This window comes from Campylobacter aviculae (assembly GCF_005406215.1).
Classification (GTDB): domain Bacteria; phylum Campylobacterota; class Campylobacteria; order Campylobacterales; family Campylobacteraceae; genus Campylobacter_D; species Campylobacter_D aviculae.
In genome coordinates this window covers 1-91,913 of record NZ_NXMA01000007.1, presented here as the reverse complement: position 1 = coordinate 91,913, position 91,913 = coordinate 1, and the positions used below count along the sequence as shown (strand labels likewise).

86 protein-coding genes, 1 tRNA gene, 1 other RNA gene and 6 pseudogenes are annotated in these 91,913 nt (G+C 29.5%); 37 read left to right on the top strand and 57 right to left on the bottom strand.

Annotated elements, in window-relative coordinates; genetic code table 11:
* Nucleotides 1-775 (top strand): Cj0814 family flagellar-dependent secreted protein (locus CQA76_RS05095; RefSeq protein WP_137622357.1); only part of this gene is annotated, 775 nt, incomplete at its 5' end.
* Between the two features lie 140 nt (nt 776-915).
* Here the strand turns inward: CQA76_RS05095 and CQA76_RS05090 are convergent.
* A tRNA-Phe gene (locus CQA76_RS05090) sits at nt 916-991 on the bottom strand.
* A gap of 153 nt (nt 992-1,144) precedes the next feature.
* Between CQA76_RS05090 and CQA76_RS05085 the strand changes: the two genes are divergently transcribed.
* Nucleotides 1,145-2,488 carry a TrkH family potassium uptake protein gene (locus CQA76_RS05085; RefSeq protein ID WP_137622356.1) on the top strand — a complete coding sequence of 448 codons (1,344 nt, stop codon included), beginning with the start codon at nt 1,145-1,147 and terminating at the stop codon, nt 2,486-2,488.
* A 9-nt stretch (nt 2,489-2,497) separates the two neighbouring features.
* Nucleotides 2,498-3,148, top strand: a complete 651-nt coding sequence (locus CQA76_RS05080; RefSeq protein WP_137622355.1) for a potassium channel family protein — start codon at nt 2,498-2,500, stop codon at nt 3,146-3,148.
* Here the strand turns inward: CQA76_RS05080 and CQA76_RS05075 are convergent.
* The 4 genes from CQA76_RS05075 to gltX are packed head-to-tail and all read right to left on the bottom strand — an operon-like array spanning nt 3,145 to nt 7,076.
* A complete protein-coding gene (locus tag CQA76_RS05075) occupies nt 3,145-3,816 on the bottom strand; it encodes an MqnA/MqnD/SBP family protein (RefSeq protein ID WP_137622354.1) in 672 nt (223 codons plus the stop codon). The genes CQA76_RS05080 and CQA76_RS05075 overlap by 4 nt on opposite strands.
* 2 nt (nt 3,817-3,818) lie before the next feature.
* A complete protein-coding gene (gene upp, locus CQA76_RS05070) occupies nt 3,819-4,448 on the bottom strand; it encodes a uracil phosphoribosyltransferase (RefSeq protein WP_137622353.1) in 630 nt (209 codons plus the stop codon).
* On the bottom strand, nt 4,445-5,680 hold the full coding sequence (locus CQA76_RS05065; protein ID WP_137622352.1) for a malic enzyme-like NAD(P)-binding protein: 1,236 nt from the start codon (nt 5,678-5,680) through the stop codon (nt 4,445-4,447). Before CQA76_RS05065 ends, upp begins: the two co-directional genes overlap by 4 nt.
* Before the next feature lie 4 nt (nt 5,681-5,684).
* Entirely contained in the window at nt 5,685-7,076 is a 1,392-nt protein-coding gene (gltX, locus tag CQA76_RS05060; RefSeq protein WP_137622351.1) for a glutamate--tRNA ligase, read from the bottom strand.
* A 64-nt stretch (nt 7,077-7,140) separates the two neighbouring features.
* On the opposite strand from gltX, the gene CQA76_RS05055 reads away from it, so the two are divergent.
* On the top strand, nt 7,141-7,956 hold the full coding sequence (locus CQA76_RS05055) for a peptidylprolyl isomerase (protein ID WP_137622350.1): 816 nt from the start codon (nt 7,141-7,143) through the stop codon (nt 7,954-7,956).
* A 24-nt stretch (nt 7,957-7,980) separates the two neighbouring features.
* Here CQA76_RS05055 and CQA76_RS05050 read toward each other — a convergent pair whose 3' ends face one another.
* The gene (locus tag CQA76_RS05050) at nt 7,981-9,312 is read right to left on the bottom strand and encodes an acetyl-CoA carboxylase biotin carboxylase subunit (protein ID WP_137622349.1); all 1,332 of its coding nucleotides are present in this window, start codon (nt 9,310-9,312) and stop codon (nt 7,981-7,983) included.
* Between the two features lies 1 nt (nt 9,313).
* A complete protein-coding gene (gene accB, locus CQA76_RS05045) occupies nt 9,314-9,763 on the bottom strand; it encodes an acetyl-CoA carboxylase biotin carboxyl carrier protein (RefSeq protein WP_137622348.1) in 450 nt (149 codons plus the stop codon).
* A 135-nt stretch (nt 9,764-9,898) separates the two neighbouring features.
* Here accB and dcd point away from each other — a divergent pair, with 135 nt between their 5' ends.
* From dcd to CQA76_RS05025, 4 genes are all read left to right on the top strand, one after another.
* Nucleotides 9,899-10,459, top strand: coding sequence for a dCTP deaminase (dcd, locus tag CQA76_RS05040; protein WP_137622347.1), 561 nt, complete (start codon nt 9,899-9,901; stop codon nt 10,457-10,459).
* Nucleotides 10,460-10,524: 65 nt separating this feature from the next.
* Nucleotides 10,525-11,529 (top strand): UDP-N-acetylglucosamine 4,6-dehydratase (inverting), encoded by a 1,005-nt coding sequence (pseB, locus tag CQA76_RS05035; protein WP_137622346.1) that lies wholly within the window; start codon nt 10,525-10,527, stop codon nt 11,527-11,529.
* The gene (gene pseC, locus CQA76_RS05030; protein ID WP_137622345.1) at nt 11,529-12,659 is read left to right on the top strand and encodes a UDP-4-amino-4,6-dideoxy-N-acetyl-beta-L-altrosamine transaminase; all 1,131 of its coding nucleotides are present in this window, start codon (nt 11,529-11,531) and stop codon (nt 12,657-12,659) included. The genes pseB and pseC overlap by 1 nt, the downstream gene beginning before the upstream one ends.
* Nucleotides 12,652-13,965 carry a DUF4910 domain-containing protein gene (locus CQA76_RS05025; protein WP_170999713.1) on the top strand — a complete coding sequence of 438 codons (1,314 nt, stop codon included), beginning with the start codon at nt 12,652-12,654 and terminating at the stop codon, nt 13,963-13,965. The genes pseC and CQA76_RS05025 overlap by 8 nt, the downstream gene beginning before the upstream one ends.
* Here the strand turns inward: CQA76_RS05025 and CQA76_RS05020 are convergent.
* Entirely contained in the window at nt 13,948-14,526 is a 579-nt protein-coding gene (locus tag CQA76_RS05020; protein ID WP_269747336.1) for an AAC(3) family N-acetyltransferase, read from the bottom strand. The genes CQA76_RS05025 and CQA76_RS05020 overlap by 18 nt on opposite strands.
* Nucleotides 14,527-14,528: 2 nt before the next feature.
* Entirely contained in the window at nt 14,529-14,723 is a 195-nt protein-coding gene (locus tag CQA76_RS09020) for a hypothetical protein (RefSeq protein WP_170999712.1), read from the bottom strand.
* A gap of 129 nt (nt 14,724-14,852) precedes the next feature.
* Between CQA76_RS09020 and CQA76_RS05015 the strand changes: the two genes are divergently transcribed.
* From CQA76_RS05015 to CQA76_RS05000, 4 genes are read left to right on the top strand one after another with little or no spacing between them, the layout of a single operon-like run.
* Nucleotides 14,853-15,647 (top strand): AAC(3) family N-acetyltransferase, encoded by a 795-nt coding sequence (locus CQA76_RS05015; RefSeq protein WP_137622343.1) that lies wholly within the window; start codon nt 14,853-14,855, stop codon nt 15,645-15,647.
* The gene (locus CQA76_RS05010) at nt 15,648-16,724 is read left to right on the top strand and encodes a 3-oxoacyl-[acyl-carrier-protein] synthase III C-terminal domain-containing protein (RefSeq protein WP_137622342.1); all 1,077 of its coding nucleotides are present in this window, start codon (nt 15,648-15,650) and stop codon (nt 16,722-16,724) included. It abuts the gene before it with no gap.
* A complete protein-coding gene (locus CQA76_RS05005; RefSeq protein ID WP_137622341.1) occupies nt 16,721-16,951 on the top strand; it encodes a phosphopantetheine-binding protein in 231 nt (76 codons plus the stop codon). Before CQA76_RS05010 ends, CQA76_RS05005 begins: the two co-directional genes overlap by 4 nt.
* 3 nt (nt 16,952-16,954) lie before the next feature.
* Nucleotides 16,955-17,713, top strand: coding sequence for an SDR family NAD(P)-dependent oxidoreductase (locus tag CQA76_RS05000; RefSeq protein WP_232364901.1), 759 nt, complete (start codon nt 16,955-16,957; stop codon nt 17,711-17,713).
* Nucleotides 17,714-18,173: 460 nt separating this feature from the next.
* Here the strand turns inward: CQA76_RS05000 and CQA76_RS04990 are convergent, their stop codons facing one another.
* The 3 genes from CQA76_RS04990 to CQA76_RS04975 form a co-directional block, all read right to left on the bottom strand.
* Entirely contained in the window at nt 18,174-18,524 is a 351-nt protein-coding gene (locus CQA76_RS04990) for a hypothetical protein (protein WP_137622340.1), read from the bottom strand.
* A gap of 591 nt (nt 18,525-19,115) precedes the next feature.
* Nucleotides 19,116-19,475, bottom strand: a transfer-messenger RNA (tmRNA) gene (gene ssrA, locus CQA76_RS04980).
* A gap of 1 nt (nt 19,476) precedes the next feature.
* Nucleotides 19,477-19,887 carry a histidine phosphotransferase gene (locus CQA76_RS04975; RefSeq protein WP_137622339.1) on the bottom strand — a complete coding sequence of 137 codons (411 nt, stop codon included), beginning with the start codon at nt 19,885-19,887 and terminating at the stop codon, nt 19,477-19,479.
* Nucleotides 19,888-19,980: 93 nt separating this feature from the next.
* On the opposite strand from CQA76_RS04975, the gene ruvB reads away from it, so the two are divergent.
* Nucleotides 19,981-20,988, top strand: coding sequence for a Holliday junction branch migration DNA helicase RuvB (gene ruvB, locus CQA76_RS04970; protein WP_137622338.1), 1,008 nt, complete (start codon nt 19,981-19,983; stop codon nt 20,986-20,988).
* A gap of 2 nt (nt 20,989-20,990) precedes the next feature.
* A complete protein-coding gene (locus CQA76_RS04965; RefSeq protein ID WP_137622337.1) occupies nt 20,991-22,034 on the top strand; it encodes an AI-2E family transporter in 1,044 nt (347 codons plus the stop codon).
* A gap of 35 nt (nt 22,035-22,069) precedes the next feature.
* Here the strand turns inward: CQA76_RS04965 and fumC are convergent, their stop codons facing one another.
* Together fumC and glmS are read right to left on the bottom strand one after the other, a co-directional pair.
* Nucleotides 22,070-23,461, bottom strand: coding sequence for a class II fumarate hydratase (gene fumC / locus CQA76_RS04960; protein WP_137622336.1), 1,392 nt, complete (start codon nt 23,459-23,461; stop codon nt 22,070-22,072).
* 144 nt (nt 23,462-23,605) lie between these two features.
* Nucleotides 23,606-25,402, bottom strand: a complete 1,797-nt coding sequence (gene glmS / locus CQA76_RS04955) for a glutamine--fructose-6-phosphate transaminase (isomerizing) (protein ID WP_137622335.1) — start codon at nt 25,400-25,402, stop codon at nt 23,606-23,608.
* A 299-nt stretch (nt 25,403-25,701) separates the two neighbouring features.
* Between glmS and mqnE the strand changes: the two genes are divergently transcribed.
* Genes mqnE through CQA76_RS04925 form a run of 6 tightly spaced genes read left to right on the top strand, consistent with a single transcriptional unit; the run spans nt 25,702 to nt 32,326 of the window.
* Nucleotides 25,702-26,766 carry an aminofutalosine synthase MqnE gene (gene mqnE / locus CQA76_RS04950; protein ID WP_137622359.1) on the top strand — a complete coding sequence of 355 codons (1,065 nt, stop codon included), beginning with the start codon at nt 25,702-25,704 and terminating at the stop codon, nt 26,764-26,766.
* A 7-nt stretch (nt 26,767-26,773) separates the two neighbouring features.
* Entirely contained in the window at nt 26,774-28,093 is a 1,320-nt protein-coding gene (locus CQA76_RS04945; protein WP_137622334.1) for an NCS2 family permease, read from the top strand.
* Between the two features lie 10 nt (nt 28,094-28,103).
* The gene (locus tag CQA76_RS04940) at nt 28,104-28,547 is read left to right on the top strand and encodes a phosphoribosyltransferase (protein WP_137622333.1); all 444 of its coding nucleotides are present in this window, start codon (nt 28,104-28,106) and stop codon (nt 28,545-28,547) included.
* A 40-nt stretch (nt 28,548-28,587) separates the two neighbouring features.
* Nucleotides 28,588-29,283, top strand: a complete 696-nt coding sequence (locus CQA76_RS04935) for an MlaA family lipoprotein (RefSeq protein WP_137622332.1) — start codon at nt 28,588-28,590, stop codon at nt 29,281-29,283.
* 8 nt (nt 29,284-29,291) lie between these two features.
* Nucleotides 29,292-29,858, top strand: coding sequence for an MlaC/ttg2D family ABC transporter substrate-binding protein (locus CQA76_RS04930; RefSeq protein ID WP_137622331.1), 567 nt, complete (start codon nt 29,292-29,294; stop codon nt 29,856-29,858).
* Nucleotides 29,858-32,326, top strand: coding sequence for an efflux RND transporter permease subunit (locus CQA76_RS04925; protein ID WP_137622330.1), 2,469 nt, complete (start codon nt 29,858-29,860; stop codon nt 32,324-32,326). Before CQA76_RS04930 ends, CQA76_RS04925 begins: the two co-directional genes overlap by 1 nt.
* 27 nt (nt 32,327-32,353) lie before the next feature.
* On the opposite strand, the gene rdgB is transcribed toward CQA76_RS04925, so the two are convergent.
* A complete protein-coding gene (gene rdgB, locus CQA76_RS04920; protein WP_137622329.1) occupies nt 32,354-32,965 on the bottom strand; it encodes an RdgB/HAM1 family non-canonical purine NTP pyrophosphatase in 612 nt (203 codons plus the stop codon).
* Between the two features lie 167 nt (nt 32,966-33,132).
* Here rdgB and CQA76_RS04915 point away from each other — a divergent pair, with 167 nt between their 5' ends.
* Nucleotides 33,133-34,428: an MFS transporter gene (locus tag CQA76_RS04915; RefSeq protein ID WP_137622328.1), complete on the top strand. Its 1,296-nt coding sequence runs from the start codon at nt 33,133-33,135 to the stop codon at nt 34,426-34,428.
* Here the strand turns inward: CQA76_RS04915 and CQA76_RS04910 are convergent.
* Genes CQA76_RS04910 through selA form a run of 4 tightly spaced genes read right to left on the bottom strand, consistent with a single transcriptional unit; the run spans nt 34,418 to nt 38,815 of the window.
* Entirely contained in the window at nt 34,418-34,906 is a 489-nt protein-coding gene (locus CQA76_RS04910; RefSeq protein WP_137622358.1) for a hypothetical protein, read from the bottom strand. The two genes, CQA76_RS04915 and CQA76_RS04910, sit on opposite strands and share 11 nt — an antisense overlap.
* A gap of 32 nt (nt 34,907-34,938) precedes the next feature.
* Complete coding sequence (locus CQA76_RS04905) at nt 34,939-35,649, bottom strand: bifunctional thiol oxidoreductase (RefSeq protein ID WP_137622327.1); 711 nt, start codon at nt 35,647-35,649, stop codon at nt 34,939-34,941.
* Nucleotides 35,650-35,696: 47 nt separating this feature from the next.
* Nucleotides 35,697-37,499, bottom strand: coding sequence for a selenocysteine-specific translation elongation factor (selB, locus tag CQA76_RS04900; protein WP_137622326.1), 1,803 nt, complete (start codon nt 37,497-37,499; stop codon nt 35,697-35,699).
* Nucleotides 37,499-38,815, bottom strand: a complete 1,317-nt coding sequence (selA, locus tag CQA76_RS04895; protein WP_137622325.1) for an L-seryl-tRNA(Sec) selenium transferase — start codon at nt 38,813-38,815, stop codon at nt 37,499-37,501. The genes selB and selA overlap by 1 nt, the downstream gene beginning before the upstream one ends.
* Nucleotides 38,816-38,886: 71 nt before the next feature.
* Between selA and CQA76_RS04890 the strand changes: the two genes are divergently transcribed.
* Entirely contained in the window at nt 38,887-40,524 is a 1,638-nt protein-coding gene (locus tag CQA76_RS04890) for a 4Fe-4S dicluster domain-containing protein (protein WP_137622324.1), read from the top strand.
* A 205-nt stretch (nt 40,525-40,729) separates the two neighbouring features.
* Here CQA76_RS04890 and CQA76_RS04885 read toward each other — a convergent pair whose 3' ends face one another.
* From CQA76_RS04885 to CQA76_RS04870, 4 genes are all read right to left on the bottom strand, one after another.
* A complete protein-coding gene (locus tag CQA76_RS04885) occupies nt 40,730-41,221 on the bottom strand; it encodes a flavodoxin (protein WP_137622323.1) in 492 nt (163 codons plus the stop codon).
* Complete coding sequence (locus tag CQA76_RS04880) at nt 41,221-41,901, bottom strand: hypothetical protein (RefSeq protein ID WP_137622322.1); 681 nt, start codon at nt 41,899-41,901, stop codon at nt 41,221-41,223. Before CQA76_RS04880 ends, CQA76_RS04885 begins: the two co-directional genes overlap by 1 nt.
* Nucleotides 41,901-42,218 carry a DUF2325 domain-containing protein gene (locus CQA76_RS04875; RefSeq protein ID WP_137622321.1) on the bottom strand — a complete coding sequence of 106 codons (318 nt, stop codon included), beginning with the start codon at nt 42,216-42,218 and terminating at the stop codon, nt 41,901-41,903. The genes CQA76_RS04880 and CQA76_RS04875 overlap by 1 nt, the downstream gene beginning before the upstream one ends.
* A 185-nt stretch (nt 42,219-42,403) precedes the next feature.
* Nucleotides 42,404-43,072: a helix-turn-helix transcriptional regulator gene (locus tag CQA76_RS04870; protein WP_137622320.1), complete on the bottom strand. Its 669-nt coding sequence runs from the start codon at nt 43,070-43,072 to the stop codon at nt 42,404-42,406.
* A gap of 142 nt (nt 43,073-43,214) precedes the next feature.
* On the opposite strand from CQA76_RS04870, the gene CQA76_RS04865 reads away from it, so the two are divergent.
* The 5 genes and pseudogenes from CQA76_RS04865 to CQA76_RS04845 all read left to right on the top strand — a co-directional run bounded on the left by CQA76_RS04865 (nt 43,215) and on the right by CQA76_RS04845 (nt 48,961).
* The gene (locus tag CQA76_RS04865) at nt 43,215-43,577 is read left to right on the top strand and encodes a Rid family detoxifying hydrolase (RefSeq protein ID WP_137622319.1); all 363 of its coding nucleotides are present in this window, start codon (nt 43,215-43,217) and stop codon (nt 43,575-43,577) included.
* Nucleotides 43,578-43,580: 3 nt separating this feature from the next.
* A pseudogene (dcuC, locus tag CQA76_RS04860) lies at nt 43,581-45,073 on the top strand (C4-dicarboxylate transporter DcuC).
* 12 nt (nt 45,074-45,085) lie between these two features.
* Nucleotides 45,086-46,258 (top strand): cystathionine beta-lyase, encoded by a 1,173-nt coding sequence (gene metC / locus CQA76_RS04855; protein ID WP_137622318.1) that lies wholly within the window; start codon nt 45,086-45,088, stop codon nt 46,256-46,258.
* Nucleotides 46,255-47,621, top strand: a pseudogene (gene purB / locus CQA76_RS04850) (adenylosuccinate lyase). Before metC ends, purB begins: the two are co-directional and overlap by 4 nt.
* 8 nt (nt 47,622-47,629) lie before the next feature.
* On the top strand, nt 47,630-48,961 hold the full coding sequence (locus CQA76_RS04845; protein WP_137622317.1) for an MmgE/PrpD family protein: 1,332 nt from the start codon (nt 47,630-47,632) through the stop codon (nt 48,959-48,961).
* A gap of 32 nt (nt 48,962-48,993) precedes the next feature.
* On the opposite strand, the gene CQA76_RS04840 is transcribed toward CQA76_RS04845, so the two are convergent.
* Genes CQA76_RS04840 through gap form a run of 5 tightly spaced genes read right to left on the bottom strand, consistent with a single transcriptional unit; the run spans nt 48,994 to nt 54,205 of the window.
* The gene (locus CQA76_RS04840) at nt 48,994-50,502 is read right to left on the bottom strand and encodes a hydrogenase small subunit (protein ID WP_137622316.1); all 1,509 of its coding nucleotides are present in this window, start codon (nt 50,500-50,502) and stop codon (nt 48,994-48,996) included.
* A gap of 3 nt (nt 50,503-50,505) precedes the next feature.
* On the bottom strand, nt 50,506-51,330 hold the full coding sequence (gene fabI, locus CQA76_RS04835; RefSeq protein WP_137622315.1) for an enoyl-ACP reductase FabI: 825 nt from the start codon (nt 51,328-51,330) through the stop codon (nt 50,506-50,508).
* Nucleotides 51,331-51,333: 3 nt separating this feature from the next.
* Nucleotides 51,334-52,005, bottom strand: coding sequence for a triose-phosphate isomerase (locus tag CQA76_RS04830; protein WP_137622314.1), 672 nt, complete (start codon nt 52,003-52,005; stop codon nt 51,334-51,336).
* Nucleotides 52,006-53,205 carry a phosphoglycerate kinase gene (locus tag CQA76_RS04825; protein ID WP_137622313.1) on the bottom strand — a complete coding sequence of 400 codons (1,200 nt, stop codon included), beginning with the start codon at nt 53,203-53,205 and terminating at the stop codon, nt 52,006-52,008.
* Between the two features lies 1 nt (nt 53,206).
* A complete protein-coding gene (gap, locus tag CQA76_RS04820; RefSeq protein ID WP_137622312.1) occupies nt 53,207-54,205 on the bottom strand; it encodes a type I glyceraldehyde-3-phosphate dehydrogenase in 999 nt (332 codons plus the stop codon).
* A 60-nt stretch (nt 54,206-54,265) separates the two neighbouring features.
* Here gap and nadD point away from each other — a divergent pair, with 60 nt between their 5' ends.
* A complete protein-coding gene (gene nadD, locus CQA76_RS09215) occupies nt 54,266-54,811 on the top strand; it encodes a nicotinate (nicotinamide) nucleotide adenylyltransferase (protein WP_232364900.1) in 546 nt (181 codons plus the stop codon).
* A gap of 27 nt (nt 54,812-54,838) precedes the next feature.
* Nucleotides 54,839-55,168, top strand: coding sequence for a ribosome silencing factor (gene rsfS, locus CQA76_RS09210; RefSeq protein ID WP_232364899.1), 330 nt, complete (start codon nt 54,839-54,841; stop codon nt 55,166-55,168).
* Nucleotides 55,169-55,242: 74 nt separating this feature from the next.
* On the opposite strand, the gene CQA76_RS04810 is transcribed toward rsfS, so the two are convergent.
* Entirely contained in the window at nt 55,243-55,617 is a 375-nt protein-coding gene (locus CQA76_RS04810; protein ID WP_137622311.1) for a DUF1090 family protein, read from the bottom strand.
* 42 nt (nt 55,618-55,659) lie between these two features.
* Nucleotides 55,660-57,030: a phosphomannomutase/phosphoglucomutase gene (locus tag CQA76_RS04805; protein ID WP_137622310.1), complete on the bottom strand. Its 1,371-nt coding sequence runs from the start codon at nt 57,028-57,030 to the stop codon at nt 55,660-55,662.
* Nucleotides 57,031-57,143: 113 nt separating this feature from the next.
* Between CQA76_RS04805 and fliL the strand changes: the two genes are divergently transcribed.
* Together fliL and acpS are read left to right on the top strand one after the other, a co-directional pair.
* The gene (fliL, locus tag CQA76_RS04800) at nt 57,144-57,680 is read left to right on the top strand and encodes a flagellar basal body-associated protein FliL (RefSeq protein ID WP_137622309.1); all 537 of its coding nucleotides are present in this window, start codon (nt 57,144-57,146) and stop codon (nt 57,678-57,680) included.
* Nucleotides 57,680-58,027 (top strand): holo-ACP synthase, encoded by a 348-nt coding sequence (gene acpS, locus CQA76_RS04795; RefSeq protein ID WP_137622308.1) that lies wholly within the window; start codon nt 57,680-57,682, stop codon nt 58,025-58,027. Before fliL ends, acpS begins: the two co-directional genes overlap by 1 nt.
* On the opposite strand, the gene CQA76_RS04790 is transcribed toward acpS, so the two are convergent.
* From CQA76_RS04790 to CQA76_RS04730, 13 genes and pseudogenes are all read right to left on the bottom strand, one after another.
* Nucleotides 58,024-58,431: a hypothetical protein gene (locus tag CQA76_RS04790; RefSeq protein ID WP_137622307.1), complete on the bottom strand. Its 408-nt coding sequence runs from the start codon at nt 58,429-58,431 to the stop codon at nt 58,024-58,026. The two genes, acpS and CQA76_RS04790, sit on opposite strands and share 4 nt — an antisense overlap.
* The gene (locus CQA76_RS04785) at nt 58,428-59,804 is read right to left on the bottom strand and encodes a cytochrome P450 (RefSeq protein WP_137622306.1); all 1,377 of its coding nucleotides are present in this window, start codon (nt 59,802-59,804) and stop codon (nt 58,428-58,430) included. Before CQA76_RS04785 ends, CQA76_RS04790 begins: the two co-directional genes overlap by 4 nt.
* Complete coding sequence (locus CQA76_RS04780; RefSeq protein ID WP_137622305.1) at nt 59,801-60,922, bottom strand: DUF829 domain-containing protein; 1,122 nt, start codon at nt 60,920-60,922, stop codon at nt 59,801-59,803. The genes CQA76_RS04785 and CQA76_RS04780 overlap by 4 nt, the downstream gene beginning before the upstream one ends.
* A 51-nt stretch (nt 60,923-60,973) precedes the next feature.
* The gene (gene kpsS, locus CQA76_RS04775) at nt 60,974-62,176 is read right to left on the bottom strand and encodes a capsule polysaccharide modification protein KpsS (RefSeq protein ID WP_137622304.1); all 1,203 of its coding nucleotides are present in this window, start codon (nt 62,174-62,176) and stop codon (nt 60,974-60,976) included.
* Entirely contained in the window at nt 62,155-64,242 is a 2,088-nt protein-coding gene (locus CQA76_RS04770; RefSeq protein ID WP_137622303.1) for a capsular polysaccharide biosynthesis protein, read from the bottom strand. Before CQA76_RS04770 ends, kpsS begins: the two co-directional genes overlap by 22 nt.
* 234 nt (nt 64,243-64,476) lie before the next feature.
* On the bottom strand, nt 64,477-66,000 hold the full coding sequence (locus CQA76_RS04765; RefSeq protein ID WP_137622302.1) for a hypothetical protein: 1,524 nt from the start codon (nt 65,998-66,000) through the stop codon (nt 64,477-64,479).
* Nucleotides 65,979-66,206, bottom strand: coding sequence for an acyl carrier protein (locus CQA76_RS04760; RefSeq protein WP_137622301.1), 228 nt, complete (start codon nt 66,204-66,206; stop codon nt 65,979-65,981). The genes CQA76_RS04765 and CQA76_RS04760 overlap by 22 nt, the downstream gene beginning before the upstream one ends.
* Before the next feature lie 9 nt (nt 66,207-66,215).
* A complete protein-coding gene (locus CQA76_RS04755) occupies nt 66,216-67,727 on the bottom strand; it encodes an amino acid adenylation domain-containing protein (RefSeq protein WP_137622300.1) in 1,512 nt (503 codons plus the stop codon).
* A 173-nt stretch (nt 67,728-67,900) separates the two neighbouring features.
* Nucleotides 67,901-69,133 carry a hypothetical protein gene (locus tag CQA76_RS09405; protein ID WP_232364898.1) on the bottom strand — a complete coding sequence of 411 codons (1,233 nt, stop codon included), beginning with the start codon at nt 69,131-69,133 and terminating at the stop codon, nt 67,901-67,903.
* A pseudogene (locus CQA76_RS09355) lies at nt 69,130-70,252 on the bottom strand (class I SAM-dependent methyltransferase). The gene CQA76_RS09405 and the pseudogene CQA76_RS09355 overlap by 4 nt, the downstream one beginning before the upstream one ends.
* Nucleotides 70,239-70,979 (bottom strand): glycosyltransferase family 2 protein, encoded by a 741-nt coding sequence (locus CQA76_RS04740; RefSeq protein WP_137622299.1) that lies wholly within the window; start codon nt 70,977-70,979, stop codon nt 70,239-70,241. Before CQA76_RS04740 ends, CQA76_RS09355 begins: the two are co-directional and overlap by 14 nt.
* The gene (locus CQA76_RS04735) at nt 70,976-72,508 is read right to left on the bottom strand and encodes a capsular biosynthesis protein (protein ID WP_137622298.1); all 1,533 of its coding nucleotides are present in this window, start codon (nt 72,506-72,508) and stop codon (nt 70,976-70,978) included. The genes CQA76_RS04740 and CQA76_RS04735 overlap by 4 nt, the downstream gene beginning before the upstream one ends.
* Entirely contained in the window at nt 72,505-72,903 is a 399-nt protein-coding gene (locus tag CQA76_RS04730) for an HAD hydrolase family protein (protein WP_137622297.1), read from the bottom strand. The genes CQA76_RS04735 and CQA76_RS04730 overlap by 4 nt, the downstream gene beginning before the upstream one ends.
* A gap of 94 nt (nt 72,904-72,997) precedes the next feature.
* Between CQA76_RS04730 and CQA76_RS04725 the strand changes: the two genes are divergently transcribed.
* Nucleotides 72,998-74,185 carry a class I SAM-dependent methyltransferase gene (locus tag CQA76_RS04725; RefSeq protein ID WP_137622296.1) on the top strand — a complete coding sequence of 396 codons (1,188 nt, stop codon included), beginning with the start codon at nt 72,998-73,000 and terminating at the stop codon, nt 74,183-74,185.
* A 2-nt stretch (nt 74,186-74,187) separates the two neighbouring features.
* On the opposite strand, the gene CQA76_RS04720 is transcribed toward CQA76_RS04725, so the two are convergent.
* The 12 genes from CQA76_RS04720 to CQA76_RS04665 all read right to left on the bottom strand — a co-directional run bounded on the left by CQA76_RS04720 (nt 74,188) and on the right by CQA76_RS04665 (nt 86,843).
* Entirely contained in the window at nt 74,188-75,372 is a 1,185-nt protein-coding gene (locus CQA76_RS04720) for a hypothetical protein (protein ID WP_137622295.1), read from the bottom strand.
* A complete protein-coding gene (locus CQA76_RS04715) occupies nt 75,369-77,537 on the bottom strand; it encodes a bifunctional glycosyltransferase/CDP-glycerol:glycerophosphate glycerophosphotransferase (RefSeq protein WP_137622294.1) in 2,169 nt (722 codons plus the stop codon). Before CQA76_RS04715 ends, CQA76_RS04720 begins: the two co-directional genes overlap by 4 nt.
* A 106-nt stretch (nt 77,538-77,643) precedes the next feature.
* Entirely contained in the window at nt 77,644-78,303 is a 660-nt protein-coding gene (locus CQA76_RS04710) for a ribulose-phosphate 3-epimerase (protein ID WP_137622293.1), read from the bottom strand.
* Complete coding sequence (locus CQA76_RS04705) at nt 78,296-79,288, bottom strand: alcohol dehydrogenase catalytic domain-containing protein (protein WP_137622292.1); 993 nt, start codon at nt 79,286-79,288, stop codon at nt 78,296-78,298. Before CQA76_RS04705 ends, CQA76_RS04710 begins: the two co-directional genes overlap by 8 nt.
* On the bottom strand, nt 79,285-80,001 hold the full coding sequence (locus tag CQA76_RS04700; protein WP_137622291.1) for an IspD/TarI family cytidylyltransferase: 717 nt from the start codon (nt 79,999-80,001) through the stop codon (nt 79,285-79,287). The genes CQA76_RS04705 and CQA76_RS04700 overlap by 4 nt, the downstream gene beginning before the upstream one ends.
* Nucleotides 80,002-80,026: 25 nt before the next feature.
* Nucleotides 80,027-81,118, bottom strand: coding sequence for a CDP-glycerol glycerophosphotransferase family protein (locus CQA76_RS04695; RefSeq protein WP_137622290.1), 1,092 nt, complete (start codon nt 81,116-81,118; stop codon nt 80,027-80,029).
* A gap of 44 nt (nt 81,119-81,162) precedes the next feature.
* Nucleotides 81,163-82,110: a KpsF/GutQ family sugar-phosphate isomerase gene (locus tag CQA76_RS04690; RefSeq protein WP_137622289.1), complete on the bottom strand. Its 948-nt coding sequence runs from the start codon at nt 82,108-82,110 to the stop codon at nt 81,163-81,165.
* Nucleotides 82,111-82,120: 10 nt separating this feature from the next.
* Nucleotides 82,121-83,779, bottom strand: coding sequence for a polysaccharide biosynthesis/export family protein (locus tag CQA76_RS04685; protein ID WP_137622288.1), 1,659 nt, complete (start codon nt 83,777-83,779; stop codon nt 82,121-82,123).
* Nucleotides 83,779-84,894 carry a capsule biosynthesis protein gene (locus tag CQA76_RS04680; protein ID WP_137622287.1) on the bottom strand — a complete coding sequence of 372 codons (1,116 nt, stop codon included), beginning with the start codon at nt 84,892-84,894 and terminating at the stop codon, nt 83,779-83,781. Before CQA76_RS04680 ends, CQA76_RS04685 begins: the two co-directional genes overlap by 1 nt.
* On the bottom strand, nt 84,894-85,556 hold the full coding sequence (locus CQA76_RS04675; protein WP_137622286.1) for an ABC transporter ATP-binding protein: 663 nt from the start codon (nt 85,554-85,556) through the stop codon (nt 84,894-84,896). Before CQA76_RS04675 ends, CQA76_RS04680 begins: the two co-directional genes overlap by 1 nt.
* The gene (gene kpsM, locus CQA76_RS04670; protein ID WP_137622285.1) at nt 85,553-86,335 is read right to left on the bottom strand and encodes a capsule polysaccharide transporter KpsM; all 783 of its coding nucleotides are present in this window, start codon (nt 86,333-86,335) and stop codon (nt 85,553-85,555) included. The genes CQA76_RS04675 and kpsM overlap by 4 nt, the downstream gene beginning before the upstream one ends.
* Nucleotides 86,336-86,435: 100 nt before the next feature.
* Nucleotides 86,436-86,843, bottom strand: a complete 408-nt coding sequence (locus CQA76_RS04665; RefSeq protein WP_137622284.1) for a hypothetical protein — start codon at nt 86,841-86,843, stop codon at nt 86,436-86,438.
* A 74-nt stretch (nt 86,844-86,917) separates the two neighbouring features.
* On the opposite strand from CQA76_RS04665, the gene ciaI reads away from it, so the two are divergent.
* From ciaI to CQA76_RS04650, 3 genes are read left to right on the top strand one after another with little or no spacing between them, the layout of a single operon-like run.
* Nucleotides 86,918-87,472 (top strand): intracellular survival protein CiaI, encoded by a 555-nt coding sequence (gene ciaI, locus CQA76_RS04660; protein ID WP_137622283.1) that lies wholly within the window; start codon nt 86,918-86,920, stop codon nt 87,470-87,472.
* Between the two features lie 47 nt (nt 87,473-87,519).
* Nucleotides 87,520-88,224 (top strand): dUTPase, encoded by a 705-nt coding sequence (gene dut, locus CQA76_RS04655; protein ID WP_137622282.1) that lies wholly within the window; start codon nt 87,520-87,522, stop codon nt 88,222-88,224.
* The gene (locus CQA76_RS04650) at nt 88,212-88,919 is read left to right on the top strand and encodes an EI24 domain-containing protein (protein ID WP_137622281.1); all 708 of its coding nucleotides are present in this window, start codon (nt 88,212-88,214) and stop codon (nt 88,917-88,919) included. Before dut ends, CQA76_RS04650 begins: the two co-directional genes overlap by 13 nt.
* On the opposite strand, the pseudogene CQA76_RS04645 reads toward CQA76_RS04650, so the two are convergent.
* A pseudogene (locus tag CQA76_RS04645) lies at nt 88,902-89,096 on the bottom strand (tRNA lysidine(34) synthetase TilS); the annotation flags it as partial. The gene CQA76_RS04650 and the pseudogene CQA76_RS04645 sit on opposite strands and share 18 nt — an antisense overlap.
* A 276-nt stretch (nt 89,097-89,372) precedes the next feature.
* Between CQA76_RS04645 and CQA76_RS04640 the strand changes: the two are divergent.
* Together CQA76_RS04640 and CQA76_RS04635 are read left to right on the top strand one after the other, a co-directional pair.
* Nucleotides 89,373-91,325: a beta-galactosidase gene (locus tag CQA76_RS04640; RefSeq protein WP_137622280.1), complete on the top strand. Its 1,953-nt coding sequence runs from the start codon at nt 89,373-89,375 to the stop codon at nt 91,323-91,325.
* 160 nt (nt 91,326-91,485) lie between these two features.
* Nucleotides 91,486-91,734, top strand: a pseudogene (locus tag CQA76_RS04635) (EI24 domain-containing protein); the annotation flags it as partial.
* On the opposite strand, the pseudogene CQA76_RS04630 reads toward CQA76_RS04635, so the two are convergent.
* Nucleotides 91,717-91,913 (bottom strand): annotated as a pseudogene (locus tag CQA76_RS04630) (tRNA lysidine(34) synthetase TilS); the annotation flags it as partial. The pseudogenes CQA76_RS04635 and CQA76_RS04630 overlap by 18 nt on opposite strands.

Below are 91,913 nucleotides of genomic sequence, written 5' to 3'. Positions count from 1 at the left end.
AAATACTATCAAGCAATACTATGATAAATTCAATGATATTATTAATCATACTTTTAACGATACCAATAAAACAAGTTTTAGTGAAGCAGATTTAAATAGTTTGCCTAAAGGATATAGTTTAAATAATAAAAATTTGGAAATACCTTATCGCTTGGAAGATAAAACCATAACAAATTATTATAACACCCAAGAACAATACGATGAAATGGAACAATTAGGAACGATTGCACATATTAACGTGGGATTGCAGCCATTAAATTTTACTCCTCAAAGTATGCAAACTCAAATTTTAGATCAAGATAGTGCAAGATATACTTTTAATCCTGATATGTCATTTTATCCAAAAAATGAAGATGGAACTTATACTAAAGAAGATTTATTTATGAGTTTTTTAAAATCCTCTGGTGGTGCAGAAGTTTTAGCAGGGGGTAATACTCAATTAAATCCTACAGTCCAATCTTACACCAATGCCAAGCTAGAAAAAAGCTTTGATGGATCATTAGCTTCCTTAGACGACATCATGACAGGTAAGGTTGATTTTGCAAGTTTATTAAAAGGCTATGCACAAGATGGTTGGTTTGACGCAGGTATTTATGCAATGGAAAAAGGAATTAAATGGCAAAATCACATAGGTTATGGTGGTGGAGCTTGGTTTGAAAGAGAGCTTAATCAAGCAAAAGCTAATGGCTGGAAAGCAAGTAGTGAAAGTATCAATTCTTATGTTGGATCTATAATGGATAGATTAAATAATCTCATAGGACAAACTAGGGTTTAAGTTTTTTGTAACTTAAAAATTAAATATCATTACTTGATACATCAATAAAGCACTTTTTATTAAATTTTTGGCTAGAATGAATTTTATTTTTTAAAGGTTATTAAAATAAGCTAGAGTTCTAATTCCTAGAAACAATCACATGGTGGTTAGAGGCAGAATCGAACTGCCGACACGCAGATTTTCAGTCTGCTGCTCTACCGACTGAGCTATCCAACCTTAAGCAAGTCTTCTGATTGCTTTTTTAGTAAGAAAATGTAATTCTATCTTTTTTTCTTTAATTTAAGTTTAAATATAAAATTAGGTTTAATTTGCCTTAAAGTTTTAATCAGATAAAATGCCGATTTTAAAAATAAAATTAGTGGAGTTTTTTTGAAACAATTTGGATTAGATAGAAAAACTTTTAAAATTTTATTAGCTGGTTACATTATTATTGCTTTACTTGGTGCTGCTCTTTTATACTCAAATTGGGCACACAAAACTCCTATTAGTTTTTTTGATGCTTTTTTTACAAGTACTTCGGCTATTAGTATGACTGGGTTAATTGTAAAAAATACCGCAACAGATTTTACCTTTATCGGTCAAATTATTATATTAGCATTGATTCAAATTGGCGGTTTAGGCTATATGAGTATAGGTTTTTTTGTGTATATACTTATACGTAAAAAGGTGGGTTTTAGCGGAAAAAATTTACTTAAAGAATCCTTATTTTACCCTACCATGGATGGACTTTTTAAATTTTTTAAAAAAGTTTTGCTTTTTATTTTTATTATTGAGCTTATAGGCGCTATTTTGCTAACAATGCGTTTTGCACTTGAAATGAGTTTTAAAGAAGCTCTTTGGTTTGGAATATTTCATTCTATTAGTGCTTTTAATAATGCTGGTTTTAGTATTTTTGAACATGGACTTTCTATATACAAACATGATATTGCTATCAATTTAATTGTTACTACTCTCATCATCATAGGTGGCCTTGGATATTTTGTTTTAGTAGAGCTTTATTTTTTTCAAAGAAAGCGTTTGCAAACTCTTAGTTTGCATACAAAAGTTGTTATTTTGGCTACTCTTTTTTTAATCATATCTTCTACTTTAATCATATTTATATTAGAATATTCCAATCCTAAAACTATGGGTAATTTTTCTTTCTTTGATAAAATTCTAAGTTCCTATTTTACAGCGATTAATTATCGGACAGCTGGATTTAACACTTTAGATATTAATCATTTATATGATGCAAGTTTGTTTTTTGGATCTTTATTTATGGTTATAGGGGGAGCACCTGGAGGAACTGCTGGAGGTATGAAGGTTACTACCGTAGTTGTGCTTTTGTTATATGCTTATTGGAGTATTCGTGATGGTAGAGTCAGGGTATTTGGACATGAAATTTCACAAGAAACCATATCAAGAGCATTTATTATAGCTATAGGATCAGCAGTTTATATCGTAATAGCCGTTATTTTACTTTCTTTACTAGAATCTCATCTCGAATTTCTTCCTTTATTGTTTGAAACTTCTTCAGCATTTGCAACGGTTGGAATTTCAGTTGGGAATGGAGGAACACTTTCTCTCTGTGCTTTATTTAGCAATCCTAGTAAAATTATCATAATAATAATGATGCTTAGTGGAAGAATTGGTGTTTTTGCATTTTTACTTTCTGTTTTTAAACAAGACAAAGCAATTCATATTAAATTTCCTGAAGGAAAAATCAATTTATAAAGGCAAATTATGAAAAATATTAGTTATGGAGTTATAGGACTTGGAAAATTTGGATCAGTCGTTGCTGAAGAGCTAATTACCGCGGGATATACGGTGATAGTTGCTGATAAAGACGAAGAAGCTTTAAAAAATATTTCAAATCCGGTAAATTACGCTTATATACTTGATTCCACAAATATTACAGCTTTAAAAGAAGCAGGATTTCATGATGTTGAAGTTGTCATTGTTAGCATTGGAGACAATGTTGAAAAATCAATACTTACTTTAATGGCGCTTAAAGATATAGGAGTAAATAACATCATTGCAAAAGCCACTTCAAATATTCATGGACAAATTTTATCAAAACTTGGTGCTACTAAAGTCATTTATCCTGAGAAAGAAAGTGCGAAGAGACTAGTTAAAGATTTTCTTACTAAATCAATTGAATTTGAAATTTTTGATCTTTCTTCAAACACAATTCGTGCAATAAAACTTAATATAGACGAAAAACTAGCTGGAAATTCTCTTAAACACATTGCTCAAAATATGCGAGTGATTGCGTACAAAAAGCTTAACAATGATTGGGAAATAATGCCAGATTTTGAAACAACTACTGTCTATAGTGGAGATGTTGTAATTCTTTTAGGAACCGCAAAAGAATTAAAAAATTTTGAGTACTAAATTTCTTTTTTAAATTTGACTGCATTGACAAAACGTTTTAAAGCCTTTTTTTCCTTATAGGCTATATTATAATAAATTATCTCGTTTAAATAGTGCTTGATATCCTTAGCAGATATATCTTTCTTATGAACATATTTTTGAAGTATGTATTGTGGAATTTTGATTTTTTGTCTGGCAAAACTTTTTAAAATTTTAGAAAAATAAACCTTTTTTCGCACACATGAAAAACGTGCAAAAACAAAAGGTAAATGAGTTTTTTTATACCATAAATCACACAAATCTATATAGGAATTGGGATCTTTTATATAAAGTTTTAAAGCCTTATCACCTATGATAACTCTACCCTTCAAACCTAAAACCTGAGAAAGTGCATTTGAAGTAGCTGAACTAGGATCTTTAGCCTTAGCAGAATCTTTTTCAACCAAAACACTTAAAACTTGCTTATTGGCACAAATTCCAAAATCTAAATTTTTATATTTTTTTCTAACACTTTCAATACTTGAAGTCATAGCACCATCAACCCTACGATAAAACAATTCTTTATTAAAATGGCTAGGCTCACCTTTTTTATAAAAAAGCGTGGCTTTAAAGCCGTTAGGCAAAGGATATTTTTTAAGATATACAGTTAAAGGTAATAAATTAATATAATCAAATTTACCAAAAATCATAATTAGCCTAGAGTATTAAAAACCCTATCTCCTGCATCTCCAAGTCCTGGCACTATGTAACCTTTTTCATTTAGCTCCTCATCAATAGCAGCCACATAAATTTCTATATCTTTGTGTACTTTTTTAAAATTTTCAATCCCCTGCGGCGTAGCAAGTATTGAAATAAATTTAATTTTTTTTATACCTTTTGATTTTAAAAAATTACAAGCCTCTATCGCAGTTCCTCCAGTAGCAAACATAGGATCAATTACAATAGCAGTACGATTAATCGCATCTTGTGGAATTTTTTCAAAATAAAAATTTGCTTCAAGAGTTTCTTCATTTCTTGCAAAACCTAAAAATCCCACACTAGCATCAGGAATCAATCTAAAAACGCTATCAAGCATACCTAAAGCAGCTCTTAAAATAGGGCAAATCATAATTTTTTCATCCAATTTCTTCACTATAGTACTTGAAACAGGAGTTTGAATTTGAATCTCCTTCAAATTCAAATCCTTAGTTGCTTCAAAAAGTAAAAAAGTAGAAATTTCATCAATCAACATTCTAAACTGAAAGGGCTTAGTATGCTTATCACGCAAAAGACCTAATTTATGTTCTATTAAAGGATGAGTGATACAAAAAACATTCTTCATTTCAAACTTTCAAAATATGCTCTCTCGTCAAATTCTTTAATCAAGCTCACTCCATCTTTAACAGCTGCTGCTGCTACTGCAGTACTTACTACTGCTTTTACCCTTTCATCAAAAGGCTTTGGAATCACATATTCTCTACCAAATTCTAAAGAATTAATTTCATAAGCTTTTTTAACCGCATCACTCACAGGTAATTTTGCCAAGTCAGCCAAAGCTCTTGCTGCAGCAACTTTCATATTTTCAGTGATCTTAGTTGCACGAACATCTAAAGCACCTCTAAAAATAAAAGGAAAACCTAAAACATTATTGATTTGATTAGGATAATCACTTCTTCCCGTTCCTATTATAGCATCCTTTCTAAGCCTTACAACATCTTCTGGCATAACCTCTGGAATAGGATTTGCCAAAGCAAAGATAACAGGATCTTTAGCCATACTTAAAACCATTTCATCATCAAGAATTTTCGGAGCACTAAGACCTAAAAATACATCAGCACCTTTTAAAGCCTCTTTTAATGTTTTTTCTTTAGAATCTATAGCAAATTCAAGTTTTTGTGGGGTTAAATCATTTCTATCCTTAGAAACCACACCCTTACTATCCACCAAAATAATATGCTCAACCCCTAAGTTTCTATACATTTTAGCACTAGCAATCCCTGCAGCACCTGCACCATTTACAACCACCTTAATGTCTTTAAATTTTTTTCCACTAATTTCCATAGCATTCATAAGTCCTGCAGTCGATATAATCGCTGTTCCGTGCTGATCATCGTGCATCACAGGAATTCCAAGATCTTGTAAAGCCGCTTCTATCTCAAAACATTTTGGTGCAGCAATATCTTCCAAATTAATCCCTCCAACTGTTGGAGCTAAAGCTTTGCAAAAGGCAACTATTTCTTCTACGCTATGAACATCAATCTCTATATCATAAGCATCCACATTTGCAAATTTTTTAAACAAACAAGCCTTGCCTTCCATAACGGGTTTGGAAGCTTGTGCTCCAATATTTCCAAGTCCTAAAACCGCAGATCCATCACTAACTATAGCGACTAAATTTGCCTTGCTTGTATAAACATAAGCAAGTTCTTTATCTTTTGCTATTTCAAGACAAGGTTCAGCTACACCCGGACTATACGCTAAAGATAATTCATAGTTTGTGTCCATAGGTTTTGACGCAATGGTATGGATTTTACCGCCTAAATGATACTCTAAAGCCTCTTTTTTTGAATACATTTTTTTATTTCCTCCTAACTTTTAAAAAATTTTCTATTCTTTGTTTGCATTCCTCAACCCCTAAAAACTCTAAAACCTCAAAAATACTAGGGCTTACAGCACTTCCTGTCAAAGCTATGCGTATAGGTTGGGCTAAATCTTTTAATTTTACATCATTTTTTTGTAAGAATTCATTAGTAAAACTTTCAAAATCACTCGCAAGACTTTGATTGCTTAACTCATTTGCATATTTTTTTAATAAATCAAGATTTTTTTCATTTACAAATTTATTGATAGCTTGTTCATCATAACTTTTAGGAACTTCTATAATGCTCTTAGCTCCGCTGATAATTTCAAGTAAAGTTTTAGCACGTTCTCTTAAAAGATCAAGTAAAAATTCTGCTTTTTCATAAACAGACAAATCAAATCCAAACTCTTTAAGTTGGTGATTGATTTCTTCAAAAGACAAAGTTTTAATATAATGTGCATTAAGCCATTCTAGCTTTTTAAAATTATAGCAAGATGCACTTTTATTGATGTGATTTGGATCAAAAAGTTTTTTTAAATCTTCAAGTGAAAAAATTTCATCATCTCCGTGGCTCCAACCCAAACGTACAAGAAAATTCAGTAAAGCTTGAGGTAAAATTCCCATAGCTTTATATTCCATAACATCAGTAGCTCCGTGACGTTTTGAAAGTTTTTTTCCATCTTCTCCGTGAATCATAGCCACATGATAAAATTTTGGAATTTTAAAGCCCAAGGCTTCATAAAGAATGATTTGTTTTGGGGTATTAGAAAGATGATCATCCCCGCGAATAACATCACTAACTCCCATTAAAGCATCATCAATAACAACGGTAAAATTATAAGTAGGCGTTCCATCACTTCTTGCGATGATAAAATCATCTAAAATATCCTCAACCTTAAATTTAACCTCACCCTTAACACCATCTATAAAGCAAATTTCTCCATTTTGTGGTGCTTTTATACGCACAACAGGTTCTATTCCTTGAGGCGGTGTACCTTTAAATTCTCTATATCTTCCATCATACTTTGGACGCTCTTTAGCTGCTTCTTGCTTAGCACGCAATTCTTCTAATTCTTCTTTACTCATATAGCAATAATAAGCCTTACCTTCATCTAAAAGCTTTTGAATATATTTTTTATAAATCTCAAAACGTTCAGACTGATAAGTCACCTCTCCATCATAATCGAGTCCACACCAATTAAAAGCTTCAAGAATTGCTTGCGTAGCTTCCTTAGAATTTCTTTTAAGATCTGTATCTTCAATACGAAGTAAAAATTGACCTTTATTCTTTCTAGCATATAAATAGCTATAAAGCGCAGTCCTTAAACCCCCTATATGCAGATATCCTGTAGGACTTGGTGCAAAACGAGTTACAAGTTTTTCTTCCATTTTTTGCCTTTTCTTAAATTTTTATTGATATAATGCGATATTTACACTTAAATAAAGGTTTGAAATGAAAAAAATTTTATTAACTTTTTGTTTTTTTGCAAATTTAGCAAGTGCAAACACTATTGATGCTATTGCTGTAGTTGTTGATAAAGAGCCTATTACAACTTACGATATCAAGCAAACGATGAAAATTTTAAATGTTCCCAAAGATAAGGCTTTAGAAATACTTATTAATGAAAAAATGGAAAAATCCCAAATGAGACAATTTGGCATTTACACAAGCGAACTAGAGCTTGATGAAGCAATCGATAGAATGTTATCACAAAACAATATAACTCTTAATATGCTTAAAGAAAATTTAAAATCTAAAGGTCAAAGCTATAAAGATTTTCGAGTAAAATTTAAAAGAGATTTAGAAAAAAGAAAACTCTATGAAAAAATAGCAAATACTGCAAAAGTAGATTTTAGTGATATCGGTGCTAAAAAATTTTTCGAACAACATCAAGATAAATTCAGCATCTACACTGAAATCACTGCAAAAATGTATAGTTCTAAAAATGTAAAAAGTTTGGAATCTTTAAGAATTAGCAAAAAAACAATGTTAAAAGCCAACAATATCAGTCTAAATCCAAGTAATACAGATCCTAGACTCTTAGCCTTATTATCTCAAATTCCCATAGGAGGTTTTTCTCCGGTTTTAAATTCTAAAAATGGTTATGAAATTTATAAAGTAGAAAATAAAAGTGGGATGCAAACCCCAGAATTTGAACAAATTAAAAATGAGGTTTTAAATGCCTATGTCGGAGAACAAAGACAAAATTATATTCAAGATTATTTTGACAAATTGCATTCTAAAATAAATATAGAGTATTTAAGATAAATCTAGGATTAAATCCTAGATTTGTTAATGTCTAGAAAGATAATTGGTATCATAGTTATTTTCAATGAAATCTTTATTATCCATCATGGCAAGATGGAAATCTTTAGTCGTTTTAATGCCTCCGACAATAAGTTCATTTAACGCTACTTTCATCTTAGAAATGGCTTTATTGCGATCTTCAGCCCAAACCACAAGCTTTCCTATCATAGAATCATAATAAGGCGGTACAGAATAATCCTGATAACAATGACTTTCCATTCTGACATTACGACCTGCTGGAGCAACATATCTTGTAATTTTACCTGGACAAGGTAAAAAGGTTTGAGAATCTTCAGCTGTGATTCTGCATTCTATAGAATGTCCTTTAAGAACAATATCTTCTTGCTTTGGTAAAGCATAACCTTCAGCCACTTTAATCATTTGTTCAATAATATCAATCCCACTAACCATTTCACTCACACAATGTTCAACTTGCAAACGTGTATTCATTTCTATAAAATAAAAATCTAAATTTTTATCTACCAAAAACTCAAAAGTTCCTGCTCCCTCATAACCTATAGCTTTAGCTGCTTTAACTGCAGTTTCGTGAAGTCTAGTACGCGTTTTTTCATCGAGTAAAATTGCTGGAGACTCTTCGATCAATTTTTGATGGCGTCTTTGCATAGAACAATCTCTTTCACCTATATGGATTACATTTCCAAAACTATCTCCGATCACTTGCACTTCTATATGACGTGGATTTTGGATATATTTTTCCATATACATAGTTCCATCTCCAAAAGCTGTCATCGCTTCGCTTTCAGCAGACCAATAAGCCTTTTCAAGATCCTTTTCATTTTCAACAACCCTCATCCCACGGCCACCACCACCTGCTGCAGCCTTTAAAATCACAGGATAACCGATTTCTTTAGCAAGTTTTTTAGCCGCTTCAGCACCTGCTAAAGCTCCATCACTTCCTGGGATGACAGGAACACCTGCTCTTTGCATCACTTGCTTAGCTTTGCTTTTATCACTCATTAAATTCATAGCCTCAACTGAAGGACCTATAAATTTAAGATTATGTTTAGTACAAATTTCAACAAAATTTTGATTTTCGCTTAAAAAACCATAACCTGGAAAAATAGCATCCGCTTCAGCAATTTCGGCTGCAGTAATAATAGCTGGAATATTAAGATAGCTTTCAGAACTTCTTGCTTTTCCTATACAAATACTCGCATCAGCATATTTTAAATATAAAGCATCCTTATCCGCTTCAGAATACACACAGATTGCTTTTTTACCCATTTCCTTAATAGTTCTTAAAGCTCTTAAAGCAATCTCTCCTCTATTGGCTATTAAAACGCTTTTGATTTCCATTTTATAATTTCTCCACTGCAAATAAAGGCATTCCGTATTCTACAGGCTGTCCATCGGCAACTAAAATTTCTACAATACGACAATCAAATTCCGCTTCAATTTCATTCATAATTTTCATAGCTTCAATAATGGCAATTGCATCACCTTTTTTTACAGTGCTACCCACTTTTACAAATGGAGCAGCACCTGGGCTTGGAGCTTGATAAAATGTCCCTACCATAGGACTATTGATACTTGGATTATTTGATTTTGTATTAGAAGGTGTTTCATTTACAACATTAACGTTAATAGGTTGTGGAACTGGTGTTGCTGGAGATGCAGGTATTAAAGTATCGCAACTCATATCTCTTTCAAGTTCAATTTCAAAACCATCTTGTTCTTTAATTTTAATTTTACTGATATTAGCTTCTGCAAACAAATTCACTAATTCTTTAATCTCTTCTTTAGTCATAAACTTCTCCTGATTTTAAGAACTTAATCTAGTATTATATTAAAAAACTTAAAATTTAACTTTAAAAAAATAAAAAATTCCCAAAAATATAAAAAAATAAGCTATAATCTCACAAAAGATTTATCAAGGTTAAATATGGGTTTAAAAGCAGATAATTGGATCAGAAAAATGGCACTTGAGCGTAAAATGATCGAACCATTTTGCGAAGCAAATATAGGCAAAGGGGTTGTAAGTTACGGACTTTCAAGCTATGGTTATGATATACGCGTGGGACGTGAGTTTAAAATTTTTACCAATGTAAATTCCACTGTAGTAGATCCTAAAAATTTTTTAGAAGAAAATGTGGTTGATTTCGTAGGTGATGAATGTATCGTTCCTGCTAATTCTTTCGCACTTGCTAGAACAATTGAGTATTTTAAAATGCCTGATGATGTTTTAGCCATTTGTCTTGGAAAAAGTACTTATGCAAGATGCGGAATTATAGTCAATGTTACCCCGTTTGAACCTGGATTTGAAGGGCATATTACTATAGAAATTTCAAATACCACTCCTTTACCTGCAAAAATTTATGCCAATGAAGGCATAGCTCAAGTTTTATTTTTACAAGGTGATGAAGTGTGTGATACCACTTATCGCGATAAAAAAGGTAAATATCAAGCCCAAACAGGTATAACTTTACCTAGAATCTTAAAATAAATTTTTATGGAACGTTTGTTGCTTGAAATTTTTTATTAAGAAACGATATTTATAAAGGAAGATAAATGTTTAATGGCAAAAATATTCTTATCACAGGCGGAACAGGAAGTTTTGGAAAAACTTATACTAAAATTTTACTCCAAAATTATAAACCCAATAAAATCATTATTTTTTCAAGAGATGAACTCAAACAATTTGAAATGGCAATTTCTTTTAACCAGCGTTGTATGCGATATTTTATAGGCGATGTTAGAGATAAAGAAAGATTAAGTTATGCTATGAATGGTATTGATTACGTGATTCACGCGGCCGCTATGAAACATGTTCCTGTAGCCGAATACAATCCTATGGAATGCATAAAAACCAATATCAATGGTGCGCAAAACGTGATTGATGCTTGTTTAGAAAATAATGTTAAAAAATGTATCGCACTCTCTACGGATAAAGCGTGCAATCCGGTTAATTTATATGGCGCAACCAAGCTTGCAAGCGATAAGCTTTTTGTTGCAGCTAACAATATCGCGGGAAATAAAAATACAAAATTTAGCGTTGCTAGATATGGAAATGTTGTGGGTTCAAGAGGTTCTGTGGTGCCATTTTTTAAGAAATTAATTGAAGAAGGAGCCAAAGAACTTCCAATTACAGACGAAAGAATGACAAGATTTTGGATCAGTCTTGAAGATGGAGTCAAATTCGTTTTAAACAATTTTGAAATCATGCATGGCGGAGAAGTTTTTGTTCCAAAAATTCCATCCATGAAAATTACAGATTTAGCCCATGCTTTAGCACCTGATTTAAAAACAAAAATCATCGGCATTAGGCCTGGGGAAAAATTACATGAAACTATGATTTCAAGCGATGATAGCCATTTAACTTATGAATTTGAAAAATATTATGTGATCAGTCCAAGCATTAAATTTACAAATATAGAGAGTGATTTTAGTATTAATGCTAAAGGAGAAAAAGGACAAAAAGTTCAAGATGGCTTTTCTTATAGTTCAGATAATAATAAAGAATGGGTCAGCGAACAAGATCTTTTGGATATCATCAATCATACGGAATTTGAATAATGCTTACTTATTCTCATCAAAATATCGATCAAAGCGATATTGAAGCGGTTATTGATGCCTTAAAGGGAGAAATTTTAACCGGTGGAAAAAAGGTTGAAGAATTTGAACAAGCTTTATGTGAGTATGTGGGTGTAAAATATGCTTGTGTTTTAAATTCTGCCACCTCAGCTTTGCATCTAGCTTATAGTGCTTTAAATGTAAAAAACAAAACCGTTCTTACCACACCTCTTACTTTTGCAGCAACAGCCAATGCAGCCTTGATGGCTGGAGCAAAGGTTGAATTTATCGATATTAAAAGCGATGGCAATATCGATGAAAAAAAATTAGAACAAAGATTAAAAACAAAAAGCGATGATATAGGGGCAATTTGCGTTGTTGATTATGCGGGCAATAGCGTAGAAATGGATGAAATTGATAAACTTTGCAAAAATTATAATATCCCTTTAATCGATGATGCAAGCCACGCCTTAGGAGCTTATTATAAAGATGAAAAAGTCGGCAAAAAAGCAGATCTAAGCATTTTTTCTTTTCATCCGGTAAAACCCATCACTACTTTTGAAGGTGGTGTTGTTGTAAGCAATAATGAAGAGCTTATGAAAAAAATCAGACTTTTAAGAAGCCACGGTATAGTCAAAAAAAGACTTTGGGATAGCGATATGATCGAACTTGGCTATAATTACCGCTTAAGCGATGTCGCTTGTGCTTTAGGGATCAATCAACTTAAAAAATTAGATCATAATTTAGAAAAACGAGAAGAAATCGCTCGATTTTATGATAAAGAATTTGAAAGAAATCCTTATTTTTCTACTATTAAAATCAAAGATTATAAAAAAAGTTCAAGACATTTGTATCCTATTTTGCTTTTTCCTGAATTTTATTGTCAAAAAGAAGATATTTTTAAAGCTTTGCTAGATAAAGGTATTGGTGTGCAGGTGCATTACAAGCCTACTTATGAATTTAGTTTTTATCAAAAACTTTTAGGGCAAATAAGACTTGAAAATGCGGATAATTTTTACAAAGCGGAACTTAGCATTCCTTGCCATCAAGAAATGAATCTCCAAGATGCTAAATTCGTAAAAGATACTTTATTTGATATACTTGAAAAAACCAAAAAGGGATATTGTGGATAGCCTTGATTTTAGAAGTACTGATTTTGAAAATACTGGCAAAGCGATGTATGAACTCGCTAAAGAGCTTTTCCCAATCTGCAGAAGCATAACAGGACAAGGCTTTAGAGACAGCTTATCAATTTTAAATAACACTCTGGGAGGTATTTTACAAATTCACTCCATTAAAAGCGGAACGCAAGTTTTTGACTGGATAGTTCCACCTGAATGGCATATAAACGATGCTTTTATCATCACTCCTAATGGAGAAAAAATTTGTGATTTTAAAAAACACAATTTACACGTTTTAAACTACAGTGAAGGTATCGATAGAGAAATAGAACTTGATGAATTGCAAAATCATCTTTACTCGCTTGAAGAAAAACCCGATGCTATTCCTTATGTAACGAGTTATTATAAAAGGCGTTGGGGATTTTGTATCACTCACAATGAAAGAAAAAAGCTAAAGCAAGGAAAATACCGCGTTTTTATTGATGCTAAGCACGATGAAAATGGCGTTTTAAATTACGCAGATTTTATCATCCCTAGCACTCAAGACTCTAAAGAAGAAATTTTAATCTCTACTTATCTTTGCCATCCATCCATGGCAAATAATGAATTAAGCGGTCCAATAGTAACTATCTATCTTGCCAAATGGCTTTTAAATTTAACAAAGAGAAAATACAATTATCGTTTTGTCATCATCCCTGAAACCATAGGCTCTATCGTTTATATCCATAAACATTTAAAACATTTGCAAAAATACACTAAGGCAGGTTTTGTGCTCTCTTGCTTAGGCGATGATAATGCTTACTCACTCATACACTCTCCTTGCCAAAATACCCTTTCAGATAAAGTTGCTTTACATACTCTAAGAAATAAAGAAAATTTCAAAGAATTTAACTTCTTAGATCGCGGATCTGATGAGAGGCAATACAACGCTCCACTTGTCAATTTAGGTGTTATAGGAGCGTGTCGTTCAAAATATCTAGAATATAAAGAATATCACACTTCCAAAGATGATTTAAATTTCATTAGCCCCAGAGGTTTAGCGGGTGGACTTAAAGCCATGCAAGAAATCATTTTAAATTTAGAAATCAATGAAATTTATGAAAATACAATTTTTTGCGAACCCAACCTTGGAAAACGAGGGCTTTATCATACTTTAAGCACGGCCAATGATATCCCTTTAGCTTGTAATTTTCTAGCTTATTGCGATGGTAAAAACGATATCATCGATATCGCTGAAATTTTAAATATGCAAGCTTACGAATTTAAAGATCTTTTGGAAAAAATATTAGATTTTAAACTTTTAAAGCTTTCTGTATAAATTTCTTCCTTTATTTTCTTTAATATCCTTAGCAATAATTTCAAAAGCTTTTTTTAGATCAATCTTTTTAATGCGTATATCATCGAAAAAATCAAGCCCCATCACTTGTGTTTCTAAAAAAATGCTTTCTAAGGCATTGATATCTGTTAAAACTCCATCGTTGCGAACAAACATATCATAAGTTTTTAAATTTTTATTACCCTGCTCGTCCGTATAATAAGATTTAAAACTTTTATTATGTCTATAATCTACATTAAAACACTGCTCAACATAATGAACAAAAGTAAAAGAATCTTGCAAAGGCAAATCAATTATAATCATTTTAGCATTTTTCTTATACATGAAATCAAAAAGAGAATTAGAATCAAAAGCTCCTTTATTTTCGAGTGCGATCAATTCATCTTGAAATTTTCCAGCAACCGCAAAAGAATAAATAGGATGCTTCGTGCGTTTAAATTCACTTCTTTTTAAAGCAATATTACCTAAAGCACCCGTTTGAGACTTTGAATGCAAAATATCATAAGGCAAAGATTTACAAAAATCCCAATTAAAGGTTTGTATTGCTAAAGTAATACCCCCCCCCCATCTCTCTTGCTATCAGCCATAACTAAATATTTTTGAGAAAAAATATCAAGCAATAAATTTAAATTTTTCCTAGCATTACCTTTCAATCTTTGAAGTAAATGTATAAAATTACCTGTCAATATAATACAATCTCCTTTAGCTATATCTAATTTTTCAATAAATTGATCTAACATAGAACCAACCTTATAATTATCAAAAACTTTAATATAAACAATTACTAGAATAACAAAATTTTATTAAAAGTTTATTTAAAGAAATGTATGATATGATGCTATAAAAAATTAGATTGAAAGTATAATCAATTGAAAGAATTATTTCGTTATAAAAATCAAACCTATAATCAAAAAGATCTCATAGAAACTTTAGAAAAATTGGGAATTAAAAATGGAGACATAATTTATATCCATAGTGAAATCTATAATTTTGGAATACCGCTTTTACCCATAAAAGAACTTTTAAAAGCCTTGATTGAATGCTTCTTTGAAGTTATAGGCAAAGATGGAACTTTAGTTATGCCTACTTTTACCTATAGTTTTTGCAATAATGAGGTTTATGATAAGTTAAATTCAAAATGCACAGTAGGGGCACTTAACGAATTTTTCAGATTGCAACAAGGGGTTAAAAGAACGAACGATCCTATTTTTTCTTTTGCTGTTAAGGGTGACAAAGAAGAATTATTTCTAAAAGAAACAACTAGTTGTTTTGGTAAAAATAGCGTTTATGATGAACTTACCAAAAATAATGCTAAAGCCATTCTTTTTGGAGGTGAACATTTGGGTTTTACTTATTTTCATTATATAGAAGAAAAAGCGAAAATAACTTATCGTTATCATAAAACTTTTAAAGGAAATATTATAGATGAAGATGGCATCCAAATTGATAAAGAAATTCGATTTTTTTGCAGAGATTTAACAAAAAAATACAACATTATCGATCAAGAAAAAGTTTTTAATATACTAGACTCTCAAAAACTTACCAATAAACTTAATTTTGGTGGCGCCCAAATTGTTTCTTTTAAAATAGAAAAATTTTATACTTTTATTTTTGATAAATTGATAAAAAATGAAAATTATTTACTTTTTCCAAAGGAAATTTAAATGCAAGCCTCCTTTAACTATGTAAGATTAAGCCACGTTCTTACTATAGTTCCTCAAAATCTCATCAATATAGATGATGAACTCGATACAAGATATAAAGGCGATATTAAAAAACTATCTCAAATTAAAAAAAATGTTGGCTTACAATACAGATATGAAGCAGATCAAGAAACGACTGCTAGTGATTTAGGAGAATATGGAGCTAAAATACTTTTTAATGAATTTAGTATCGATAAAAACTCACTAGATGCAATTATAGTTTGCACTCAAACTCCAGATTTTTTTATGCCTCCTACAGCTTGTTATTTGCATGGAAAATTAGGTTTAAGTGAAAAAACATTAGCTTTTGATATCAATCAATCTTGTTCGGGTTATGTTTATGGACTTTATACGGCTTATTCTATGATAGAAAATGGATCTTGTAAAAGAATTTTATTTATTTGTGGAGATACTTGGAGTAAATTTCATAATCCTTTAAATACACCGAACCTCGGAGGCGATGGCATAAGTATAACCTTAATCGAACACTCCCAAAAAGAACACAAATCCTATTTTGATTTGGGCTCAGATGGTAAAGGTTTAAAATATCTTTTTATGCCTTTTGGAGCTTTTAGAGATACAAATTTAAAAACTATGAAAGAACCTGAAATTTTAAATAAAAATATAAAAGAAAAACAAGTATATATGAATGGACTTGAAATTTTTAATTTTGCTACAAGAAAAGAACCATTAGTCTTTTCACAACTTTTACAATATGCAAATTATGATCAAGATAAATTGGATTTTGTTTTCTTTCACCAGGCTAATAAAGGAATTTTAGAAATAATTACCAATCGGCTAAAAATCAACTGTGATAAAGTTCCCTTAAGCATAGATAAATACGCAAATCTAGGAGCAGCCTCTATTCCTGCTACCTTGTGTGATAGTGTCAATTCTTATGAATTTCCATTACAAAAGAATTTAAAAATTGTCTTAGGTGCTTTTGGAGCAGGACTTAGTTGGGCAAATGCTCTTATGACTTTAGATACAGATTTTATATGCAAAAAAGTTCAAATTTATCAAAAGGAGAAAAAATGACAAAAAAAGAATTTTTAGAAGAATTATCTAATGCTATACAATTAGACTATACACTCAGAGAAGATCAAGATTTAAACGAAATTGAAGAATATGATAGCTTGGCGTTATTGTCAGTCAGTGCGCTTTTTAGCGAGCATTTTAATTTAGAAATTGAAGGACACGTTTTAAGAAATTGTCAAAATGTATCTGATCTTATAGCTTTGGCTAAAGATCACATAAAAGATTAACTTATGATTTTTAAAGAAAACACCTTTAAAGATAAAAATTTTTTAATCACAGGTGCAAGTAGTGGTATAGGTGCCCACATTGCTTTGACTTTAAACGAACTTGGTGCTAAAGTTGTAGCGATTGCAAGAGATGATCAAAAACTTAAATATCAAAAAAATCAAGCCAAAAATCCAGAAAATTTTATCTGCATAAGCAAAGACTTATCTGATTATGAAAAATTGGATTCTTGGACTTTAGAACTTTGCAAAGAATTTGGTGGATTTGATGGAGCAGTTTTTAGTGCAGGAATTTCAGAAAATACTAGCATTAGAAGTATAGCTTATATCCAAAAAGCTAAAAAAATTTTTGATATCAATTATTTTGGAAATTTACAAGTTTTAAAGGGTATGGTTGATCGAAGGGCTCATTCTAAAGAAGGTTCTAGTTTTGTATGGATAGCTTCAAGTGCGGCTACAGTACCACAAAGAGGACTCTGTCTTTATTCTGCAAGCAAAGCAGCAATTGTAGCTTCTATCAAATGTATTGCTCTTGAAATCGCTCCAAAATTTCGCATTAACTCTATTTCACCAGCATTAGTCGAAACACCTCTAATTAAAAATAATGACTTTATGCAAAATTATATACAAATGGCTAATGAAACCTATCCTTTAGGAATAGGAAAAGTTGAAAACATTACTCCTATGGCTTGTTTTTTACTTAGTGAAGATTCTTCATGGATGACAGGTCAAGATGTAATGATAACCGGGGGGGGAGAGGGCTAAAAATTTAGAAAATTAATTTATGGTATTAAAGCAAAAAAAGAATTTCTATTTTGAAGTTTTTATAGATGAAGTTTATTTTCCAATACTTCATTTTAAAAATATCAAAATCGGTATTTAGTTAATCTCCGTTGATTATCCAATACTCAATATTTTAACTATTTGCTTTAAATTTATTTTAATTTTTTAGAACATAATCCTCCATAAACTCCACTCATACTAATATCCATTTAAATCATCTTTTATTGAAGTGTTCGGAAACTTTTACATTTGTCGGCGGAAAAATAAAATTTCCATTTGGAAAAATAAAACTTCCATAAAAGTGGAAATTTTATTTTTCTATAAACCTTAAACTTAATAATGTAGTTTTACTTTTATTATGTCATATATTAGCAAATTACAGCTACTATAATTATTTATTAAATAACAAGATAAATAGCAAATCTTTAATTTTCACGATTTATTAAATTTCGTCAGACAATAAATATTGTATTTTTGTAATTGTTTGTGAAATATATTTAAGTGCTCCATTCTTATCACCTAAGCGATAAGACTCACTATGATTAACAAGATCTTCCATATTCTCTCCTTTAAGTTCTTTTTCTAAAAAATCTTTTATTTCACTTTTTCTTTGATCTGTAGCATGAGAGAGTTTGCGTTTCAATGCAAAATTTATTGGTTTTGTCCAGCTTAATCGTAAGAGTAGTTCATTCTTGACACCAAAATCAGTATAATGGCACTTTAAAAAATTTCTCAAAGTACCTTCTAAATTAAGTGAGAGTTTCAACATTTTTTCGTTTATAACACTATCCATAAATATCCATCCTTATTTTTTGAATTAAATTAAAATATTTTTCCATAAAAATTATAAATAATTAATAGATATATAGTAAAAAAATTAAGCTTTCTATGTAACTATCTTCCAAATCTTAAAATTATAGATAGTTACATGCTATTTTTATATAAAAAGTAATTAAAATACGATTATATAGTATTTTATTAGGGATAGTTACAACCAAATAAAACATAAGAATATTTTAAGTAAAAATGCAACTATCTTATAGGGTTAAAAACATTTTTGGGATATAAAATTTAAAATCAAATATCACTTTTAATTGCGTTTTAAACAATATTTAATTACTTTTTAGGGACAAAACAGACATTTTTTGGGATATTTGGGATTTTTTACACTTTAAATTAGGAAAGATAAAAAGTCATTTTTGTAAGCTTTAAAATCCTATTATTTGGTGGTTTTGCTAAAATTATTTAGGGATAGTTACATGTTCTTTTTAAAATACCCCTTACAGAATTATAAGAAAAATTGCAATAATTATAAACAAATGAAATAATAATTTCGAAAAAATAGGTATTTTGAAAGATTTTTAAATTTTAAGAAATCTATTAATGGTGGAAGCGAGGGGAATTGAACCCCTGTCCAAAAATAACCCCACAAAGATCTCTACATGTTTAGCAAAGATGACTGTTTCACTATATTTCGCTCATCTTCCAAAACTTAAAAATATAGCTAAGACTTTAATTTCGCTTAAAATGTGTCAAACCTTAAGCTACACTATCTAAAGATGACCAAATTTCAAGCTAGATAGTATCACTTAAAATTCAGGCTCAACTGAACTTACGCAGCTTTAGCGTAAGCAGGAGCAAATTTAACGTTGTTTGCGTTTAATTTTATTTAGGCTTTTTACGCTTTGCCTAAAGCGACATGCCATCTAAGCAGACCTACTCCTGTCGAAGCCAAGTCGCTCCCATTATTTAGAAATAATATTTGGAACATTAACAATTAAAGGATTAAAAACAGCTAAAACAGAATCATCATTTTCATAGGAACGACAATATTTTTCAAATTGATCACTTACTAAAAGCATCCAATCTGTAAATTCTTCACTTGCTGGACCTTCAAAACGATTTGCTTGAGCCATCATCTCCTCGCAAAATACGCAAAAATCCGTAATTTCACTAAGTCCTAAACGTCTTGCTGCCCAAGCGGTATTATGCACTAGAGTTTCAAGCTCTTTTATGGCCTCTTTATAGCGTATGCTATCACTGCCAAGATTGATGATTAAAGGTTCAAACCTATCACACATCGTTCTAAAAAATTGCAAAAACTTTTCTATATCGTCAATTTCATAATCTAATTCTAATTTTGCTAAAATCCCCATTTTCAAACCATATTATAAAGTTTAAGTAAATTCTAGCAAATTTTAGCTAAAATCTTATTTTAATTTTTTTAAAAAAAGAATAAGAATAAAATTATGGATAGAATAGTAGAGATAGAAAAATACTCTTTTGATGAAACTTATGAGAATTCCCTACGTCCATCAAGTTTTGATGGTTATATAGGACAAGAAAATATTAAAAAAAATCTAAATGTTTTTATTGCCGCGGCAAAAAAACGCAATGAATGCTTAGATCATATTCTTTTTAGTGGTCCAGCAGGACTTGGAAAAACGACTTTAGCAAATATCATCTCTTATGAAATGGGAGCAAATATCAAAACGACAGCTGCACCAATGATAGAAAAAAGCGGGGATTTAGCTGCTATTTTAACAAATTTAAGCGAAGGTGATGTTTTATTTATCGATGAAATTCATCGCTTAAGTCCTGCAATTGAAGAAGTGCTTTATCCTGCAATGGAGGATTATCGTTTGGATATTATTATAGGTAGCGGACCCGCAGCACAAACGATAAAAATTGATTTACCTAAATTTACTCTCATAGGAGCCACTACGCGCGCAGGTATGCTTAGCAACCCTTTAAGAGATCGCTTTGGTATGCAATTTCGTTTAGAATTTTATAAAGATAGCGAACTTGCAACCATACTTCAAAAAGCTGCTTTAAAACTCAATAAAACTTGTGAAGAAGATGCGGCTCTTGAAATCGCAAAAAGATCAAGATCAACACCTAGAATTGCCTTAAGACTTTTAAAAAGGGTCAGAGATTTTGCTGATGTTAATGATGAGGAAAATATTACTCTAAAAAGGGCTAATGAAGCTTTAAATTCCTTAGGGGTTAATGAACTTGGTTTTGATGCTATGGATTTGAGATACCTTGAACTTTTAACTGCAGCAAAGCAAAAACCTATGGGACTTGCAAGTATAGCAGCGGCTTTAAGCGAAGATGAAAATACGATCGAAGATGTTATAGAACCATATTTACTGGCAAATGGCTATATAGAACGCACTGCTAAAGGGCGTATAGCAAGTCATAAAAGTTTTAATGCTTTAAAATTAAAATACGAAAAAACTTTATTCGAGGAGTAAAATTGAAAAACGGAAAAATTTTTCTAATTTGTTTCATTTTAGTGATTTTATCACTTTTGCTTTATCTTTTTAAAAGCTTTTTACTTGTAATTATCATTGCAAGCTTAATGGCAGTTGCAACATCAAATATTAACGCAAAATTTCTACATTTAACCAAAGGGCATAAATTTTTTGCTTCAATTTTAACAACTTCTTGTATGGTGATTTTATTTTTCGCTCCTTTTTTTTATACGATGATAGAACTGGCTAAAACTTTAAAAAATTTCGATATTAGTCTTATTTCTCACACACTAGATTATATTAAAAATTATCAATTTACTTTACCTGAAGGACTCAATTTTTTAGAACCAAAAATCAAGGAATTTTTAGCTTCTATAGATTTAAACAATATCTCTAAACAAGCTTTAAATTATGCCTCAAGTTTTACAAAATCTGGAGCCAAATTCCTTATTGATATGGCTTTAATTTGCGTCTTTTATTTTTTTGCCAATCTTTATGGAACTGAACTTGTCATTTATTTAAAATCTATTATTCCTGTAAATAGAAAAGAATTAGATGATGTTTTATCTGAAGTGGGTAATGTGATGGCAGTTGTGCTTTATTCTATGGTGATCATTGCTATTTTTCAAGGAACTCTTTTTGGACTTATTGTTGCATTTTATGGATATGATGGAATTTTAATGGGTGCCATTTTTGCAGTTAGCTCCTTAATACCTGCTGTAGGAGGTGCTTTAGTTTATATACCTGTAAGCCTTTACGAATTTGCTTCTAATGGCTTGAATTCAGCACTTGTAATTTTAATTTATTCTATAGTTGTTATTTCTTTTGTTGCTGATACTTTAATTAAGCCTTTAATTATAAAATGGATCAATAAAAAACTCGTTAAAACACCAACGAAAATCAATGAACTTCTAATTTTCTTAGCCATGATGGCGGGAATATCAAGTTTTGGCTTTTGGGGTATTATTTTAGGCCCTGCAATCTTAACTTTCTTTATATCTACTATTAGAATGTATGTAATCTTAAAAGAAAAGAAATTGATTTGATTTATCTAACTTGTAAAGTTAGATAAATTTTAAAATTAAGCTTTTGGACCTATCATCTTAGTCGGATCAACAAAGCGATTAAAATCTTCCTCGCTTACTAAACCGAGTTCCATAGCACTTTCTTTTAAAGAAATTCCTTTTTTGTGTGCATTTTTAGCCACCTTTGCAGCATTTTCGTAACCTATGTGTGGATTTAAGGCAGTCACTAACATTAAAGAATTATGAAGATTATGATCAATTTTTGCACGATTTGGTTCTATACCCTCAGCACAATGGATATTGAATGAATGCATAGAATCAGCCAATAAATCAAGACTTTGTAAAAAATTATAAATGATCACAGGCTTAAATACATTGAGTTCAAAATTTCCTTGACTTGCAGCAAATCCAATCGTAGCGTCATTTCCCATCACTTGAACTGCAACCATAGTCATAGCCTCACATTGAGTAGGATTTACTTTGCCCGGCATAATAGAACTTCCTGGCTCATTTTCAGGAATAACAATTTCTCCAAGGCCACATCTTGGACCCGAAGCTAACCATCTTATATCATTTGCAATTTTCATTAAATTTGCAGCCAAACCTTTCATAGCTCCGTGAGTAAAATTAATCGCATCATGGCTTGTTAAAGCATGAAATTTATTAGGGCTTGAAATAAACTTAGTCCCCATAAGTTTGCTTAATTCTTCACTGACTTTTTCGCTAAGCTCGGGATGGGCATTAAGACCTGTTCCTACAGCTGTCCCGCCAATGGCTAGTTCTCTTAAGGTTGGTAAAGAAGCTATAATTTGCTCCTTAGAATGTAAAAGCATAGAAAGATAACCACTAAATTCCTGTGCTAAAGTCAGCGGAGTAGCATCTTGCAAATGGGTACGCCCTATCTTGATAATGCCTTCAAATTCTTTTACTTTTTTTTCAAAAGTCGCAATGAGTTTATCTAAAGTAGGAATAAGTTTTTTTTCAACTTGCTCGACTGCAACTATACTCATAGCCGTTGGAAAAGTATCGTTTGAACTTTGACTCATATTGACATGATCATTTGGGTGTACGAGTTTTTCTTTACGAAAATCTCCACCCATGATTTCAGTGGCACGATTTGCAATCACTTCATTCATATTCATATTACTTTGAGTGCCCGATCCTGTTTGCCAAATCGCAAGTGGAAAATTATCATCAAATTTGCCCGCAATGATCTCATCACACGCTTGAACAATAGCATTTTTTTTAGCATCATCGAGTTTGCCAAGTCTATTATTAACTAAAGCTAAAGATTTTTTAAGATTTGCAAAAGCATAAATTAAAACCTTTGGCATTTTCTCGCAACCGATTTTAAAATTTTCAAAACTCCTCTCGGTTTGCGCTCCCCAATATTTATCATCTGGAACCTTAATCTCACCCATAGTATCGTGTTCAATTCTGTATTGCATCAGCTATTCCTTTTGTTTGAAATTTTATTTAAATTTATTTAAACAAAAATCTACATAAATTTAGCTTTATAATTTTCAATTTAATTAATATTTACAAATTTTTTATGTTATTTGTTTCAAAACTGCACAAAAAATATTTTAAGATTATTCCACAGTAACACTTTTTGCAAGATTTCTTGGCATATCCACATCATTGCCCAATCTAATAGAAATTTCCATAGCTAAAAGCTGGGTGATTACCATCATTTCAAAAAATTCGCACATGTAATGACTTTGTTCATTGGTTTTTATAAAATCATCACTCAAATCAAATTCTAAAGGCGAAATACTAAGAACGGTAGAATCTCTAGCTATCAATTCTTCAACATTAGATTTTGTTTTCTCATAAAGCATATTTTTAGGCATCAATGCAATGGTGTAAAGTTTAGAATCAGCTAATGCTATAGGACCATGCTTCATTTCACCTGCTGGATAACCTTCAGCATGTAAATAAGAAAGTTCTTTTAATTTTAAGGCCCCCTCTAAAGCCAAAGGATAAAATACGTCACGCCCTATAAAGAAAAAGCCATGTCCATCGAGATAACGTTTAGATAAACGATGAATTTTTTCATGTAATTTTGCATTGACTTTCACACAATTTGGCGTATGTAGCAATGCTTGAATTTCTGTGGCAATATCCATTTTTTTCTTTTGTGCAATAAAAATCGCTAACATCCAAAGAGTTAAAACTTGAGTTGCAAAAGCCTTTGTCGAGGCTACACCTTTTTCAATACCAGCACGGGTTAAAAGACTTAAATGTGCTAAACGTACTATGTTAGAATTATCTACATTACAAATTGCAAAAGTTTTTGCACCTTGCTCTTTTGCTATCTTTAAAGCCTCTAATGTGTCGGCTGTTTCTCCACTTTGAGAAATCACAATAAATAAAGAGTTAGGCTTGATCACTGCGTCTCGATAACGGAATTCGCTTGCAATTTCAACCTTAGCTTTAATTTTTGCTAAACGTTCAAACAAATAAACACTTGCCATCGCTGCGTGATAGCTTGTACCACAAGCGCATAAAGTAATTTCTTCGATATTGCTTAAATTTTCATTTTCAAGCTCGTCAAAAACGACTTCATCTCCATCAATACGTCCCATTAAAACTTCACTCATAACACGGCTTTGTTCATAAATTTCCTTTTCCATAAAAAAACGAAATCCATCTTTCTTAGCGAAAGCTTTATCTCCTGAAAGTTTGGTAAAGGAATTTTGTTTCAATTTATGATTTTCCAAAATCACAAGCTCTTCTTTGTTTGCATACCCTAAGCTCAAATCTTCAAGATAAATAACCTCATCGCAAAGTCCTATTAAAGGGGCATCTCCACTAGCAAAATAAATTTCTTGATCTTGATTTTTTCCTACAATCAAAGGGGCGGCATTTTTAGCAAAAAACACACGATTGAGATCCTTTTTTGTAATCAAAAGAATCGCAAAAGCTCCACGTAATTCATCAATAGTCTTTTTAAATGCATCAAATGCATCCATATCTTTAGCATAAAATTCAAAAAGTTGCACTATTACTTCGGTATCGGTTTGACTTAAAAAGCCAATGCCATTTTGTTCTAATTTATCTTTAATTTCTTTATAATTTTCTATGATTCCATTATGAATCACACAAGAATATTGCCCTAAATGTGGATGTGCATTAATTTCCGTTGGTTTTCCATGTGTCGCCCAACGCGTATGGCCTATAGCAAACCCATAGCCTTCGCTAGAAAAATCAATACATTTATTTGATAAATTCTCAAGCTTTCCTACAGCTTTAAAAAAACTAAGTTCTCCATCTTTCATCACCGCTAAACCTGCGCTATCATAACCGCGATATTCAAGCTCTTTAAGTCCATTCACTATGGTTTGTTTTTTTTCATTTTTTCCTATATAGCCTACTATTCCACACATTTTCACTCTCTTTAATTAAAATTTTCTTGATAACAGCTCTTTGTTTTCTACGACTAACCATAATAAAAACGAATCTATTGTAACTTATCTTTTTTAATGGTTTGTTTAATCACTAATATTTTAATCAATTTATCGAAATATTTCAAACCAAAATAACAGAATAAATAACTTTATAATCAAAAACTTTCATCTAAAAAAATAATTTGCTTTTAAGCGTAAATTAAGTCAAGTTTTTTCAGTAAGAATTTATTATGTTTATTTTAGAATTTTGAAAATCAACCAAAAAGTGATAAACAATGATAGAAAAATTAATTAAAAAATTAGAAAACGAAGAAAGAATCAATCAAGAAGAAGCAAATATGCTTTGGGATTTAGATCTTTTCACTCTAGGTAAATTAGCTCACAAAAAACGTGAAAAACTTCATGGTAAAAAAGTTTATTTTAATATCAATCGCCATATCAATCCAACCAATATCTGTGCAGATACTTGCAAATTTTGTGCCTTTTCAGCTCACCGCAAAAATCCAAATCCTTATATAATGACTCATGAAGAAATCATGAAAATAGTTGATGAAACCGTAACTCGCGGCACAAAAGAAGTCCATATAGTTTCTGCTCATAATAAGGATACAAGTTGGCAATGGTATTTAGAAATTTTTAAAATGATCAAAGAAAAATACCCCAATATCCACATAAAAGCTATGACAGCAGCTGAGATTGATTTCTTACACCGACGCTTTAAGATGAGTTATGAAGAAGTGATTGAAAAAATGCTAGAATATGGAGTGGATTCTATGCCTGGCGGAGGAGCTGAAATTTTTGATGAAGAAATTCGTAAAAAAATTTGCCACGGAAAAGTTAGCAGTGAAAATTGGTTAAAAATTCATAAGCTTTGGCATCAAAAAGACAAACAAAGTAATGCCACTATGCTTTTTGGACATATAGAAGAAAGAGAACACAGAATCGATCATATGTTTAGACTTAGAAATCTACAAGATGAAACAGGTGGGTTTAACGCTTTTATTCCTTTAGTATGGCAAAGAGATAATAGTTTTATACAAACTGATAAAATTATGGATAGTGAAGAAATTTTAAAAACTGTTGCCATTTCGCGTTTAGTACTTGATAATATTAAAAATATCAAAGCCTATTGGGCAACAATGACTTTAAATTTAGCTATGGTAGCACAAGAATTTGGCGCCAATGATTTAGATGGAACTATCGAAAAAGAAAGTATTCAAAGTGCTGGTGGAGCGAAATCGGCAAAAGGAACAAGTTTAAAAACTTTCATAGATATGATTAAAACTGCCAATTTAATCCCTGTAGAACGAGATAGTTTATATAATGAATTAAAAATTTATTAAACAGGAGATAAATTTGTTTAAGCTTAAAGAAAATAAAACTAACTTTCGCACAGAATTGATTGCCGGATTAACCACCTTTTTAGCTATGGTTTATATCATCCCTGTTAATTCAGCGATTGTAAGCAATACGGGTATGCCTATAGAAGCTTTGATCACGGCTACTGCTTTAGTTACCATTATAGCAAGTGGTTTTAATGCATTTTTTGCTAACACTCCTGTTGCTATGAGTGTTGGTATGGGCTTAAATGCTTATTTTACTTTTGCGGTTTGTGGAGGGCAAAAAATTCCTTGGCAAAGTGCTTTAGGTGCAGTTTTTATCTCAAGTATTATTTTTCTTATCCTATCTTTTACGCATTTTCGCCTTTGGATTATTAGAAATATACCAAAAGATTTGAGACTAGCAATTTGTGCAGGTATTGGTTGTTTTATCACCTTTTTAGGTCTAAGTCAAATGGGTATTATTGTGCACAATAAAGATACTCTAGTAGGAATAGGAAATTTTGGAAGCTCTCATGTACTTTTTGGAATTTTTACCCTTGCGCTTATCGTCTTTTTTTGGGCTATAAAACTTAAGGGGGCTTTTATTTTTGGAGTTTTAATCAGCTCAATCATTGCTTGGATTTTTCATATTGATCAAGCACAATTTCCAACTCAATTATTTTCTTTGCCTGCTTTTGATTCTACTAGCGGACTAGGAGTAATTTTTTTAAATTTAGATATTAAAAGTGCTCTAAATATAAGTATGATCCCTATTATACTCACCTTTTTCATCACTCAACTTTTTGATAGCATTGGCACAATTACAGGTGTAGGAGAAAGAGGAAAAATATTTGACGATGCTAAAAATGGTGAAAAAAAACTTGGTAAAACTTTAATGGCAGACGCTGCAGGATCTACTCTTGGATCCTTAGTTGGCACATCCACTGTAACAGCTTTTGTTGAAAGCACAACTGGAGTGGAAAGTGGTGGTAGAACCGGTCTTACGGCACTTGTTGTAGCACTATGTTTTGTTCTAACTCTTTTTTTACTTCCACTCTTTAAGGCTATACCCGCAAATGCAATTTATCCTGTACTTATAATGGTAGGAATTTTAATGTTTATGGAAGTTAAAAACATAGATTTTAAAGATGAAGCTATAGCAGTGGGTAGCTTTTTTACTATCATTATGATGCCTTTAACCTATTCTATAACCTCCGGTTTTGCTTTTGGTTTTCTTACTTATTTGCTCATTAGAATTTTTAAACGTCAATGGGATAAAATCAACCTAGGTATTGTTGTTTTAAGTTTGATTTCTTTAGGTAATTTTTTACTGATTGCACTACAATGAAAGGGAATTGATGTTTTTTTATTCTTATGATTATTTTGAAGAAGATGTTAAATTTTTAGCCACACAAATAAAAAAAGAATTTAACCCAGATGCACTTATTGCTATTGCTAGAGGCGGTATGACTTTAGGACACTTCTTGGCAGTTGCACTCGATACTCGCAAACTTTTTAGCCTCAATTCTATACATTATGACGATACTAAAAAACTTGATACTATTGAAATTTTTAACATTCCTGATCTTAAAAATTATAAAAAAATTTTGCTCGTTGATGATATAGTAGATAGTGGAGAAAGTTTATCAGAGATCAAAAAAAGATTACAAGATCAATTTCCTCATATAGAATTAAAAATTGCAACAATTTTCTATAAAAAAACGGCTCTTTTAGAACCTGATTTTAAAATTAGAGAAGCTAAAGAATGGGTAGAGTTTTTTTGGGATATACGAATTGATTAAAATTACCAACCGTAAAAATACCTGACTTAGGAGTTTAATCTTGAAAATAAAATTTATATCCCTTTTATTATTTTGCCTTGTTTGTTCTTTTGCTAAAGAACAAAATTTTGACGATTTTGAGCAAGAATATCAAAATTATCAAATCAACGATCCCCTTTCTACTTACAACAATATAATGACAGATTTCAATGTGGCTTTATACAACTATGGTTTTCGTCCTATTCTTAAAGGCTACAGTGCTATCACACCCGAATTTTTGCGTATTGGTGTAAGAAATTTTTTTGATAATTTATTTTCACCTTTGCGTTTTGTAGGAAATGTCTTACAATTTAAATTTGAAGAAGCAGGAGAGGAATTTAAAAGATTTATAGCAAATACGATCTTAGGTTTTGGAGGCTTAATGGATCCAGCTTCTAAAATGGGTTTTAAAAAACATCCAGCTGATCTTGGAACTGTTTTGGGACATTGGGGAGTAGGCGGAGGATTTCACTTAGTATTGCCTGTATTAGGACCTAGTAATTTAAGAGATACTCTAAGCTTACCTGCAATTTGGTATGCAAATCCTATAGGTTATATTGATCCTAGTTGGGCAAGTATAGTAATTAGTGCTTATGGTTTTGGCAATGAATTAAGTCTTAGACTTGATGAAATTGACGAAATTTATTATAATACTCCGAATTTATATCCCTTCTTAAGAGATGCTTACGAGCAAAGAAGACAAGAACTAAGCAAATAAGGAAAAAAATGAAAAAAATTGTTCTAGTATTATTATTTTTAGGAAATATTTGGGCCTTAAATTTAAATGATATTCCAAATACTATGCAAGATAACATCAATCAGAGTTTAAAACTTTTACAAACTCATAAAGATAAAACTCTAGTTGCAAATGAAATTTTTAAACTTTTTGATAATACTATTGATTATAAACTTATGGCTAAGCTTAGTCTTTCAAAAAACTATGATAAACTTAGCAAACAAGAGCAGGACCAATTTTCAAAAGCTTTTGAATTAAGTCTTAAAAAAAGTTTTACCGATAAACTCAATCTTTATAAAGATCAAATTTTAAAAGTAAAAAATGGAGAGCTTAAAAATGAAAAAAGATATTTTCTTACAACTTCTATTATAGACAATGGGGAAGAAAAAAACATTATTTTTAAATTTTACAATAAAAATAATGATTGGTTAATTTATGATGTGGATATTTTAGGTGTGAGTATAATTCAAACTTATCGCTCTCAATTTGGAGATATTTTATCTAATCAAGGATTTGAAGCTTTATTGCAAAAACTTAAAGGCATTATTATTAAGTAATGCTTGTAAAATTTTTAAAAATTATTATTTCTCATCCAAAAATTACTTTTTTTGGAACACTTTTTATTTGCCTATTTCTTAGTTTTTTTACGCTTAGAATGAGTGTTGATGCGAGTGCTGAAAGCTTGCTGCTTGAAGACGATGTCGATCTAAAAACCTTTAGAGAAATTTCAAAGCATTATAAAAATGATAATTTCTTAATCCTTGCCTTTGAACCTAAAAATGGAAATCTTTTTTCAAGAACAAATTTATCTAAAATTGAAAAAATTCATCATGATCTAGAAAATGCACCTTTGGTTGAACGTGTTTTTAGCATCATCAATGCACCTTTGTTACAAAGCTCTGAAAACACGGATCTTAAAGAACTTTTGAAAAATATACCCAATATACAAAGCAAAGACATTAATCAAACAAAAGCAAAAAATGAAATTTTAAACAGCCCTTTTTATAAAAATAATATTATTTCAAAAGATGGAAAAGTTGCTGGAATTGTCATTTATTTAAAACCGGATGATATTTATAATCAACTCATAGAAAAACGAGATCATGCTACAAATGAAAAAAATAAAAACCAAATTCGTCTAGCCATCAAACAACATCAAGATAAACAAAAAGTCATCAATAAACAAAGTTTAGATTTCATAAAAAATATTGTAAAAAAATATGAAGCCAATGGCGATAAACTTTATCTTGGTGGCGTTAGTATGATAGCAGATGATATGATAAGTTATATAAAATCTGATCTGTTAATTTATGGAATTTCTTTAATTTTTTTGCTAGGACTTGCATTGTATTATTTTTTTAGATCTTGGCGCTTTGTTTTTTTACCTCTTTTTATATGTTTTATCAGTTTAAGTGCGGCAAGCGGAGTATTTGCTCTTTTAAATTTTCAAATCACTGTTATTTCTTCTAATTACGTTGCCCTAGTTTTGATTATAACTTTAAGTGTGGTCATACACCTAATCACTCATTTTATAGAAATCTCTCAAACCCACCCTGATGCAAAAATTCAACGCCTTGTGCTTCAAACCTTACTAGCTAAAGCAAAGCCTAGTCTTTACGCTATAGTTACAACCATGATAGGCTTTTTTTCCCTTATACTCTCCAATATAGAGCCTATTATAAAATTAGGCATTATGATGAGTATAGGCATAGGTTTGGCTTTGATTTTTAGCTATTTATTTTTAGCAAGCATTCTAGTTTTACTCAAGCCAAAACAATACCATAAAAAAGAATTTAAATTTAATTTTTTAAAATTTTGTGCAAAAATAAGTCTTGACTCAAAAAAACGTTATATCATTTATGGAATTTCTTGTGTAGCAATTTTAACATCCTTATTTGGAATTTCCAAACTAAGGGTTGAAAATTCTTTTGTAAATTATTTCAGAGATGGCAGTGAGATCAAAAAAGGATTGCTTGTTATTGATAAAAATTTAGGCGGAACCCTACCTCTAGATGTAATCATACGCTTTAAAAATAATCAAATAAATACCGACTCAAATAACACCTTAGATAGCTTTGAAGACGAATTTGAAAATCTAGAAAAAAAAGATACCTACTGGTTTAATTCCCAAAAAACACGCCTTGCTAAAAAAGTTCATGAATTTTTAGAACATCAAAAATTTGTAGGATCTGTTCTTAGTTTAAATAGTCTTTTAATTTTGGGTAAAAATATCAACAATGGGGAGGACTTGGATGATTTTGCACTCGCTTTTTTAAATGAAAATTTGCCTCAAAATTTCAAACAAGATCTTATTTCTCCTTTTGTTAATATAAAAAACAATGAATTAAGATTTACAATGCGTATTGTTGATTCTGATCCGAATTTAAGACGTAATGAATTTTTGATAAAACTTAATGAAAATTTACACGAACTTTTAAAAAATGATAATGTGCAAATACAAATCACAGGCATTATGGTGCTTTACAATAATATGCTTCAAAGTCTTTTTTCTTCGCAATTTGATACGCTTGTATTTGTTATACTAGCTATTTTTATTCTTTTTATTTTTGTTTTCCGTGATTTGAAATTTTCTACTATAGCCATACTAGTCAATGTTATTCCTTTAAGTGTCGTTTTTGCACTAATGGGATTGTGTCAAATTCCACTTGATATGATGAGTATTACAATAGCTGCTATTGCTATTGGCATTGGAGTTGATGATGCTATTCATTATATCTATCGCTTTAAAGAAGAAATCAAAACCAAAACCATAGAAGAAGCCATTATAAATTCTCATCTTAGCATAGGATCGGCACTTTATTATACCACTATAAGTATAGTATTAGGATTTAGTGTTATGATGAGTAGTAATTTTATTCCTACGATTTATTTTGGAGTCTTAACCGTTTTTGTAATGATTTTACTTTTGAGCGGAAGTTTATTTCTACTCCCTAGTTTTTTAATCAGTCTCTATTCTAAGAACTCCAAGATTTCAAACCAATATATAAAGCATACAAACATATAGCTACAACAATATATTTAATAAATTTTTTCATCCCCTTTTTCCTTTTTTTATCATCTTTAAAACAATTAAAGCAAGTTCTAATGCTTTAAAACGATGTGAAATGGTATTTTTTTCATCTGAACTAAGCTGAGCTAAAGTTTTATTAAAACCTTTTGGAATAAAAAGACTGTCATAGCCGAAACCATTTTCTCCTTTTTCTTCGCTGATTGCTTTTCCATGCATGTATGCTTGTACTACATACTCACCATATAAACTCACTATTGCAATAGCCGCCTTATAATAAGCTTTGCTTTCATAAATATTTAATTGTTTCATCTTAGATACTAATTTTTCACGATTGCTTTTATCATCTCCTTTAGAACTAAAACGAGCAGAATAAATACCGGGTTTTCCATCTAAAACATCAACACAAATTCCACTATCATCACTTAAAACAATAAATTCGTTTTTTTGATCTTGATTTAAAGCATTAAAAACAGCTTTAGCCTTTATCAAAGCATTTTCTTTAAAGCTTTTGCCATTTTCTTCTATTTCAAAAGGCTTAAGAACTTCATCAAAAGCATATAAGTTATAATTTTTTAAGATTTCTTTAATTTCAAAAATCTTATGTTTATTACTCGTTGCTAAAAGAATTTTCATTATCAAATCCTACACTCTATGTAACTTAAATAAAAAATTTTAAATAATATAAACTTATAAAATTATCGATGAAGATATGCTAAAGATTAAAAATTAACAATGTGTTAATATAATTCATAGTAAAATTATCTTAGTTTATAGGAATTTTGATAATCAGGAAATTAATAATGTTAAACAATGTCTTACCTTTATCTTTTATTATTGGAACTAGATTTTTTGGACTGTTTATTGTTTTACCTGTTTTAAGCCTTTATGCATTAAAACTTGAGGGTGCTAATGAATTTTTAGTAGGATTTTTAGTAGGCATTTATGCTCTTACTCAAATGATTTTACAAATGCCTTTCGGAATTTTAAGTGATAAAATTGGACGTAAAAAAACTTTATTGATAGGACTTGTCATTTTTATCATTGGTTCTTTAATCTGTTCTTTTGCACACGATATCTACACAATGCTACTAGGTAGAATGCTTCAGGGAGCTGGTGCAATAGGAGCAGTTGCGACAGCTATGATCAGTGATTTTATTACCGAAGAAAATAGAGGAAAGGCTATGGCTGTTATGGGTTCTTTTATAGGACTTAGCTTCGCAGCTTCTATGGTTATATCTCCTTTAATGAGTGCAAAATGGGGTTTGTCTAGTCTTTTTAACCTGAGTGCGTTTTTATCTTTTTTATGTATTGTTTTACTCTACACTGTTATCCCACAAGAAAGCAAAATCACTCATGAAAATGAGAAAACTCCATTTTTGCATCTTATTAAACAAAAAAATTTAGCCTTGATGAACTTTACAAACTGTATGCAAAAAATGCTTATGAGTATAGCCTTTTTAAGTATTCCTATTATTTTAGTCAAACATTTAGGATTTGATGCTCATAAGCTTTGGATCGTTTATACTTCTTCTATGATAGCAGGTTTTATTGCTATGGGATTTGCTGGAAGTTTAGGAGAAAAAAGAGGTTTAGCAAAACAAATTTTGCTTTTAGGTGTAACATTTTTCATTCTTTCTTATATACTATTTGCCTTTTCAAATTCGATCAATCTTTTTATCATTGCAGTAGTTATTTTTTTTATTGGATTTAATTTACATGAACCTATTATGCAAAGCTGTGCTTCAAAATTGTGCAAAGTACACGAAAAAGGGGCTGCATTGGGACTTTTTAATGCTTTTGGTTATGGGGGAAGTTTTATAGGCGGTATAGTTGGTGGGGTATTTTTACATTTGGATAAACTAAATATTTTGGCAATTGTTTTAACTATACTTGCTATTTTTTGGCTCATTGCTTTATTTTTCTTAAAAAATCCATCTGAGTTTAAAAATATTTATTTACCTTTAGACACTCCTTTAAATTTTACAGATTTTAGCCAAAATATTGGAGTTGTAGATATTTATAAAAATTCAAAAAATTTAATCATTAAATTCGATAGTAAAATTACAAGTGAAGAGATTTTAAGAACTAAAATTTAAAATAAAAAAAACTCGTAATTTGATCGACGATTTTGTTTTCTAGTGATACTTGACATCGCTTTTTATTTCCAAGATAGGCTGTACGTGCAATTAAACTCGTTTTTTGTATGTTGTTTTTTTGAACGATTTGTATATTTAATTGCATAGCATAATAGTTTTCTATAAGCCATTCTCCATCACTCTCTAAAGGATCAAAATCATAAAAAAATCTTGCTGAAGTGCTTATCCTTTGTGCATAAGAATGTTTTTTCATATCTACAAGATTGAGATAAATTTTATACGTTGGATCTTGACTCATTTGTTTTAGTCCTAAATTTTCTAGTTTAGATATTAATTGCTGATCCAAATCGCTCTTAATTTTACTAGGATTTTGGAAAAAAATTTCAAAACTTTCATTTCGCTTTGCTTGAATAAAAATACCTTCATTATTTGTTTGTATAGTACTTTTAATAAAGGTTGGATTGGCACAAGCACTCATAAAGAGTGCTAAAAATACAAAAACAAAAATTTTCATTTTATAATAGTCGGAGTAGCACTAAGCCCTAAAGCACGATATTTTTCGTAAAGAGAGAATATTTGCTTTAATTCAGTATCACTCACTTTTGGATAATTTTTAATGTTTGGATTGTAATATTTCTTTAAAATCGCTATTTTTTCATCATCATTTTTAGCTTTTTTAGCTTCTTTATAAATGAGTGCTGATTTTTCAAAAGCAGATTTTCCATGCACTGGAGTTAAAATGTAATTGATTTGATAATCTTTAAGCTCATCTTTAATTTGAGTCAATTGCTCTCTGCAAAAAGGACACTCTGGATCAGAAAATACATACATTGCAGGCTTGCTTTTATCACCCATAGCAATCACCATTTTTTCTTTTTGTGCTACAGGTTTAGCATTTTTAGCAAAATTTTCTCTTGCTTCTTGAAATTTTTTCATTTCATATTCTTGTGCATAAGAAGTTCTTGTTTTTAAATCGATAATATCAGGTACTATAATATTGTCTTTTGTAAAAAGAATTTGATCTTGTTTTTGTCCATCTACCGTTACGGTAACAATCACGCTTTCAAATCCCGTATTTCCAACTTTTTGACGATCTTTTACACTCACAGTAGCATTTGGGAACTGCATTTTAATGCTTTTTGAATAAAAATCACTGATTTCACTATTGCTTGCAGCAAACAAAGACGCCGAACAAGCCAAAATTAAGCTTAATTTTCTCATTTATCTTCCTTAAAAATAAAATATAAATTTTATTGTATAATGATTTTCTAAATATTTGTTTTTAAAAATCTTTTTTCATCTTTTTTTTGTACCCTTTCATCTTTGTCTAGATACTCTAAATACGCTATAGCGTATTTTCTTGATAAATGAAAAATTTCTTTCATTTTTTGCACATCAAGCTCTGTTGTTTGTAAAATTTTCAAACATTCTTGCATCATTTGTTCTAAAGCTTTTTTTTCCACAAAAAGATTATGCGAAAGCCTGATTACCAACTTTTCTTGGGTGAGTTTTTTTAAAATTTCATCGCCACTTTTTCGATCAAGATCTAAATCTTCATAAAGATTATAAGGAGCTTGTGGTTTAATGCCTTGTTTTTTTAATATTTCATAGAGTTCATTGTTGTTTCTTTGTTTGAGTTTTTCAAAGTCAATCCCTTTTTTAAAATATATTCCATTTTTAAAATCAAGAAAATTTTGCATATTTTTAAGTCCAAATTCACAAAATTCCACACTCGCCCAAGAAATTCTTAAAGATAATGAAGTCGGAGAAAACATAGCATAAGGATTTTTATCTAGTATAAAAATAATCATTTTTTTAAATTCATCCAAAGCTAAAAGATTATAAACATTGAGATTTTTTTCATCCACAAAAACCCCATTTAATTTCTTTGCCAAATCCAAAGCTTCTTTATGAAGTAATTTAAATCTTTGATAGCTAGAAAGCAAACCAAAACCCGTTTTATGGATATCTTTTAAAAAACTAAAAACCGCTTTAAAATCTCTATTTTTAAGTAAAAATAATAATTTATTTTTTAATTCTTTCTTTAAAGGCTCACTTACGGGATTTAAAATTCTACCACCCCCGACAATACGATTATTTTGAAGTAAGATAAATTTTTCATCAAAACATAAAAAAAGCTGGGTCTTAAAAACAAGATGGGCAAAAAATTCATCATTGTCTAATTCTTTTAAAATTGTAAGCTTACATTCTACACTTTTACTTCCTACACAAAAAAGCATTTTTTCATTTTTTAATCCTCTTTTAGCTTTGATTAAAACATCGCATTCTAAAAATCCTTTAAAAACACCTTTCTTACTTAAAACAAAACCTTTTTTCAAATCTTTATGATCACAATTTAAACTCAATGCCACACGGTTAAAGGCTCTGATTTCTTTGCAGTCTTGATCATGATTTTGTATATTTTTGATCAAAAGTTCTTTTTGATTATCCAAGCAAATAATTTTTTCATTAACACTGATTTTTCCTTCATTTAAGCTACCTGTCACAACGGTTCCTATGCCTTTGAGTGAAAAAATTCTATCTATGTAATAGCGAAAAATCAAATCATCTTTTGCATTTTTATCTTTTAAATTTAAAAGATAATCTTTTAAAACATCGATACTAGCTTGATCTTTTATAGATGTGTAAAAAACATTTAAGGGGGTAAAATTTAACTTTTTTAAAATTTCTTGCCCACGTTCCTTATAATTTTCGCATAAATCGCATTTGCTAAATACGATAATAATATCTTTAATTTCTAAGATTTCAAGTACTTCTAAATGCTCTATGCTTTGCTCTTTTAAACCTTCATTAATATCAATAACAAACAAACAAGCACTAAAACCAAATGCTCCACTAATCATAGTTTTAACCAAATCTTTATGACCTGGAACATCGATAAAAGAAAAGTGTTTATCTTTTAATTTTAAATCCGAAAAACTTAGATTGATTGTAATTTGTCTTTCTTTTTCTTCTTTTAAATTATCGCCATCAAAGCCATTTAAGGCTTTAATTAAAGAAGTTTTTCCATGATCAATATGCCCTGCAGTTCCAATAAGTAAAGAATTCATCAATCTTCCATAGAATTAATCAATTGAATCAAAGTATCCAAATCACTTTCCCTAATCGTTCTAAAATCTAAAACAAAACTATCATTTTCAACGCGACCTATGATATTTTTTTCTCTGAATTTTTCCTGTAATATTAAGGCCTTGCCCTTAAAAGATAAAACGCGACTTTCTAAAGTTCTATCAGGCATAGAACCACCTCCAACTAAACTCTTGCTATTTTTAATTTCACTTTCAAATTTAATCCTCTGTTGTACCCACAAAGCTTTTTGCTCTATATGTTTAATATCATCGTTTAAAAGTCTTAAAGTGGTGATTTTATTATAATCTTTTTCAAGATAAGTCTTAAGCGTTTCATTAAGCAGTGCTAAAGTGATTTTATCCACTCTTAGCATTCTTAAAAGCTGATTTTTTTTAATCTTCTCAATCAAATCTTTTTTTCCCAGTATAATTCCAGCTTGGACAGAACCAAAAAGTTTATCACCGCTAAAACTTAAAATATCACAATTTTTAAGCACTTTTTTAATCATAGGTTCATTTTTTGCCAATTCTTTATTTAAATTTTCACACCATCCAGATCCTAAATCATAATACGTTAAAATTCCTTTTTCTTTAGCTAATTTATCAAGATCCACAATACTTACATCGCTTTGAAAACCTATAAGGGCAAAATTTGATTTGTGTGTTTTTAAGAGTAGCTTTGTATTTTCATCGATAGCTTCTTCATAGTCTTTTAAATGTGTTTTATTGCTTGTTCCAACTTCTTTAAGCTTAACTCCAGCAGCCTTAATCACTTCAGGCACGCGAAAACTTCCACCTATTTCGACTAATTCACCTCTAGAGCTAATAATTTCTTGATTTAAACAAAGAGAATTTAAAATCAAAAAAACCGCTGCAGCATTATTATTAACCACTAAAGCATCTTCACACTCAAAAAGCATTTTAAGTTTCTCAAGCACTAAAGCGTAGCGACTTCCTCTTTTGCCATTTTCTAAATCAAATTCAAGATTTACATAATTACAAATTTGATCCTTACATTGATTAAAAATACTTTCATCAATCACGCTTCTACCCAAATTTGTATGGATAATCACACCTGTAGCATTGATCACACTTTGTAAATCTTTACGCAGATATTTTTGAATTTCTGATTTTATTTTTTCTAAAAGAATATTTTTTTCACAGCTATTCTCACCCAAAGCCTTAAGATTAGCTACGATATTTTTACAAAAATAAGCCCTTAAATAAAAAGGATATTCCTTTAAAGTTTCATCCTCGATTAAAGCTCCAATTTGTGGGAATTTTTTTATTTTGTCCATCTTAAACCTTAAGAAAATATTTGGTTATTTTAACATAAAATTTAAAAAATATTTTTTAGAGGAAAAACTTAATGAAAGAATTTGTTTTTATAAAAAACAAAGATTTAATCCCCTTGCCTGATGAAATTGAAATTTGGGAAACAAATAAAGATATAGAAGTTTTAATCTCTAATGATAAAAAACAAAAATCTAGCATTTACGCTCCAGAAATTAATTTTTACCTTAGAAATTCTCAAGATGATGCCTTAGAAAAAGCTAAAAATATTTTAAAACTCTATCAAATTAGAAATCATATTTATGATTTTGGACTTGATTTTGAGGAAAATAAACCCATTCAAAAACGCATTATTCTTATTGATCTAGAAGAAGAACTTGCTAATTTTTTGAAAAAAAATGATTTTAAAGTTATTGCTTTAAAAAATGAAGAAGTCAAAGGTATTTTTGGGACTATAGGAGAATTATGTGCGATAATATCCGATGAAATAGAAATTGATTTTGATATTTTAATTTTCAATCACCAATGCTTAAGAAAGGATTTTTCAAGGCAAAGTGGCTGTTATGATATGCAAAATTTTAAAAATAAAGAAGCTCTGCTTGAATTTTTAAATAGTATTATCCCAAATTACACTTACAAAAATTATTTTTCCTATGATTTAAATATATGCCAATATCATTCAAGGCGTAGTGAGCATTGTGCTAAATGTGTTGAAATTTGTCCCGCAACAGCTATTTTAAAAGATGATGAAAATAAAAATCTAATTTTTTCACAAATAGATTGTTTGGAGTGTGGTTCTTGTATTAGCATTTGCCCTAGCGGATCGCTTGACAGCACTCATTTACCTAGAAACAGCTTTTTTGAAATTTGCAACTTTTTTAAAAAAAATAAAATTTTACTCATTTCAGAAAAAATTCCTCTAGAAAATTTAAATTTAGAACTTCCAAAAAATACCCTACCGCTAATCATAAAAGATGGATGGCTTACTCCTATGCATTTTTTAGCTCTTTTACAAAGTAGCGGTGCTAATATAGTCTTTTTCACTCAAACACTATCTCAAGGAAATTATGAAACTATAGAACTTTTAAATACTTTTTTTGAGAGAAAATTTAATAAAAAAGCTATTTTTATTGCTAATGAAGAATTAAATACTCATTTAAAGCAACAAGAATTTTTAGAAGATTTATATTTTGAATTTCATAATAATACTCTTAGCACAAGAGAAAATTTTTCTAAAAGAATGCAAAAACTTATACAAAATGATGATTTTGGTTCTTTAAAAAGCGGAGATTGGATAAGATATGGTAAAATAGAAATCAATACTCAAACTTGCACCCTTTGTCTTTCTTGCGTTGGAGCTTGTAATGTAGGGGCTTTAATCGCAGATCATAAAGAAAATGCTTTAAAATTTAATGCTTCGCTTTGCACTACTTGTGGGTATTGTGAAATGAGCTGTGCTGAAAAAGATACCTTAAAGCTAACAAGAAGTGGAATGGAATTCAATCCTAAGTTTTTTGAATATCAAACGATGGCAAAAGATGAACTTTTTGCATGTATAGAATGCGGAAAAGAATTTGCTACTAAAAAAGCTGTGCAAAAAATAGCAGAACTTATGAAACCTAAATTTAAAGAAGATCAAAATAAAATTAAAACACTTTATTGCTGTGCAGAATGCAAGGCAAAGGTCATGATAGAAGCAATAAAACAAGGTTGATTACTATTTTTGCAATCCAAATCAAACTTGTTATTTTATATCTCAACAACATTCTTTTTGAGATGAAGATATATTTTGGTTTTATTATTTTTTTATCTTTTTCTATAAAAAAACGATTTTTGCTTTAAAGTATAGGTTTTGAAAAAGCGGAGGTAAGTTAAAATAAAAAATTTTAAAATATCGACATAAAAGTCGATATTTTAAATTATGCAAAATAAGATTTAATTTGCTCTAACCAAGCATCAATTCTTGTTTCTGTCTGATCTTCTTGATTATCATTATCCAAAGCAAGTCCTACAAATTTACCATTTACTACTGCATCACTTGACTCAAAATTATAACCATCGGTTGAAACTTCACCAACTAAATTTGCTCCTGCATTTTTTAAATTTTCAGCCAATTTTCCCATACCGCCACAAAAAGTATCCGAATAACTTTCGCTATCACCCATACCAAAAACCGCTACAGTTTTTCCATTGAGACTTAGTCCTGAAAAATCAAAACCATCCCAATCATCTTGCAAATCTCCACTTCCCCAAGTAGAAGTTCCACAAATGAGTTTATCATAGGAATTGATTTTAGCTGCATCAATATCTGCGATATTTAATACATCACTGATTCCCAATTTTGAAGCGATCATATTCGCTGCACCTTCTGTATTACCCATAGCACTTCCATAAACTACTGCCACTGACATTATTTCCTCCTTATAAGTTGATTTGATATTTTATATGGGACTAATTTTAACATAGTTTTATTTAAATCACACAAAAAATGTTTGATTTCTATAAAATGCGTAAAATTTTCATTACGCGGACAAACTATATAAAATCTATCAAAATTATTTTCTCTTATTAAAGTTAATAATTTATGAATTTCATTTTCAATTTCTAAATTATGTATATCTATTTCCTTACAAAGTGGTAAAATTGCACATTTTTGATCAACGATAATAAGGTTATCTTTTTGATCGACTACTCTATCTATATTTTGCTTAGAAATTTTATTATAAACATAATCACAAAATAAATTATGAGTATTAAAACACATTCCATAATAATAATTTTTAAAAATTTGTTTTAGATTATATTTTTTCACGCTTTTTGTCTTAAAAATAAATCCCTTATTTGTTGCTTTAAGTCTCAATTTGAAAATATTTTTTATTTTTCCAAAATGAACATGAGAAATATCATAAATAAATTTTTCAAAAACATCACGAATACTCTTAGCATTCTTTCCGTAAAAAAGCGGAATTTTTAGTTTTTCATCTACGCAAAAATTATACTGAATTAAAAAAGTCATTATAAGATCTTGCTTATTTAAGGAGCTATAAATTTCAGGAATAATATCTTGATTCTGGTTAAAGCCGAACAACATTAAAACTCCTTAGTGCAAGAATTTTCTTTATCCAAGTTAAAAATCTTACAATATTCACAATATACACAATTAACACTTCTTTTGGCACATACTAATGGAATTTTTCTTTTTTTTGCCTCATTTTTGATTTTTTTCATTGTGTTATGATTTAAAAAACTCGTAAGCATAACTATACACTCTGTATCGCAAGGAATAGGCTTGCGATTAACTCTATTTTCATTACGTGCGTTCCAATGCTCAATTTTTTTAGCACCTAAATCATATAAAACTGCTTTTATAGGAGTGATTTCATCTGCACCGATAACTAAAACTGACATAACACCCTCTTTTTTATTTTGATAATTATTATTATAATATTATTAAGCTAAATTTATTTTGAAATTTATTATCATTTTATATTTTTTAAAATAATAAGGATCTAGTTGGGTTAATCTAAATCACGATAAAATTTTATCGTGATTATTTTTATAAAAAATGATGGTATTAAAATAGAATAAAATTCCTAATTTTTAAATTTTTTAAGATATCTATAAACACTAGGTTCTGAAATTTTTAAAAATTTTGCAACGATAGACACAGCACCTTTGATATTAAAAATACCTTTTTCATATAAGGTTTTTGCGATCTCTTCTTTTTGTGTAACGCTAAGCTGGTAATTTGAATTTAAATAATTCATATCAATATTTTGAGCTAAAATTTCCTCTATAGAACGGCTTAACGTTTCTACATTAGCCAAATCATTCATTTCCAAATTACTACTCTCATCTTGGCTTAAAAATTCACCCATATCATCTAACTTTTCTATATCTATAATCTTACAAACAGCATCTCTTATAATGCTAGTATCGTGATTTATGCACAAAATTCCTACAAGTTTATCAGCATTTTTTATAAAAAAAGTTGATCCTCTTACAAGCTTATTTTTTCCAATTAAAGCTTTATAATCATATAAAAAATCTTTTTTTAAATAAGCTTTTTTTTGTATGAGTTCACTTGCAAAAGCACTTAAGGGAGACTCAAGAGTTCTACCACTAATATGGCTGTTTTCAATAGCAGCAATATAAGCACCTTTTTTGTCTATAACATGAAAAACAACTTCATATTGTTTGCCTAAAACCTGCCCTAAAAATTTCGTTAGCTTAATGAATTGTTCCTTTTGTTTTTCATCCATTAAATCTTTCCTTTATCTTATTAAAGATTAAAATTATAAAAAATAATATTTTATTATCATAATAATAAAATATTGACAAATTATTCTTAAAATGATAATATTCTATTATAACAATAATAAATTTAATATTCAAGGAGAAAAAATGTCAAATTATCCAAAAGCTATTGGACCATACTCGGCTTATAGAGAAGCAAATGGGCTATTATTTATTTCTGGGCAACTTCCTATCAATCCTAATTCAGGGGAAATAGAAAGTGAAGATATAAAAGAACAAACTAAACAATCTTTAAAAAATATTGGGGCCATTTTAGAAGAAAATGGAATTGCTTATGATAAAGTGTTAAAAACGACTTGCTTTTTAGCTAATATTTCCGATTTTGTCGCTTTTAATGAAGTTTATGCCGAATTTTTCCAAGCTCCTTATCCTGCAAGAAGTGCTTTTGCTGTTAAAGATTTACCAAAAGGAGCTAAGGTGGAGATAGAGGTTATTGCCTCAAAAGGATAAAAAATGCTAGGCCTTATTTTTTCATTTGTAAGTATTTTTTTACTTATTTTCATGCTTTATAAAAAAGTCAATGCCCATATGGCATTGCTTTTAAGTGGATTTTTATTACTTGGCGTGGCAACAATTGCCGCATTTTTAATTCATATGTTCCCAGAACCAAATACCCCCCCCCATCGCAAATTTATAGTTTTTTAAAAAGCATAGATTTTTACGAATTAGGACATCCTATCCTTAAAAAAGGATCTTTAAATTTAGGATTTTTCGATATTTTCGAAGTTTTTAATCAAACTTTATCAAGCACTTTAGCAGGTCTTGGACTAACTTTGATGTGTATAGCTGGTTTTTCTGCGTATATGGATCATGTTGGAGCTTCTTATGCGCTTTTTAAAGTCTTTGAAAAGCCTTTAAAAATGGTAAAATCGCCCTATGTTTTACTCATACTTGCATATTTTATCACTCAACTTTTAGTTCTTTTTATACCCTCTCATGCTGGTTTAGCACTTTTGCTTATGGTAACAATGTATCCAATACTAGTTCGAACAGGAGTGTCTAAACTTTCTGCTTTGAGTGTGATTGCAATTTGTCAATATATCGATCATGGGCCTGGAAGTGGTAATGTGATCATGGCTTCAAAGGTAGCTAATATCGACCCAGCAATTTATTTTGTTCATTATCAACTTTCTACAACTTTGCCTATTATTATAGCTGTAGGTATTTCTATCTATCTTTGCAATTATTTTTTTGATAAAAAAGAACATTTTGTTTTTGATCCTCAAAAAGCTGAAGAAGAACTAAACGAAAACAAAGAAAAAGAAATCAAAAAACCACCTAAGATATATGCTCTTTTACCGATCATACCTTTGATTTTAATCCTAGGTTTTAGTTCTGTACTTGATAGTATTTTGGCTTTATTGCAAATTCATTATCAATCAAGTATTAAAATTAATGTTCCTGTTGCTATGATGATTTCAACTTTTATAGCCATTATTTTTGAGATGATGCGCTATAAAAGCGTTATTGAAACTTTAAATTCAATAATGATTTTCTTTAAAGGAATGGGGCATTTATTTGTGATTACAGTTTCGCTCATTGTTTGTGGTCAGGTATTTGCTAATGGGCTTTTATCAGTAGGTTTTGTAGATACCTTAATAGAAATTTTAAAAAATGCAGGTTTTGGAGTGCTAGCTATCATTATAGCTGTTTCCATACTTCTTGCTTTTTGTGCCTTTTTAATGGGTTCAGGAAATGCAGCGTTTTTTAGTTTTGCTCCGCTTATCCCAAATATAGCAAAACATTTTGGAATTGAAACCATTTCTATGATAACACCCATCCAAATCATGACAGGTTTTGGAAGATGTGTCAGTCCTATTGCTCCTGCGATTTTAGCGATATCTGCTATGACAAAACAGAGTCCCTTTGCAGTAGTAAAAAGAACGGCTATTCCTATGCTAGTAGCAAGTATTGTTAATATCATAATGACTTATATTTATCTTTAAAAAGGAGAAAAAATGAAACCAAAAACCAAGCTAATCCATCAAGGAAGAGGCGATCAAAATGCCGAGGTAAGATCGGTAAATCCAACTTTAATGCGTGCATCGACTATACTTTTTAAAGATCATGCAACTTGGCAAAAATACAGAGAATTAAGAAAAACTGAAAGAGTTTTAAGCTATGGAGCAAGAGGAACTGCTACTAATTTTGAACTTGAAAAACTCATTTGTGAATTAGAAGGTGGTTATAGAGCTCAACTTTTCCCTACTGGACTTGCAGCTTTAGCTATGGTGCTTTTAAATTATGCAAGCAAAGACGCACATTTTTTAATCACAGACGCAATTTATGGACCGGTTAGAACTATTTGTGACAAATTTTTAGAAAAAATAGGTGTTGAAGTTGATTTTTTAAAGGCTGATGCTAGCGATGTAGAGGAAAAAATCAAAGCCAACACTAAGCTGATTTTATGTGAAAGTCCAGGATCTATACTTTATGAAATAATTGATTTGCCAAAGCTTTGCAAAATTGCACATTCTCATAATATCCCAGTTGCCATTGATAATACTTATTCAAGTGGATATTTTTTAAATCCTTTAGAGCTTGGGGTTGATATTTCTGTTATCGCGGCAACAAAATATCTAAGCGGACATTCAGATGTTACCATGGGTATAGTAGTTTGCAACCAAAAAGAATGGAAAAATTTCAACGAACTTCCGGAAGCTTTTGGTTTTACTACAAGCCCTGATGATGTGTATCTAGTACTTAGAGGCATGAGAACTTTAGATGTGAGAATGAAAGCTCATGAAAAAAGTGCTGATGAAATAGTTGAATTTCTAAAAACAAGAAAAGAAATCAAAACTATTTTTTATCCAAAACTTAAATCTCACCCAAATCATGAAATTTTTATGCGCGATCATAAAGGAAGCAATGGAATGATCACTATAGAATTCAATGATGGATATGATCAAAATGATGCCATTGCTTTTGTGGATTATTTAAAATATTTTTCCATAGGGGCAAGTTGGGGTGGATATGAAAGCTTAGCCACAGTAACAACCCCTCCTAGAACTGCAAGTGATTGGAGTAAGAGAGGTCCATTTGTGAGATTTCACATAGGATTAGAAGATACCAAAGATCTTATAGCTGATTTAGAACAGGCTTTTGAAAAAATTAAAAAGGAGAAAAAATGACTGGAATAAGCGTATTTGATCATAAATTACTAGCAGATTCTTGGAGCACTCAAGAGATGCGTGCTATCTTTTGCGAAGAAAATCGCATCCAAAAATGGCTTGATGTTGAAGCAGCTTTAGCAAAAGCTCAAGCAAAACTTGGAATCATCCCTAAAAAAGCAGCCGATGAAATAGCTAAAAAAGCATATTATAAATTTATGGATATGGAATTTATTTTTGCAGAATTTAAAAAAACAAAGCATCCCCTAGTTCCTACAGTAAGAGGCTTAGAAAAAGCTTGTAAGGATAATTTGGGAGAATTTGTTCATTTTGGAGTTACCACTCAAGATATCATTGATACAGGCATTGTATTGCAATTTAAAGAAGCCATGCAAATCATCAAGCAAGAGTAAAAGCTATTGCAAAAGCCTTAGTAAAACTTGCTAAAACTCACAAAAATACTGCGATGATGGGAAGAACTTTAGCTTTACAAGCCTTACCTATAACCTTTGGACACAAGGTTGCTATTTGGCTTAGCGAACTTGATCGTCATTTTGAAAGAATATTAGAACTTGAAAAAAGACTTTATGTTGGAAGTATTGTAGGAGCCGTTGGAACTAAAGCAAGTTTAAGCGAAAAGGCTAATGAAGTTGAAAAACTAACTTTAGAAAATTTAGGTCTTTGTGTGCCAAATATTTCTTGGCAACCTGCACGCGATCGTTTTATAGAATTAGGGTATGTTTTAGGCAATATCAATGCAACTTTTAACAAAATCGCTCATCAACTTCTCATACTTTCACACAATGAAATTGATGAAGTAGCAGAACCTTTTGGAAAAGGTCAAGTAGGATCTAGCACTATGCCTCATAAAAGAAATCCTGCGGTCAGCGAAAATGCTGTTACGGTAAGCAATGCTTTAAAAGCAAATTTAGCCATACTTAGCGATATAGAAAGACATGAACACGAAAGAGATGGGCAGGTTTGGAAAATGGAATGGAAGCTTTTACCTGAAATATTTTTAATGCTTTCTGTAGTTTTAGCTAATATGAAATTTGCATTAAGTGATTTAGAAATTAAGAAAGATAAAATGCTTAAAAATTTAAATACTCTTCATGGTTTTGTTTTAGCAGAACGCGTTATGTTTGCTCTAAGTGATCACTACGGTAAGCAACATGCCCATGAAATCGTTTATGAAAACGCTATGTTGGGTATCGAAAAACAAAAAACCTTCAAAGAAGTTTTACTAGCCGATAAAAGAGTTTCTAAGGTTTTAAAAGAAAAAGAAATTGATGTTTTGCTTGACGCAACTACTTACGTAGGTTATGCACCAAAACTTGTAGATGAATTTTTAGCAAAAATCAAAAATAGTGCTATTTTGAAATAGGAAAGCAAATGTTTTATAGTGAAAAATTAGCTGAATTTATTATGAAATTACATTTTGATGATATACCTCAAAATGTAATTTGCAGAGCTAAAGAACTCATGCTTGATAGCCTTGGGACAGCCTTAGCTGCTCACAAAGAAGAATGTGTTTTAAATGCTTTAAATGCCTTAAAAACCGAAGGAAATACGACCGTTTGGGGGCAAGATCAAAAAATAGATGCCATTAATGCAACCATGCTTAATACAATCGCTTCTCATGCTCTTGATTTTGATGATACTCACACAGAAGCGATTTTACATGCTAGTGCTTTTTTAACTCCACTTTGCTTAAGCTATGGTTTTAGTGTTTGCAAAGACGCAAAACAAATTTTAAAAGCTTTTATTATTGGTTGGGAAATAGCCGCTAGAGTGGGTATTGCGAGTAAAGGAAGTTTTCATAAACGTGGCTTTCACACAAGTGCTATTGCTGGAATTTTTGGAAGTGTAAGCGCAAGTGCGGTTTTGCTAAATTTAAACAAGGGACAAATTATCAATGCCTTGGGTCTTGCTGGAAGTTTTGCAAGTGGAGTGAATGAATTTTTATCCAATGGATCTAATTCTAAAGTTTTACATTTAGCAAATGTTGTAAAAAATGGTATTTTGGTTGCAAATTTAGCTAAAAATAATATGAGTGGGCCTTTGAGTATTTTTGAAGGAAGAGATAATATTTTTAAATGCTTTGGCATAGAAGAAAACTCGGATAAAACAGAACTTGATAAAGCTTTAGGTCAAATTTGGCAGATCATGCAAGTTTCTATCAAACCTTATCCAAGCTGCCATTTTACGCATGGTTTTATTGAGTGTGCTATTTCTTTAAAAAATGATGGTTTAAAAGCCGATGAAATAAAAAATATCCATTGTTTTGTTGATGAGGTTCCTATTTCTTTTGTTTGTGATCCAATTGAAAAAAAATATCAACCAAAAACTGCCTATGAAGCTAAATTTTCCTTACCTTTTTTAATGGCTTTAGGTTTTTTTGATGGTAAAATTACATTAAATTCTTATGAAAATTTAACGCGTAAAGAACTTATAAATTTTGCACAAAAAATCACTTATGAGAAAAAACAATCTACAGGATTTCCAAAATATTTTCCAGGACATATAAAAGTAACTTTGCAAAATGGAGAAGTCATTCAAAAAGATGTTTTTATTAATAGAGGAAATTTTGATAACCCTTTAAGCTTTGAAGAATTAAAAGAAAAATTTTTAAATAATGCCCAATTAAGCCTTACAGAAGAAAAAGCTAATGATGTGCTAAAACAAATTATGAATTTGGAAAATCAAAAAGATTTTATACTTTAATCAAAGGCTTTTGTTTAAAAAACAAAAGCCTCTTATAGATTAACTATTTTTGGATTGTTAAATTCTAATACGTCTTTAACGCTCTTTTCAAAAGCCTTTAAAACACTAAAAGCAATGCCTTCAAAATCAAGCCCACCACAAAGATAAATTAAAGGCATACGAAAAGACTTGCTTACATCAAGTTTAGGTTTTTCACCACTTAAGTTTAATTTAAAATCATAAGGACTAGCGTGTTTAAAAGTATAATTTTGCGCTGCATTTAAAAAATCTTCTTTATTTTTTAAAAACTCTCCCTTAGCTAAAATAAAATTGATTTCAAGGTATTTCCAAAAATCACTTGAAATATTTGAGCTTTCGTCAAAATTTTTCTCTATAAAGGCATAGTTTGCTTCAAAACTTTTTTTATAATTTTCAACCAATAAAGCTCCTAATTTATTTTTAGCTATATTTTGCAAAATTAGCTTTATATTAGTTTCAAATTCAAAATCTATATTCGATAAAGTCTTTATTTGCTCTTCTAAAATAAATTGAGTTGAAAAATCTTTATTTTGCAATTTTGCATAAGAAAAAATGTTTGCCATAGGTTTTTCATAATTACCAAATTCATCCCAAAAATTCTTTTCACTGCACGCGATACAACCATGTCCAGAAGCAACTGGCCAAGAGGTTTTAGAATTAAATTTAACTTTTGGACAATTATTGTAAGTATAAGGGCCTTTGCAGCCTATTTTAAAAAGACAAGCTCCATTTTTCGCCGCTTCATCGTCAAAATGTTCTGCAAAAATTCCACTCTCAAATTTAGCTTTTCTTTCACACATATCATGCAAACATTTACCATAAGCCCATACAGGACGATTTTGCTCATCTAATTCTGGAAGAATTCCAAAAAGTGCAAAAAACGCCAAATTTGCAATAATATTAACATCACTTGGTGGACAACCTGGGATATTAACCACTTTTTGAGTTAAGACTTCAGAAATTCCACAAGTCTTACTAGGATTTGGATACGCAGCTTGAATTCCTCCATAAGAAGAACAAGTTCCAATTGCATAAATAGCCTTAGCCTTTTTGGCTAATTTTTGTAAAATTTCATGACCACTTTCAGCGTTAGCACCTATAGTTAAGAAAAAGGTATCAATTGCAGCAACCCCACCTTCAACAGCCAAAAGAAAATCTTGATCTAAAATATCTTCTATAAGCTCTTCGGCTTTTGTTCCGTTTGCAGCCATCAAAGTTTCGTGATATTCTAAAGAGAAAAAGTCAAATATAAATTCATCAAAACTCGGTAATTCAGAACGCAATAAACTCTCACTGCAACCGGTGCACTCACAAAGATGAAGCCAAACTACTTTCATTTTTGGAGCTATTTCGAAAAATTGTTTAGCTAAAGATGGAATTTCATTTCCTAAAGATAAATGCTTAACAATGGTTTTTACACTTTCTTCATTGATAATCTTTTCATCTTCTAAACTTGAATTTTTAATTTCAACTATACGATTTTCGAGTATAGTTTTTAATTCTTCATTGCTAAGCTTTGCCATGTTCTATCCTTTTATATTATCCCAGCAAAGAACAGTATTACCCTGTTCATCCTTTTCAACATCTCCCATTCCCATGATATTATATCCTGCATCTACATAATGAATTTCCCCGCTAACCCCACGAGACAAATCGCTAAGCAAATACATAGCCGAATTTCCAACATCTTCTATGCTAACATTGCGTTTTAATGGAGCATTGACTTCATTGTATTTTAATATCATTCTAAAATCCCCTATCCCACTAGCCGCTAAAGTCTTTATAGGGCCTGCTGAAATAGCATTAACGCGAATTCCTTTCACGCCTAAATCCCTAGCTAAATAACGCACAGAACTTTCAAGTGCTGCTTTTGCCACGCCCATAACATTATAATGCGGTACATATTTTACCCCGCCAAGATAGCTTAAAGTCAAAATAGAAGAATTTTCATTTAAGACAGGTAAAACCGCACGGGTTAAAGAAAGTAAAGAATACACAGAAGTTCCCATTGCTATATCAAAAGCTTCTTTTGAAGTTTGTAAAAAATCATTTTCTAAAGCTTCTTTAGGAGCATAAGCAACCGCATGCACAAGAAAATCAATGTTTCCTAAATCTTTTTTAATTTTATCTCCAATACTAGATAAATGTTCTTCATTATTCACATCAAGTTCATACACAAAACGAGAACCCAGTTCTTCAGCAATAGGCTCTACACGTTTTTTCAACGCATCGTTTAAAAAAGTAAAAGCTAAATCTGCACCTTGCTCACGACAAGCTTTTGCTATACCATAAGCAATTGATTTATTGTTAGCAACTCCTACAATAAGACCTTTTTTGCCTTTCATTATCATCTTCTATCCTTTAATTAATTTTATAAAATTCTCAACCTTTAAAGCAGCAGAGCCTATTAAAACCCCTCCGCATTCTTTAATGCTCAAAATTTCTTTAATATTATTTTCATTCACGCTTCCACCATAAAGTAAAGGTGCTTGAGTTAAAGTGGCTAAATACTCAAGAACTTTACTGATATCTTTAATATCAGCACTCACCCCAGTTCCAATAGAATAAATAGGTTCATAGGCAATAATTAAATTTTCATATTTTAAATCGATTATATCGAGTTGGGATTTTAAAAATTCCAAAGTTTTTCCTGAATTTTTTGTTTTTAAATCCTCTCCTATACAAAAAACTATTTTATATTTATGATTTTTTGCAAAATCAAATTTAGATTTTATTAACGCTTCGTCACCTAAAATTCTTCTTTCAGAATGCCCTATCAAAACACACTTAATACCAAATTCGTCCAAATGCTCTTTTCCAAGCTCACCTGTAAAAGCTCCATTAATACAAGGATAAAAATTTTGTGCTCCTTGTATAAAATTGGTTTGAGATTCTAAAAAAGCAATACTAGGTGGAAAAACGATAATATCGTCACATTTTACACCTATAGTTTTATTTAAAACATCAGCATAATTTTTAAAACTCGATCTTGTATGATTACATTTTAAATTTGCAGCAAAAATCATTTAATTCTCCTTCGCTCTTAAAACTTTAATACCTGGAAGTTCCTTGCCTTCTATAAGCTCAAGAGAAGCACCTCCACCTGTTGAAATAAAAGTCATTTCATCCGCATCCCCTGCACGTGCAACCGCATCAGCTGTATCTCCTCCTCCTACAACAGAAGTAGCATGCCCTTCACTGATATAATGGCTCATTTTTATGCTACCTTTTGAAAATTTATCAATTTCAAAAACCCCCATAGGCCCATTCCACCAAATCGTTTGTGCATCAGAAATCGCCTCTTTAAAAAGCCTTACGCTAGCAGGTCCGATATCTAATCCCATCCAACCACTAGGAATTTCTTGAATAGGAGCAAATTTCATTGGTGATTCTTGTGAACAAGAAGGAGCGGCGACAACATCTACAGGTAAATAGATTTTTACCCCCAAACTCTTACCTTTAGCTAGAATTTGACTTGCTTCTTCTAAAAGATCTTCTTCTAAGAGCGAATTTCCTACATCATAACCTAAAGCTTTTAAAAAAGTAAAAGCCATACCGCCACCGATAATCAGCTTATCAACTTTAGGAAGTAAATTTATCAAAGCTTGTAATTTTCCACTCACTTTAGATCCTCCTACAACAGCAACAAAAGGACGCACTGGGCGTTTGATAAGATTGATAGCAAAATCAATTTCTTTTTGGAGTAAAAAACCTGCTCCTTTATGATTTTCATCAAAAAATTCAGTGATAGCTTCAACACTTGCATGTGCTCTATGACAAACTCCAAAAGCATCATTGATATAAATTTGAGCCATAGAAGCAAGTTCTTTGGCTAAATTTTTGTCATTTTTAATTTCGCCTTTTTCAAAACGCAAATTTTCAAGCATTAAAATTTGGCCTGCTTTCAAAGCGGAGGCTTTATTTTTTGCATCTTCTCCCACAACGTCTTTAGCCATGATAATCTCTTTATCTAAAAGCCTAGCTAAACGCTTAGCAATAGGATCTAAAGAATATTTAGAACTGATTTCTTTTGGACGTCCTAAATGTGAAGCTAGGATAATACTACATCCACGATCTAAACAATATCTAATAGTAGGAATGGCTGAACGAATGCGTCTATGATCTGTAATATTTAAAAAATCATCTTGTGGAACATTAAAATCGCATCTTATAAAAACTTTTTTATGATCTAAATCAAGATCTTTGATCGAAATAATACCATTCATTTTAATTCCTATTTGCGATATAAACGGCCATATCGACTAAACGGCTTGAATAGCCCCATTCATTATCATACCAAGCAATTACTTTTACCAAATCATCGGCTATAACTTGAGTTAAATCGCTTGCCACAATAGCTCCATAAGAACAAGAAATGAAATCGCTAGAAACCCTTTCTTCATCATCTACCATCAAAAAACCTTTTAAATTTGACGTTGAAGCCTGTCTAAAAGCATCATTGATTTCTTCCTTTTTAACCTTACGATCAAGTAAAACAGTCAGATCAACACTTGATACATCAACAACTGGAACGCGCATACTTTGCCCATGAAGCTTTCCATCAAGCTCTGGCATAACAAGTTTCATAGCCTTAGCAGCGCCGGTAGAAGTTGGGATAATATTTTGCGCTGCAGCACGTGAGCGACGTTTATCTCTAGCTTTAGCATCGATAATGCTTTGCCCATTGGTATAAGCATGTATGGTTGTCATAAGTCCTTTTTTGATCCCAAAATTATCTTGTAAAACTCTACAAACTGGTCCTAGGCAATTTGTAGTACAACTTGCATTGGAAATAATTTTTTCTCCGTGATAAAGATCAGAATTAACACCTAAAACATAAGTAGGAGTGTTATCTTTTGCAGGAGCACTCATTATAACTTTTTCTACGCCCATATTTAAAAATTCTTGACATTTTTCTGTTGTTAAATGTGCTCCTGTACATTCTAAAACAATTTGAGCTCCATATTTAGCAAAGTCTAATTCTTTAATGTCGCGACTTTTAAAAACCTTTATTTTTTTATTATTAATTATTAAATCATCACCTTTGCTTTCTACATTTCCTTTAAATTCTCCATGCACCGTATCGTATTTAAAAAGATATTTTGCAAGCTCTATATCGGTGGTATCATTGATCGCTACAAGCTCTATATCATTCCTTTGTAAAATTATCCTTGCAACACATCTACCTATGCGTCCAAAACCGTTAATAGCAACTTTTACGGCCATTTTATTTTCCTTTGCAATTTTTTTATGCTAATATTCTACTAAAAAAAGGTTAAAAACTAAATGAAAATCGCACTTTTTGGAGGTAGCTTTGATCCACCACATAAAGGACACGATGGCGTTATAAAAGAGGCTTTACAAACCCTTGAAATCGATAAATTAATTATCATGCCAACTTTTATCAATCCTTTTAAAAAAGGTTTTTTTGCTGATGAACAAAAAAGATTAGAATGGGTAAAAAAACTTTGGGGAAATTTGGATAAAATTGAAATTTGTGATTTTGAAATCAAGCAAAAACGTCCAGTTCCTAGCATAGAAAGCGTAGAATACCTTTATAAAATTTATCAACCAAATAAATTTTACTTTTTAATTGGTGCGGATCATTTAGAAAAACTTCACCTTTGGCATAATTTTGAAAAATTAAATTCTTTAGTCGAATTTATCATTGCTAATCGTGATAATATAGAAATTCCAAAAAAATTCAAAGATTTAAAAACCGATATTCACATAGCTTCTTCTTTTATACGTGATACACTGGATACAGATAAAGTATGCGAAAAAATTAAAGATGAAGTAAAAAATTATTATAAAAAATTCCAAAAAAATTGATACAATTTCAAAAATTAAAGGAAAAAAATGCAAGAAAGAATTGATTTAATTGTTAAAATTTTAGATGAAAAAAAAGCTGAAGATATAAAAATTTTTGATATGAGCGAACAAGAATATTTTGTAAAATACGTTATTATAGCAGCAACTTTAGGAGAAAAACACGCTTTATCTTTAATTGATGAGTTAAAAACCAAACTCAAATCCAAAGGTGAAGAATTCTTAAATATAGATAGCAGCGAAGAATGGAGTGTGATTGATTTGGGCGATATTTTAATCCATCTTTTAACACCTGAACATAGGGGAATTTACAATATAGAAGAATTATTAGAAAGTTTGAAAAAAAATAAGGTTGATTAAATTAAATATTCTCTATGATTTTATAAAATCATAGAGAATAAGTTTCAAATAAAATTATTGCGACAAGATCAAATTTAAAGATTATCAATATATTCTTCAATTTCTTTTTTAATTTTATTTTTTTGTTCTTTTAATGCCTTTTTCTTAGCTTTATACTCAACTTTACTCATATAATCCTTCTTTTCATCCAAAGCATCAAGTTCCTTTTCTATTTTTTCTACTTCTTGTTCTTTGAGTTTTTTAGCTTCTAATTTTTTATCATAATAAAGAGGATCTTTGCTACAATCACTTTGCACTTCCTTTAAAGCAAGTTCTAACCTTAACTTTCTTGCGGCATCGTTATGAATTTTAGCAAATTCAATTTCTTTATTAATACGTTCTATTTTTTTATCACACTCGCTTGCAAATACCACGCTACATAATGCCATCAAAACCCATATCTTTTTCATTGAAGACTACTCCTTAAAAATTAAAACGACAATACTATCTTATCAATTCTTAAATTTTAATTTAATTTGTTCAAACAAGCCTAAAACTCCATTTTTAAGTTCATTTGCCTTTTCTAAAGAATTTGCTTCAAAACGAGTTATAAGGTATGGGCTCGTATTGGATGCTCGAAGCAAAGCCCAACCATAACCAAAATCAATTCTAGCTCCATCAATCTCACAAAGACCTTTTACACCCTCTAAAGCACCGCTTTCAACCGCTTTTTTAAATTCATCTACAAGTTTAAATTTGTCCTCTTCATTGACTGGAATTTTAATTTCTGGAGTAGTATATAACTTAGGTAACTCTTTAATCATACCCTCTAAGTCAAATCCTTTATGAACAAGCTCTAAAGCTCTTAAAAAAGCATAAATTCCATCATCGTATCCAAAATATCTATGTTTGAAAAATATATGCCCGCTTACTTCTGCAGCCAAATCAATATCTTTTTCTTTCATCATTTTTTTGATATTTGAATGTCCTGTTTTTCCCATAAAAATAGTTCCAAATTTAGCAACCTCATCAAAAAGATTTTTACTGCATTTAACTTCTCCTAAAATTCTTGGATTTGGAATATTTTTAGCAAACAAATAACAAAGTTCATCTCCGCAAAAAACATGAGTTTTACTTAAAGCCACCATTCTATCCGCATCGCCATCAAATGCAAAAGCAAGTCCATAATCTTCATTTTGCTTTAAAAAATCTTTCACAGCTTCTAAATTTTGCTCTTCTGTTGGATCGGGTGCGTGATTTGGAAATTGACCATCTGGATTGGCAAACATAACATGAGCTTTTAAATTTAACACCTTAATTAAAGGTTCTATCACAACTCCGGCTGCTCCATTGCTACAATCAATAGCAAATTTATAATGAAAATCTTTTAAAAAGCTAAATTGTTTAGTCATAAAATCCACATAAAGATTTAAAATATCATATTTTTGTGCATTAAAATTATCTTCAATCTCATCATCTAAATGTTTATAAACCTCTTTAGAAAATTCCTTTAATTCTGCTCCAAAAAAACTCTCTTTACCTATGGTGATTTTAAAACCATTATAATCTTTTGGATTATGTGATCCTGTGATCATAATATTTGCATCAAATTTTAATCCTTCATAAAGACTAAAATATCCAAGTGGAGTTGGTACAAGCCCTATATCATAAACCTTGATTCCTGTTTTGTTCAGTCCGCTTAGTAAATATCCAAAAAGTTCCTTAGCACTGTATCTGGCATCATAACCCACGCTTACATTTTTACAACCTTTTTTAAGCATGGTTTTACCCAAACAAAAACCTATTGCTTTAACACTTTTTTCATGAAGTTCTTTTCCATAAAGCCCACGTATATCATATTCTCTAAAAATCACGTCTAGCATATAAAATCCTTTAAATAATTTAAAAAATTTCTTTAGTATTAAAATAAATTTGGCATAGATAAAGAAAAATTTGCTACAATTTTACATCAATTTCATTAAATAAGGAAATTTTTATGGATGAAGAATTAGAAAACGAAGAAGGTAAAAAGAAAAAAGGCGGTTCGCTTGTAATCATTATCGTTGTCTTGCTTTTTGTTTTACTTCTTAGTATTATGGGTGTCATTGCTTGGCTGATTTCAAGTAGTTCAAGTGACGAAAGTGAAGTCAAAGAAGCTCCAAAAGAGGAAGCTAAAACCAATAAACCAAAAGTCGCGGCTCCTGCCCAGCGTGGTAGTGATTATGCTAATATAGGTCCTATGTATCCGCTTGATCCTTTTACGCTTAATTTACTTAGTGATAGTGGTTCAAGATATGTAAAATGCACTATAGAACTCGAACAAAATAGTGAGCTTTTAAAACCGGAACTTGATAAAAAAGTAGCTGTTATCCGTGATATTATCATCAGAACTTTAACTGCAAAAACTTTTGAGGAAGTAAGCACACAAAAAGGAAAAGAACGCTTAAAAGATGAATTAGTAGGAAAAATAAATGAAATTTTAACCGATGGCTTCATTAAAAATGTTTATTTTACAGATTTTGTAGTTTCTTGATGCGTGTAGGTTGTGATATTGTTGCTATTAGCAGAATAGAAAAAATTTATAAAAAACATGGAGAAACTTTTTTAAATAAATTTTTAAGTTCTAAAGAACAATTATTGATCAAAAATCCTGCGAATCTAGCAGGACTTTGGGCAGCAAAGGAAGCTGCTAGCAAGGCTTTAGGAGTTGGAATTTGTGATCTTTGTGGATTTTTAGATATAGAAATTTCTAAAGATGAAAGAAATGCTCCTAAGCTTAAGTATTCTCAAAAAATCATAAATGAGTTTAATATAACCCAAAGCTCTCTTAGTATTTCTCACGATAACGGTTTTGCTATAGCTATAGTCGCCTTAGTTTAATTTCCTATTGTTTGTTTATCTAAGTTCTTTGAAAGTATAAAATCCACAACAGGCTGCTCCCTTTTATTGGCTCTTTTGCAATGATCTTTTTGAAAAAAATCCGTGATTTTAATCACTATTCTAGCCCATTTTTTATGATTTCTTTCTCTCCATGCATGAGAAGACACACTCTCCCATGCATAACCATTGAACAAACTTGCATTTACAAAATGATCGAGTGCTCTCACACCTTGTCTAGCACGTGCGGTATTAAAAAAAATTCCTACAATTACGATAAAAATATAACCCAAAACTGCCAAAGGAACAATAGCACAAAGCAATAAAGTCCCTGCCAATTTTTCTCTTATATTACCATTGAGTTTATGTTTTAAGTGAATAAAAATAGTTTTAAATCTATTTTTCATCCTTGTAAATTCCTTTTACTGAATTTTATTCTCATACCATTAGCCGATCTTATTGTTAAACGCCCTACCACATCGGGTACAAAACCTTCTTCAAGTTCTAGTTTATAGGTTTTTAAAATATTTGCTAAAATCAAAATAGCCTCTTGCATTGCAAAACCTTGTCCTATACAGATTCTTTCCCCTGCTCCAAAAGGTAAATATGCGTCTTTTTTATATTCTTTATCAAAGCGAGAAGGATCAAAACCATTAGGATTTTCCCAAAAACTTTCATGACGATGTATTAGCCAAGGTGCTATTACAACTCCTGATCCTTTTTTAATCAATTTATCTCTAACTTTTGTATCTTTATTTGCTTCCCTTGCAAAAAATCCTACAGGGGGATAAAGTCTTAATGATTCTTTAAAAATATTGGTTAGATACTTAAATTGCCTTAAATGCAAAATTCCAATATTATCATTTTTTAAAACTTGAATGATTTCTTCATAGGCCTTTTCTTGTTCTTTAGGATAAAGACTAAGCAAATAAAGCGTCCAAGTTAAAGAACTAGCTGTTGTTTCATGACCTGCCAAAAAAAGCATAGCAACTTGATCTAAAATTTCTTCAAATGAAAAACGCTTATTGGTTTCTGAATCAATCACCAAAAGCAAAGAACTTAAAATATCCTCGAATTTTCCCAAATCTCCCGAGCTAACAGCCTCATAACGAGGTTTTATAATATCGCTTAAAACCTGCCTTATCGTATCCCCTGCTTTTGCACGTTTGCGATCTCCTAGTATATAAGAAAGCCATTTTGGAAAATAAAACATACGACGCATAGCTGTATGCACGCTTTGTTCTTGAAAAATGACAAAAGCATCAAGAATTCTTTTACCTTTTTTCTCATCAAGTTTAGAAGACATAATGGTGCGAAAAATAACATCAGCCGTTACAAAGGTCATCGCTTCATCCACTTCGATAATAGAATGGTTAGGGTATTGATTAAAACGATCCATCATATCCGCTACAGCTTCACTCATAAGATTGAAAACCTTATTAATACGCGTCATTTCAAAACTAGGTCTTAGAAGTTCACGTTGTTTTTTCCAAACTTCTCCATTGGTAGTAAAAATACTCTCTCCCAAAAGTGGGCTTAGAAGCTCATGCAAAAAAGCACTTTTTGGAAATTCTCTAACCTCATCAACCATCATTCTTTTGACTTCTTTGGTATCATTGATAACATAAAGATCAAAATTAGGCATTTTTACATAACCCGTTTGCATTTTATAACTACGTTCATAAAGTCCATCAAGCCAAGATCTGCGTTTAAGTAAAAAAGTTAAAAATGTAGAGGCTTTGTTTTTATAAGGTTTTGGGTAAAAGGGACATTGACTCATATTTTTACCTTTTCTTCTAAAAATTGAGATGACAAAATAAAATTAAAAAAATCATAACCACCTTTAATGCTTGGACTATAAAGGTATAAAAAATGTGCTTTATTTTTGTCTCTTTTAATTTTTCTATATTCATCTTTTTCATACAGAGTGTGAAATTTAGAATTTAAAAAATGCGGAGTAAATTTAGCATCTACTCCGCTTGTACGAAAAAAATCTACTTGAGGAAAACACGCTCCATCAATAATTGAAGTATAATCATACCATTTTAAATCAAATTTTGAAATAAATTCTAATTTTTCTCTAAAATCATGAGATTTTTTTTGATAACTCACCAATGGAATACATTCTCCAAGAGTAAGAATTTTTAGCTTGTTTAACACATTGTCTTCTAAATTCTGTTTTAAAATAAAATCCAAAACCTCGATACAAACTATTGTTCCAACACTATGTGCTATTAAAATCAGCTCATAATTTTCATTATCCTTGTTTTGTTGCAAATTCTTTAAAACTTCATTGGCAAAAAGTTTAATTCTCTCTTCCATTAAACCTTTTTTTTTATCTTGCCAAGTGGCACAAAAAGCACAAATTCTAGCTATCCAAAATACTGCTAATTTTCTACCAAATTTAAATAAAAAACGAAAAATTAAAAAAGAAAGCAAAAGTCCTAAAATGATTGAAAAAGAAAAATGAATATAATTTTGAGTAAGAAAAAAAGCTTCAACACCAACAGATAAAGAAAAGATTAAAGAAAAAAGCACATAAAAAAAGGGATAATATCCTGTGATAAGCTGATAGATGGACTCTTTTCCAAATTTAATAAAAAGTCCCGTAATAGTATAAATTTTAAAAAAACTATAACAATCTTTTAAAGCGTCTATATAACTCTCCGACCAATTTTTTTTGACTATATCGTTCCAAGTTAAAAAATGATATTTTATTTTTACATTTTGAGTATCAACCTTAAAAAAAGGAAAGGCATTGTTTTTATTAACTTTACTTATATCTACATCAATGTCAAATCGAGTAGAATATTTTTTTAAATTCTTTCTAAATAAATCATAATAAAATCTATAACTTTTAGGATCATACCCTGCTATATAAAATACTTCTCTATTCATTGAAAAATTGATTTCTCGGTTTATTTTTACAAAAATTATAACAATAATACGTTAATCAAAAATCTTGCTGTTATATTTCAAGAATGAATTTTTGTAAAAATTAGCGTTAAATTGATTGGTTCTTAAGAGATAATTTTTAAAATTTGAAATCAAAATTGTATTTGGCTTATACGCATGAGCTTCTCTCCAAAAAAACTGGAGCTTTTTTGGATAAGTTAAACCCTCAAAATCATAGAAAGCTTTTCCACAAACTTTAGTTGGACAACCTTCTAAAATCGCACTCAAACCTACAGTAGAATTAATAGTGATACAACCTAGTGCATTTTTTAAAAGTCTTGGCAAATATGAATCATGTACGTACAAAACCCTACCCTCGACACGATATTTTTCGCTAAGATCTTGAATGAATTTGGAATAATTTTTATAACCCCTATCCATAGGATGATGTTTAAAAACAAGATAAGATTTAGCCCTGGCATGATTAGCAAAAGAAAGTATGATTTCTTCTATAAAATCCTCTATGCTTTTTTTATAATGATATTTAACTTGCGTATCGTTATAAACTTGCAAAATGGCTAAAAAATATTTCTTTTTAAGATTATAAATTTTATCATTTAATTTTTTTTCTGTAATCTTATAAAGACATTTTCTATATAAAGATCTAAACCAAAATAAAAATTCAAAAGGATACAAAGTACGATGATGGATCTTGTTGTTAAAAAAAGGAGCCAAAAGAAAAGAAAAAAGCCAATATAAAAAAGCATAAAAGGCCATATATTTAAATCCACCAGAAATTTCTTTGATGGATTTTTTAATACATACTTTTTGATTAAGATAAAAATTTTTACTGCGAGGCAATAAAGAATTTGCATTGACTCCATTTTTTTCAAAAGTGATACAATAAGGTCTTAAATATCCTTCTTCAAAAATCCAAACATCAATATTAAACTTTCTAGCAATCTCGATGGCTTTTTGATGAACTAAACGACAATCATTATACATAAGAATAACTTGAGTATGATGCTGTTTAAAAAAATTCTCGTAAAAAAGAGAGAGATTTTGTTCCTTATCTGTATAAGAAGTTCCTGTTGGGTAAAAGAAAAAATCTCCGCCATTGAAGTTAATCTTAGAAACTTTAGCATTGTATTTTATAAGTTTTTTAGCCAAACGATAAAAAAAAGTACCTACAGGACCTTGTAAAAGAGTGACATTTTTTCCGCTAAATTCTTTTTTTATTTTTTTATCAAATTCCATTTTTTACTTACAAATTCATAAATTCTTCTTATTTTTCTAAGTATTAAAATTCTAAAATCAACCGCCATTTTTTTATACCGCTTAGAAAAATAATCCTTTTGCATTTTTAGCATTATATCTAAACAAAGTTCAATTTCACATAAGTTTTTTGTTCTTGGATGAATATATCTTGGATATTGTATCAAAACACCGGCAACGAGCTCTTCTAAAGTTAATTTTCTTGTTCTTCTTAAGCATTTTTGTTTATCTTGCGTTAAGCCCCACCCTGCATAAAAAGGCATACCATATGTAAAAACTTTTTTAGATCTCAAAAGTGCATCAAATCCTGAAGTAGAAGTGATTGTATGCACCTCATCACAAATTTTTATCGCACTATCAATACTGCAATTTTTTATAACCTCATCACAATATTTTAAAATAATTTTTTCATCCTTTAAACCTATGCGATTTCCACTTAAAACATCAGGATGTGGTTTAAAAACAATATAAGCATTTGGATTTTTTAATCTCACTTCTTTAATTAAATCCAAAGTAGATAAGCCAAAGCCACCTAAAATCATCGAAGCATCGTCTTCAACCTGTGCAGGAATGAGAATGATTTTTTGTCCTTTTTTAGCATTAATCTTAATATCTTGGTGTTTTATACCATTGTATTTTGAAAATTTATTCTCTTTTAGAATTTGGATTATATTTTTTGATCTCAATAAAATTTGCTCATCAAAAACTTCATTTTGCAAAATGTTTTCCAAACGACTCTCTTGATTTGGATCAATATAAAGTCCTTTATCATCTATAATTAAAGAATAAGGGCGTGTCAAATCAGAACCCAAAGAAATAGAACGGATAAAACCATCCTCTACCAAAGAAATCTTTGGAATGAAATCGGTTAAATTTTCATCTTGTGCCTTTCTTATGAGAATGGTTTTAAGTTTATCAAAATTGACTCTCTTACCCCAAATAAAAAATTTATCACTTTTTTTTAACGAGTATTTATCCAAAGTTTTCAATGAATTTAAAAAGATTATTTCATTGTTTTTAGCCTTAAAGAAAGGTTTTATAAAATGCCTTTTCCAAAGGGTAAAGCCTAACATGAAAAGCCTATCAGAATTTTTATATTCTATATTTTTATACTTTGCTAAGGTTTTAATCGTATCAAAAATATCACTTTTTTGATTTAAATAAGGATTAAAATACTGACTATACAACATATAAGCGATATAAAACACCTCTTCAAGACTTCTTTTTTTAAACCTTCTTGCACATTTTTGTTTATCCTTTGTTAAGCCCCAACCCGCATAAAAAGGGATACCATAACAAACACACTCACAACCCATAAGCAAAGCTTCAAAGCCCATTCCAGAGGTTTTAGTATAAACTTTATTAAAATATTTTAGCAAGGCTATGGGATTAAAATTCTCACTTATAATCTTGCATTCTTTAGGTAAAAAATTGATATCCAAATCGCTTTGTTTTTTTCCGCTTAATACATCAGGATGAATTTTGATATAAATTTGAGCATTTAGATTTTCTTTTATGGCATCTTTTACCATTTCATTGGTATTAAAATTTTGCACCAAGCCGTATTGTAAAGATGCATCGTTTGCGGTTTGAGTGATGATTAAAATACGATTCTCGTCTTTTGAAAAATAATCACCTGGAATGTCTAAATTATTGTTATACTTACTGATTTTGTATTTTTTTATAAGATCTATAGCTTTTTTGGCACTATCTAATTCCTCTTGATTTAACTCATAAGTATTTAAAAGATTTTCTAGTTTTGAAGGTTTTATAGCGTCATAATAAATTCCAATATCATCACAAACCAAGCTGAAACTAGGTGCATTTTCAACACCCAAATTTAAAGACCTTATAAAGCCATCTTCTAAAAGCATAAATTTTGCATTATACTTTTGAGCTAATTCTTGTGCTTTTAAACCGGATTTTTTATGTCCCCAACCCACAAAAATATCCTGTTTCTCACATTTTGAAAAAATGTTAAAAAACAAAACAGAATAGAAATTTTTAACATTAGTAATTAATTTTTTTGAAGTGCTATAAAATTTCATAATTAAATTTCTATTTTATGGTATTAAATCGGAATTATATCTAAAAATTTAAACACATATAAACAATCTAATATACAAATCGTTTTAATCTGTTTAGCCTTTGTATTGCAAAAACAAAACAGATTTAAATAATCAAAATAAAATTATAACTAAATTGAGACATTTTTTTACTTTATCGTTAGATAATTTCTTTTTTTGTATTTTTAAATTTATAATACCAACAAACACTCTCACTCATTTTTTTGTTAAATTAAATTCTTTTTTTAATTTTCTAACATCAAACCATAATTTAAAATATCCGCCTTTATACCAAATGCTATGGGCATTAATAATAACTTGTCCTAATTGACATTGAATAGAATTTTTCATTAGCATTGTTTCTTCATAAATAATATAGTCTCTTATTTTTATATTATTCTCTTTTGAAGATTTATATTTTTTATACTCATAAAATAAATTAAAAAATAATGTAAAAATATTACTATTTAAATAAGCTTCCCCTAATCTATAAGTAAGATAATTCTTTACCTCCGCTCTTGCATAATATCTTTTTAATTCATTTATATTATTAAAATATTTTAATCTTTCTATCTCATTTTTTAAATAACTATTTTCCCTCCTTAAGGGAATAAATTTTATGGGTTCATGTATGCGTATATAATCTTCAATACAACCTTTCAAAAAGTCTAAATTTAAAATCAAATGCGAATAATCTAAATCTTTTTTAAGTTGAATATTTTCGCTAAGATTTTTAATATCCACCTTTAAAACCTGTGAAAATTTAAAATTATCTTTTACCAACAACAGATCACCTAAATTAAAAAATCCTAGATGTTTTTTCTGTTTTTCAATTTTCATTGGTTCAACAGGGTCGATATCATTTGAATAATTTTCGCTATATTCTAATATCGTACTATTTGTAATTTTTAATAAATTGCTTAATGATTTAAATTGATGTGCAGGTCTTATTAAAGAGTTCAATTTTTTAAAACCGTTGTCAAATTTCAAAACAGAACACAAAAACGCATTAAAAGAAAAAAAGGAATGAATATGCATATCTTTAAATTGTTTAGGAATAACTAATTTCTCATCTTTTAAAATCTGAATATACTCAAACTGTCTACCAGTATACTGAAATAGTTTTTTTTCTTTATCAAAAGCATCTACATTTAAAACGATAAAATTATTGATTATGTCGGGGTCAAAATGCCTCGGTATTGATAGCTTGTTAAAATTATCAATAAGTATACATATCGACTCAATAATAATTCTATCATAAAAATGAATTTTATCTTTCAAAAGAATAGAATAAAAAAACTGTGACTTATCTTTATCTCCAAAATAAACAGTATTAATGCTATGATAATTCGATAAATATAAATACATATTTGTAATTATTTGCTGATCGTTCGATAAATTACCAGAACTACTTGTCGGAAGCATAAGATTGACTACCGGAATCGAAAATGATGATAATATATTAAATGTATTTGCGATAGTTTGACACACAAACTCTACATTTTTATTTAAAGAAATATCTTCGGAGTATGCATCATAAAAAATTAAATCGGCTTTTTTTATTTCTTTCTGATTTTTTATTATTTCAAATAAACAATGTTCAGAACCACTTGCCTCAAAAATCAAATTAATTACTTCTATGCCATTAGAACTTAACTTATTTTGTAATTCCAAAACAATATGTCTTAAATCGCTAGTTCCTAATAAAACGATTGATTTTATTTTTTTTGCGACTTGCATATAAGCTCCCTTATGGTCTGAAAGCTATAAAAATTTTCCGGAGTAATATCCTCTAAATCAATTTCTATTTCAAATTTATTTTCTATGGCATTTACCAAATTAATAATATCCAAGCTATCAATAAAACCTCCAAAAACAAGATCTTCATAAAATTCATCAATTTCATCTTTTCCTATTTGTTTAAAAATTGCCCTAATCTCTTCCATTTTCTCTCCTTAAAGTTCTTTATAATAATTCCTATCAATCTTACCATTTTGATTGAGTTTAAAACTATCTATTCTTTTAAAATGTTTAGGTATCATATAAAGAGGTAATTTATCTTTTAAAAACATTCTAAAATCAATTTCTTCTTTACTCTCATAAAAACAAATAATCTCTTCTTTAAAAATACAAGCAGAGTTTCTTACTTTATCATGAGAATTAATAATACTTTCTATTTCTCCTAATTCTATTCTATGACCCATGTATTTGATCTGATTGTCAGCTCTTCCATAACATAATAATTCTTCAAATTCATTGTAAGCAACAATATCTCCTGTTTTATAGACTAAGTCTAAATAATTATCATGTAAAGGATTTTGTATAAAAGCTTTTTTGGTTTTTTCTTTATCATTGTAATATCCTAAGGATAAAGAAGTTCCTCTTATATATAATTCTCCTTTTTTACCTATTTCTTTAGGACTTATATAATTCATATTTTCATCAAAGACTAAAAGTTCTGTATTTTTACAAGCTTTACCTATAGGTAAGAGTTCATCATCTTTGAAGGGGCGGTTGATGATGTGAAAACAAGCAATGATTGTGATTTCAGTAGGGCCATAAAGATTGGCAAATAAACTTTGAGGTAGATGTTTTCTCCAAAGGTTTAATTGTTTATTAGGCATGATTTCGCCTGCAAAGAGTATTTTTTTGAGAAAATTTAGAGGATATTTTTTTAAACCCTTTTCATTTGCAAAATAAATCAACACTGAAGGCACCCAAAAGATTGTACTCACTTTTTCTTGTTCTAAGTATTGTAATACTTTAGCAGGAAAAGCAAAAAGATGATTGGGGATGATGTGTAAAGTTGCACCCTTAAATACAGTTGCCATAATATCTGAAACCGAAACATCAAAATAAAATTGAACTTGATTGGCTAAAATATCATTTTTATTAATATCAAATTCATCGCAAAACCAAAATGTATAATCCACCACACTCTTATGAGCTATACTTACTCCCTTAGGAATTCCAGTACTTCCACTGGTAAAAAGTACATAAAGTAAATTAGTATCGATATGTTTTTCTTTAGCCTTAGTGATTAGATTTTCATCGATATTAAAATTTTTAAAATTTTCTGTATAAAGAGTAGGCAAATTTAAATCTAATTTTAATTCTTTAGAAGTGATTAGAAGTTTTGGTTTTAAAACTTCTATAACTTTTTCTATTCTTTCTTTAGGACTTTTTTCATCTAAGAGTGTATAAAAGTTTCCACTTAAGGCTACACCAAAAAAAGAAATCAAACAATCAATGCCTTTAGGCAGTATAATAAGAATGGCTTTTTGTAAAGGTAGGGTATCATTATCTAAAGTTCTTAAAATTTCACTGGCAACTTTTTTAGAATAAAGATCAAATTCTTTATAAGTAATTTCCTTTCTTCCCTCTTTAGCAAAGGGTTCAACAAAGGCTATTTTTTCACTAAAATTTTCAACACTTTTTTCTAAGAAGTCATAGATGTGGGTGAGCAAAAAAATCCTTTATGGTGAAATCAAAAAATGATTATACCCCCCCCCAGTTAATGTAGGCTTAAAAATTTATTTTTTTAAAAAAAATAAAAATATCTTTTAAAAATAATTAAATTCGATCTTAAATGAAAAATTATGCTTTTTTATTTTTAAATTCTTTTTTAAGTTTTCTTATCTCAAACCACAATTTGATATACCCCCCCCCCATACCAATTGTTATTAGCTTTTATTAGAGCTTGTCCTAATTTATAAGATAAATGTTCTTTAAATTTTAAAGCTTCTTTATAATCAGGATAAGATTCTAAAGGAGGTAATTTTAAAGAAGGATCTTTTTTTATTTTTTGTTTATAAATTTTTTGTTCTTGTTTGTGTTTATCTTTTATATAAGATAAAACATAAGGCATTCTTATATAACCTAGTATGCTTTTTGAATTTTCTATCATAGCTTGTCCTAGTTTATAAGAGAGTTGGTTTTGAATTCTTGCTTTGGCTGTGCCGTATTCAGCTTGAAAGGAAATTTGATTGATTTTTTCAATAAGTACTTTTTGTTCATCAGTTAAATCAGATATTTGAGTGTTTAAAGCATTAATTTGATTTTGTAAAGGAGTTAGTTTTCTATTTAAAAGATCATCTTTTATTGGATGATACATTTTATTATCATATTCTGTAAAAATTCTATTGGAATTTAAATCGATTTCTTGTAATAGAATTTTATGTCCATCTTGTGAAAAATTATAAGCACTAAAACCATTTTTTATAGTCTCACTTGCAACGAAGAATTCGCATATTAACCATCTTTTTTTTATTTTTTTGGATTTTAAAAAAACTTCTCTATGCCGTACCCTTTCTTTATATAAGCAATCTAATAACTTTCCGCTGTACCTAGTAATACCAAATCTACTTCCATACCACAAACAATCATCTGGATATACCCAGTCCGAATTTGCTAACCAATACCAGCTATTTCCTTGCTTTTCCTTACGAAAATGTGAAACAATCAAATCTTCTAATTTATGAGAATAGAAATCAAAAAAAGGCTTATAATTTTTCCCATTAAAAAAACAATCATAATCGATAGACCAATAAAAATCATAATTTTTAAATAATAATCTTCCAATATAAGCCAAATAATCTATACAAAGCCAAAGGGTATAACCTATATCTTTTTCTATATGGAGTCCTAACTCTTTCAAAGTTTTTTCATAAACTAAAACACATTTTGTCTTAACTCCAAACAATTCCTTTTCTTGAACTATGCCACTTCCATCGTCTTCTATGGCATTATATGTATTATTAACTATAAGAACACACTCAACTCCACTATTTTGCATCTTCTTAAATTCACTTATAATCGCAGGAGTAATTCTGTATGTATTTAACATTGCTAAAGTCTTATTGCTAAATTTCATTCTACTATCTCAATTTTATTATTTATGCTTTCAATATCTTTTCTTATCTCATCATTATAAACACCGGCATTTAAGATCACCAGTGAATCATCTTGTTCTTTTAAAATTTTTGGAGATTTAACTTTAAAATTTGTGCCATAAAGTCTTTTTTCTTGCTTATTTGGATTATTATCTAAAATGCTTATAATCTTATCATTTTTTAAACCATTATAGATTAGATATTGGCTAAACAAATGCGCACCAAAAAGATAAATTTTCTTATTGGTAGTTTCTAAGATTTGATTTAAGCTAAAAATTTTTTCATGATAATACTTTTTCATATCTAAAAATAACTTTTTATTCTCGTCATATTCATTTTTTAAAACAACCCTTAAAGTATCAATGGACTCATCTTTACAAACATGATAAAAAATACTATGCTCTTTAAAATACTGCTTTTCAAGAATTCTAAATCGGTGCTTTTGAAGTAAAAATTCCAAAACATTTTCAGTTAAAAATATAGTATGCTCAAAATTTAGGCAATTAGTAAATTTATTTTCTAGCCATTTTTTCATATTTGGGAGAGAAAATATCATCTTGCCCCCCCCCTATAAGAACCGATGAAATTTCCTCTAAGAATTCATGGGGATTATAAATATGTTCAAAAGTATGACTATGGACAATAGTATCAAAATATCGATCATTAAAAATTTCTTTATGAAAAAATCCATCTATATAATCAACATTTTCATATTTATTTTCAGTATTAGGCTCAACTATAGTCCATTTTATATTTTTTATACTCAAACAATTTTGCGAAAGCTTCCCATGTCCACCACCGATCTCTAAAACACTTTTTGGATTTGTTTTTATAACAAAATTTGCAAATTCTTTATGATGTTCCTCCCATAAAGCCCCGACAGATCCGGCATCGTGTCCATTTGCGTACAATAAATCTAAAGGTATTAAATTTTGAAGTTGTATAACCCCTTCTTTAGAAATCACCCAATTTTGATCACAAATATAATCATCTTGATCATCGCTATTAACGCAACCACAAAATAAAGGAAATTTATCTTGAGATAAAAACTCTAAATCAGAATCACTAATAACACATTTTTGACGATTAACATAGTCCATTTTCATTATTAATCCTTATTTTTTCATACTCAGCAGGAGTTCCGCAAAATATTATATCATCGATACTGATTTTATGATATTGGATATGTTTTTTCTGCTGAATTAAATAATTATACATAGGAGCTATATAAAACTCACCCTTGCTAAGATTATTTTCTTTTTGCATTATATCAAATACTTCTTTAAAACATACTGCTTTTTTAAAATAATACAAACCGCTGCTACACAAACTAGAAATTCTTTCTTTTTCTGTAGTTTTTAAAACTATATTATTTTCACCAGGTAAAACAAAGGACCATTGCTCACCCTCGGCTTCAAATACTTCTAAATACCCATCAAGTTTAGAAAAATCTAAAGCTTTAGGCAAAGAAAAATTGGGTCTAAAAGTATCGATATTAAAAATTAAAATACTCTCATCATCTTTAATTTCTGCTTTTTGAATTCCTAAGGCTACCGTATGTGCTTGCCCTAAGGTTTCTTTATCTAATTTCACACTCTCATATAAATTAAGATTTAATTTTGTGCACTCTTTTTCTATAAATCCTTTTGTATCTTGTATATCTCGATAAATAAAAATAAATTTACACTCATTAAAATATTTTTTAAAGCCATTTATTGCATGGAAAAATACACTATTTCCTTTTAAATCAAGCATATATTTTGGTTTAGTATAACCTGCTTTAGCAAAACGACTGCTAAGTCCTGCCATAGGAAAAATGATAATCATCCTTCCTCCTTAAAAAATTCACCATAAAGTCTATAAGCATTAGCCAAAAATGCCATTTGCTTGATTTGTGAATCACTATGTAAAGGCAACATGGATAAAAATAAATGGATACATAAAGCTTTTATATTTTCGTCTATATTAAAAATTTGTAAAAATTCCTTTTGAATGCTTAATAAATTTTCATTTTTATCAATAAAAAATTCTATCTGATCCTCTGTAATATCACACTCAAAAAAACCTGCAATGATAAAATCATAAAGACCGAAAACAGAATGAATGAGTTTTGCAAAATCATAATTTTTATCTCCATAAGGAGTTATATTTTCATCAAAATCAAATCCCCTAGGATCAAAAACTTTAATTTTACCTGATCTAAAATCATACATGATATTTGAAAAGCAAAAATCCCCATGAATAAAATAATTATTCTTGCTTTTTTGCAAATACAAATCCAATTTTTCTATCAAATGATAAACGTTTGGATAAATTTTGGAATTAATTTTGATATTTTTTTGCAAATCAATACCGCTTTGCTTTTGAAATTCATTTAATCTTTGTAATGTTTTCTTTTTATAATCAAAATTTATATTGTTTGTATTTTCATTTTTAATTGAAAAAGAGTGCAAACAATCTAAAAATTCTTTTAAAGAATAAAAAATTCTTTTCCAAACATAATGAGGCAAATTTCCAAAAACCAAAAGTTCAGATAAGGTATTATTATAAATATATTCGATTTGATAGCTATTTGATCCATTTAAAATTTTAGGAACATAAAAAATCATTTCCTTTGGGAGTTTTTCAAACCAATTTATTTCGGCTTGAATTTTTTTCTCCCATTTTGACGTTTTTAAAATATAACCATTTTTAAAACTTATACTATTGAAACTTCTTTGAGTGCTTACAACTTGCTTAGAATGAAAATAACTTGTAATAAGCCCAAAATCAAGCCAAGTATCATTTTCAATAACGTTAAAAGGATAAGTCTTTGAATACGCTTTTAAACCGCCAATAAAAGAATAATTATTTTCGGCTATAGATTTAATTAAAAATTTAGGATCAGTAATACTATATGCACCAGCTAAAATGAAATCTTTATCTTGTATTTTGTTTATAGTTAAAAAATCATCATCCAAGTAAGCCCATTCATAACTTTCTCTTACCTTTATTACTTGCAAGGAATCATCTTTAAATGAAAGATTTTTAAAAAAAGTATCCCCATGCAAGATATGCAAACATTCGTTAAAATTAAAGCTAACATTTAAACCATAAACTATAGATTCGCCTAGTGATAAATTTTCAGGTACAAATAAAAGTTCAACACCCAAGTCATTAAGTTTTTTTTGATCGTGATGATTTAGCTTAAAACTTTTAGGCAAAGATAGGACAATTTTTTGCTTTATATCTTTAAAAAGACCTACTTGATATTCATAAAGCCTTTTATTTCCCAAAGGCAAAAAAGAAGGGGGTATTTTGCCAAATTCTAAAGTAAAATCAGCGGATAAATATTTAGCAGAAGTGATAAGTATCATCGGTTTCCGCCATCTTTATATGGATTTTCTTTTTGCAAAAGCTCTTTAATTTCTTCATATTTGAGGTTAATAAATTCAGAAGGACGAATAGCCTTATCATCCACATAAAAACCATCAAATCCACACCAAGGCTTACCGACAATGATGTCATCGTAAGGAATTTTATGTTTATCAAGCCAAGAGATGATGATAGGTAAAGTATGCGTTTTGATTTTTTCTATATCATTATTAAAAGTTCGCATATTGCGACTTGTAAAAATAGTAATCTTAAAGCCTTGTTTTTTATACTCTTTTATAGTTTCTACTAGGGCAAGATTTGGTTTTTTATCGCAATAATCAACTTTATCATCATCAATAGTCAAAGTTCCGTCTAAATCTATAATTATAGTTTTCATTGATTTTTAAATTTAACTTTCATGAATTTTGTTTTAAAATATTAACATAATTTAGTTACTATTTTCTGTAATAATTTAAAATAAAGGAAATCGCATGTCATGTCCATTATGTCGAAGTAATCAAACACCTAAAGAACTTTTTATAACAAAAAATGCTTTTACCTCATCTGGCAAGCTTGATAAAAATTTGACAAAAAATATAAATAATAACGGGGGGGGGTATTGCAAGGGTGATAATACTATAACACTTGTGCAATGCCAAGATTGTGGCTATGTGTATAATCTCACATTTGACCTAAAAAAAATCTCTCGAGAATATCAAAGCGAAGGTTATTTCTCTCGTAAAATAGTTTCCAGGGCTATGAGTAATGTTATCAAAACGATCAAAGATAAATGTTTAAAATATATTGACAAAAATAGCGTTTGCCTTGAAATCGCTCCAGGTAGCGGAGATATGGTAAATGCACTTATAAATGAAGTGAAATTTATCTACACTGTTGATCCATCTTTGGTTTCATTGGAAATAGAAAATATAAACAATCTTAAACACATACAAGGATTTTTTGACTGCGATATTTTAAAAAGTAAATTAGAATATAAAATTGACTTTATTACATTTAGACACTTACTTGAACATATCAATACTCCTTTAGATTTTTTACAAAATGTTGTTAATTTGTTAGAAAACAATGGAATAATATATGTAGAAGTTCCAAACTTTAATGAGCTGGTTAAACATAATAGATTTTATGAAATTTTCAATGATCATTGTGGCTATTATCAAAAAAATATTCTAATCAATACCTTGCAGTCGTTGGGCTGTGAAATCGTTGATGAAATTTTTCTTTTTAGAGAACAACATGTAGGATTGTTTTTTAAAAAAATATCCGAACCTCAAATCTTAAATAAATTAAATTTCAATTTTTTTGATAGCAATGTTTCAATATTATTCCAAAAAAATATAACAAAACTAAATGAATTTTTATGCAATTGTAATAATATTGCAATTTATGGTTCTGGAGCTCATGGAAATAGCATAATAACCTTTATAGATCATCCTGAAAAAATCAAAAAATGTTTTGATCTTGACAAAAGAAAACAAGGTATGTACTTGCAAAATTCTTCAATCATTATCCAAGAACCAAATATAGAAAATCTTAAAGATGTAGAAATTATTGTCATCGCAGCACCTCTTTATGAAGAAGAAATTATAAATTCTTTAAGAGAAAAAGGTTATAAAGGCCATATCATTGCAACGGAAAAAGAAGTCATCTTGAAATGACTTCATTCCCATCCCATTTTACGAAACACATTGTGTAAAATTTCGCAGTCATCAAAATTTGAGGTATCTAAAATTTTATCAAAACGTAACTTACTTCTCCAACCACTAGTAATAGCAACAAAATGTCTTGTTTCAAAATTTGTATCTAAATCTTCTATTGTAACTTGCTTAGTCTCCGTATCATAATGATAATGGCATCTCCATTGAATATGATCTTTAGATGGATCAATAACTGTGCACCATTTGATAGTAGCCCTATCCTTATCTCCGATACGATAAAGATAACTCATGTCTTTAAATGAATAAATATCAGAAGAGCAAGTATTTGCAACCCATCTACCATCAAAATATACTGTTTTTCCTAATTTTTCAGTATATTCAAAAATAGATTGATTATTTTTACTAACCACAAGTTCATCAATATCTACATATAACACCGACTTAGCACACCTCAAAAATCTATATTTTGCATGCTCATATACTACATATATGGAATAATCACTATCCCAATAAGATCCTTTAGAGGCCAATGGTCCATAAGGTACTGGCCATCTAACCACAAAGATAGAAATATTAACATTAGCTTTTAGGTATTCTAACAATTCTTTAGAAGAATATAATTCACTGCTATCATAAATCAACACAGCGTCCGCTTTATGAATCTTATCATAATAATTACAATAATCTCTCACCCACTCGAATTTGTTATCTTTATTTTTAAATAATACGACTCTTTTATTTCTTAACAACTCGCTAGAATTTTGATTTATAATATTGAATTTAATATCGCCATAGCGATTTGTTTGCATGAATTTAGGTTTTAGTAGCATTTTATAATTAAAATAAAAATGACTCGCTCTATCTAATTCCTTAAAAGAAATTTTAGGCTGATCATAAGTAATATGTTTTAAATAACTAGATTCTGATACATTTAAAGAATTTCGCATCCAAAAAGACTCTTCGCGTATTAAATCGTTCATATGATAAAGGGGGGCACCTATACAATGCACGAGGTATTTTTCAGTTGCATCAAAAAAAATATCAGCAAAGATAATTCCGTAATCAAAATCAATATCATAGCTGTCTTGTCGAAGCTCCTTAGGTCTAGGCGGTTGCCTTTTATCTGTTAAATAAGGATTAAAACATAATGATGAAACATCAAAAAACTTAAACATATTCTTTCTCATAATTTCTCCCTTTTAATTAATTTCTCAATAAAATCAACTAATCTTACAGCTGTCTTTCCATCGCAATATTGCATATGCAAATCCCAATAAAACTGAATTTTTTCTTTATCAAATATCCGATCGACTTGTTCAATAGCCTGCGACAATTGATTTTGATTATATACAATGTATCCTGGAAAATATTTTTCATAATCTAAATACATATTTCTTTGTCCCATATATATTGGAAGATCATATGCAAACAAAATAATTGGCCTTTTAAAATGCAAAAATGAAAATACTATAGAAGAATAATCTGTAATTAATATTTCAGTAGCACTTAAAACAGTTGCTTCGTCATATTGACTTAAATTTAAAACACTATTTGGTAGTTTAACATCTTTATAATTGGAATGGATTCTACAAGCAAAAATATACTCATGTCCGAATTTTTCGGATAATTTTTCAAAATCAATTTTCGGCTGAAAAAAACCTATATTTGTAAATTTTCCTACATCTTCCCTAAAAGTTGGAGCATATAAAACCAATTTTTTATTTGTATCAATGCCTAATTCAAAATAAGCTTGTTCTTTAGATTTTTTATTATTAATTATTCTATCGGATAATATATTTCCTATAGTTAAAATTTGCTCTTTTTTTAAATTAAAAGCACTCATATAGGCATTAATTGCTATATCACTTGAAACTAAAGTATAGCTATAAGAACTATGATGTTTTAGCTGTTCTTTATATTCATCACTATTTTTTTCAAATATATCTAATCCAAATTTTTTTCCAAGTCCACAAGCATGCCATGATTGAATAACAATTTGATTTTTTCTTGCAATAACACCACGTAGATACCAATAATGTCCATCAATAATTATAACTTTGGAACGCACCAGATGATAAACTATTCTCAAATCTTCAAAAAATCCAATTTTCTTTGCCAATAAAGTTTTGACTGCAAATTGATTTCTAGAGAGCACTTCCTCCTTAATCTCTTTTAAAAATTTAAGCTTATCTTTAGGTCTGATAGCAAAGGTGATTTTATTGTTTTTTATAGGGATAAGTAAAGATAGAACATTATACATAAAAACTACGAAATTTAGCCTTTTTTTTCCCAAGAGTTTAGAGTATAGCCAATCTAAACCCTTTATATAATAATTTTTTATTTTATTTATTTTTTTTAGCGTAAAAAAGAAACCATCTTTAAATATTTTTTTAAATTTTATTTTTTTTAATGCCTTTAAAAGTTCTTTTTCGGTTTTTATATTTGATAATTTAAAATCAAGATATTTATCCTTATATTCTTGAGGAATAGTTTTTAAGATATCTAAAACATCAGGGCAATATTGTGACATTTCTCTTTGTCTCATTCCTATGATTGGAGAAAAAATAAATTTTTTAAATTCATAATCAAAAAATCTTTTATAATAAGCATCTTTAATCTTAATATCTAAAAGATGGTTTAATTCTTTTTGAACCGCAAGAATATCTTTTAAATACGATGGTTTCCAAATATTTGTTGATTGATTTGGATTATCTCTTCTATACATTAAAGTGTATTGATTTAATAGAAAAACTTTTGGATTTTTGCTGTTTAATAAATTTAAAAAATAATGATCTTCTGTCATCATTATATTATTTAAGAAAAAAATTTTATTTTCTAAAATAAATTTTTTTTTAATAGCCTTATTACAAGGATTTATACATAAACTCATAAATTGTGTATAATCCTCGCTTTCGTAATCTAAAATATGAGAAAAAGAAATCGTTTTTTCATAAGTTTCACTTTTCCATTGCTTTTTTGCGTTAAAATTAAGTAGCTTTCCTTGAACCACATCGACATCATAGGATTGAAAAATATTATAATAATTTTCCAAAGTCTTTTCCGGAAGCAAATCATCACTATCTAGAAAAATAAGTACTTCACCTTGAGCATTCTCTATGCCTTTATTTCTAGCACTACATAATCCTCCGTTTTCCTTGCTAATTATTGTAATATTTTTATCATTGTTTATCATTTTAAATTTTTCGCATATAGATAAGGTTAGGTTATCTGTTGAACCATCATTAACAATTATAATTTCAAAATCAGTAAATGACTGAGAAATAATCGACTCCAAAGTGTAACCTATCGTAGTTGCCGAGTTATAAGCCGGAATAACTATCGAAAAAAACATCTCCCCCCCCCCTTTTTTTTTTCTTGTATTTTTTTATTTTTTCTTTTTTAAGATAATAGAAGTAAAATTATGTAAATATAATTAACTCCTTTATTAAAAAGCCTTTTTAAAGATTTGTCAATTGAGCCAACCTCTCTTTATCTAAGCAATGATTTGGAAAGATACTAGATGTTCCTAGTACAAAATGATTTGCTCCAAATTTTGAAAATATTTCTATATTTTTAAGGCTCATATTTCCATCTACTTCGAAAATAAAATCTTTATTTTCATATTTGCTTAATAAAATTCCGATATTTTTTGCTTGCTCTTGAGCTATACTCAATTGTGTCTGAGATGCATAACCTGGATTAACTGTTAAATAATTAACGCCATCAATTAAGTCATATACCAACTCGATAGATTTAGTAGGACTTAAAGGATTTATTGCCAATAAGACTTTAGCACCTATTCCTTTTATCTTCTCTGCAATTTCTGTAAAATTAAACACAGAGTCCATATGTATTGAAACCATATCTCCAGACTTAATAATATCTCTTTCAATAACCTTACAAGGATCATTCATCATTATATGAAAATCAAAAGGGAGTCTAGAAAAAGTCCTTATCTCATTTATCTGATCGTATGACAACCCCAAATTATAAACAAAATGATTATCCATCATATCAATATGAAATAAATGGACATTGCTATTTAATATTTCTATGGTTTCTTTTAAATCAACAAAAGAACTACAAACCATGGAAGCTGAAAATTTTTTATCAATCATTAATCCACATAACCTTTAATTTTGAAATTTCATTTTTATATTTTCTATCGATTAAATCGATAAGATCTTTAAAATCGGAGGTTTGAATTAACATACTCCTCAACACTCTATAATCCATATTTTTTATTATATCAACTATTTCTTTCCAATCAGTTGGATAATCTGAATTCCATACTCCAATAATATTTAATTCAGATCTTAAAATTTTCCAATAAATAACCTGTTTTATATTTATATCAGAAATCGGATTACCCACCAACACCAATTTAGATCTAGCCCCCAAATAATTAATAGAAGATTCAATTGATTCATTAGCGCCAACACATTCAAATACGACGTCAAATTCATCTATATCGGTATGATTTAATACACTAAAACCTAGAGAGTGTAAAAATTCATATTTATTTTGGTTTCTAACCATATAATTGATATTATTTATTTTCATGGTATTTAATATCAAACCTAAAAAAATTCCTATAACGCCTGTGCCAAATATTAAAATTTTATCATCATCTTTAACGGCACTTTTTTTTATTGCATGTAAAGCTACAGCTGCTGGCTCTATTAATGCTGCTATATCAAATGGTATATCATATATAGGCAAAATATTCCATATTGGCACACTAATATACTCTTGCAAACCACCATCTTCTCTAGATCCAAAATAACTATATTTAACACATTGAGCATACATATTTCTTTTGCAATTAAAACATTTAAAACAAGGTTTTAAAGGAAATATAACAACTCTATCATTTTTTTTAATTCGCTTCTGAGATTCATCAACTTCAGCAATAACTCCAGAAAATTCATGTCCTAAAACCAATGGAAAATTATTAAAACCTTCTCTATAAATTCTAGAATAATCACTGCTACAAATACCGCACGCTTTAACATTTACAATAGCACTTAGATCCTTTAATTTTGGAATTTCACACTCATCAACATATAATTTTTCTCTAGATTTTAAAATAATCCTTTTCATTCTTGCCACTCTTTTTCAATAATCTTAGCAACCATATAGTCTATCTTAGTTGTAATTTTTATATTTCTCTCATCCCCCTTAAAAATATAAACATTATAACCTTTTAGATAACAAATTTGTGCTGTACCCGTTACCATTTCCTTTTCGATTTTATTAAGCTGATTAATTGATTTTTTTAAAATTGTAAATTTACAAGAATCTGGAGCTTGACCATTAACGAGTAACTTTCTACAAGGAATATAATCCACCTGATTATTTTTAATTCCATATATAGTATCTTTAGCTTCTATTCCAGCAACTGCTACACCATACTTTCTAGCATATTCCAATGCGTCAAACATCAATTTAGAAGTTATAAAAGGCCTAACAGCATCAAATACAACTATACTAGAATTCTCGCAAATATAGTTTTGATCTAAATACGATAAAGCATTTTGAATACTATCTATGCGTTCTTCTCCGCCAAAAACTAATTCTATATCGTTCATATTGACGTTATAGTTATTTAGAATTTGCAAAACATATTCATGCCAATAAGAATTTATCACTAAAACGATTTTTTCAAATAACTTGGATTTAATTATTCTTTCTAAAGTAATTAAGATTATTGGCTTCGTAGATAATGTTAAAAATTGCTTTGGTAATATAACATTACCCATTCTTTTTCCAGACCCAGCAGCTAATATTATCGCAATAGAATATATTTTTTTCATGTATAGTATTATATCTTATCTATAGTTAATTTTTGCAAAAATAATCATAAATTTTTTCACACACTTGCCCATCACAACCTCCCATAAAATTATCCCATAATTTTCCTGTATATTCTGCATTTAAAATACATTGAGTAAGAGTATTAAAATCTTTTGCCACCATATTTTTTCCAACAAGTTCTTCAGGTTGAAAATATAGCTTTCTATTTTCAATAACATAAGTATCAATATCTGGAGTAAATAAAATGATGGGTTTTTTAAAAAACGAATAATCAAAAATAATTGAAGAATAATCCGTAATTAAAAAGTCGGATATTATAAACAAATCAGTAATATTAGTATATCTAGAAACATCGATAATTCCATCGCCATATGCATATCCGTCTCGTATAACACTAGGATGATCTCTGTATAAAATTACACTATTTTGAAATACTTTTTTGGTAGAATTTTGTACTATATTAAGATAATTTAAATTTATATTACGCTTATTATTACTCGTTCTAAAGGTCGGGCAATATAATATTATTTTGGTTTTTTCTTTAAGTTTAAATGAATTTTTAATTTCATTTTTAATTTGTTTCTTATTTTTTAATTTAAAAAACATATCCGTTCTTGGTAATCCTAATGGTAATAATTTATCTGATTGAATATTATATGCTTTTGTCATGATATCTATTAATTTTGCATCTGAGATAATAACATTGGAATACTGACCATGTATTCTTGAAATTCTACTTAGTTCTTTTGCCTGATCTTCATAATGACGCATTGCATCAAAACCAAATGCTTTATATGCACCACCTGCGTGCCACACTTGTATGAGTTTTGTTTTTTTATCTAATGTAAGCCTAGAAATAATACGATCGGCCTGATCTACAAAAATAATTTTAGATTGTGAAATCCACCAAATTTTATTCAAACAATTCCTATTTGATTGAATTTTAACAAGAATAGCATTATTACTTTTGCTATAAAAATATTCGTACAAAAAATCTAAATTTAAATATTCTTTGCTAGTTTTGTTAAAAATAAAAGTGATTTTATTGTCTACTTGTCTTAAATTGCAATTTAAAAACACAAACGCCTTATATATAAATTTATAAATTATCCCCATAATCTAATTCTTTTCTTTAAAACAATTTAAACCATAGCTATTACCTATATTTTTCCTATCGCATAAAGCTGGATAATTCCTACCACTTTACCATCTTTTCCCACAACAATTTCTTTAATCTTGTGTTTTAACATTAACTCTTCAGCTTCACTCGCCATAGCATCAGCATCAATAACTTTTGGATCATTGCTCATAATTTCTTCTGCTTTAAAATCAAATCTTGGTTTATCGTTTGCTTTTAAAGCACGACGCAAATCTCCATCAGTAATGATTCCGATCAATTTTTCATTTTCTATAACCACACAAAGCCCAAGCTTTCCGCTAGTCATTATATCAACGAGATCGTTGAATTCGGTTTGTGGATGCACAATAGGAAGATTTTTTGAAACCATAAGATCTTTTACTTTGGTTAAAAGCTTACGCCCTAAGCTTCCTCCTGGATGAAAAAGAGCAAAATCATCCGGTTTAAAATTTCTTATTTTCATCAAAGCCGCAGCCAAAGCATCACCCATAACCAAAGTTGCAGTCGTTGAAGACATAGGAGCAAGCTTAAGTGGACAAGCTTCTTTTTTAACTGAAATATCCAAACAAATATCCGCTTGTTTTGCTAGGGTGGAATTTAAATTTCCTGTCATAGCTATAAGAGTTATTTTTCTTCTTTTTATTACAGGGATAATTTTTAAAAGCTCTTCAGTCTCTCCTGAATTTGAAATAGCGATCAAAACATCTTCTGGAGTCATCATACCAAGATCACCATGCAAAGCTTCTCCAGGATGGATAAAAAAGCTAGGAGTTCCTGTACTTGCTAAGGTTGCTGCAATCTTGGCACCTATATGGCCTGATTTTCCCATACCGCTAACTATACATCTTCCTTTGGTATGAAAAATAAGCTCAACTGCTTGATTAAAATTCTCATCCAAATGCGAAGCTAAGTTTGATATAGACTCAGCCTCAATTTTAAAAACTTCCTTTGCAATTTCAATGGCCTTCATAAAAAACCTTTTAGAGATTTAATACGACGTTTGTTGCAACGGCGATTTGATAAAGAATTTGAGTTAGCATACTAAAGATTTGCAAATTCTCACTTTCTACTTTAGGTAAAACTAAAATAGAATCCCCTGGATACATGCTAACACCTCCACTATATTTTTCAGCCTTTCCATTATTGCGTATAACTAAAACTTTAGAAGTATCTGCTCTTTCTCCATAACCTCCAGCAAGATCAATGTAATATTTTAAATTTTCTCCCTTGCTATACACAAAAGCACCTGGCAAAGACACCTCACCTTGTACAATAACTAGATTATTTTTGCTTGGAACATTGATCGTATCTCCATCTTCTAAAATCACTGAATCATACGATTTTGGATTATCAATAACGATTTGTCCTTTAGGTTCAACTTGCTTAGCTCTTTGGATAAATTCGAGAATCAATTTTGCTTGTTCAGCTCTAATGGCAGCCCCTTGGGAAGTAACAGAAGAACTAGTTAATGCTAAAGTTTCAAGCTCTTTAAGTTGTGCATTAATAAGTTCTTTTTGAGTTCTAGCAACTGATTTTCTAAAAACCTGTAAGGCGGTAGTATCAGATTGTCCGTTAAACACTATAAGTCTTGAAACATCTTCTAAAGTCGTTCCTTTTTTAACTACTAAATTTCTAAGTCCACTATGTTCACCATTAACGGTTATGGTGATATTTTTAGAAATATATTCTGGATTAAACTGCACCTCATCACCAGTTTGTAATAAAACTTTAGAAAATTGCATTTTATTATATGCATTGACATTAAGTTTATGATCTTGCCCATAGCTTTTAACTACCGCATTAGTCACTATAGGTTTTGCTCCGGCCACACGTGCTAAATCACTTAAAGTTTTAATATCATTTGAAAGTTCAAAACGAAAAGGTCTTTGAACATCCCCATTTACAAAAGCGTAATTTTGCACATTACCCACCAAAATAACATCTCCGCTTCTAAAAGGAAAAAGATCCATTTGTCCTTTGAGTAGAAAATCATATAAATCAATATGTTTAATCACATGATTGTTTCTTAAAATTTTAATATCACGAAAACTTCCATATTCTAAATTGATCCCACCTGCTTTATCAAGATACTGGATAACAGAATCAGAGCTTAATCCTTGATAAAGCCCTGGAGCATTGACACTTCCTGTAACAAAAATGCTAACATTCTGGTAAGCATTCATATCTGCATATACAAAAACATTACTTTTATAGATTCTATTAACATGTGCTTTAATCACGCTCACTAAAGAACTATTTTTCACTCCTAACAAATTAACAGCACCAACCTTTGGAATAAAAATATTACCTTGAGAATCTACGACCAAAATTCGTTCAAATTCCACAGATCCCCAAATTTTAAGGCTTATTTGATCTCCAACCGCAATTTTATAATCAGGATTATAAACTCTTTGAGTGTAGTTTTTAAAATTTCCATTAAACAATTGATATCCAAAAACAGGTATTTGATTATCTGTATTTGCTGTGCTCTCTTGTTGTATTTTTTGATTATTAGTACTGCTTATGTTTTTATCTAAAATCATATTAGAATTCTCATTTTCAACCGCCGAAATTTGAGAAATATCAACAGAACCAAAAGCAAAAACAAAAGAAAATAAAAATAAAAAAATCTTTCTCATCAATACTTATGCTCCTCTATAATCATTTTAGTAAATTTAATAATTCCATATAATAAAGATAAAACCATAAAAGCCGTAAGAATATTATAAATTCTTTCTGGGTATTTTGCACTTTGTGGTGTATCTGGAGTTTGAATAATCACCAATTGTTTAATTTTTCTTAAAGCTTCAATTCTAGCACTTTCATAAGCTTTTAAAGCCGCTTCATAAGCTTTTTGCGCAAAACTTGCTTCTATGCTCAAATCTTGAAATTTAGCAACTAAATTATTTAGCTTTTGAGAAGGATTGTTAGCCGAAATTTTAGATTTTTCTTTAAGCAATTGTTTTTTCAATGCACCAATCTCAGCTTTTAAGGCAACAATTTCAGGTGCATTATCATTCATATAGCTTTGCATAGTTAGAAGTTTAGCTTCTTTTTGTGCTAAATTACCTTCAAGTTGAGAAATTAACTTAGTTTTACTTTCGGCTTGCTTTAAAGGATCAAAAACTCCGTATTTATTTTGAAAAGCAATTAAATCATTTTGTGCTTTCTTATAACGATCTTTATATTTTGACAATTCTTCTTCAGCAAAGATCATCTGTTCTCTTGCTGCTTTATGAGAAATTTCGTTTATAAACTTTTCACTCTCTTGCATTATGGTCTGTGCTATCAAATAGGCAGATTCTGGAGTAAAACCTTCTACTTCAACATCTAAAAGTCCGGTTTTATCATCTATATGCACCCTTACTCGATTTCGGTAATACTCTAGGTAACTTTCTATAGAGCTAGAATCAAACAATTTATAAAATAAATCAATATGTTGTTCATTATAGAGCTCTCTAAGATGAATTTTCTCATCCAAAATTTTTAATAAATCAAGAGACTCTATATAGCCTTGTAAAAATTTAATATCTTCATTGGTATTAGAAGTTGCTGTTAAAAAAGATAAGATACCGCTAGATTGATTATCTGTTGTAGTTGATTTCACGCTCATACTGATAGTACTTACATAACGATTTGATGCAATCAATACATAATATATCACCACAAAAGCCATTAAAAACCAAACTATTTTAAATGAATCAAATATACTTAAATCTTTAATTTTTTCTAGTATTGTTTTATTTTCTTCCATTACGCTTTCCCTTGATATACTGCTATACCTTCATCTACGTCATCATAAACGGTTATTTGTCCGTTTTCCATAAAAATAATTTTATCACACCATTCTTTAATTTCAGCCACATTATGAGAAACCATAATAACTTTAGATTGACTTAATCTTTCTTTATAAAGCCTAATGCTTTTTTCTCTAAATTTAGGATCCCCAACAGCTCCAGCTTCGTCTATAAGATAATAATCAAAATCAAAAGCCATGCTTAAGCCAAAAGCTATTCGTGCTTGCATACCAGAGGAATAAGTATTCATAGGTTCATCAAAAAATTTTCCAAGTTCAGCAAAGTCTTCTACAAATTGCACCTTTTCATGCAATTTTTCACCCCTATAACCATAAACTCTTGCTACAAATTTAGCATTATCCCTTGCAGTTAGAGAACCTTGAAAAGCCCCATTTAAACCCAAAGGCCATGATAATTTTTTATTGGTAATGATTTTACCTCTATCTGGAAGTTCTGATCCACTTAAAAGTTTCATTAAAGTTGATTTCCCAGCACCATTATATCCCATTAAACCAATGCTACAATTTTCAGGAAATTCAAAACTAAAATTCTTAAAAACATAATGCCTTCCTCCGCCAAATAAAGGATAAGATTTAGTCAAATTTAATAATTTTATCATGATCTTCTAACTGCCGTTAAAGCTTGCCTATTATAGTAATACAAAAAAAGACCTAAAAAATAGATACACATAATACAAAATATAGGATAATAATAAGTGTAAGTATCTTGCATAGGATAATTATCAAAAAAATTATATCTTAAATTTTCCATAATATGAAGCAAAGGATTATAGTAAAATATATCGAGCAATGGTTTTGGCATTAACCAGGTAGGAAAAATTATCCCGGAACTCCAATAAAATACTATGCTAAAATAATTAAGCAAAGTTTTTAAAGGTTCTAGAAAATATCCTATTATGGCAAATAACATACCCAATGCAAAACCAGACACCATAAGCAAAAATACACAAATCATAACATTAAAAAAATGTTTAGGAATAACATCCAATCTAAAAAACCATCCAGCAAAAAAAAGTATCACTATAAAAATAGCAAAATAAATACAAAACTCAAGTAAAGTTCTAGCTATAAACACATGAATAGGCTTAACGGGTTTATAAGCAAATAAATTCAAATTTGCTCCTATGCCATTCATAAGTTGAGTTACTATACTTCTAAACATAAAATAAGGAACGATTCCGGAAATCAAAAACATAAAAATCGAAATACCTTGTGGCATTACCTGATGATGATATTCTCTAATTATAGTTACAACAGTAGTGACAACTAAAACTATAGCCATAGGCTCACCTATAACCCAAAAATAGCCTAAATATTTATTTTTACCAAATCTAGTTTTTAATTCTCTAAAAAAAAGTGCATAAATTACATTCAACATTTAATTTTGTCACCACCAATTTCAATTTTAAACAAATACAATGTAAAATCTTAACTCATTTTTTTAAACAATATTTTATCAAAAAAAAAAAAAATGAAATTTATTTTCTAAAAAATTCTAATTTTTTAGAAAAACCTAAAGCATTATCTGTAAATTTAACCCAAATTAAATCAAGAGCATATACTTTTGCACTCTTATCTAAACAAGCAAAAGAAAATTTAGAAAAATATATTTTTTCTTGTTCTTCATTTGCACGCTTAAAATCTGCCTTAGCCTGAATCCCTTTTAAAAAAGCAATTTTATTTTCTTTAGCTATGTTAAGAGCTACGCTAGGATAAGCTAAAGCAAGTTTAATATGTTTAGTGTTTTCATGTGAAGATATAATCAGAGCAAAATTTTTTTCATCAAAAGCGTAAAAAGCACTGGCGGTATAAACACCGATTTCATCAATCATTGCCCATGATAAAAGCTGTTCGCCTTTTATAAAATTTAAAATTCTCTCATCCATAATTAAATATTATACTAAAGAAATTTTAAAATCAGTCGATATGGTAATAAAATCTAGATTTATAGGAGTGGATTATGCAAATAGATGCTAGCAAAAATCAGAGTTTTTCTATGGACTACACAACAAAAAGTGGCAAACATTTAAGTCTTTCAATGTATGACAATCAAAGCGTGGGTTATAGCAATGAAGATGGAAAACATCTAAGCTTGAAACGTCAATATGGATTTAGTTTTACTTTTGAAGGGTCTAAACTAACTCAAAATGATCTAGATGAAATTAACAATGCTATGAAAGACGTTGAACCTATGTTGCAAAATTTTTTAGCCAATTCTAAAGTAGGAGAACTAAATCCGAAAGAAATTATTCAAACCGCTATGCAAATTGCCGACGTTTTACCAGCTCCAAAAGATGAAAATCATAGTAATGCTATTGCGAATAATTTAACCAATAAGCTTGATAATTTATTAAAACAAAACCAAACAAACAATAAAGATACAAATACTTCTATGCTAGAAGATAGTAAAAAACTTTTAGACGAAATTTTAGAACAAATGAAAAAACAACTTGAAAAACAACAAGATCAAAATAACAACGACAAACAAAAAGATGGATTAAATCTTTACGCTTGATTTGAAATTTTATTTTATAATCATTCTAAAAATTAAGGTAAAGTCTTATGAAAAGCGCACAAATCATAGAAAATATGCTAAAACTTCAGCAAAAATTGAATGACGAAACCAATGGTCTTGGCTGGGAAGAAGGTTATACTAAAGAAGGAAAACTTATTAGCTGGAGACGCTGTATTTATATGGAGTGTGCGGAACTTATTGATTCTTTTGCTTGGAAACACTGGAAAAATATTTCAGAGCCAACAAATTGGGAAAATGTCCGTATAGAAATTGTTGATATTTGGCATTTTATTTTAAGCTTACTTCTTGAAAATAAAAAAAAAGATCAAGATTTTAGTCTTTTTTCTACTGAAATTGCTTCAATTGGAGAATTTAAAGATTTTTGCAATGAAGAAAATAAACCAAGTGATAATAAAAATGAAATTTATAGTATTCTAAACGATATAGAACTTATTATCCACAAATGCAGTGGCTTTAAACTAGAGCTAGATGAATTATTATCTGTTTATTTTACTTTAGCCATTAAATGCGGATTAAACTTAGATAGTCTTTATAAAATTTATATAGGCAAAAATGTTCTTAATATTTTTAGGCAGGATCATGGATACAAAAACGGAACCTATGTAAAAAATTGGAATGGCAAAGAAGATAATGAAATTTTAAATGAAATTTTAAAAACCGAATTTGATTATGAAAAAATCTATAATCGTCTCGAAGAAGAATATAAAAAAACCTTATCATGCAAATCCTAAAACTCTCTTTACGGGATTTTTTCTCGTTTAAATTTTTAAAATTTTCTTTCATCCCACTTATAGGTAGCATGATATTTATAGGAATTTTAGTTATCTTTGGTTTTTCTTTTTTGCTTGATTATTTTCATTCTTTATTTAGTGTTAGCGAAGATTCCTTTTGGGCTTGGCTATATGCTTTTCATTTTATTCAAATTCTAATCACAATTATAAGCTTTCTATTTTCAGGTTTTATTGTGGTTTTTGCTTCGGTTTTTTTAGCACTTTTTATCACTTCTTTTCTCACTCCTTTAATTACTAAAGAAATCAATCAAAAATATTATCATTATGAAAAAACAGATGAAATTTCAACTTTCAAAGTATTTTTTGAAATTTTTAAAATATTTATAAAATTTGCTTTGCTTTTTATGCTTTGCACTCTGGCCTTATTTTTACCCTTTATCAATCTTTTTGTTTATTACTTTGCTTTTTATTATCTCTTTCATAAATTATTAGTTTTAGACGTAATAAGTTCAGTTTTAAATCAGCAAAATTTTAAAAATTTTAACAATCAATTTTCTCCTTTTGAATTTAAATTCAGCACACTTTGTTTTTATTTGCTTTCTTCTGTTCCATTTTTAGGACTTTTTTTGCAAGTATTTTTTGTGATTTTCTTAACCCATTTAAGCTATCAAAAAATTTTAAAACTTAAAGCTTGAAATTTCAATATTATGATTATAAAAATAAGCTCTTAATAATCTTGGAATTTTAGCTTTTCTACATTCCTCTTTAAAATTTTTTGGAAGTTTTTTACAAAGCTCGTAATTAAAAACGAAAGCTTTATCATCCTTATAAGCTATAGCGATTTTTCCACTGATAACACAATCGCTTTTTAGCAAAAGAAAAACCCGAACAAAAAAGTAAAAATATACAAAAAGAAGCGTCTAAAATTCTTTGGTATGATTTAAACCAACTAGTAAAACTAAAAACACGATAAAAATAAGAGAGGCAGAATTATAAGTTACTTAGTACTTATAAATAACTCATGTGTAATGTAGAAACAATTTGATAGGTTAATTCTCTAATTCGTCATTTTGATTTAAAAGATATTTACTTTTAAAAATAAACTTAATATAATGGTTAAAACTTACAGTAAGAAAGGAGTAAACAAAATGTTTTTAGGTGTTGATTATTATCCAGAACACTGGGATAAAGATATGTTAGAAGAAGATTTAAATAATATTATAGAATTAGGTAGCAATGTAATAAGAATAGGCGAATTTGCTTGGCATATGATGGAGAGTGAAGAAGGGAAATTTGATTTTTCATATTTTGATCGTGTAATAAATGAAGCTAAGAAAAAAAGATTAAACGTTATATTTGGCACACCAACAGCTACAATGCCAGCTTGGCTTGCTAAAAAACATCCAGATGTTTTAGGTGAGTTTGAAGATAATACAAAAAGAGTGTTTGGTGGAAGAAGACAATATTGTTTTAATAGCAAGACTTACCATAAATACAGTGAAATAATAATTAGAAAGCTTGCAAGTCATTTTAAGGATGAAAAAGCTATAGTGGCTTGGCAAATAGATAATGAATTTGGACATGAAGGTAGTGATATATGTTTTTGCAATAACTGCAAAGAAGCCTTTAGAAATTATTTAAAAGAAGCTTATAATAATGATATAAACAAATTGAATGAAATATGGGGTACTAGATTTTGGTCTCAAACTTATAATGATTTTGATGAAATTCCAATGCCAGCAAAAACAATAACCACTCATAATCCAAGTTTGAGGATGGAATGGGAAAGATTTAGAAGTTTAAGTGTTGAAAATTATGCAAAATTACAAGTAAATATTTTAAAAGAAATATTAGGTGAAGATTCTATTGTAATACATGATTTTTCGGGTGGATATTTTGATAAAAGCTTTGATCTTTCAAAGCTTGCAAAGCATATAGATATAGTCGCATATAACAATTATCCGGTATGGGGTGGGCAAAAAGAGCCAATTCCTCCATATGAAATAGCATGTGGTTTAGATTTTATGAGAGGTGCCAAAAGACAAAACTTTTGGATAACAGAAGCTATAATGGGAGCACAAGGTCATGATGTTATTGGATATCTTCCAAGACCAAATCAAGCTAAAATGTGGTCATACCAGGCAATGGCTCATGGATGCAATTCTCTTATGTATTTTAGATATAGAGGAGCAACTAAAGGAGCAGAACAATATTGTTATGGAATAATAGATCAAGATAATAGAAAAAGAAGAAAATTCTATGAAGTTCAAGATTTCTTTAAAGATATGAAAGAAAATGAAAATGTTATAAATAGTGAAATAAAATCAGAGGTAGCTGTTATTTATGATTATGAATCTATGGCATCATTTAGAATTCAAAGACAAAGCTTTTTAATGGATTATAAAAATGAAGTATATAGATTATATAGACCTTTCTATGAAAATAATGTTAATATAGATGTTATTCCATCATATGTAGATTTTAGCGAGTACAAAGTTTTATTAATACCAACTATGATTGTATTTAAGACTGAAGTTCAAGAAAAAATTAAAGAATTTGTTAAAAATGGTGGTAAAGTGGTATTTACATTTAGAACTGCAATTAAGGATTATTATAATAATTTAGTATTAGGAGAATTAAATCCAAGTTTTTATAATGATTTAATCGGTGGATTTGTTGAAGAAATAGAGTCTCTTCAAGAAGGACAAGATGTCAAAATTAAAGGTGTAAATAATTTTGCTGGAATTGAAGGTACCGGAGCTGTGTTTAGAGATATGTTAAAAACTACTACAGCGCAAAGTTTATTTATGTATGATGATAAATTTTATAATGAATTATCAGCTATAACTTTAAATAAGTACGGTCGTGGAGAAGCCTATTATATCGGTACTGGCGTAGATGATAATATCATGAATATAATAGCTAAGAAGATATTATCAGAATCTAACATAGAAGTTATCGAATCTGATTCTGGTGTAGAGGTTGTTAAGAGAAGAGTGAATAACGAAGATTATTATTTTGTTATAAACCACACAAATCTGAAAAAAGAATTCAATGGAATTTCTTTAAATGCTTATGAAGGTAAATTAATAAAAAAATAAAATATACCTACAAGCTATGTATAGCCTTATCAATGAATAAGGCTATTTTCTTTTTAATAAAATACGCATTAACTATAAAGAATAATAGTTGGAATAGTTTGCAAACAAATTAATTTAAGGAGATAGTTATCGGGCAGGTCCAAAATTATTAACTTTGAGCTTTGTTTATTACTTTGCTTTTTATTATCTCTTTCATAAATTATTAGTTTTAGACGTAATAAGTTCAGTTTTAAATCAGCAAAATTTTAAAAATTTTAACAATCAATTTTCTCCTTTTGAATTTAAATTCAGCACACTTTGTTTTTATTTGCTTTCTTCTGTTCCACTTTTAGGACTTTTTTTGCAAGTATTTTTTGTGATTTTCTTAACCCATTTAAGCTATCAAAAAATTTTAAAACTTAAAGCTTGAAATTTCAATATTATGATTATAAAAATAAGCTCTTAATAATCTTGGAATTTTAGCTTTTCTACATTCCTCTTTAAAATTTTTTGGAAGTTTTTTACAAAGCTCGTAATTAAAAACGAAAGCTTTATCATCCTTATAAGCTATAGCGATTTTTCCACTGATAACACAATCGCTTTTTAGCA

Coding starts and splice junctions, on each gene's coding strand:
- CQA76_RS04740 (WP_137622299.1), bottom strand. CDS start 70,979: ATGATTATCATTTTTCCTATGGCAGGACTTAGCAGTCGTTTTGCTAAA.
- CQA76_RS04785 (WP_137622306.1), bottom strand. CDS start 59,804: ATGAGTCAATGTCCCTTTTACCCAAAACCTTATAAAAACAAAGCCTCT.
- fliL (WP_137622309.1), top strand. CDS start 57,144: ATGGATGAAGAATTAGAAAACGAAGAAGGTAAAAAGAAAAAAGGCGGT.
- CQA76_RS04910 (WP_137622358.1), bottom strand. CDS start 34,906: ATGAGTGCTTGTGCCAATCCAACCTTTATTAAAAGTACTATACAAACA.
- CQA76_RS04975 (WP_137622339.1), bottom strand. CDS start 19,887: ATGGGGATTTTAGCAAAATTAGAATTAGATTATGAAATTGACGATATA.
- pseC (WP_137622345.1), top strand. CDS start 11,529: ATGCTTACTTATTCTCATCAAAATATCGATCAAAGCGATATTGAAGCG.
- CQA76_RS04990 (WP_137622340.1), bottom strand. CDS start 18,524: ATGGATAGTGTTATAAACGAAAAAATGTTGAAACTCTCACTTAATTTA.
- dcd (WP_137622347.1), top strand. CDS start 9,899: ATGGGTTTAAAAGCAGATAATTGGATCAGAAAAATGGCACTTGAGCGT.
- CQA76_RS04905 (WP_137622327.1), bottom strand. CDS start 35,649: ATGAGAAAATTAAGCTTAATTTTGGCTTGTTCGGCGTCTTTGTTTGCT.
- CQA76_RS04840 (WP_137622316.1), bottom strand. CDS start 50,502: ATGGCAAAGCTTAGCAATGAAGAATTAAAAACTATACTCGAAAATCGT.
- CQA76_RS05075 (WP_137622354.1), bottom strand. CDS start 3,816: ATGATTTTTGGTAAATTTGATTATATTAATTTATTACCTTTAACTGTA.
- CQA76_RS05010 (WP_137622342.1), top strand. CDS start 15,648: ATGCAAGCCTCCTTTAACTATGTAAGATTAAGCCACGTTCTTACTATA.
- rdgB (WP_137622329.1), bottom strand. CDS start 32,965: ATGAAAATTCTTTTAGCAACGAGTAATAAACATAAGATTTTTGAAATT.
- CQA76_RS04715 (WP_137622294.1), bottom strand. CDS start 77,537: ATGTTTTTTTCGATAGTTATTCCGGCTTATAACTCGGCAACTACGATA.
- CQA76_RS04685 (WP_137622288.1), bottom strand. CDS start 83,779: ATGAGAAAGATTTTTTTATTTTTATTTTCTTTTGTTTTTGCTTTTGGT.
- CQA76_RS04650 (WP_137622281.1), top strand. CDS start 88,212: ATGCAAATCCTAAAACTCTCTTTACGGGATTTTTTCTCGTTTAAATTT.
- upp (WP_137622353.1), bottom strand. CDS start 4,448: ATGAAGAATGTTTTTTGTATCACTCATCCTTTAATAGAACATAAATTA.
- CQA76_RS04700 (WP_137622291.1), bottom strand. CDS start 80,001: ATGAAAAAAATATATTCTATTGCGATAATATTAGCTGCTGGGTCTGGA.
- CQA76_RS05065 (WP_137622352.1), bottom strand. CDS start 5,680: ATGTATTCAAAAAAAGAGGCTTTAGAGTATCATTTAGGCGGTAAAATC.
- acpS (WP_137622308.1), top strand. CDS start 57,680: ATGCGTGTAGGTTGTGATATTGTTGCTATTAGCAGAATAGAAAAAATT.
- CQA76_RS04780 (WP_137622305.1), bottom strand. CDS start 60,922: ATGAATAGAGAAGTATTTTATATAGCAGGGTATGATCCTAAAAGTTAT.
- CQA76_RS04805 (WP_137622310.1), bottom strand. CDS start 57,030: ATGCTAGACGTGATTTTTAGAGAATATGATATACGTGGGCTTTATGGA.
- selB (WP_137622326.1), bottom strand. CDS start 37,499: ATGAATTCTTTACTTATTGGAACTGCAGGGCATATTGATCATGGAAAA.
- ruvB (WP_137622338.1), top strand. CDS start 19,981: ATGGATAGAATAGTAGAGATAGAAAAATACTCTTTTGATGAAACTTAT.
- fabI (WP_137622315.1), bottom strand. CDS start 51,330: ATGATAATGAAAGGCAAAAAAGGTCTTATTGTAGGAGTTGCTAACAAT.
- CQA76_RS05005 (WP_137622341.1), top strand. CDS start 16,721: ATGACAAAAAAAGAATTTTTAGAAGAATTATCTAATGCTATACAATTA.
- kpsS (WP_137622304.1), bottom strand. CDS start 62,176: ATGGAATTTGATAAAAAAATAAAAAAAGAATTTAGCGGAAAAAATGTC.
- CQA76_RS04725 (WP_137622296.1), top strand. CDS start 72,998: ATGTCATGTCCATTATGTCGAAGTAATCAAACACCTAAAGAACTTTTT.
- CQA76_RS04875 (WP_137622321.1), bottom strand. CDS start 42,218: ATGTCAGTTTTAGTTATCGGTGCAGATGAAATCACTCCTATAAAAGCA.
- CQA76_RS05080 (WP_137622355.1), top strand. CDS start 2,498: ATGAAAAATATTAGTTATGGAGTTATAGGACTTGGAAAATTTGGATCA.
- CQA76_RS04810 (WP_137622311.1), bottom strand. CDS start 55,617: ATGAAAAAGATATGGGTTTTGATGGCATTATGTAGCGTGGTATTTGCA.
- kpsM (WP_137622285.1), bottom strand. CDS start 86,335: ATGTTGAATGTAATTTATGCACTTTTTTTTAGAGAATTAAAAACTAGA.
- gltX (WP_137622351.1), bottom strand. CDS start 7,076: ATGGAAGAAAAACTTGTAACTCGTTTTGCACCAAGTCCTACAGGATAT.
- gap (WP_137622312.1), bottom strand. CDS start 54,205: ATGGCCGTAAAAGTTGCTATTAACGGTTTTGGACGCATAGGTAGATGT.
- CQA76_RS04680 (WP_137622287.1), bottom strand. CDS start 84,894: ATGGAAGAAAATAAAACAATACTAGAAAAAATTAAAGATTTAAGTATA.
- nadD (WP_232364900.1), top strand. CDS start 54,266: ATGAAAATCGCACTTTTTGGAGGTAGCTTTGATCCACCACATAAAGGA.
- CQA76_RS04640 (WP_137622280.1), top strand. CDS start 89,373: ATGTTTTTAGGTGTTGATTATTATCCAGAACACTGGGATAAAGATATG.
- CQA76_RS04730 (WP_137622297.1), bottom strand. CDS start 72,903: ATGAAAACTATAATTATAGATTTAGACGGAACTTTGACTATTGATGAT.
- CQA76_RS04825 (WP_137622313.1), bottom strand. CDS start 53,205: ATGAATGGTATTATTTCGATCAAAGATCTTGATTTAGATCATAAAAAA.
- metC (WP_137622318.1), top strand. CDS start 45,086: ATGAAACCAAAAACCAAGCTAATCCATCAAGGAAGAGGCGATCAAAAT.
- CQA76_RS04880 (WP_137622322.1), bottom strand. CDS start 41,901: ATGTTGTTCGGCTTTAACCAGAATCAAGATATTATTCCTGAAATTTAT.
- CQA76_RS04790 (WP_137622307.1), bottom strand. CDS start 58,431: ATGAAAAATAGATTTAAAACTATTTTTATTCACTTAAAACATAAACTC.
- CQA76_RS05000 (WP_232364901.1), top strand. CDS start 16,955: ATGATTTTTAAAGAAAACACCTTTAAAGATAAAAATTTTTTAATCACA.
- CQA76_RS04845 (WP_137622317.1), top strand. CDS start 47,630: ATGTTTTATAGTGAAAAATTAGCTGAATTTATTATGAAATTACATTTT.
- glmS (WP_137622335.1), bottom strand. CDS start 25,402: ATGTGTGGAATAGTAGGCTATATAGGAAAAAATGAAAAAAAACAAACC.
- fumC (WP_137622336.1), bottom strand. CDS start 23,461: ATGCAATACAGAATTGAACACGATACTATGGGTGAGATTAAGGTTCCA.
- CQA76_RS04695 (WP_137622290.1), bottom strand. CDS start 81,118: ATGGGGATAATTTATAAATTTATATATAAGGCGTTTGTGTTTTTAAAT.
- CQA76_RS04705 (WP_137622292.1), bottom strand. CDS start 79,288: ATGAAAAGGATTATTTTAAAATCTAGAGAAAAATTATATGTTGATGAG.
- CQA76_RS04770 (WP_137622303.1), bottom strand. CDS start 64,242: ATGAAATTTTATAGCACTTCAAAAAAATTAATTACTAATGTTAAAAAT.
- CQA76_RS05050 (WP_137622349.1), bottom strand. CDS start 9,312: ATGGAAATCAAAAGCGTTTTAATAGCCAATAGAGGAGAGATTGCTTTA.
- rsfS (WP_232364899.1), top strand. CDS start 54,839: ATGCAAGAAAGAATTGATTTAATTGTTAAAATTTTAGATGAAAAAAAA.
- selA (WP_137622325.1), bottom strand. CDS start 38,815: ATGGACAAAATAAAAAAATTCCCACAAATTGGAGCTTTAATCGAGGAT.
- CQA76_RS04890 (WP_137622324.1), top strand. CDS start 38,887: ATGAAAGAATTTGTTTTTATAAAAAACAAAGATTTAATCCCCTTGCCT.
- CQA76_RS09020 (WP_170999712.1), bottom strand. CDS start 14,723: ATGTTAGATCAATTTATTGAAAAATTAGATATAGCTAAAGGAGATTGT.
- accB (WP_137622348.1), bottom strand. CDS start 9,763: ATGACTAAAGAAGAGATTAAAGAATTAGTGAATTTGTTTGCAGAAGCT.
- CQA76_RS04930 (WP_137622331.1), top strand. CDS start 29,292: ATGAAAAAAATTGTTCTAGTATTATTATTTTTAGGAAATATTTGGGCC.
- CQA76_RS04760 (WP_137622301.1), bottom strand. CDS start 66,206: ATGGAAGAGATTAGGGCAATTTTTAAACAAATAGGAAAAGATGAAATT.
- CQA76_RS09405 (WP_232364898.1), bottom strand. CDS start 69,133: ATGAAATTTAGCAATAAGACTTTAGCAATGTTAAATACATACAGAATT.
- CQA76_RS04915 (WP_137622328.1), top strand. CDS start 33,133: ATGTTAAACAATGTCTTACCTTTATCTTTTATTATTGGAACTAGATTT.
- CQA76_RS04865 (WP_137622319.1), top strand. CDS start 43,215: ATGTCAAATTATCCAAAAGCTATTGGACCATACTCGGCTTATAGAGAA.
- ciaI (WP_137622283.1), top strand. CDS start 86,918: ATGCAAATAGATGCTAGCAAAAATCAGAGTTTTTCTATGGACTACACA.
- CQA76_RS04765 (WP_137622302.1), bottom strand. CDS start 66,000: ATGCAAGTCGCAAAAAAAATAAAATCAATCGTTTTATTAGGAACTAGC.
- CQA76_RS04675 (WP_137622286.1), bottom strand. CDS start 85,556: ATGATAAAATTATTAAATTTGACTAAATCTTATCCTTTATTTGGCGGA.
- CQA76_RS04690 (WP_137622289.1), bottom strand. CDS start 82,110: ATGAAGGCCATTGAAATTGCAAAGGAAGTTTTTAAAATTGAGGCTGAG.
- CQA76_RS04940 (WP_137622333.1), top strand. CDS start 28,104: ATGTTTTTTTATTCTTATGATTATTTTGAAGAAGATGTTAAATTTTTA.
- CQA76_RS04870 (WP_137622320.1), bottom strand. CDS start 43,072: ATGGATGAAAAACAAAAGGAACAATTCATTAAGCTAACGAAATTTTTA.
- CQA76_RS04710 (WP_137622293.1), bottom strand. CDS start 78,303: ATGATTGATAAAAAATTTTCAGCTTCCATGGTTTGTAGTTCTTTTGTT.
- CQA76_RS05055 (WP_137622350.1), top strand. CDS start 7,141: ATGAAAAAAATTTTATTAACTTTTTGTTTTTTTGCAAATTTAGCAAGT.
- CQA76_RS04925 (WP_137622330.1), top strand. CDS start 29,858: ATGCTTGTAAAATTTTTAAAAATTATTATTTCTCATCCAAAAATTACT.
- CQA76_RS04720 (WP_137622295.1), bottom strand. CDS start 75,372: ATGAGAAAGAATATGTTTAAGTTTTTTGATGTTTCATCATTATGTTTT.
- pseB (WP_137622346.1), top strand. CDS start 10,525: ATGTTTAATGGCAAAAATATTCTTATCACAGGCGGAACAGGAAGTTTT.
- CQA76_RS04885 (WP_137622323.1), bottom strand. CDS start 41,221: ATGTCAGTGGCAGTAGTTTATGGAAGTGCTATGGGTAATACAGAAGGT.
- dut (WP_137622282.1), top strand. CDS start 87,520: ATGAAAAGCGCACAAATCATAGAAAATATGCTAAAACTTCAGCAAAAA.
- CQA76_RS04830 (WP_137622314.1), bottom strand. CDS start 52,005: ATGATTTTTGCTGCAAATTTAAAATGTAATCATACAAGATCGAGTTTT.
- CQA76_RS04665 (WP_137622284.1), bottom strand. CDS start 86,843: ATGGATGAGAGAATTTTAAATTTTATAAAAGGCGAACAGCTTTTATCA.
- CQA76_RS04735 (WP_137622298.1), bottom strand. CDS start 72,508: ATGATACTTATCACTTCTGCTAAATATTTATCCGCTGATTTTACTTTA.